Source organism: Maribellus luteus, from assembly GCF_003576475.1.
GTDB lineage: Bacteria > Bacteroidota > Bacteroidia > Bacteroidales > Prolixibacteraceae > Draconibacterium > Draconibacterium luteum.
Genome location: NZ_QWGR01000003.1, coordinates 288,358 through 403,700, shown reverse-complemented (window position 1 = coordinate 403,700; position 115,343 = coordinate 288,358). Strand labels below are relative to the sequence as shown.

At 44.2% G+C, this 115,343-nt stretch carries 97 protein-coding genes and 1 tRNA gene (1 of these 98 running past the window's edge); 36 read left to right on the top strand and 62 right to left on the bottom strand.

What is annotated here, in order from left to right; all coding sequences use genetic code 11:
- The first annotated feature begins 76 nt into the window (after nt 1–76).
- Nucleotides 77–808: a biotin--[acetyl-CoA-carboxylase] ligase gene (locus D1614_RS07250; RefSeq protein ID WP_162304443.1), complete on the top strand. Its 732-nt coding sequence runs from the start codon at nt 77–79 to the stop codon at nt 806–808.
- A gap of 339 nt (nt 809–1,147) precedes the next feature.
- Here D1614_RS07250 and D1614_RS07245 read toward each other — a convergent pair whose 3' ends face one another.
- Nucleotides 1,148–1,597 carry an SRPBCC family protein gene (locus D1614_RS07245; protein ID WP_119437221.1) on the bottom strand — a complete coding sequence of 150 codons (450 nt, stop codon included), beginning with the start codon at nt 1,595–1,597 and terminating at the stop codon, nt 1,148–1,150.
- Between the two features lie 78 nt (nt 1,598–1,675).
- A complete protein-coding gene (gene pyrE, locus D1614_RS07240) occupies nt 1,676–2,308 on the bottom strand; it encodes an orotate phosphoribosyltransferase (RefSeq protein ID WP_119437220.1) in 633 nt (210 codons plus the stop codon).
- Nucleotides 2,309–2,328: 20 nt separating this feature from the next.
- Between pyrE and D1614_RS07235 the strand changes: the two genes are divergently transcribed.
- Complete coding sequence (locus D1614_RS07235; RefSeq protein ID WP_194086704.1) at nt 2,329–2,952, top strand: NUDIX hydrolase; 624 nt, start codon at nt 2,329–2,331, stop codon at nt 2,950–2,952.
- A gap of 347 nt (nt 2,953–3,299) precedes the next feature.
- Here D1614_RS07235 and D1614_RS07230 read toward each other — a convergent pair whose 3' ends face one another.
- From D1614_RS07230 to D1614_RS07215, 4 genes are all read right to left on the bottom strand, one after another.
- Nucleotides 3,300–4,721 (bottom strand): TlpA family protein disulfide reductase, encoded by a 1,422-nt coding sequence (locus D1614_RS07230; RefSeq protein WP_119437218.1) that lies wholly within the window; start codon nt 4,719–4,721, stop codon nt 3,300–3,302.
- Nucleotides 4,722–4,726: 5 nt separating this feature from the next.
- Nucleotides 4,727–5,206: a pantetheine-phosphate adenylyltransferase gene (gene coaD, locus D1614_RS07225; RefSeq protein WP_119437217.1), complete on the bottom strand. Its 480-nt coding sequence runs from the start codon at nt 5,204–5,206 to the stop codon at nt 4,727–4,729.
- Nucleotides 5,207–5,269: 63 nt separating this feature from the next.
- A complete protein-coding gene (locus D1614_RS07220) occupies nt 5,270–7,486 on the bottom strand; it encodes an APC family permease (protein WP_119437216.1) in 2,217 nt (738 codons plus the stop codon).
- A 116-nt stretch (nt 7,487–7,602) separates the two neighbouring features.
- Nucleotides 7,603–8,544: a glycosyltransferase family 2 protein gene (locus D1614_RS07215; protein ID WP_206609941.1), complete on the bottom strand. Its 942-nt coding sequence runs from the start codon at nt 8,542–8,544 to the stop codon at nt 7,603–7,605.
- A 66-nt stretch (nt 8,545–8,610) separates the two neighbouring features.
- Between D1614_RS07215 and D1614_RS07210 the strand changes: the two genes are divergently transcribed.
- Nucleotides 8,611–10,962, top strand: a complete 2,352-nt coding sequence (locus D1614_RS07210) for a DUF6311 domain-containing protein (protein WP_147384076.1) — start codon at nt 8,611–8,613, stop codon at nt 10,960–10,962.
- A 665-nt stretch (nt 10,963–11,627) separates the two neighbouring features.
- Here D1614_RS07210 and D1614_RS07205 read toward each other — a convergent pair.
- Genes D1614_RS07205 through D1614_RS07195 form a run of 3 tightly spaced genes read right to left on the bottom strand, consistent with a single transcriptional unit; the run spans nt 11,628 to nt 15,864 of the window.
- Nucleotides 11,628–13,301 (bottom strand): hypothetical protein, encoded by a 1,674-nt coding sequence (locus D1614_RS07205; protein ID WP_147384073.1) that lies wholly within the window; start codon nt 13,299–13,301, stop codon nt 11,628–11,630.
- A gap of 13 nt (nt 13,302–13,314) precedes the next feature.
- Nucleotides 13,315–14,895 (bottom strand): ArnT family glycosyltransferase, encoded by a 1,581-nt coding sequence (locus D1614_RS07200; RefSeq protein ID WP_119437213.1) that lies wholly within the window; start codon nt 14,893–14,895, stop codon nt 13,315–13,317.
- 12 nt (nt 14,896–14,907) lie between these two features.
- Nucleotides 14,908–15,864 (bottom strand): hypothetical protein, encoded by a 957-nt coding sequence (locus tag D1614_RS07195; protein ID WP_147384071.1) that lies wholly within the window; start codon nt 15,862–15,864, stop codon nt 14,908–14,910.
- A 120-nt stretch (nt 15,865–15,984) separates the two neighbouring features.
- Between D1614_RS07195 and D1614_RS25540 the strand changes: the two genes are divergently transcribed.
- Complete coding sequence (locus tag D1614_RS25540; protein ID WP_147384069.1) at nt 15,985–16,173, top strand: hypothetical protein; 189 nt, start codon at nt 15,985–15,987, stop codon at nt 16,171–16,173.
- A 346-nt stretch (nt 16,174–16,519) separates the two neighbouring features.
- Here the strand turns inward: D1614_RS25540 and D1614_RS07190 are convergent, their stop codons facing one another.
- The 5 genes from D1614_RS07190 to D1614_RS07175 form a co-directional block, all read right to left on the bottom strand.
- Complete coding sequence (locus tag D1614_RS07190; RefSeq protein ID WP_119437211.1) at nt 16,520–17,263, bottom strand: glycosyltransferase family 2 protein; 744 nt, start codon at nt 17,261–17,263, stop codon at nt 16,520–16,522.
- A 214-nt stretch (nt 17,264–17,477) separates the two neighbouring features.
- The gene (locus tag D1614_RS26345; protein WP_262707203.1) at nt 17,478–17,606 is read right to left on the bottom strand and encodes a hypothetical protein; all 129 of its coding nucleotides are present in this window, start codon (nt 17,604–17,606) and stop codon (nt 17,478–17,480) included.
- A gap of 51 nt (nt 17,607–17,657) precedes the next feature.
- Entirely contained in the window at nt 17,658–18,788 is a 1,131-nt protein-coding gene (gene cydB, locus D1614_RS07185; protein WP_119437210.1) for a cytochrome d ubiquinol oxidase subunit II, read from the bottom strand.
- A gap of 14 nt (nt 18,789–18,802) precedes the next feature.
- On the bottom strand, nt 18,803–20,359 hold the full coding sequence (locus tag D1614_RS07180; protein ID WP_119437209.1) for a cytochrome ubiquinol oxidase subunit I: 1,557 nt from the start codon (nt 20,357–20,359) through the stop codon (nt 18,803–18,805).
- Nucleotides 20,360–20,365: 6 nt separating this feature from the next.
- Complete coding sequence (locus D1614_RS07175) at nt 20,366–20,590, bottom strand: DUF4492 domain-containing protein (RefSeq protein WP_119437208.1); 225 nt, start codon at nt 20,588–20,590, stop codon at nt 20,366–20,368.
- 507 nt (nt 20,591–21,097) lie between these two features.
- Here D1614_RS07175 and D1614_RS07170 point away from each other — a divergent pair.
- Nucleotides 21,098–22,459 (top strand): NAD(P)/FAD-dependent oxidoreductase, encoded by a 1,362-nt coding sequence (locus D1614_RS07170; protein WP_119437207.1) that lies wholly within the window; start codon nt 21,098–21,100, stop codon nt 22,457–22,459.
- A gap of 30 nt (nt 22,460–22,489) precedes the next feature.
- Here D1614_RS07170 and D1614_RS07165 read toward each other — a convergent pair whose 3' ends face one another.
- From D1614_RS07165 to D1614_RS07110, 12 genes are all read right to left on the bottom strand, one after another.
- Nucleotides 22,490–24,883 (bottom strand): heavy metal translocating P-type ATPase, encoded by a 2,394-nt coding sequence (locus D1614_RS07165; RefSeq protein ID WP_119437206.1) that lies wholly within the window; start codon nt 24,881–24,883, stop codon nt 22,490–22,492.
- Nucleotides 24,884–24,998: 115 nt separating this feature from the next.
- Nucleotides 24,999–25,700, bottom strand: coding sequence for a hypothetical protein (locus tag D1614_RS07160; protein WP_119437205.1), 702 nt, complete (start codon nt 25,698–25,700; stop codon nt 24,999–25,001).
- 237 nt (nt 25,701–25,937) lie between these two features.
- Nucleotides 25,938–26,705: a sulfite exporter TauE/SafE family protein gene (locus D1614_RS07155; protein ID WP_206609940.1), complete on the bottom strand. Its 768-nt coding sequence runs from the start codon at nt 26,703–26,705 to the stop codon at nt 25,938–25,940.
- 48 nt (nt 26,706–26,753) lie between these two features.
- Entirely contained in the window at nt 26,754–27,197 is a 444-nt protein-coding gene (locus D1614_RS07150; RefSeq protein ID WP_119437204.1) for a FixH family protein, read from the bottom strand.
- Between the two features lie 76 nt (nt 27,198–27,273).
- Entirely contained in the window at nt 27,274–28,635 is a 1,362-nt protein-coding gene (gene ccoG, locus D1614_RS07145; protein ID WP_119437203.1) for a cytochrome c oxidase accessory protein CcoG, read from the bottom strand.
- Between the two features lie 62 nt (nt 28,636–28,697).
- Nucleotides 28,698–29,273 (bottom strand): cbb3-type cytochrome c oxidase N-terminal domain-containing protein, encoded by a 576-nt coding sequence (locus D1614_RS07140; protein WP_119437202.1) that lies wholly within the window; start codon nt 29,271–29,273, stop codon nt 28,698–28,700.
- Nucleotides 29,274–29,284: 11 nt separating this feature from the next.
- Complete coding sequence (locus tag D1614_RS07135) at nt 29,285–29,479, bottom strand: cbb3-type cytochrome c oxidase subunit 3 (protein ID WP_119437201.1); 195 nt, start codon at nt 29,477–29,479, stop codon at nt 29,285–29,287.
- A 6-nt stretch (nt 29,480–29,485) separates the two neighbouring features.
- Entirely contained in the window at nt 29,486–31,960 is a 2,475-nt protein-coding gene (gene ccoN, locus D1614_RS07130) for a cytochrome-c oxidase, cbb3-type subunit I (protein WP_162304441.1), read from the bottom strand.
- Between the two features lie 9 nt (nt 31,961–31,969).
- Nucleotides 31,970–32,152, bottom strand: coding sequence for a cbb3-type cytochrome oxidase assembly protein CcoS (gene ccoS / locus D1614_RS07125; protein WP_119437200.1), 183 nt, complete (start codon nt 32,150–32,152; stop codon nt 31,970–31,972).
- Between the two features lie 7 nt (nt 32,153–32,159).
- The gene (locus D1614_RS07120; RefSeq protein ID WP_119437199.1) at nt 32,160–33,038 is read right to left on the bottom strand and encodes a c-type cytochrome; all 879 of its coding nucleotides are present in this window, start codon (nt 33,036–33,038) and stop codon (nt 32,160–32,162) included.
- Nucleotides 33,039–33,044: 6 nt separating this feature from the next.
- Nucleotides 33,045–34,403, bottom strand: coding sequence for an NrfD/PsrC family molybdoenzyme membrane anchor subunit (gene nrfD, locus D1614_RS07115; protein ID WP_119437198.1), 1,359 nt, complete (start codon nt 34,401–34,403; stop codon nt 33,045–33,047).
- An 18-nt stretch (nt 34,404–34,421) separates the two neighbouring features.
- Nucleotides 34,422–35,339, bottom strand: a complete 918-nt coding sequence (locus D1614_RS07110) for a 4Fe-4S dicluster domain-containing protein (protein WP_119437197.1) — start codon at nt 35,337–35,339, stop codon at nt 34,422–34,424.
- A 675-nt stretch (nt 35,340–36,014) separates the two neighbouring features.
- Between D1614_RS07110 and D1614_RS07100 the strand changes: the two genes are divergently transcribed.
- The 7 genes from D1614_RS07100 to D1614_RS07070 all read left to right on the top strand — a co-directional run bounded on the left by D1614_RS07100 (nt 36,015) and on the right by D1614_RS07070 (nt 42,585).
- Nucleotides 36,015–36,833, top strand: coding sequence for an SCO family protein (locus D1614_RS07100; RefSeq protein WP_119437195.1), 819 nt, complete (start codon nt 36,015–36,017; stop codon nt 36,831–36,833).
- 10 nt (nt 36,834–36,843) lie between these two features.
- The gene (locus tag D1614_RS07095) at nt 36,844–38,454 is read left to right on the top strand and encodes a cytochrome c oxidase subunit I (protein WP_119437194.1); all 1,611 of its coding nucleotides are present in this window, start codon (nt 36,844–36,846) and stop codon (nt 38,452–38,454) included.
- A 17-nt stretch (nt 38,455–38,471) separates the two neighbouring features.
- On the top strand, nt 38,472–39,095 hold the full coding sequence (locus D1614_RS07090; RefSeq protein ID WP_119437193.1) for a cytochrome c oxidase subunit 3 family protein: 624 nt from the start codon (nt 38,472–38,474) through the stop codon (nt 39,093–39,095).
- A gap of 12 nt (nt 39,096–39,107) precedes the next feature.
- A complete protein-coding gene (locus D1614_RS07085) occupies nt 39,108–39,392 on the top strand; it encodes a cytochrome C oxidase subunit IV family protein (protein WP_119437192.1) in 285 nt (94 codons plus the stop codon).
- Nucleotides 39,393–39,394: 2 nt separating this feature from the next.
- On the top strand, nt 39,395–40,342 hold the full coding sequence (coxB, locus tag D1614_RS07080) for a cytochrome c oxidase subunit II (RefSeq protein ID WP_119437191.1): 948 nt from the start codon (nt 39,395–39,397) through the stop codon (nt 40,340–40,342).
- A gap of 14 nt (nt 40,343–40,356) precedes the next feature.
- Nucleotides 40,357–41,262, top strand: a complete 906-nt coding sequence (locus D1614_RS07075) for a protoheme IX farnesyltransferase (protein ID WP_119437190.1) — start codon at nt 40,357–40,359, stop codon at nt 41,260–41,262.
- Between the two features lie 63 nt (nt 41,263–41,325).
- Entirely contained in the window at nt 41,326–42,585 is a 1,260-nt protein-coding gene (locus D1614_RS07070) for a DEAD/DEAH box helicase (protein ID WP_119437189.1), read from the top strand.
- A gap of 57 nt (nt 42,586–42,642) precedes the next feature.
- Here D1614_RS07070 and D1614_RS07065 read toward each other — a convergent pair whose 3' ends face one another.
- Nucleotides 42,643–43,923 carry a spondin domain-containing protein gene (locus D1614_RS07065; RefSeq protein ID WP_119437188.1) on the bottom strand — a complete coding sequence of 427 codons (1,281 nt, stop codon included), beginning with the start codon at nt 43,921–43,923 and terminating at the stop codon, nt 42,643–42,645.
- A gap of 180 nt (nt 43,924–44,103) precedes the next feature.
- Here D1614_RS07065 and mnmA point away from each other — a divergent pair, with 180 nt between their 5' ends.
- The 4 genes from mnmA (at nt 44,104) to nadD (ending at nt 47,945) form a co-directional block, all read left to right on the top strand.
- Nucleotides 44,104–45,282 carry a tRNA 2-thiouridine(34) synthase MnmA gene (mnmA, locus tag D1614_RS07060; RefSeq protein WP_119437187.1) on the top strand — a complete coding sequence of 393 codons (1,179 nt, stop codon included), beginning with the start codon at nt 44,104–44,106 and terminating at the stop codon, nt 45,280–45,282.
- A gap of 195 nt (nt 45,283–45,477) precedes the next feature.
- Complete coding sequence (locus D1614_RS07055; RefSeq protein ID WP_119437186.1) at nt 45,478–46,353, top strand: YicC/YloC family endoribonuclease; 876 nt, start codon at nt 45,478–45,480, stop codon at nt 46,351–46,353.
- An 85-nt stretch (nt 46,354–46,438) separates the two neighbouring features.
- Nucleotides 46,439–47,005, top strand: a complete 567-nt coding sequence (gene gmk, locus D1614_RS07050; RefSeq protein WP_119437185.1) for a guanylate kinase — start codon at nt 46,439–46,441, stop codon at nt 47,003–47,005.
- A 316-nt stretch (nt 47,006–47,321) separates the two neighbouring features.
- Nucleotides 47,322–47,945: a nicotinate (nicotinamide) nucleotide adenylyltransferase gene (gene nadD / locus D1614_RS07045; protein WP_241558090.1), complete on the top strand. Its 624-nt coding sequence runs from the start codon at nt 47,322–47,324 to the stop codon at nt 47,943–47,945.
- A gap of 85 nt (nt 47,946–48,030) precedes the next feature.
- On the opposite strand, the gene D1614_RS26255 is transcribed toward nadD, so the two are convergent.
- A complete protein-coding gene (locus D1614_RS26255) occupies nt 48,031–48,804 on the bottom strand; it encodes a LuxR C-terminal-related transcriptional regulator (RefSeq protein ID WP_119437184.1) in 774 nt (257 codons plus the stop codon).
- Between the two features lie 216 nt (nt 48,805–49,020).
- A complete protein-coding gene (locus D1614_RS07035; protein WP_119437183.1) occupies nt 49,021–49,887 on the bottom strand; it encodes a ChaN family lipoprotein in 867 nt (288 codons plus the stop codon).
- A 64-nt stretch (nt 49,888–49,951) separates the two neighbouring features.
- Here D1614_RS07035 and D1614_RS07030 point away from each other — a divergent pair, with 64 nt between their 5' ends.
- Together D1614_RS07030 and D1614_RS07025 are read left to right on the top strand one after the other, a co-directional pair.
- Nucleotides 49,952–50,884 (top strand): CE1 family esterase, encoded by a 933-nt coding sequence (locus D1614_RS07030; protein ID WP_147384067.1) that lies wholly within the window; start codon nt 49,952–49,954, stop codon nt 50,882–50,884.
- Complete coding sequence (locus D1614_RS07025; RefSeq protein ID WP_119437181.1) at nt 50,885–51,496, top strand: class I SAM-dependent methyltransferase; 612 nt, start codon at nt 50,885–50,887, stop codon at nt 51,494–51,496. It abuts the gene before it with no gap.
- A gap of 750 nt (nt 51,497–52,246) precedes the next feature.
- Here D1614_RS07025 and D1614_RS07020 read toward each other — a convergent pair.
- Entirely contained in the window at nt 52,247–52,882 is a 636-nt protein-coding gene (locus D1614_RS07020; protein WP_119437180.1) for a DUF3267 domain-containing protein, read from the bottom strand.
- 2 nt (nt 52,883–52,884) lie between these two features.
- A complete protein-coding gene (locus D1614_RS07015) occupies nt 52,885–54,327 on the bottom strand; it encodes an oligosaccharide flippase family protein (protein WP_119437179.1) in 1,443 nt (480 codons plus the stop codon).
- A 126-nt stretch (nt 54,328–54,453) separates the two neighbouring features.
- Here D1614_RS07015 and D1614_RS07010 point away from each other — a divergent pair, with 126 nt between their 5' ends.
- Nucleotides 54,454–55,578 carry a glycosyltransferase family 4 protein gene (locus D1614_RS07010; protein WP_119437433.1) on the top strand — a complete coding sequence of 375 codons (1,125 nt, stop codon included), beginning with the start codon at nt 54,454–54,456 and terminating at the stop codon, nt 55,576–55,578.
- Nucleotides 55,579–56,570: 992 nt separating this feature from the next.
- Nucleotides 56,571–57,182, top strand: coding sequence for a ribonuclease HII (gene rnhB / locus D1614_RS07005; RefSeq protein WP_119437178.1), 612 nt, complete (start codon nt 56,571–56,573; stop codon nt 57,180–57,182).
- Here rnhB and D1614_RS07000 read toward each other — a convergent pair.
- On the bottom strand, nt 57,179–57,574 hold the full coding sequence (locus tag D1614_RS07000; protein ID WP_147384065.1) for a hypothetical protein: 396 nt from the start codon (nt 57,572–57,574) through the stop codon (nt 57,179–57,181). The two genes, rnhB and D1614_RS07000, sit on opposite strands and share 4 nt — an antisense overlap.
- Before the next feature lie 680 nt (nt 57,575–58,254).
- Between D1614_RS07000 and D1614_RS06995 the strand changes: the two genes are divergently transcribed.
- A complete protein-coding gene (locus D1614_RS06995; protein WP_162304440.1) occupies nt 58,255–58,701 on the top strand; it encodes an META domain-containing protein in 447 nt (148 codons plus the stop codon).
- A gap of 17 nt (nt 58,702–58,718) precedes the next feature.
- On the opposite strand, the gene D1614_RS06990 is transcribed toward D1614_RS06995, so the two are convergent.
- From D1614_RS06990 to D1614_RS06970, 5 genes are all read right to left on the bottom strand, one after another.
- The gene (locus tag D1614_RS06990) at nt 58,719–59,681 is read right to left on the bottom strand and encodes a phosphatidylserine decarboxylase (protein ID WP_206609939.1); all 963 of its coding nucleotides are present in this window, start codon (nt 59,679–59,681) and stop codon (nt 58,719–58,721) included.
- Complete coding sequence (gene rnhA, locus D1614_RS06985; RefSeq protein ID WP_119437175.1) at nt 59,682–60,143, bottom strand: ribonuclease HI; 462 nt, start codon at nt 60,141–60,143, stop codon at nt 59,682–59,684.
- 502 nt (nt 60,144–60,645) lie between these two features.
- Nucleotides 60,646–62,802 (bottom strand): S46 family peptidase, encoded by a 2,157-nt coding sequence (locus tag D1614_RS06980; RefSeq protein ID WP_119437174.1) that lies wholly within the window; start codon nt 62,800–62,802, stop codon nt 60,646–60,648.
- 243 nt (nt 62,803–63,045) lie between these two features.
- Nucleotides 63,046–63,810 (bottom strand): creatininase family protein, encoded by a 765-nt coding sequence (locus D1614_RS06975; protein ID WP_119437173.1) that lies wholly within the window; start codon nt 63,808–63,810, stop codon nt 63,046–63,048.
- Between the two features lie 27 nt (nt 63,811–63,837).
- A complete protein-coding gene (locus D1614_RS06970; protein ID WP_119437172.1) occupies nt 63,838–64,668 on the bottom strand; it encodes an outer membrane beta-barrel protein in 831 nt (276 codons plus the stop codon).
- 219 nt (nt 64,669–64,887) lie between these two features.
- Between D1614_RS06970 and D1614_RS06965 the strand changes: the two genes are divergently transcribed.
- The gene (locus D1614_RS06965; protein ID WP_119437171.1) at nt 64,888–66,567 is read left to right on the top strand and encodes a DEAD/DEAH box helicase; all 1,680 of its coding nucleotides are present in this window, start codon (nt 64,888–64,890) and stop codon (nt 66,565–66,567) included.
- Between the two features lie 197 nt (nt 66,568–66,764).
- On the opposite strand, the gene D1614_RS06960 is transcribed toward D1614_RS06965, so the two are convergent.
- Nucleotides 66,765–67,190, bottom strand: a complete 426-nt coding sequence (locus D1614_RS06960; RefSeq protein WP_119437170.1) for an OsmC family peroxiredoxin — start codon at nt 67,188–67,190, stop codon at nt 66,765–66,767.
- 323 nt (nt 67,191–67,513) lie between these two features.
- On the opposite strand from D1614_RS06960, the gene D1614_RS06955 reads away from it, so the two are divergent.
- Both D1614_RS06955 and D1614_RS06950 read left to right on the top strand, forming a co-directional pair.
- On the top strand, nt 67,514–69,010 hold the full coding sequence (locus D1614_RS06955; RefSeq protein WP_119437169.1) for a glycoside 3-dehydrogenase: 1,497 nt from the start codon (nt 67,514–67,516) through the stop codon (nt 69,008–69,010).
- Nucleotides 69,011–69,153: 143 nt separating this feature from the next.
- A tRNA-Ile gene (locus D1614_RS06950) sits at nt 69,154–69,227 on the top strand.
- 467 nt (nt 69,228–69,694) lie between these two features.
- Here the strand turns inward: D1614_RS06950 and D1614_RS06940 are convergent.
- The 8 genes from D1614_RS06940 to ric all read right to left on the bottom strand — a co-directional run bounded on the left by D1614_RS06940 (nt 69,695) and on the right by ric (nt 76,603).
- The gene (locus D1614_RS06940; protein WP_119437168.1) at nt 69,695–71,227 is read right to left on the bottom strand and encodes a Gfo/Idh/MocA family protein; all 1,533 of its coding nucleotides are present in this window, start codon (nt 71,225–71,227) and stop codon (nt 69,695–69,697) included.
- 400 nt (nt 71,228–71,627) lie between these two features.
- Complete coding sequence (locus D1614_RS06935) at nt 71,628–72,359, bottom strand: 3-keto-disaccharide hydrolase (RefSeq protein ID WP_119437431.1); 732 nt, start codon at nt 72,357–72,359, stop codon at nt 71,628–71,630.
- Nucleotides 72,360–72,893: 534 nt separating this feature from the next.
- On the bottom strand, nt 72,894–74,117 hold the full coding sequence (locus D1614_RS06930; protein ID WP_147384063.1) for a DUF438 domain-containing protein: 1,224 nt from the start codon (nt 74,115–74,117) through the stop codon (nt 72,894–72,896).
- Entirely contained in the window at nt 74,098–74,307 is a 210-nt protein-coding gene (locus D1614_RS06925) for a ferredoxin (RefSeq protein WP_119437166.1), read from the bottom strand. Before D1614_RS06925 ends, D1614_RS06930 begins: the two co-directional genes overlap by 20 nt.
- Nucleotides 74,308–74,309: 2 nt before the next feature.
- Nucleotides 74,310–74,633 (bottom strand): hypothetical protein, encoded by a 324-nt coding sequence (locus tag D1614_RS06920; RefSeq protein ID WP_241558089.1) that lies wholly within the window; start codon nt 74,631–74,633, stop codon nt 74,310–74,312.
- A 73-nt stretch (nt 74,634–74,706) separates the two neighbouring features.
- On the bottom strand, nt 74,707–75,411 hold the full coding sequence (locus tag D1614_RS06915) for an aspartate/glutamate racemase family protein (RefSeq protein ID WP_162304439.1): 705 nt from the start codon (nt 75,409–75,411) through the stop codon (nt 74,707–74,709).
- 18 nt (nt 75,412–75,429) lie between these two features.
- The gene (locus D1614_RS06910) at nt 75,430–75,870 is read right to left on the bottom strand and encodes an RrF2 family transcriptional regulator (RefSeq protein ID WP_119437163.1); all 441 of its coding nucleotides are present in this window, start codon (nt 75,868–75,870) and stop codon (nt 75,430–75,432) included.
- Nucleotides 75,871–75,874: 4 nt separating this feature from the next.
- Entirely contained in the window at nt 75,875–76,603 is a 729-nt protein-coding gene (gene ric, locus D1614_RS06905; RefSeq protein ID WP_119437162.1) for an iron-sulfur cluster repair di-iron protein, read from the bottom strand.
- Nucleotides 76,604–76,707: 104 nt separating this feature from the next.
- Here ric and D1614_RS06900 point away from each other — a divergent pair, with 104 nt between their 5' ends.
- The gene (locus D1614_RS06900) at nt 76,708–78,948 is read left to right on the top strand and encodes a nitric-oxide reductase large subunit (protein WP_119437161.1); all 2,241 of its coding nucleotides are present in this window, start codon (nt 76,708–76,710) and stop codon (nt 78,946–78,948) included.
- A 74-nt stretch (nt 78,949–79,022) separates the two neighbouring features.
- On the opposite strand, the gene D1614_RS06895 is transcribed toward D1614_RS06900, so the two are convergent.
- Nucleotides 79,023–80,165: an MFS transporter gene (locus D1614_RS06895; protein WP_147384061.1), complete on the bottom strand. Its 1,143-nt coding sequence runs from the start codon at nt 80,163–80,165 to the stop codon at nt 79,023–79,025.
- A gap of 307 nt (nt 80,166–80,472) precedes the next feature.
- On the opposite strand from D1614_RS06895, the gene metH reads away from it, so the two are divergent.
- A complete protein-coding gene (gene metH, locus D1614_RS06890; protein WP_119437159.1) occupies nt 80,473–84,141 on the top strand; it encodes a methionine synthase in 3,669 nt (1,222 codons plus the stop codon).
- A gap of 154 nt (nt 84,142–84,295) precedes the next feature.
- A complete protein-coding gene (gene metF, locus D1614_RS06885) occupies nt 84,296–85,249 on the top strand; it encodes a methylenetetrahydrofolate reductase [NAD(P)H] (RefSeq protein WP_119437158.1) in 954 nt (317 codons plus the stop codon).
- Between the two features lie 88 nt (nt 85,250–85,337).
- Here metF and D1614_RS06880 read toward each other — a convergent pair whose 3' ends face one another.
- The 5 genes from D1614_RS06880 to D1614_RS06860 all read right to left on the bottom strand — a co-directional run bounded on the left by D1614_RS06880 (nt 85,338) and on the right by D1614_RS06860 (nt 90,264).
- Complete coding sequence (locus tag D1614_RS06880; RefSeq protein WP_119437157.1) at nt 85,338–86,387, bottom strand: DUF4837 family protein; 1,050 nt, start codon at nt 86,385–86,387, stop codon at nt 85,338–85,340.
- Between the two features lie 155 nt (nt 86,388–86,542).
- Nucleotides 86,543–86,743 (bottom strand): twin-arginine translocase TatA/TatE family subunit, encoded by a 201-nt coding sequence (tatA, locus tag D1614_RS06875; protein WP_175579270.1) that lies wholly within the window; start codon nt 86,741–86,743, stop codon nt 86,543–86,545.
- Between the two features lie 43 nt (nt 86,744–86,786).
- Complete coding sequence (rseP, locus tag D1614_RS06870; RefSeq protein WP_119437155.1) at nt 86,787–88,124, bottom strand: RIP metalloprotease RseP; 1,338 nt, start codon at nt 88,122–88,124, stop codon at nt 86,787–86,789.
- Nucleotides 88,125–88,133: 9 nt separating this feature from the next.
- On the bottom strand, nt 88,134–89,294 hold the full coding sequence (locus D1614_RS06865) for a 1-deoxy-D-xylulose-5-phosphate reductoisomerase (RefSeq protein WP_119437154.1): 1,161 nt from the start codon (nt 89,292–89,294) through the stop codon (nt 88,134–88,136).
- Between the two features lie 118 nt (nt 89,295–89,412).
- Nucleotides 89,413–90,264 carry a M23 family metallopeptidase gene (locus tag D1614_RS06860; protein ID WP_241558088.1) on the bottom strand — a complete coding sequence of 284 codons (852 nt, stop codon included), beginning with the start codon at nt 90,262–90,264 and terminating at the stop codon, nt 89,413–89,415.
- Nucleotides 90,265–90,522: 258 nt separating this feature from the next.
- On the opposite strand from D1614_RS06860, the gene pepE reads away from it, so the two are divergent.
- On the top strand, nt 90,523–91,230 hold the full coding sequence (pepE, locus tag D1614_RS06855) for a dipeptidase PepE (RefSeq protein ID WP_119437152.1): 708 nt from the start codon (nt 90,523–90,525) through the stop codon (nt 91,228–91,230).
- A 76-nt stretch (nt 91,231–91,306) separates the two neighbouring features.
- Here the strand turns inward: pepE and D1614_RS06850 are convergent, their stop codons facing one another.
- Nucleotides 91,307–91,786: a thioredoxin family protein gene (locus tag D1614_RS06850; RefSeq protein WP_119437151.1), complete on the bottom strand. Its 480-nt coding sequence runs from the start codon at nt 91,784–91,786 to the stop codon at nt 91,307–91,309.
- Nucleotides 91,787–91,848: 62 nt separating this feature from the next.
- Nucleotides 91,849–93,309 carry a glycoside hydrolase family 32 protein gene (locus D1614_RS06845; RefSeq protein WP_162304438.1) on the bottom strand — a complete coding sequence of 487 codons (1,461 nt, stop codon included), beginning with the start codon at nt 93,307–93,309 and terminating at the stop codon, nt 91,849–91,851.
- 626 nt (nt 93,310–93,935) lie between these two features.
- On the opposite strand from D1614_RS06845, the gene D1614_RS06840 reads away from it, so the two are divergent.
- From D1614_RS06840 to D1614_RS06825, 4 genes are all read left to right on the top strand, one after another.
- Nucleotides 93,936–96,374: a T9SS type A sorting domain-containing protein gene (locus D1614_RS06840; RefSeq protein WP_119437149.1), complete on the top strand. Its 2,439-nt coding sequence runs from the start codon at nt 93,936–93,938 to the stop codon at nt 96,372–96,374.
- Between the two features lie 492 nt (nt 96,375–96,866).
- Complete coding sequence (locus tag D1614_RS06835; protein WP_162304437.1) at nt 96,867–99,116, top strand: T9SS type A sorting domain-containing protein; 2,250 nt, start codon at nt 96,867–96,869, stop codon at nt 99,114–99,116.
- Between the two features lie 184 nt (nt 99,117–99,300).
- Nucleotides 99,301–100,266 (top strand): prephenate dehydrogenase, encoded by a 966-nt coding sequence (locus D1614_RS06830; protein WP_147384059.1) that lies wholly within the window; start codon nt 99,301–99,303, stop codon nt 100,264–100,266.
- A gap of 2 nt (nt 100,267–100,268) precedes the next feature.
- Nucleotides 100,269–101,363, top strand: coding sequence for a chorismate mutase (locus D1614_RS06825; RefSeq protein ID WP_119437146.1), 1,095 nt, complete (start codon nt 100,269–100,271; stop codon nt 101,361–101,363).
- A gap of 88 nt (nt 101,364–101,451) precedes the next feature.
- Here D1614_RS06825 and D1614_RS06820 read toward each other — a convergent pair whose 3' ends face one another.
- The 5 genes from D1614_RS06820 to ald all read right to left on the bottom strand — a co-directional run bounded on the left by D1614_RS06820 (nt 101,452) and on the right by ald (nt 106,692).
- Nucleotides 101,452–103,191 (bottom strand): M14 family zinc carboxypeptidase, encoded by a 1,740-nt coding sequence (locus tag D1614_RS06820; RefSeq protein ID WP_119437145.1) that lies wholly within the window; start codon nt 103,189–103,191, stop codon nt 101,452–101,454.
- A 61-nt stretch (nt 103,192–103,252) separates the two neighbouring features.
- Nucleotides 103,253–103,747 carry a dihydrofolate reductase gene (locus tag D1614_RS06815; protein WP_119437144.1) on the bottom strand — a complete coding sequence of 165 codons (495 nt, stop codon included), beginning with the start codon at nt 103,745–103,747 and terminating at the stop codon, nt 103,253–103,255.
- Between the two features lie 10 nt (nt 103,748–103,757).
- Complete coding sequence (locus D1614_RS06810) at nt 103,758–104,552, bottom strand: thymidylate synthase (RefSeq protein WP_119437430.1); 795 nt, start codon at nt 104,550–104,552, stop codon at nt 103,758–103,760.
- A gap of 108 nt (nt 104,553–104,660) precedes the next feature.
- Nucleotides 104,661–105,470, bottom strand: a complete 810-nt coding sequence (locus tag D1614_RS06805) for an ion transporter (protein WP_119437143.1) — start codon at nt 105,468–105,470, stop codon at nt 104,661–104,663.
- A 109-nt stretch (nt 105,471–105,579) separates the two neighbouring features.
- A complete protein-coding gene (gene ald / locus D1614_RS06800; RefSeq protein ID WP_119437142.1) occupies nt 105,580–106,692 on the bottom strand; it encodes an alanine dehydrogenase in 1,113 nt (370 codons plus the stop codon).
- Between the two features lie 232 nt (nt 106,693–106,924).
- Between ald and D1614_RS06795 the strand changes: the two genes are divergently transcribed.
- From D1614_RS06795 to D1614_RS06785, 3 genes are all read left to right on the top strand, one after another.
- Nucleotides 106,925–108,157: a pyridoxal phosphate-dependent aminotransferase gene (locus tag D1614_RS06795; RefSeq protein WP_119437141.1), complete on the top strand. Its 1,233-nt coding sequence runs from the start codon at nt 106,925–106,927 to the stop codon at nt 108,155–108,157.
- Nucleotides 108,158–108,349: 192 nt separating this feature from the next.
- The gene (locus D1614_RS06790) at nt 108,350–110,221 is read left to right on the top strand and encodes a CocE/NonD family hydrolase (protein WP_119437429.1); all 1,872 of its coding nucleotides are present in this window, start codon (nt 108,350–108,352) and stop codon (nt 110,219–110,221) included.
- 114 nt (nt 110,222–110,335) lie between these two features.
- A complete protein-coding gene (locus D1614_RS06785) occupies nt 110,336–110,728 on the top strand; it encodes a hypothetical protein (protein WP_147384057.1) in 393 nt (130 codons plus the stop codon).
- Nucleotides 110,729–110,809: 81 nt separating this feature from the next.
- Here D1614_RS06785 and D1614_RS06780 read toward each other — a convergent pair whose 3' ends face one another.
- Complete coding sequence (locus D1614_RS06780) at nt 110,810–112,039, bottom strand: LL-diaminopimelate aminotransferase (RefSeq protein ID WP_119437139.1); 1,230 nt, start codon at nt 112,037–112,039, stop codon at nt 110,810–110,812.
- A gap of 190 nt (nt 112,040–112,229) precedes the next feature.
- Entirely contained in the window at nt 112,230–113,393 is a 1,164-nt protein-coding gene (locus D1614_RS06775; RefSeq protein ID WP_119437138.1) for an AAA family ATPase, read from the bottom strand.
- A gap of 122 nt (nt 113,394–113,515) precedes the next feature.
- Between D1614_RS06775 and dapF the strand changes: the two genes are divergently transcribed.
- A complete protein-coding gene (gene dapF / locus D1614_RS06770) occupies nt 113,516–114,382 on the top strand; it encodes a diaminopimelate epimerase (protein ID WP_119437137.1) in 867 nt (288 codons plus the stop codon).
- Nucleotide 114,383: 1 nt separating this feature from the next.
- On the opposite strand, the gene D1614_RS06765 is transcribed toward dapF, so the two are convergent.
- Nucleotides 114,384–115,343, bottom strand: the final stretch of a protein-coding gene (locus D1614_RS06765; RefSeq protein WP_119437136.1) for a KamA family radical SAM protein. Its footprint extends 1,224 nt past the window's final position; 960 of the gene's 2,184 nt are visible here — the last part of the coding sequence; its start codon lies beyond the right edge, outside the window; it ends in the stop codon at nt 114,384–114,386.

Below are 115,343 nucleotides of genomic sequence, written 5' to 3'. Positions count from 1 at the left end.
CCTTACAAAGATAATCTTTTTGTCCATTAACCATTTTTTGTCAGAATGGTTTACTTTTGATCCTCAAATGTTTTTAATGGGCCGAAATATCATCTTTTTAGACGAGGTCGACAGTACCAACAACTATGCCAAGCAACTTGTTTCGGACGGGGCCGCAAATGGCACTGTCGTTTTGGCACATTTCCAGACCCGGGGGAAGGGACAACCGGGTAATTTCTGGGAAAGTGAGGCCGGAAAGAACCTGTTAACCAGCATTATTCTGCATCCTGGTTTCCTGGAGGCAGGCAAGCAATTTCTGATCTCAAAAATTGTCAGCCTTTCCCTGGTGGATTTGTTAACTCCGGAGGTAAACGATGTTTCGATTAAGTGGCCCAACGACCTGTACATCGGGAACCGCAAGGTGGCCGGAATTCTGATCGAGAATTCGATTAAAGGCTCGACACTCGATTCTTCGATTATCGGAATCGGACTTAACCTGAACCAGTTGGTGTTTCATTCCAAGGCACCCAATCCTGTGTCGTTGCAGCAGCTGAACGGAAAAATTTATGATGCGCAGGAAATGCTAAAAGGATTCTTTCAGTATTTTGAAAAATGGTATCGACTGTTGGAAGCAGGGAAGTTTCAGCAAATTGACAAAGCTTACCTCGGAAAACTCTTTGGCTTTAACCAATGGCGAAATTTCCGGAAAGACAATGAGACTTTTGAGGCCAGGATTTTCGGAATCGGTGAGTTCGGGCAACTTCAGCTGGAAGATCGTTCCGGAAAAATCACGGAATATATGTTTAAAGAAGTGGAATATATCTTTTAGTAAGATACTTCCCGTTGAATCAGGGAGCTGTTGAAGCTTCAATGTGGAGAAATTGCGAAACTGACAAATTGTAAAACTGAGACTGAACACAAAGACTCAAAGGTATTTCTTTTATTCTCTCGCAAAGGCGCTAAGACGCTAAGTTAAGCTACGAGCCTCTGGCTGCGAGCTTTTATACTTCATTGTTCGTTGTCATTGTGAAATTGCAAAACTGCTAAATTGTGAAACTGTCAAACTGAAACTGATCACTAATTGAGGCATTCCAGCATTTCTCAAAAACTCAATCCTTCAGTCCTTCAGCCCATTATTCCCGCAGTCCCTCAGTCCTTCAGCCCTACTCTATTGATAGGGAAGTTTGGTCAGAGTGTCAGCCAGGTTGTTCAGTCCTTCTTCCAGTTTGTTGCCCACCATCATTTTAATCATCATACTCATTTCGGCATGAAGGGTCAGGCGCATTTTGGTGTTGTATTCATCCACCGGAAGCAATTGAATCCAAAAGGTAAAACTTAGCGGAAGTCCGCCTGAGCTTTCAATTTTGATGGATTTAAACGGTTCGCGGTCGATGATTTTGATCTCGGCAACCCCCAGCCCGGTGATGTTGAATTTGCAGGAATCGCGATCTGACTGAAACTCGGTGATCTTTATCTGCGGCACTTTTTCGGTAATCCGCTCAATCAGTCCTGAATTCATGTAGCCTGCCAGGTTCTCGAAATTCGACAAGTAATTAAATACAACCTGCTGGTTGTGTCCGATTGTTTTTACGTCGCTTACGTATTTGTTAACTCCCATCTGTCTGCTTTTGAAAAAAAATCCCGTCCCGGTTGTTACCGGGAGCGGGATCTATCTGTTGGTGATAAAGTTCTAAAATTATTTTCCCCAGTTGGCCGGGTCTTCGCGCCATCCCATCAACGATTCAACCTGGTCTTGGGTGATTTCTCCCTTTTCCAAAGCCAGGTCAATCAGAATCTGGTAGCGGCTTAACGAAGTAAGTTCGATACCGGCTTTCTTGAAGTTTTCTTTGGCGTGCGGGAAATTGTAGGTGAAAATGGAAACCATTCCCACAACATCACCACCAAAATTGTTTACTGCTTCGGCGGCTTTCAAACTGCTGATTCCGGTTGATACCAGGTCTTCAAGCACCACCACTTTTTGAAACGGTTTCAGGTCGCCTTCAATCAGGTTTTCCAACCCGTGTCCTTTTGGCGACGAGCGAACATAAATAAAGGGCAAGCCCATTTGTTCTGCCACCAGTACTCCCATGGCAATGGCACCGGTTGCAACTCCGGCAATCACTTCGGCATCCGGGTATTTTTCGCGGATCACTTCCACAAACTTGTCGCGGATGAAAGTGCGTGTCTCCGGGTAAGACAAAATCTTACGGTTATCGCAATAAATCGGCGATTTCCAGCCGGAAGCCCATGTAAAAGGATTGTTGGGTTGTATCTTTATGGTGTTGATTTCTAACAGTCGGTTGGTAACTTCGATTTGAGTTGACTTCATGATAAATGCTATTTTGTTCGATGCAAAAGTATAAAGTTTTTTTGAATGAAAAGAGGATTGTGTTTTCCTCGCCTGCGATGATAACATTTGCGAAAACAAGCTCTGTATCACCAGCTTTTACTGGCGGTCCGGAGGTGTTGACTTACCTGGACAGCCTGGTTCAGTCGGAATATCCCGAGGCTGTTATAGAACATGCCGATCCGGAGAAAGCTTTTCAGTGCTTTCAATCGGCCTTGCTGAATGTGGAGGCAGCAGGTGGTGTTGTGAAACGAAAGGACAGGATTCTTTTTATTTTCAGAAACGGAAAATGGGACCTGCCAAAGGGGAAGATCGACAAAGGAGAATCGCCAATGCAGGCTGCGTTGCGCGAAGTGGCTGAAGAATGCGGAATCACCGGCCATGCGATTGTGAAAGCTTTGCCAACCACTTTTCATATTTACCAATCGCCATACCGGGAAACCAAAGGGAAATGGATTTTTAAACCTACGCATTGGTTTGAAATGGAATACGACGGAGCAAGCGAGGGCCGGCCAGAAACAGACGAAGGAATCACCGAAGTACGCTGGTTTCTTCCCTCCGAGCTGGACGAAGTGCTGGCAAATACTTACGAAAATTTAAAGGAGCTGATTCAGATGTATACTTGAAGGTCGATTTTTGATACGGGATACTCGATACAGGATAGTCTCTCAAAGCTCGTGGCTTAAAACTCGGAGCTTTTATTTGTCCCCATTTAACGGGACGAGGAATTCGCGTGTCTTTCAGCTGAATGATGGAGGGGGTGTTCAGTCTTCACTCCATTATTCAAACACTGAATACTTGGTTCTGGATGAAGTTTGCAGTTAGTGATTGTGTTGCTGTTAGACCGTGATGTTGTGAAGCCGTTTAGCTCTCATTACCTACGAGCTTTAGTAAGGCTCTTGACTTTGTTACAGGATTGAATCCCATTAGTCATTCATAAATAATCATTGATCAATTTTCAAGGGTTTGCTGCTTATTTGGATTGATTGCGCTGGCGCATAAAAAGTTCATTGCGGAGCCATTCGCCAAATTGTTGTTCAAATCCGTCAAGCGGCGTTTTGGCATGTTCAAATACCACTTCGTGTTTTTCATTCAGCAGAAAACACTGCGGAAACGAACGTATTTTGTAAAGTTCGATGAATTCGTTGTTGGTATCCACTAGCTTTTCCGCAGGTACTTTTTGTGTTTTGAAAAAAGTGCTGATGCTTTCGGTGCCGGTGTTTCTCAATATCACGTATATTTCCAGGTGCTTGTTGAACAGTTCATCGATACGGCTCAGGTACTTTAATTGTTCCTGGCAAACCCGGGTCTCAACATCGGCAAAAACGATGTATTTGAATTTACCCTGGTCTTTGTCGGTGCATTTCTTTTGCCCGTCCAAATCATTCAGGCAAACAACAGGGGCTTTGCTTCCGGTTGCCATAAAACCAAGTTTGTCGAGGATATTTTTGGTTGCGGCTTTTATGATCGAATTACTGTTCTGCGCAAAAAGAGGTTTTTGTACCAGTTCTTTAATGGCGGCTTTGCTAAACTCATCCGAATAATAAGCGTCGAGAAGCAGTTTTAGCAAGACCAATTCTGCCATTTTACCGCTTACCTTGTATTTGTTTTCCACGAAGCTTTTTACGGCTGGAAGGTTCCGGGTTTCCACGGCCTTTTTTACCTCGCCGCCGCGAATGGCCTGCGCCGAAAAACTCAGCTGCCGGTCGAAGGTTTTGTTAAACAACTCCATAAAGGCGGGTTGCAGCCAGTATTCGCTTGTCACTGCATTCAGTTCAGACGAGTAAGCTTCGGGCCGCATCCTGAAAATATCAGCTTCAATTAACTTTAGCTTCAGGTTCTTGTGCCAAACCAATGCTTTTAGAGCCGTGGCAGGTACTTTTTTGCCGAGTTCAGATTTTATCGAATCAAACACTGCTTTCGACTGCCGGATGTATAACTGGTTAAAATCTTTGTCGGTGAGGTAATTAAAGAACTGGTCAAATTCGGAAACTTTATCCGTTAATTCATTTTTGTTTTCGGTAATAAACCAAAAAGGAACAGGTGAGAAATAGGGGTTTTTCTCGTCGGCAAACGACTTTTCTTTAAAGGGGGGAAGTTTTAGCTCGATGTTTTTACCCGCTTCCAGGAAAAGCATTCCCCTGAATACCCCAAAATCCGAAAAAACGTATTTTGTATCCTTTACATCGGTGTTGGCAACCGCCTTTCCCGAGCCATCAAACTGAAGCGAAAATGCTATCTCTGTTTTCCCCGATACAGGGTCGCTGTAAGTAAAAAACTCGATTGTTTTTTTTGCGTATTCTGCATTCTGGCAACGGATTTCTACAGACTGTGCCTGCCCGGCTGCCAGCAGAAATAAAACGACAAGAAGAAATGAAAATTTGTTTAAAGCCACTTTTACTAACCGTTAATTTTGAACTCGTTTTTATCAAGTCCCTCGGGTAGAAACATACTGGCGTCGCCGCCGTGCGAGATAATATCGCGAATGATGGTGGCGTTTACCGGCGTGTGTTCGGGCAGTGTGAGCAGGAAAACGGATTCAATATCGGGATGCATTTTCTTGTTCATTTGCGCAATGGCCCGTTCGTATTCAAAATCGGAAGACGTACGAATTCCGCGCAGAATGTATTGGGCATTCACCGTTTTACAGAAATCCACCGTTAATCCCTCGTGTAGCCTGACTTCTACCTTTGGTTCGTTGGCAAATACCTGATTGATCCATTTCATGCGTTTTTCCACGGGAAAGAACGATTTTTTGTTGGCGTTGTAACCGATCATGATGTACAACTTGTCAAACATCGGCAAGGCACGCCTGACAACTGATTCGTGTCCGATGGTAAAGGGATCGAACGAACCCGGGAATATGGCAATTCTTTCCATTTTTTCTGTTTAAGATCAATCAAAGGTAAATAAATCTGCCAAGTGTGAAAACGTAGTGCTTTTTTAGTTTATTGCTTTGGCCTTGTTGGAACTCACAAAAAGGATGTTTCCCAAATCGTTGTAGCCTTCGCTGAATTCGTCCATGTTCTTCAAAGCCTCGCTGGTAAATCCGATAATGGTGAGGTCGGCATCGGCCGAATAATTGGAGATCACGCCTTTACGGTTGCCCGAGTCAAAAGGCACCATCGAAATATTGGCCGGGCTTATGGGAAGGCGGCCCGTTTTGATCAGGTCCATCAATTGTTGTCGCTTGTCTTCGATACCTTCTTCGGGATAAAGCGCAAAAATTTTGATCTTCCCTTTTTTCCAGTCGGGGTGGCCCAGAATGATGTAGCCCAGCAAAATCATCAGGTTGGCATTTTGGTAATCTTCGGGGCTGATCCAGATATGAATTTCGTTTTTATACCCAAAACTTTTGTAGGAAGTATTCAGGATACAGATGTCAAAACCTGCCGATTCAACAATCTGGTAGTTTCCTGTTATTTCCTTCAGATTACCAGGATCGGTGCGCGAAAATTCAAACAAAATGAGGTTGTTCCCTTTGCCCGAAATCCCCGAAAGCTGCACCACCTGCGCAATGGCCGATGTATATGATGGTGAAATAATGGTATCGAGGTAAACCCGGTTCTTGCTTCCGGCCGAAAGTTGAATCAGCCGGTCCAGTATTTTTTTCGATTCTTCGGTGGTTTTTTCATTCAGCAAGCCCTTGATAAAGTGAATATAAGTGCCAAAGCCGTATTTATACGAAATCCAGCGCATGATGTCGAAGGCCGAGCGGCGTTTAAAAGTATCGTGCGAAATGCAAACGCCAAACGGACGCCAGCTGGTGTCTTTTTCGCTGTCGGCGCGTTGCAGGATTATCTGTAACTGTCGGCTTAACTGGAAAATAACCCCTTTGAAAAGTTTGTTGAGTCCCTGGTTATCATCGTTGTTGAGCATAATCGCATAATAAATCACTGCCATGATAACGACCGACAACGCAGCGTAAGTAGCATTCATTTTAAACATCAGCCAGAAGGAGAACAGTGCCCCTACCAGCGAAACTTGCCACCGCGAGCGAAACGTGGGTCGGTAGGCGGGATCGGCGGCAAAGTGCTCAAGAAAGGAAATCAAACAAATGGCGCCGTAAGTAACCATGAAAAACATGGAGATAATTTGCGCCACAAAATTCACATCGCCGATCAGTACAAACACAAAGGCAATTAAAATGGTTATCAGCGACCCGTTGATGGGCTCGTTGTCTTTTTTGCGACCTTTGGCAAACCAGCGGTTCACATGGTTTTGTGGGAAAATATCGTCGAAGCCAATGGCTTGCAAAGTGCGGGGTGCTACCATAATCGATCCCAATGCCGAACTCAGCGATGCAGCTGCCAGCCCGATGGGGATGATGGGCCCCCAAACTGCTATTTCCTGCATAATCAACTGGTCGCTTACAAGCTTTTCGGGAGAGGCCGAAACAGCAAACTTATAGGCTACTGCAATGTATACCAGCATCCCCACAACGGTTGCCCAAAGGGTTCCGCGCGGAATTGATTTTTGAGGGTCTTTCAGATCGCCTGAAAGTCCGAGGCCCGCAGCGAGTCCGGTAAAAGCCGGAAATACGATTGTGAATACGTAGAAGAAATCGAGGTTGTCTGCTACCGTAAGGTGGAAATTTACTTCAGCAGGTTTAATGGGCGAGTCTCCCATAAAAAACATGACAATGGAAGTAAGCAGAACGGCTACAACAACATACAAGGCTTTCATGCCCACATTGGCTCCCTTGGTAAGAATGAGCAACGAAAGCAAAGCCATTGTGGGTACGGAGATAAAACGGCGGTCGGGAATGTAAAAGTCGTAGGTTTGCGCTATCCAGCTGATAAGCGGCTCGAAAGCCTCGCCAAAAGCAATCACGTAAAATGCGACACTGATGGCCTGCGAAAGATAAAGCGTAAGACCAATGGCACCACCAATGTTCAGCCCAAACGAGCGGCTGATAATGTAATACGCACCGCCGCCCTGAACACGCTGGTTGGTAGCAATTTCGGCTACGGCAAAAGCGGTGGGGATAGTTACCACATGCCCCAGAATGATGATTCCGATTACGCCAATAAAACCAACCTGGCCGACAGCCCAGCCAAAACGAAGGAAAAGAATAGCACCTAAAATGGTGGATAAAGCTGTTAAAAATACTGGCAGTGTGCCAAATTTTGCATTTGTGTTTACCAGTGATTTAGCCATAAGCAAAGCGTTTGTGCGCTCTAAAAATGAAAACTAATTCTGAGAAATCAAATGGTTTTAATGAGAAATAGAGCCGTGCTCTTGTAAAAATAAAATATTGTAAAGTTCAAATTGAGCTAATTGAGCGTTCCCAAATCAGTTTCTGCGATGATATAATTGGGGCGTTTTTTATTCTCGATAAATAATTTTCCAAGGTACTCTCCAATAATACCTAGCATTAGGAGGTTTAGTCCTCCAATAAAAAGAACACTCATTAAAATCGAAGTCCAACCCGGAAGGGCATTGTTTGTAAACAGGAATACAGCCAGTGCGTAAACTCCGTAGAGAAATGACAATGCAGCGAACAAAAGCCCCAGATAAATAGAGAATCTTAAGGGCTTGATACTAAAAGCCGTGATTCCTGACAAGGCAAAAGACAACATTTTCTTTAGTGTGTATTTTGAGTCTCCGGCCACTCTTTCTCCTGCTTTGTAGGAAATAATACACTGTTTAAAGCCCAGCCATTGAATGACGGCCCTCAGAAATATCTGGTTTTCTGAGAAACTTTTTAACGCGTCCAGAACTTTCCTGTCCAGTAAACGGAAATCAGCAACTCCATTCTCCAATTTTACATCCGACAACCGATTGGTAAGTTGGTAAAACATCCTGGAAGTTAATTTCTTGAATCCGGAAATGGAATCATGGTCAATTCGTTTGGTAACAACAGATTCAAACCCTTCTTCCCATTTTTCCATAAGTTGAGGGATTAGTTTTGGAGGATGCTGAAGGTCTGCATCAAGGCAAATAGCACAATTGCCGGAAGCCATATCAAACCCCGCTTTTAAAGCATTCTGATGTCCAAAGTTTCGGGAAAAGGAGATAAAATGAACCGACGAATCATTTTGCCGAAGCTCTTTGATTACTTCCAAGGTATTATCTGCACTTCCGTCATTTACAAAAATTACTTCGTAATGGTACTTTTCAGGGAGATGACTTTTGAGATCTTTGTAAAAAAGCAGAAGACCTTCTGATTCGTTAAAGCATGGAATAATTACCGAAACTTTTTTGGGTATATTCATCGACGCATGTTTTATGTTGTCAAATATACTTTAATTTGTAAAACTTAATAAACCACTGTTTGAATAATGAACTCTAGAATCAGGGGATACTTATTGACTGTTTTATTGGCTACTGCGGTTGTTTTTCTATTCTTTGGCAAAATCATTTTCGATCCCAATAATAATTATTATTCCGCTGATGGCGATGGCTTTAAGGCCTATTACGGGGCCATTTATCATGCTAAATACGATACTTCTTTAATGCGAATGAACGGGATGAACTATCCGTATGGCGAGATGGTGTTTTTTACCGGAAGCCAGCCGGCGGTGGTAAATGTCGTTAAATTTATTAGTGCCCATTTTATTGATATCAGCGACAATATAGTTGGAATTATGAATCTGTTAATGATTTTTTCAATTGTTGCAGCTGCCGGATTTCTGTTCCTGGTATTTTTCGAGCTGAATGTTAACTGGTGGTATGCTTCTGTGGTTTCTGCTGGAATTTGTATGCTTTCGCCACAGATTGCCCGGTTTGGTGGACATTTCTCTCTTTCCTGGATGTTCTGGATACCATTCATGCTTTTCCTGGTTCTTCGGTTTCATAAAAAGCCAGGTTACAAAAATGCCGGTCTAATAGCACTTGTCACTTTCTTCTCAGGTGCTATGCACATGTATTTTTATGGGTTCAACGGTTTTATTATCGGACTTTATTTGCTTGCACAGCTTGTAAATAAAGAGCGGAGTTTTGGTTTGATAAAAGGATTCGTGTATTTTTTTATACAACTGATTTTACCCTTCCTGATTTTTCAATGGCTAGTTGGCGGTTACGACTCTGTTGTTGATAGAACATCATATCCCTATGGTTTTTTTGCCTACCGCGGACATCCGGCGGGAGTTTTGCTTCCCAGCGGAAAGCCTTATGGTTTTGTGCCCGAAGTAATAACCGTGTTTAAACATGTTCCCTGGGAAAGTCTGTCTTTTATCGGAGTCTCGGCTCTTGTGGGATTTCTGGTTGGAATGGTTGTTTTTGTGAGGAAGATTGTCGTTCGCAAAAATGCATTTAAGATCACTGATAATTTTGTTCTGAATACATTTTTCTGGACTTCATTTATTGCTTTGCTTTTTTCATTCGGAATCCCTTTTATATTTGGGTTGGAATGGATGGTTGATTATGTGGGCCCTTTTCGTCAGCTAAGAGCGTTGGCCAGGTTCTCGTGGTTATTTTATTATGTGCTGAATATCGTTGTTTTCTATGCCCTGTACAGAAAACTTGTTGAAAACAACAAAAGTAACTTGTGGAAAGTTCTGACGGTTTTAGCCGTCGGATTTCTGCTGTTCGATGGATATTGGAATATATACATGAACAGCCGTTTTATTCAGAACCGGAATGCGGAGATGGAGGACGTTTCAAACTCCTTGCCTCAAAATGAGTGGGTGAGTAAAATTAAGCCGGCAGATTATCAGGCGATTCTTCCCATTCCCTATTTTCATGTTGGTTCAGAAAATATTTGGATCGAAAGCAAAAACAATATGCAGGAGATGACGATGATTGCTTCGCTGAAAACTGGCCTGCCAACAACCGCTGTTCAGCTTAGCCGAACATCAATTTCTCAAACGTACAAAAACTACACGCTGGTAACTGAGCCATTTGAGTCCTACGCCCTTTTGACAGATTTACCCGCGAGTAAGCCTTTTTTACTGCTTATTAATGGGGATTATTCTCCCAATGAAGATGAACAGCGTTTGATCCGTTTTTCGGAGCCTGTTTTTAAAAATGATAAAGTTGAGGTGAAAAGTTTGTCGATTGAAGCCTTGCAGGAAATGAGAGGAAATTATGTAAGTGAAATTCGGCAAAAAATAAGTGGGAAAATATGGCAGGAAGTGCAGGGAGTTGAGGTGAGTGATTCTTCTTCTGCTTTTATTGTCCGAAATTTTGATGATCAGAAATCGGATATTACCTATAATGGAGAAGGTGCTTTGCACTATTCTACCGGGCATTGGAAAAACATTTTGAATGATACGCTGAAAGCAGATGCAGGGAAAAAGTATAAAGTTAGTTTTTGGATGTACGATTATTCAAAAGATGGCTATTTGCGGACTACCATCGAACTGGTGCAGCGAAACCCCGAAACACAGGAAGTAACTAATTATTTTTATTCGGATGCGCACCGACACATTAAAGGTTTTGATGGGAAATGGGCATTGATCGAGATCAGTATCGAAGCAAGAAACAACAGTGAACTAATCTCAATATCTGTTAAGAATGATGTGCTAAAGAATGGAACACGACTAATTATTGATGAGTTGTTAGTAAGGGAAAGTGGAACAGATATTCTTTATTCCCTCGGGGAAGTTAGCTTTTTCAATACTCGTCAATTGAGAGGGGAGTTATTTTGTACTGATAACATCCATCAAAAAATAGTGCGGGAGGGAAAATAGATATTAATGATTTGAATGATAAATATTCCAGACTACCGAAACGGAGATATACTCTTTGGAATCTGGATTTAAGAAATAAATAAGCTCCGTTACAATAAGATTGCATACTCGTGAATATGTGCTCCATATTGAGTTATCGAAATTTGGAGCCATCCCAGCTGATTATCTTTTAGTTTTATCCCGATATAAGCTTCTGTGGCATTGTCCCAGTTACCTGTTATGGAGTAAGAATTAAAGGGTGGAGTTAAGGAATTTGTTTTTTTACCAAAGTGAATTCTCCGCTGTCCCACCTTTCAGCAATATTAATGATGTCGTTTAGGACGTAACCCTTAGGGTGCCCGAAAGAGTCAACTAAAACATAAGCGCCATTTGGTAATGTAGAAATTGTTACCTCCAGATAGGCTAGTACTAATCCTTCCTGGAGCCATGTGTTCTTTGTGCGTATAGAAAAATCATCGATGGATCGTTGTTTACATTAATAAAGCAAGAGTCTTTCGTTTGAAAATCTCCCAATGTAATATCCGGATTAATGTCGGTAACTAATAGATTTTCTATTGACTTAATACCAATGATGATATTTGTTCGTGTGGAATCATCATTTTTATCACATGCTGACAGGATAAGAATTAAACAGGAAAGAATAACTATTGGTTTCATTTTACTGATTATTGATTGCGAATTTGATACAGTTTGCAGAAGTCATTTTCAAAAAGCATGTCGTATCCATTATTCAGTACAGCGATGATTTCTTGATAGTTTTCATTTTGTTTGTCTGTTACTTTTCCAAAAATGGCAACATAAGGGATAGGGTTTCGTGTTCCACTTTTTAAAGGTAATGAGAAAATACGATGGTTTTCGGGTGTTGTGTAGAAGTGCTCAACCATTTTTTTATTGTCAGCGGCCCAAACATTAATCGGGTCTAATTGGTAGGGGCCATTCAGGTTCCAGTTAACCGGGAACCATCTTAGTTGTCCTTCGTAGTTCTCTATTACTGCAACAGGTTTATCGCTTCCAAAATACCCCGGGCTATGCATGTGTAGCCAATTATGTTGGTAGGCATAGTTAAAGGGGAGGAGTAAACTTCCGGGCTCGATATAACGGGTTATTTCATTCATTTGCTCAATTTGTTTCGACGAGTTGCGCATGTTCTTTCCATGTAGAAAAATTGAGAATGTAATGTGCGTTACAATCAGAACGGTTAAAAAGAGAAATTGAATCCATTTTTTGTGGTCCTGGGTTGCCAGCCAAAATCCGAAAAATATAAAAACAAGAATGATTAAGCGTTCGGGCAAAATATTGGCATTGGGGACAACCAGGTAAAGGAACGTGGTTCCGATAAATAGGAGAAACCAAATTAGGTTAAATCCTGGAGCAGCTAGGCTAATAAATAATTGTTTGTTTTTTAAAACACAATTTTCTTTTATGAAAGTTGTTAGTTGAACTATCATCATTAAAGCAAAAATACCGAACAGTACATGAGTAAATATATTCCACGGTTTGCTTGTGCTTAATGTAAGTAGAGGCCGGATATCAACTAGCCAGTTAATGAGTTTTCCCAAGCCTAATCTCCCTGCTTCTTCCAGTGAATCAACTTTGACAAGATAAACGATTCCCAAAATCAACGCTGGCAACATTGAAATAAAAACAACTTTTAATTTGATGAAAAATAAGGGCCAGTTTGATAACGTAATTTTGTTCTCTTTTTTTTCCGATTTTAGTGTGGCCAAAGGCATCAGAATGGTAACAGCAATTGTTATCATAAAAATAAGCATGTGCGAGAAATAACCCAGCAAGAACAGAATGCCGAGTATTGCGATGTTCTTGTAGTTGAGTTGATTGGAATAGCGAAGTATAAAATAGATAGTGATAAAGAAAAAGACAAGGGCATAGATTAAATTGTATGACCCAAGGTACAACAGGTGGTTGTGAGCGAATAGAATACCAAAATAGGAAAGGATGTAATTTTGAGGTTTAAACCACAAAACAATCTTTCGAAAGAATAGGGGGAAGAGAACCAAGTAGATACCAATTACTAATTTCTCGGATAGATAATCAGGAAAGACAAAGTTGAATATTGCAAAAAGAAAGTGAGATATCCAGTTCGGAACAGGTAGGTTGTTTAGTCGGAATAGGTTCGCATATTCCTGATGATTCCCTAAAATCAACTCTTTAATAATGTTTCCGTTGTAGATATGCCCCGGGCCATCAAGAGTTAAGTAATATTTTGTCATGATCAGAGGTAGCAGGCCTATTAATAATAACGACAAAAAGAGAATTTGCTCATATGGATGTTTTGCGTTTTTTCGTAGAAACATATTTCCAATTTTATGTTTATTCACTTCTAAAACAGTGTTATAGTTTATAAATATTTATGTTTTCGTATTTCCCTATTTGCATAGAAAGATAAGGCAGGAATGAACTGCTATTTTCGAGATCTCTGTCGTTAACTATTAAATACTTGCATCCTTGCTTAATGGCGAATTCAACTCTTTCTTTATCCGAAAATACAGCATACCCATACTTTGTTAATCCTTTTTGATCCATAAAATATAGCGAAATATTTATGCTGGCGTCTGACATGCAAATTACTTTGTCTGTTCTTTTAATTCCTAGAGAACGTAAGTATGGTGTGATGGTTTCAAATGCTTTAAAATTGTTTCCATAATCCCAGTGAATGTACTCCCAGTAATTACGTTCATCTTCCTGTATAAAGATGTTATCATACTTTATATATTTTTTCGAATCATATTTTAGCCGGGTTTTTAATGCGCCTTGCGAAATAAGAAAAAGCAAAACAAGAAGTAAGCCCACCTTTAAAAAGATACTTTTATAAAGTCTTCGACTGTTGTTCTTTATGAAATCGAAGAAGACGATCAGTGTCAAAGGGATGAAGATGAGCAAGTTGGTTAGGTAATAGTCATGTACATCAAAAGCTTTGAACCAAAGGAGAGAGTATAGAATTATTCCAATAAATGATATTACTAAAACAGATAAATATTTTTTAGTTACTTTTCTCCTGAATACTATTACGAGTAGAAACAACAACACAATTCCCAGTAATGCTTCTTTGTTGAAGTAAGAAGGCAGCAAATTCCAATATAATGAGTTGGCAATTTCACTTCTTTTATCAGCCGGAAGTTCCCAGATTGGAAAAATATCTTGTAAGAATAAATTACGGTGGTTTTGGGCGTTGTAATAGCGAGCGTACAAGTACCAAATGGCAATTACGGCAAGCACACATAAAAATGGAACAATTTTTAGCAAAGTACTTTTGATCGTTTGTTTTTTGTTCGACACCTTGATAATACCATCTAGAACAATGGTCCCCAGAATGGCCATGAATATTATTAGAGATGTAATCTTTAAAAGTCCGGATAGTGTAAAAAATGCCATTGAAAGTATCAGCCACTTTTTTTTATGCTTTTCATCGTAACGATAAAAGAAATAAGTGCCTGTCAATGCCAAGCCAAATGCTGGTGCATTTGATAGAAAGTTGTTGGTATAAAATATTAGAAGCGGAGAGGTGAAAACGATCAGGGGGACAAAAAAACTCCAAAAAGTGTCCTTTAATATTCTTTCTGATAGCTTGAAGAGCGAGAAAAGACCGGAAAATACAATGAGAATATTTATTAGCCGGTATATAAATTCCTGCTGTCCAAAAATCTTCCACAACTGGGCTACGGTGTAATAGATTATAGGAAACTCCGATATCGTTTTTCCATTTTCTCTATCTCCAGTCCAGTGAACTTCGGGAGTGAAAAAATTGAGGTTCTCTTTATAATAGTTCATCGTAATTGAAAGACAGTCAGCCTGTCTCCATGTATGGTTTGAGTAAGGTCGGTAAAAAAGAATTTCTTGGTAGTTATACGCAAAACTGATGAATATTAATGCTCCAATAAACAGTAAATTGGTAATAAATGATTTGTTTTTCATATTGTCTGGAGTTTAATCTGAAATTCTTTTGTACAGCCATACGTACCTGTCTGGAGAAGTATAATCCAGCCGGAAGTTATCGGATAAGATTACTCGCAACTCATTCCATTTGTCCATCTGTAGTTTTTCAATATTTCCAAAAATGACGACATCATCAATTGTCATTCTTTTTGAAGAATGAATGTTAGATGGCCAGGCAATACCCTCTGTACTGGAGTGATTTGCCAGTAAAACATGGGGCATTTCTTTCACGTTCCATGAAACTGGAAACCATCCGGTGCCTGCTTCATAATTTTCCAGGATTATCAATGGTTTGTCTGCTCCCAGATAATTTGATAGGTGCAACTCAATCCAATGATCGGATAAATTTACAGGTAAAACGATACTATTATTATCGATTTTATTACTCGTCTCATAAAGAGCCTGGGCATGTTTATCCAGTTTCTTTATCGTTCCGTTGAGATGTTTAAGCAATAGCCCAACATGCAGGAGAACAACTGCAACGATTATGATGCTATTGAAGCGGATATTCATTGCCATAGGAATAATGAATAACAGGACGAACATGTACACAACGATTATTAACCGTGTTGACATCATCCCCGCACCTGACCCTTCGGGGATAAGGAAAAGCAATAACAAGGACAAGAAAAGAGGAAGCAGTATAAAATGTGTCTTAACACTGTTGTAACTAACTTTTTTTCTTTTTACTATTCTCAGTAAGAGTAAAATGAAGAGAAAAAAGAAGAATGGAGTAGTTAGCAGCATATCACTATTGTAAGCATAAATAATAAGTGGCCTTACGTTGAATATCCATTTTATAATTTCCAATGTGGAATAGCTCTGTTCGGATTGAAAAAAATTGGTTTGCAGAATAAATTGCAATGCAAATACTAAAGATGGTAAAGAGGCAGCAAAGAGGTAAAAGATTTTTTTTATAAAAAATAATTTGGCAGTTTCATCTCTCATTCCCTTTGTGTATTCTCTTATTGAGTACTGGACGAGATAGGCTCCCAATGATAATCCCAATAGCCCAAAAATCAGAATATTTGAATAATAACAAAGAAGTAAGAGCACGGACAGAATCAAGTGGCTTCTGATGGAAAGGCTCCCGATATGTTTTATGTAATAGGCCAAGGTGAAAAACAAAAAGATGAAAGACAGGCTAAAATTGTAAAAACCCAAATGAAAGAGAAAAGTATAGGAGAATGGAAAGATAAAAATACCCAAATAGGTATTTTGAGGATTTGTTTGTTTCAAAAAATATCTGAAAGATAAAGCCATCCCAATAATGTAAAAGTACAGGAATAGTTTTTCTGCTAACCAGCCAGGGAAAATGAGATTGAATAACGCCAAGAAAATATGGCTCGACCAATTTGGGATAGTTATTTTGTTGATTATATAAAACTCAGAGATAATATCATTATTGGAGAATAAATTGGCCAGCAGTGTTGAGTTGTATAGATGCGAAGGCCCGTCCATCGACGGGTAAAATCTGGTGATGGATAAAAGAAGTAAATTGATTCCCAGTATGATATAGAAAACAATATCTCCTCTTGTAAAGCCTACAAAAGATAACCAAGACTTTCTTCTAAAGACCGGAAACATGGATAAATTATCAATTTTAATTTCTGAATATCTTATTTTTCAACAGCCCCCACTTCTGTAACCTAAACTGAACCGAAGTTCTCAAGACCCCCAGTGCATAAATGGTACTGTTTTTCAGGTTGATGCTCGAAGCATCGTCAAAATACTTGGTGGGGCAGGTAATTTCGGCAATTTCGTAACCGGCGTACCAGATTTGTGCCAGCATTTGGTTATCAAACACAAAATTATCGGAATTGGCATTATAGTTTACTTTTTCAAGCACTTCGCGGGTAAAAGCCCGGTAGCCGGTGTGGTATTCCGAGAGTTTTGCATTCATTAAAATGTTCTGGATAAGGGTTAGCCCGCGGTTCGAGATATACTTAATCATTGGCATTCCACCCTTTAGTGCACCTTTCCCCAGAATGCGGGAGCCAAGAACTACATGGTATAATCCACTTCCCAAAAGGCTTGACATGGCTGGAATCAGCTTGGGGGTGTACTGGTAGTCGGGGTGTAACATAATTACAATGTCAGCACCAATTTCCAGCGCTTTGTTGTAACACGATTTCTGATTGCCTCCGTATCCTTTGTTTTGCTCGTGAACCACAATGTGTTTTATGCCTAATTTTTTTCCCACTTCAACTGTGTCGTCTTTACTAAGGTCGTCCACAAGTATTACATCGTCAACAATAGAGAAATCGATTTCCTTATACGTAATCTCAAGTGTTTTTGAGGCGTTGTAAGCCGGAAGTACAACTACAACTTTTTTCCCGTTAATCATTATTATTTGGTTTTGACGGCTAAAAATAGAAAGAATAAAGAAGTAATAAGCAATAAATGATGAAATATGAGAATAGACCTGTTGAGGATAAAGTGATACTCGCGATGAGTAATGGGATTCCCATTCTCTGAAATATTGATATTTGGGTGGTGCTTGTTCAACCAATGAGAATCGCAGTAAAAAACCCGGTATTCAAACCGGGTTTATCTATTCTTTATTCTGTTTCATTTTTCTTCGACTCAAGCTTACGATCGTATTTTCTCACCACCAGCTTTACGAGCTGGTATGAAACAACGATCAATAGCGGCCAGGTAAGCATCCAGATGATTGATGAGGTGTACATAGTATTCAATTTTGGTTATTGATTCTTACGTTTTTTATTTCTAATCATGAATTAGTAAACATGCGATTCTTCCTTCATTTCCTGTTCCGTGATTTTGGTCCGGTTCATGGCCCGCCAGAAATAAACGATGTAGGCCAGCACAAAAGGAATCAGCAGCGAAACATAACTCATCACGGTCAAAGTGAACTTGCTCGATGACGCGTTTTGAATGGTTAGCGACGACTGCAAATCATAAACAGAAGGATAAAACGCGGTGTTGTTAAAGCCAGCGATCAGGAACAAGGCAAAAACCGTGAGGACCGTGCCACTTCCTGCAAACCAGAATCCTTTCCCGCTATTCATCAATACAGTGGAAATGATTCCCCACAAAACAGCAACAATCCCCGCCAGAAGGATAAGTGTGTTGAGCGGCATCTGCAAAACGTTGTGCAGGTATTTGTATTTTTCCATGCTTACCTCGCCGGTTTCAGGATTCACGGCAAAGCCGTCTTTTAGTAAAAGCCAGATCAGAAAATAAAGGAAGAAAGCCAGAAATGGAAGGGTGTTGTAAAGAACTTGTTTTCGGGCCCGCTTTACAATGACTTCCTGGTCGATCGTAAAAATAAAATACAGCGCTCCAAGTACCCGTGCCAGAAAAAAGACCGACAGCCCAAGGGCTACATTGTGAAAGGTAAGCACTGCTTCCAACCCGCGATAGGGAGTTTGCCAGTCAACCTGATTGAGATGGTTGAGCGAAAACATGGCTCCATTAAAAAAGGTGCCGACGGCAGTGCCTATCAGAACCGTTCCGAGTAAGCCGTTTATTACCAGGAATACCTCGAACGTTTTTGCACCCAGAAAGTTGCCCGGTTTTTTGCGGTATTCGTACGAAACTGCCTGAATAACAAAAGCTATCAGAATAGTCAGCCACACCCAGTAGGCACCACCAAAACTGGTGGCGTAGAACAGGGGGAACGAGGCAAAAAAGGCTCCGCCAAAAGTAACCAGCGTGGTAAAAGTAAATTCCCATTTTCGGCCCAAAGTGTTCAGGATAATGGTTTTTTCGGCTTCGGTTTTTCCCACGGCGTAGAGCAGTGTTTGCCCGCCCTGAACAAAAGTGAGGAAGACAAAAAGCGCTGCCAGTATTGAAACCAGTACCCACCAGTATTGCTGCAATGCTAAAAGCGATAAATTTTCAAACATGATTTTTCCTCCTTTTAATGTTTTGGTCCGATTTTTATTTGGCGGAACATGATTTTTAATTCGGCGATCAGCAGAACGGTAAACAGGACGGCAAAAAGCCAGAACGTAGTTTGAACCGAGCCGGCGCTGATTCTGGTTACTGCCGAAAGAGTAGGCATAAGATCCTGGACTACCCACGGTTGGCGGCCAACTTCGGCAACGATCCAACCGGCCTGGCTGGCAATGTAGGCCAGCGGAATGGAGATAATGGCCAGCCGCATAAACCAGCGCTTTTGGTCGAAAGTATCTTTCAGAATAAATACCAAAGAGAAAATGAACAGCAGGATAAAAAAGAAGCCAAGTCCAACCATGGTGTGAAAGCTGTAAAACGTTAGCGGAATATTGGGAATCAGGTCGTGCGGATCTTCAAAATATCCATAGCCAAAGTACCTGAAGTAATTTTCCTGGAAATCCTTGCTGGTGAGTTCTGCTTTCAGGGAATTGGCAAGTTGCGTTTCTTTGTTTTTTTGTGCTTCCTTAAACCGGGTTAGTTTTTCGATGGCTACTTTACCCCGCTTTATACGTTCGTAATACGACAGGATGCCGTATTTCTCGTTCCCGTTAATCAGGTCGTTCACCCCGGGGACAAAAGCATCCCAGTCGAGAAAAGCCATGTACGACAAGATGTTGGGGATTTCAATTTTCAGGTTAAAATCTTTCAGGTTTTCGTTCGAGGGATCGGTTTCGGACGACGAAAATAGACCGACAGCGACCAGCCCGGCACCTTCGCTTCCGTTGTATAAACCTTCGAGGGCTGCAAATTTCATGGTTTGGTCGTTCGCAATGGTGCGGGTCGAATTATCGCCGGTCATTACCAGGTACAGCGACGATAACAAACCAAACACCGATGCAATCAGAATGCTCTTCTTGGCCAGCAAGAGTTCTCTTTTTTTCAACAGGTACCAGGCCGAAACACCGATCACAAACACCGATGCCAGCACAAAACCGGAAGAAGTAGCGTGCAGCCATTTATCGACCGCCGTTTGCGAAAACAGCACTTCCCAAAAGTTTTCCATTTCGTTGCGGGCGGTTTCCGGGTTAAATTTCATGCCAACCGGGTGCTGCATCCAACCGTTGGCGACCAAAATCCACAAGGCCGAAAGATTAGCACCGATGGCGGTTAACCAGGTGGCCAGTAGGTGTGTTTTTTTGCCCACTTTGTTCCAACCAAAAAACATGATGGCAATAAAAGTCGATTCCATAAAAAAGGCCAGAATGCCTTCGATGGCCAGCGGCGCTCCGAAAATGTCGCCAACAAACCAAGAGTAATTCGACCAGTTGGTCCCGAACTCGAACTCCAGGATAATCCCCGTGGCCACGCCAATGGCGAAGTTGATCCCAAAAAGTGTCATCCAGAATTTGGTAATCTTTTTCCACTCTTCGTTGCCGGTCTTCACATAAAGCGTTTCCATAAAGGCAATGATAAGGGTGATCCCGAGTGTGAGTGGAACAAAAATCCAGTGGTACATTGCCGTGAGCGCGAATTGTGCCCTCGACCAGTCTACCAAAGATGCATCAGCAATTTCGATCATTACTTTTTATTTTGATTTGGTTAATACTTCCAGTACATGATTGCTTCTGTCCTGATCGGTTTCAAAATTTGATTTCAGGAAATTGGGAAAGAAGAATAGGCGGAGGATCACAAACATAATGAAGAGTTTCACCAGAATAATGATCCAAACCTGCCGCCCCCAACTTCCCATTTCCCGGAATCCCTCCGCGTAGAAGTTCCATATTTTGCGAAAAATGTTTTCCGGTTTCATAGACACGTACCTTCATTTCTTTTATGCCGCCTCTGGCATTTACAGCTTGTAATTCAAACCTTCAAAATACAAAAATAGAACATATGATTGAAATAAAAGTTGATTTTTGAAAACATATATTGTTATGTAAGGTTCTTATTTTCTTTGTGAATTGTAATTATTTCATGCTGAATAGTGCCGGTGTTTTTATGGTTTATTGTTGGCGCCCAGACGATTGAGAGTGCAGGATTGTAAGAAGCAACAGGGAATGAGGAAAATCATAATTATTTTCAACATAAGTTCAATATATTTGTTCTGATAGTTATGATAAAGGCATTTGATTGCCATAAAGAGTATTTAGTGGAAAAATATATCATCCGGCAGTAACGATGCAAATCGGAGGCCGGATGATATTTCTCAAGCCAGGTAAACGGGTATTAAAAGAGAAAGGAGGTCAGGGATGAAAGCTGATGAATCATTTAAATACCTGAATATCTAGCTGAAATGTGAATTATAAAAATCAAAAGAATGAATACAACTGACATATTGGTTATCGGAAGCAGTGCCGCCGGCCTGGTAACAGCTTTAACAGCACGTAGGGTTTACCCGGGCAAGAAGATAGTAGTAACTACCACACAGGAGAAAACACTGATTCCTTGTGGAATTCCTTATATTTTCGGGACGGTGCAGAGTTCGGAAAAAGACATTCTACCATCGGATAAAATGTTTGAAGCCAATAACATTGAAATGCTTGTTGACGAGGCGGAGTTGATCGACCTGGAAAACAAAACGGTAAAATATACTTCAGGCCAGAGCATTGCCTATGATAAACTGGTGATCGGTACCGGTTCCACGCCCATAAAGCCATCGTGGTTAAAAGGAGCAGATTATCGCAACGTATTTACTGTGCCAAAGAACAAAACGTATCTCGACCAAATGCAGGCCAGCTTGCAGCAGTTCAAAAAAATTGTGGTTATCGGAGGCGGTTTTATTGGGGTGGAGATTTCGGATGAGTTGAGAAAAAGTGGCAAAGACATTACGTTGGTGGAAAAGTTGCCTCATGTTTTGCACCTGGCTTTTGATGCCGATGTGGCTTTGCCGGCCGAAACTTTGTTGAAAGAGCGTGGTGTAAAGGTTTTAACAGGGCAGGGGGTGTCTGAAATTACCGGAAACGGCCATGCAGATGGAGTAAAACTTGAAAACGGGGAATTGCTGGAAGCCGATGCGGTTATTCTGGCCATGGGGTATCAACCCAATTCGCAGCTGGCCGAAAAATCCGGGATTGCAGTAACTTCCAAAGGTTTTATAAAAGTGGATGACTACCTGAGAACGGAACATCCCGATGTGTTTGCGGTGGGCGACTGCGCTGAAAAAAGAGATTTCTTTACACGAAAACCCAGCCCGATTATGTTGGCCTCCACAGCTTGTGCCGAGGCGCGCGTGGCCGGAATGAACCTGTTTAAATTGTCGGCCATCAAAAACTTCATCGGTACCATTTCTATTTTTTCCACGGCATTGGGTGAAACTGGTTTTGGTGTTGCCGGGATTACCGAAACACTGGCCGAAGCCGAAAATTTCAACATTGTTACCGGTACTTTCCAGGGAATTGACCGCCACCCCGGAACCCTGAAGGATACGCATACCCAGTTTGTAAAACTGATTGTTGGAAAAGAATCAGGTGTTATTCTCGGAGGCGAAGTAATGGGCGGACTTTCAGTGGGCGAACTTATAAATACGATCGGAATTATTGTTCAGAATAAAATAACCCTCAATTCGTTGTTGACGGCGCAGATTGGAACACACCCGTTGCTGACCGCTTCTCCCGCGGGATATCCCCTGATTAAAGCAGCGGAAAACGCCTCTACCAAGTTGTTGTATCGGCACGAATAAACTCCGGGAAAGCGCAATTTTGCGCTTTCTTTATTTTAGCCTCATTTGTCCGGCCAGCCGGGTAACAAAAGTGGCAAAGGCCACCACCGAAACCGAGCTGATAGGCATTAAAATGGCAGCTACCACCGGCGAAAGATTTCCGCTGATGGCAAACGAAATTCCTACAATATTGTAACAAAAGGAAATAATGAAGGCCATTTTTACAATGCGGAGCGATGTATGCGTAAAGCGGATAAAAGCGGCCAGCCGGTGAAATTGCCCGGCTTCGAGCACGGCATCGCTGGCAGGTGAAAAATGATAGGCTTTATCGGCAATGGTAAGTGCCACATCGCTTTGCATCAGCGCTCCTGCATCGTTTAGCCCGTCGCCTGTCATTAAAACCGTATTGCCTTTGCTTTGCAGGTTTTTGATGAAATCGGCTTTGTCGCCTGGCTTTTGGTTGAAAAGCAGGTGTTGGCTGTTGAAATAAGTGGAAAGATTGCCGGCTTCGGCGTCGTTGTCGCCCGACACCAGGTAAAGGCCAAACTGACTTTTCAATGTTTTCAAAACTTCACTCAATCCATTCCGGTACTGGTTGCTGATGGTATAATGCCCTTTCTGCTTTCCGTTTATGGAAACAAAAACCGTAGAAGATTTTTTGGCTGAAGGCTTTGTTTGCCCGGTAACGTATTCTTCCGAACCTATTTGAACTTCCATGTTGTTGACCTTCCCGAAAATTCCGCGCCCGGCTACTTCCACAAAATGTTCGGGAGCGCGGTAGGTAAGGTTGTTAAAGAACTGGTTCAAGGCTTCGCTCAGGGGATGGGTCGACTGTTTGGTCAACGAGAAAACAGCTTCCGATTCTGCCTCAGAAAGTGTTTCGCCCGAATATCCGACCACATTTTGGTTGGGTTGTGTGAGGGTGCCGGTTTTGTCGAAAACAATGGTGTTGATATGGGAAAGCTTTTCAATTACGTCGGTATTTTTAATGTAAAGCCCTTTGCGGCCGAAAATCCGCATGGTATTTCCGAAGGTAAACGGTATGGAAAGCGCAAGTGCGCAGGGACAGGCCACAATCAGTACCGCCGTGAAAACAAAAACGGCCGTGTGAGTTTCTCCTTTCAACATCCAAAAAGTAAAGCCTGCTATGCCAATGGCAATCACTATCAGCGTAAAATATTTACTGATGCGGTCGGAGAGAGTTTTTAGCGTGTCGCTGGGTTTGTGGTAAGTGGCATCCTGGTTCCAGAGTTTGGTGAGGTGGCTCTGGTTGACCTCTTTTTTTACTTTTATGCGGATAATGCCACCCATTTGTCGTCCGCCGGCGTAAATAAAGTCACCCGCTTTTTTTGTCACCGGAGTTGATTCGCCGGTAACAAAGCTGTAGTCGATGCGTGCATCTCCTTCCAGAAGTTCACAGTCGGCGGGTATCAACTCTTTGTTGCGGATGAGCAACACATCGTCAACGTCGATTCTTTCGAGCAGAATACTTTCTTCTACCTGTTTGTTGATTTTAGTGACAGCGATGGGGAAATACGATTTGTAATTGCGTTCAAACGAAAGCGCTTCGTACGTTTTGCTCTGAAACCATTTTCCTACCAGCAGGAAGAAAATCAGTCCCGAAAGGCTGTCGCTGTAACCCGGCCCCAGCCCCGATATTACCTCGTAGGTGGTGACTCCAAACAGTACGATAATACCTAAGGCGATGGGAAGATCGATGCTGATGTTTTTCTTTACCAGGTTTTTGAAAGCCGAAATATAATAATCGTTGCCGCTGTAAAAGGTAACCGGAATAACCAGTATGTAGCTCAGAATATTAAACAGGGTCTGCAATTTATCGCTCAGTGGCTCGCCGTTGAAGTAGGCCGGGAGGCTGTAGGTCATTACATTCACAAAAACAAAACCTGCCAGCCCGATTTTGTACAATAGTTTTTTGTACGATTTATCGTCTTTTTTATCGGATAAACTTTGCGATAAATCCGGGATGTAGTGAATGGAAGAAAGCAGTTCGACCAATTGCCGCAGGGTAATCTGGCTTTCGTCGAAGGTAATGTCCACTTCCTTTTTGGTGAAATTTACAAACGAGTGCTTTACCCCCGAATGTAGCTTTTGCAGGTGCTCGAGCAGCCAAATACACGAAGCACAGTGGATTACCGGAATAAAAAACCTCACTTTTGAAATGCTGCCTTCGGTAAATGAAATGAGTTTCTGTTTTACTTCTTCGTTGTCGAGAAAAGCATATTTGTTCCCAAACTCAGTGGTTTCAACTTTTATACCGGGGGTTTCCTCCAGTTTGTAATAGTTGTACAGCTTGTTTTCATTCAGAAGCTGATACACGGTAAGGCAACCGTTGCAGCAAAAGTGCAGGTCGTTCCACATTACGGGTTCTTTGCCGCAATCGGCCCCGCAATGAACACACGCATTATTATTTTCTTTGTTCTTCATAAATATCCTTTGCGAAAATAATCATTTCCGGGAACTGCTTTCAGGTTAAGATACAAGGCCAAATTCAAGAGCCGGTTCTTAGGCAAGCATTTTCCCGAAGACAATTCCAATCTATTTAAAACCCGAGGATTAACTTGGAATGCATCGATTTTACACCATAATCGCGGATTTGTGTATTAAACGTTTTCTTCATTCCAATATCCAGTTTTACCTTTTTATATTTTGCCTGTAGCCCGGTTCCTATCTCTGTTTGTTCAAATATGGGACTCCACAGCATGAGCGGATCTACAAATTTATTATCGACGGTTAACGATGGCGTAACATACTGGCCGTGAAAATAGGCACTTAACCAATCTGTCAGTTCATATTCTAAATAAGCCTGAAAATTTAGCTGGTAGTTGGGTGTATGGGCATTTAAAACCGAGTTCTGGTGCACAAGCCCAATTCCGGCAGACGCAACAAGTTTGTTTCCGCCTTGGTAGGTAAGGGTATTGTTGAACTGGCGGGAGAATCCGATAGATGGGATTTCAGATTCAATTTTTGCTTGACTGAACGAAAAAGTACTAACCTGTTTCGGTTGGGGGGTGAACTGATAAACCGTTGGGGATTTATCCGGGAGCAATTGCATTTTGTTCAGCGTTGGTGATAAGGGCATTGAAAAGGGAAGTGCTTCGGGAGGCAGGGTATTCAAAAACAGATTGTTTTTTATTCTGATTGTATCCTTTAGTTCATTTTCAGATTGAGCTGCAGAGTTAAAATGGAAGACGAACAAAACACAAATAAACAAAACAATGCGTTGGAAGTATTTCTGTTTCATTTACAATTAATTTGTCTTTTTAATTATTAGCCGGCATTTAAGTATATGAGTGAGGACAAGGATCAGACAAAAAGGTTTCACTCCTCTGCTGTCTGATTTCCAATTTAGGATCAAGGTAAAATTATGAAAGCCAGCGAGATTTGCATGATAGCTTAACTTTCTTTATACCTTTTTAAGTTTCCATAATTTTTGAAATGAAAACCAGAGCCAGAAGACCGGCTCTTTTCTTTCAAAAGATTATTCGATGTTTCCCTTGCAACAATCTCCCTTCGATTCCTGGTGCAGCTCCTCGGCTTCGGACTGAAGGCTTTTCTCAAATTTTTGTTCAATCTTCTGTTTGGGTGGACTCAGGTAAGGTATTCCCAAACTCAGGCCCCGCAGAATAAACAACAGGCCTACAACTACCACAAGAACCGGGATCAGTTTGTTGATTCGTTTGCGAACGGCAAGGCTCATTATGTTTCCGGCCAGCGAGATGGCCAGCAACATCGGTATGGTACCCAATCCGAACAGGATCATGTACAAAGAGCCTTCTGCCACGCCTCCGGTGCCGATAGCTCCGGCAATGGCCATGTAAACCAGTCCGCAGGGGAGTAGCCCGTTAAGCATCCCGATAAAAAACAGGCTCTGAAACGAACGGATGGCAAACATTTTTCCGATGGTTTTTTTGAGCTTGCCGACAAAGGAGAACCAGCTTTTATCGAGGCTGTACTGGTTTCTGAAAAGTGCCGGGAAAAGTACGGAAATGATCATTAAGGCGCCCATCAGCACCGAAACTTTTTGCTGAAAGCCGATTAAATGCAGGCCTTGTCCGAGCAAACCAAAAACAGCCCCCATTATTCCGTAGGTGATGGTACGGCCGATATTGTAAAGCGTGCCTCCAAATATTTTTTGCGAAACGGTATTCCCGTGCAGGGGCAGTGCAACGGCAATGGGGCCGCACATACCCGCGCAGTGAAAGCTACCCATTAATCCGAGTAAAAGTGCTGATAAAAGAATCGTCATGGCAATTATATTGTACTAAAGTTAGTAATGAAGTGTCAGTTCAGGTTGTTACTGTACATTTACCGGCCGTTGTATCTGGTATTTTACGCCCTTGTTGTACCAGGTGAATTTGAGGATGTACCTTCCGTTTTTTAGTTCCGATTTCCGGAATGAAACCTGGCTCGTGGGTTCTTCCAGGGTAAGTGTAATGTCTTCCTTACTATCGGAAGGACGGTACAAGTACATGCTTCCTGAATCGATTTTGGCCGCAACTTCTGGAGCAATGTTTACCAGAAGGCTTTCGTTGGTGGTCTGAATATCCAGGGCATTCAGGAATTCTTTCGACCGCTCTTTTACCTTGATCTCCTCGGAATAATCCACGCCCTTCTCATAATAATCCTTGTGAACAAGGTTTACCGTTTGCCGCGATGCAAAAATGATAAAGACGGCTGATCCTGCTAAAAACAGTACCAGAAAAAGAAAAATTCCTGTCCCCCACGTAAATTTCTTCATATCAACTGATTCTAATTTTCTCTAAACTAATAACTGCGACTGTCAACTATGGTCAACTGCGACTGCAAACTTATTCCTACGGCCCAACAAAAGTGGTCGTATATTTCTCCAATAGCTTATCGTTGCTGAAAATTCCAAACTCGATCTCGGTTTTGTCGCTCGTAATTTCCGGTTTCGGAATATACACTAAAAATGTGGATTCGAATTTGTCCTGGTCCTTAATCACCATTGAGTTCCCTGCCATCTGAATTTTCCCTTTGTGCGAGAGAAGTCTCAGTTCCAGCGGCATTTCTTCGTGGGTTTTGTTTACGATTTTGATGTTGTACACATTCGAATAGGTGGAATCCTGCTCCTGGTAAATCAACCCCGGAGTGCGCAAAATAGTTGTTTCAATTTCGGGACGGGAAACCAGCGTGAAAACAAAAAATGCAAAAATGATAAAAAGTACCACTGTGTAAGCCCGGTTTCTGGCGTTCCACACCGAAGAGTGGCCGCCTTTAATCGCCGCTTCGGAGGTATAACGAATCAAGCCCTGCGGCTTCCCGATCACTTTCATGATTTTGTTGCACTGGTCGATACAGGCAGTACAATTAATACATTCAAGCTGCGTTCCGTTCCGAATGTCGATACCGGTGGGGCACACTGAAATGCATTGCTTGCAATCGGTACAATCGCCGCTTCCCCTGCCGCCACGCGGTTCGCCACGCACATAATCGTAGGCAACCATAATCGATTTTGAATCGAGCAAAACCCCCTGCATTCTTCCGTAAGGGCAAACCATTGTGCAAATTTGCTCGCGAAAAAACGAGTAGATCCAGTAAAATACTGCTGAGATGAGCAACATAATGCCGAAGCCTCCCAAATGCTGAGATATGGGTTCGGTGATCAACTGCAGCCAGCGTTCGCTGCCAATAAACCACATCAGGAAAACATTGGTCATCGCCACCGAAATCAATATGAATATGCCGTGTTTAAGTGTCTTTTTGAAAATCTTTTTGGTAGTCCAGGGGCTGTTGTCCAGTTGGTGGCGCTCGCGGTAGTCACCTTCAATCAGGTATTCGATGCGCCGGAAAACCATTTCCAGGAATATGGTTTGCGGGCAGGTCCAGCCGCACCACAAACGTCCGTAGGTAACGGTAAACAATACGATGAAAAGCACAAACGACAACATCAGCAAGGCCAGAATAAAAGTGTCCTGCGCCCAGAAGATAGCGCCAAAAATGATGAATTTCCGGTTCGCAATGTCGAGTAGAATAAGCGGGTTTCCGTTGATCCGGATAAAAGGTACTGCTACCCAAAACCCCAGTAACAGCCAGGCAACAATGGTCCGGCGTTTCCACCATTTTCCGGAAGGCTTTTTGGCGTACACCCATTTTCTTCCGCCCCGTTCGTTCAGGTTAATGGGTTTGTCCCTGAAAGTCAATTCCTGAGTTGGCATATGTTCAAAATAAAACTAAAAAAGGGGGAAGCAACTTCCCCTCTCTTCTTTATATCTGTGAATTAGTTGTTACACTCAACACCCTGCGGATCTTTGGCATTTGCCGGATTCGAGTCCTTCATGCTAAGTATGTAACTGGCTACTTTCTGAATTTTCTCGTCACTGATCTGGCCTTTAAAAGCGGTCATCCCTTTGGCCGGAACCCCGTTTTTGATCACATTGAACACGCTTTGAATATCGCATCCGTGAATCCAGAATTTATCGGTAAGGTTAGGGCCAATCGCATTGCCTTCGCCGTTTAATCCGTGACAGGCCATACAAGCCATATCGGTGTAAATCTGTTTCCCTTCGGCCAGCGAGGCTTCATCGGTAAAGGCTACCAAGTCGTCAGCCGACAAAGATGCAATCTGGTATTTCTGATCGTGTTTTTCCGATTTACGGGCGTACTCAGCATCCTGGTGGTCGCCTTCTTTCAACCAAAAATAATAGGCACCGTAAATAATAGCCCAGCCAATGGTGATGTAGAAAAGCAGCATGATCCAGCGCGGAGGCGGATTGTCCAGCTCTTTTATTCCATCGTAGTCGTGATCCGTAATGTGATCATCCTGTTCGGTATGCTTTATTTTTTCTTCTGACATAGCTTTACGGTTTAATTTGAAGTGGTTATTTCTTCGGATTCGCCATCCGCCAGTATTGAGTTTTTTATGTTCTCCATTTCTTTGTCGGGCATTCGCATGGTACGAATGGTGATAACAATAAACAGCACCACAAAAATGAGCAATCCAACAATGTAAAAGATCTGGATTCCTTCAATACTCGTTAATAGGTCACTAACAATCTTCATTCGCTTTTATTTTTCCTGGTTCTGTTCGTGAAGTGTAATCAGCACATAACTTGCGAGTTGTGTGATTTGTTTTTCCGACAACATGTTTTTGTACGGAATCATTCCCTTGGCAACGTTTCCTTCAGCAATGGAATGGTACACATCGGCAGGTTTGTTGCCTTTGATCCACTCGTCGTCTACCAGGCTGGGGAAGGCAGGTGGTATTCCTTTTCCTTCCGGACCGTGGCAAACCACACAGTTGGCCTGGTAGAGTTTTTTGCCTGCCTCGAGGTCTTCCGGCGTGTCGAGCAGTGTTATTTCATGGGCCTGTTGTTGTTCGGCAGTTTCACCATGCTCTTCGGTCACCGCGGCATTTTCACTCATGATATCGCGCCCCAGTTTGTGGAGGTATGCAATCAATGCGATCATTTGTTTCTCGGGTGCCAGCTCAATTCCCGAAGCTTTCAGGTCGTCGGAAATTGTTTGTGCCTGTGCCATCAGATCAGCCACTGCTTTTTGGTCGTAACCTTCTTCGTAAGGAACTCCCAGCGTTTGCATCGCCCTGATTTTCTTCGGAGTCATGGTTACGTCCACGTTTTTAACCGCCAGCCACGCATAATTAGGCATAATGGATTCTTCGTTCATTTTCTGCGGATCCATGAAGTGGTTGTAGTGCCATGCTGCGTTTTTATACATGGGGCCTCCGATTACACCGGCACGGGCCAAATCAGGTCCGGTTCGGCGCGAGCCCCACTGGAACGGATAATCGTATACAAACTCACCGATTTTGGAGTATTCTCCGTAGCGGTCGGTTTCCCAGCGGAAGGGGCGAACCATTTGCGAGTGACACACATAACAGCCTTCGGCAACATAAATGTCACGTCCTTCCAACTCAAGCGGCGTATAAGGTGTAACCGACTCCAGTGTTGGAACATTTGACTTGATAAAGATCATCGGGATAATTTCCACTGCACCACCGATAGCCAATGCAACGAAAGTAAGAATTGAAAACCGCACAGCTTTGCGTTCCATCCAGCGGTGAACAGTTTCTGTAACCGGATTTCGTTTTCCTGCAAGTACAAGTGCCGGTGCTTCCGATGCTTCGTTGTTGATAAAACTACCGGCTTTCATTGTCTTGGCCAGGTTGAATACCATAATCAGGAAGCCTCCCAGAAATAAGAATCCGGCTACTACACGCACCATGTACATCGGTACAATTTGGGTGAGTGTTTCGAGGAAGTTCGGATACGCCAAAAATCCTTCGGGAGTATATTCCTGCCACATCAGCCATTGGGTAACAGCTGCCCAGTACAACGGAATTGCATACAGCAGGATGGCCAGTGTTGACATCCAGAAATGGATGTTGGCCAGTTTTTCTGAAAATAGTTTTGATTTGAATAATTTGGGAACCAGCCAGTACAACATCCCAAACACAAGGCCTCCGTTCCAGCCCATTCCGGCAATGTGAACGTGGGCGATGGTCCAGTCGGTAAAGTGAGTGATCTGGTTCACGGTTTTCAGCGACATCATCGGTCCTTCAAAGGTCGACATACCGTAAGCGGTTACACCCACTACCAGGAATTTCAGTGCCGCACTGTCGCGAACTTTGTCCCAGGCTCCTCTCAGCGTTAGTAATCCGTTGATCATACCTCCCCAGCTTGGAGCAATCAGCATGATCGAGAAGGTTACTCCCAGTGCCTGCGCCCATTCAGGTAATGCCTGGTAAAGCAGGTGGTGAGGTCCGGCCCACATATACAGGAAAATGAGCGACCAGAAGTGGATGATGGATAATTTATACGAGTAGATTGGCCGGTTGGCTGCTTTGGGCAGGTAGTAATACATTAGCCCCAGGAATGGCGTGGTAAGGAAGAAAGCCACGGCGTTGTGACCGTACCACCATTGTACCACAGCATCCTGTGCCCCGGCGTAAATCGAATAACTTTTGAATAAGGAGATGGGCAACTCAAAAGAGTTTACTACATGCAAAATGGCTACTCCCAGAAAAGTAGCCAGGTACCACCAAATGGCTGCGTAAATGTGCTGAACACGACGTACAATCAGTGTCCCGATCATGTTCCAGCCAAATATTACCCAGATAATGGTGATCATAATGTCGATCGGCCATTCCAGTTCGGCATATTCTTTACTGGTTGTGATTCCGGCCAGCAGGGTTACTGCCGCCAGCACAATAATGGTTTGCCAGCCCCAAAAATGAATTTTGCTCAAAGTATCGCTGAACATGCGGGTTTTGAGCAGCTTTTGCATGGAGTAGTAAACTCCCGCAAAAATGGCGTTTCCCACAAATGCAAAAATGATCGCATTGGTGTGCAGAGGCCGTACCCGCCCGAAAGTGGTATATTCCAATCCGAAGTTGAATACCGGGAACGCCAGTTGGGCCGCTGCCAGAATTCCAACAAGGATACCGACAACTCCCCAAACCAATGTGGCAAGGATAAACAGCTTAACAATTTTGTTGTCGTAGTAGAATTTTTGATTTTCCATAATCTGGATTTATGTCGTTTGTTTTTTTTCTTCGTTTATTTCCGTCTCCGGTTCATCGTCGTCGAATAATACCCTGATCGAAGGTGTCTCGTTGTCATCGAACTGGCCATTGCGCACCGCCCAGATAAAGGCTCCCAAAAAAATCAGGGCCGCCAGCAAACTCACTCCTATCAACAGGTAAAATATATTCATAACGATCTTATTCTTTTCCGAGGCGCCAGATCTTAAAAATCTGGAATACTACGTAAGCGATGGCCGCCCAGGCAGCGCCAACTGCACCCAGGTAGGATAACAATAACCAGGTTTGGATGTTTTCGTTGGTCGACCACAAAATTTCTTTTTTGATCAGCTTGGGTTGCGGCTTGAGTTGCCCTACTTTAGCGGCATCCAGCACAACATTGTCGGTAATATAGGCTTCATCCAACTGAACCACAATGTTTACCATCCCGTTTTCGTCACCGATCAGTGTTTCCGGAATTTTGTATTCCGCACGGCCGTCGGCATTGGTAAGCACTTCTCCGATTGGCAGGTTTCCAAAAGCTTTTTTAGCCGAGATTTTTACGGCAGCGTCGGTTAAGGTTACAAACGACCCGTTGGCGTCTTCCACTTCAGCAAAAATCTCCACTTTCTTTTCTACTTCGTTGACCGAAGCCAGCAGTTTTGCTTTTTTAGGCGGAGCATCTACCAAAAGTTGTTCGCGCGAAGGATCAAAGTTCCGGATAAAGTTGATCAGTCTCCAGCGGTCGTCATCCGAAATGGTAATCTCGAACTGAGGCATTCCACCTCGTCCTTTGGTGATTTTGTAGTGCAGTTCCCCATCGGTGTTGTTCTGCATTTTCTCCGACACCACATCCGGTGGTGCAGGCACAAGGGGTAAGCCGTTGTGTTTTCCGGGATCGCCGTGGCACGACTTACAGTTTTTCATGTACAGGTCTTTCCCTTTTTTTACGTTGGAAAGATTGTATTCCGACGGATTGGTTAAGGTTTTCTGATCATCCGGAACCAACCATTCCTGCGCCAATCCCTGAAAAACAGACATCAGGGCAATTACCAGTGTAAGTATGATTTGCTTCTTCATCTTTCCTTATTTTTTGGGTTCCGAAATAATTTCTCTTGAAATGCCCTTTTCTTCTGCATATTCCCAGATCGTAATTACGGGGAACATTTTGGCCAGGACCGTAATAATCAGCAAGGCCGCCATAAACGAAAACACCGTAATCATGATTTCGATGCTGGTGGGCGCGTAATGCTGAAAATTCTCGGGTACATTCTGAACCGGCAGAAATGGATGCTCCAGGGTGGGGATTACAATAATGTAACGCTTGAACCACGAAGCGATCAGCACAAACACCGAAATGATTGTAATAGGTACCGGTTTCCTGAAGTATTTGTTTACCATCAGTGTAATCGGAAGCAGCAACCCGAAAAATTGCGTGGCCCAAAACATGGTGGAATATTTACCGGTAAACAGGTTGGAAAGGTGAATACTTTCAGCCGTTTTCATTTTATAACCCGGAACCAGGAATTCGTTGATGTTGAAATAAAGATAAACCAGGCAAACCAACACAAACAGTTTTCCCATCATGTTGAAGTGGTAATCTTCAAAATAATCTTTTAGTCCGTAGCGCGTACGGTACAGGAACATGACAATGATAACCGCGGCTACACCGGCCACAAAGGCACCGGCCACGAAATAGGGTCCGAAAATAGTGGTGTCCCAGCCCGAGCGTAAAGTGGCGGCAAACAGCCACGAAGTAACGGTATGGATTGAAAGCCCCACCGGGATGATCAAAATCATCAGGATACGCATGGCATGCGCGATCAGTTTGTATTGTTCGGCATGGCCTTTCCAGCCCAGGGCAAGGATGCGGTATATATTTCTTTTCCATTGCGGAATGTCATCAGTGCCTTTATCGCGCAGCAAGGCCAAATCCGGAATCAATGGTAAATAATACAGCAACACCGAGATGGTGAGATAAGTGGTTACCACCGTAACGTCCCAGATAATGGGCGAAGCAAAACGTCCGTGCAGGAACACATTCAGAAAGCGGTCGGGGCGCCCCATGTCGGTTACTATAATGATACCGGCCAGCGCAACGGCAGCAATTGCCACTTGTTCGGCAACACGCGAGATTACTTTCGACCACTTTATTTTCAAAAGATGCAAAGCCGAACTGATGAGGAAGCCGATCAGACTAACGGCCACAAAAAATACAAAGTTGGCAATGTACATTCCCCACGACACATAATCGCGCATTCCGGTAACGCCAAGTCCGTCGCGTATCTGGATCCCCCAGCCCCACAATCCGACGAGGGCAAAGATGATCAGTAAAAAGTACCAAAAGTTGGTGAACTCGTCGCGTTTTACAATGGAACGCGTGAGATCGAATGTAATTTTATCTAGCAGCTTCCGGGATTCTTCCGGTGATTTGACTTTATCCATGTTGCTGATATTAGTTGATTATGAATGGTGTTGATCAATTTCTCCCTGGAATGGAAATGCCCTGTCTTTTGGAGGAAGATAGTAAACCCTTGGTTTGGTACCGAGTTCTTCCATTAACGTGTACGCTGCATTGTCTTTAATTAACTTGCTAAAGCTGGTTGTTTCGTGTGTAGTTCCGTTGGTAACGGCATCTTCGTTCTGGTCGCCAAACCAGTAAACGCCGTTCGGACAGGCTGATACGCACGAGGGAAGTTTACCATCGCGCAAACGGTCGGCACTAAACAAACATTTAGAAATGGTTCCTTTTTTCTGCGGAACATTGGCTTCGATATTATAGGTTACGCCTTCGTATTTTTCGGCGTCGCGTGGTTCAAACCAGTTGAAAACCCTTGCTGAATACGGGCAGGCAGCAATACAGAAACGGCATCCGATGCAACGTTCGTTGTCGATCAGCACAATCCCGTCTTCGCGTTTGAAAGTGGCATTTACCGGGCAAACCTTGGTACAGGGCGGGTTATCGCAATGCTGACAGGGCTTGGGCATGTAGTACGGAGCCGTATTTTCGGCATCCTGCATCTGCAATACATTAATATGATGCTGTTCGGGCCGGAGCTGGTGGTGGTTCTGGCAGGCTTTCATACACTGGCGCGCATTCCGGCATTTCGAAAGGTCAATTACCATTACAAATTTTCTTCCGGGTAAGCCTTCGCGACCACGCTTTTGATTTTCCGACAAACTTGGCAGGTCGGCAGGTTTTAGCTGCGATTTATCCACTTTCATCAACTCGCCGCTTGAAGTTAACAAGGTGATTGTGTCGCTGTTGGTGGAGGCCACCTGGGTACAGGAATTCAAAATTGACGATCCACCGACTACTCCTGCTGCTCCGATAGATACTCCAAGAGCTTTCACAAAGCTTCTGCGCGATTTCTTTTCCATAAAACTGACAATTTTTATCAACTAATTCAGAGGAACTAACATTCCTTCTGTAGCGAAATTATAAAATATGGGGATCGTTCCAAATAACAATTTTTCGTTAAGAATAAAAGACAAAAATGTCTCAGATAGCTAGGTGAGAGTTAGTTACAGCGTAAAATGGTAAAAAAATCAACTTTTATTTTTGAATAAACAATTGAGTAGAACGGCAATAGCAGTCATTAGTAAATTTTCGTGAAATTTTGTGTGAACAAACTAAAACCGGGGATTGTTCCATTGGGTTTTTCGCTTGAAGGGGTAGTTCAACATAAAGTCGATCCAGGGAATGAATTTATATGTTGTAAAACATATTTTAAATAAGCTTTTCAGCTTTTGACCTTGTGAAAATAATCATTTCTCTTGAATTTTTCTCCCTTTTTCATCGGATGTTTCCTGCGTTTTTTGGCATTTGTGTTCTGAACAAATGATTTTTTGGTGGATAGGCTGACTCAGGCAAATTCGAAAAACATTAAGAAACAGCAGTTTTGCATAAACATTCAGAAGCTTTTGTGGTTTTATTAACGAACAATTTGAGTCGATTGTCTTTTTTGCTTGGATGTCTTTTGTCTGAAACCAATGGCAGACAAGCAAATCAGAGTAAAGGATAAAAGACAGAGCCTGCTAAAACTGGATTAAAAAATGAGAAATCAGCTTATCATAAAATTACTGATTGTCACTGTACTTCTTTTTTGGGGTGGTAAAGCCATCCTGGCTCAGGAGGTTATTAATCCTTCAGCCAGTGCCGATGATGTGGAAATCGGAGTAGTTGAACATCTCGATGATTTTCTTCCCGATAGTATTTCGCTTATCAACGAAGCTGGGGAGCAGGTTTGGCTGGCCGATCTTATTGATAAACCCACCATCATCAACTTTGTATATTACCGTTGCCCCGGAATTTGCAGCCCGCTGATGGAAGCGGTGGCAGGTGTGATGGACAAGTCGGAGTTAATACCGGGAAAAGATTACCAGGTGCTGACCATCAGTTTTGATCCCACCGAAACCATCGATCTGGGGATTCGCAAAAAAAACAATTACCTGAACCTGATGAACAATGCCGACAAAGTGGAAGCCGCAAAAACCGGGTGGAAATATTTTGTCTCGGACACGGCCAGTATTTTAAGGGCTACCACGGCAACAGGTTTTAAATACAAAAAAACTGGCAACGATTATTTGCATGCGGCATCGCTGACAGTTGTCAGCCCCGATGGCAAAATAACCCGCTACCTGAACGGTTTGTACTTTTTGCCTTTTGAATGGAAAATGGCGATTGTGGAAGCCTCCAAAGGACAGTCGGGACCTACCCTCAACAAGGTTTTACGGTTTTGTTATTCATACGACCCGCAAGGTCAAACATATGTACTAAATGTCACAAAAATTGGCGGAACACTGATCATGTTTTTTGCTGTGGTGTTGCTGCTTGTTTTGGTAATAAAACCAAAACGTAAGAAGTCAATTTAAATAAAACTTTATGCAAACAACTGCTGTTAACGGAGCAAATTATTTAACCTATCAGGGAAAGTACAAAGGTTTGCTCGGATGGATTTTATCAACAGATCACAAAAGAATCGGACTGTTGTATCTGTATTCAATAGCTACCATGTTTACAACAGGTGTATTACTGGGGCTGGCCATGAAATTCGAATTGCTGGCTCCCGGAAAAACCATCATGGAAGCCCAGACTTACAATTCGGTTTTTACCGTTCATGGTGTGATCATGATATTTATGGTGGTGGTCCCCGGACTGCCGGCAGTTTTTGGTAACCTGATGTTGCCGATTATGATCGGCGCACGCGATGTAGCTTTCCCAAAACTGAACCTGCTGTCGTGGTGGTTGTATGTGGCCGGAGTTTTCCTGGTACTGGCAGCTTTGCTTTTTGGTAAAGGGTCGCCCGACACCGGCTGGACTTTTTACGCACCTTACAGTTTTAAAACAGGAACAAACATGTTACCGGCCATTTTTGGCGCCTTTGTATTAGGGTTTTCATCCATTCTTACCGGGCTGAACTTTTTGGTAACCATTCACCGCTTACGGTGTAAAGGAATGAAGTGGATGAAACTGCCGCTTTTTGTTTGGACGCTGTACGGAACCGCCTGGATTCAGCTTTTGGCAACGCCGGTGGTAGGTATCACCCTGGTACTGGTAGCGCTGGAGCGTGTGTTTGGTGTCGGTATTTTTGACCCTGCACTGGGAGGTGATCCCATCCTTTACCAGCATTTATTCTGGATTTATTCGCATCCGGCGGTTTACATCATGATACTTCCGGCCATGGGGGCGATTTCTGAGATTATACCGACTTTTGCACAAAAACATATTTTTGGGTACAAAGCACTCATCGCTTCAACAATGGCCATTGCATTTGTGGGATACCTTGTTTGGGGACACCACATGTTCACGGCCGGGATGAGCGGAACAGCCCAGTATTATTTCTCGCTGTTGACATTTATAGTGGCGATTCCGAGTGCCATTAAGGTGTTCAACTGGATTTCGACCCTGTACAAAGGATCGATCAATGTTCAAACTCCCTTTTACTGGGCGGTGTCGTTTATTTTTGTTTTTATGATCGGTGGTTTAAGCGGCCTTGTTCTGGGAGCTCTGGCAACCGATGTTCATGTACACGACACGGCTTTTGTGGTAGCGCATTTCCACTACATCGTATTTGGCGGAACAGGTTTTGCCTTTTTTGCCGCCATTCATTACTGGTTCCCAAAAATTTTTGGGCGAATGTATGATAAAGCCTGGGCCAACACCGGCTGGCTGGTTTTCTTTGTTGGTTTCCTGGCACTTTATACGCCCATGTTTTACCTGGGAATGATGGGGATGCCCCGCCGTTATTACGACTACCTCGAAGAATTCCATGGTGGTAACATCCTGAGTACGTTCGGTTCCTGGGTACTGGTAACCGGTTTCATTATCATTGTGGTGAACCTGGTGCGTTCAGCCCGAAAAGGAGCGCCTGCCGAAGCCAATCCATGGCACGGTAGAACCCTCGAATGGACCGTTCCATCGCCTCCTCCGGTGTTGAACTTTGACGAAGAACCGGTACTCGGAGAAAAAGACGGACCTTACAATTACGAATAAAACTTAACTAAACGGATATGGAACATGCACATCATGTAGAACATCCCGATATGTACGATGCCGAGTCGTCGAAAGTCGGCATGTGGTTGTTTATATTTACTGAATTACTGCTTTTTGGAGCGCTGTTCGTTATTTACGCAGTGTACCGCTATATGAACCCCGAGGCATTTCACCTGGCAGGCGAGGAGTTGAACCGGGTTATCGGGACAGTGAATACCGTTATCCTGCTGATAAGTAGTATGACCATTGCCATGGCTACTACTGCTTTGCAAAAAGGACAGCGAAATGTGGCGATAGCCCTGGTGAGTGTCACTTTTGTGATCGGGCTTGCTTTTTTGGTCAATAAATACTTTGAGTGGGGAGTGAAATTTTCGCACGGAATCTGGCCGGGATCAGAACACATGATGAACGAAATGAGCCACGGCGAGGTTTTGTTTTTCGGATTGTACTTCGTAATGACCGGCTTGCATGCCCTGCACATCATCATCGGGATGGCGATCATGGTTTTTGCCGTACGTGGCCTTGTACGAGGGAAAGTGCATCCCGACCGGCCTTCGCTGCTCGATAATTGCGGACTGTACTGGCACCTGGTCGACCTGATCTGGATTTTCCTGTTCCCGTTATTTTACTTAATACACTAAAACTAAATCAATATGTCCGGAGAAAAGCATCACATAGTTCCCTATCGGCTGTATTTTGTTGTGTTGATTGCCTTACTGGCTCTCACTTTTGCGTCGGTATGGATCACCAGCATCGAACTGCGGGACTATACGGTGGCAGCTGCCTTATTGTTTGCAATAGTTAAATCATATCTGGTTTTGAACTATTTCATGCACCTGAAATACGATAAACCTTATATCAAGATTATGGTCGGCTTTGTGTTCGCCATCTTTTTGGTGATGATAGTGATAACCTTTTTAGATTACCTTTATAGATAGCTATGAACTCAGAAGTGACTCAAGCCTCAAATTTTGTACAAGGTGTTGACACGGCCTTTATTATAATCCTGGCAATATGTTTCATATTCCTGATTGGTTTAACGGCTGTTATGTTGTATTTCATTTACAAGTACAATAAAAAGAAAAATCCGAAACCGACTCAGATCGAGGGAAGTACAAAACTGGAGATCATCTGGACGATCATTCCGTTTTTGCTGACCATGCTGATGTTTTATTATGGCTGGGCAGGCTGGAAACCCATGCACAAGCCGCCAAAAGATGCCATGGAAGTAACGGTTTACGGCCGGATGTGGAATTTTAGTTTTGAATACGATAACGGGAGAAGGTCGGATACCTTGTTTCTTCCGAAAGACAAACCGGTGAAACTGAACTTGGTGGCGATGGATGTACTGCACAGTTTGTACATTCCGGCTTTCCGGGTAAAACAGGACATGGTGCCCGGAAAGAAAGACAATTTTATGTGGTTTGAACCGCAGAAAGAAGGAACTTACGAATTGTTTTGTGCCGAGTATTGCGGTTTGCAGCACTCCTACATGTATACCTATGTGGAGGTTATGAAAGATTCGGCTTTTCAGGCCTGGATTGCCGATACTACAAGTGTGGCAGCTTCGGTGGCAGCGGTTGAATCGCCTGCAGCTACCGGAAAACGGATTATGCAGAATATTGGCTGTTTTGCCTGCCATACCATCGACGGAACCCGCCTCGTTGGGCCAAGTTTTAAAGGAATCTGGGGCGAAACACAAACTGTTGTAACCGGGCGTGATAAACGCGAGGTTACCGTGGATGAAGAATACATCAAACGCTCGATATTTGATCCGAATGCTGATATTGCTGACGGCTATCAGAAAGGGCTGATGCTGACGTATGAAGGGCAACTTTCAGACGATGATGTAAACAATATTATTGAATACCTGAAAACATTGAAATAAGAAAAGCTGGCAGAATGGAAGGGTCGTTGAGTATGCTGGAAACAAATAAAACGCTTGATTTTAAGCAGCAGCTGAAGGTGATTTACGAATTGGGTAAAGTTCGTATATCGCTGCCCATTGCCCTTTCTGCCATTACCGGTTATGTTTTGTTTGGGCACGTAATGGATGCGCAGGGCTGGTTGCTGGCCCTGGGGGTTTTCCTGATGTCGTGCAGTTCGAGTGTGATCAACCACTGGCAGGAGCGGCACCTCGATGCACAAATGCCCCGCACCAAGGACCGCCCGATTCCTTCCGGAAGAATCAGCGCCAATGGAGCCTTGATGCTGGCAGTAGCTTTTGCGCTAACAGGTTCGGTTATTTTGCTGGTTTCAAGTCCGGTGATGGCCCTGGTTTTAAGTTGGGCGACATTGTTTTTTTACAACGGTGTTTACACGCCCATGAAAAAAATATCAGCGTTTGCGGTTATTCCCGGCTCCATGGTGGGCGCTTTGCCTCCAATGATCGGATGGGCCGCTGCCGGAGGAAGCCTTACTTCCGAAGTAATTCTGATTGTGGCCGCTTTCTTTTTTATCGGGCAAATTCCGCATTTCTGGCTGTTGCTGCTCATGTTTGGCGAGCAATACCAAAAAGCCAGCATGCCCAGTTTAAATCAGCTTTTTAGCAGCGACCAGATCAAGCGCGTAACCTATGCCTGGGTGCTGACCACCATTGCTTCCGCATTACTGGTCCTCTTTTTTGTGGTGCAAAACCGCATTGTCATGTTTTTTCTGATTTTTTATATTTTTTACCTGCTTTTTTCCCTTACCCTGGCCGTTTTTATGCAAAAGGAATTCAAGGTCAGGCCCGCATTTTACAAGCTAAACTTTCTTTATTTGTTTATGATGATCTTTCTGATTGTCGACAGTTTGGTAAAGAGTTGATTCACGGATAAGTTTGGTGGCTTTAATTTCGTTAACTTTGCAGCATCGAAATTTATTTTTTACATGAAATTTTCAGAACTCGGAATACACGATGACCTCTTGGATGCCATCGAATACATGGGATTTAAAGAAGCTACTCCTATACAGGAACAAGCGATCCCCATTATTTTGGATGGTCACGACATGATCGCCTGCGCACAGACAGGAACCGGTAAAACAGCCGCTTTTCTGCTCCCCGTGCTCGATCTGATCGCTGATTTACCCGGAGGTGAAACATCTACACTTATCATAGTTCCTACACGCGAACTGGCCATGCAGATTGATCAGCAGGTTCAGGGAATCGGATACACAATGGGCATCCATTCCATTGCGCTTTACGGAGGTGGTGACGGCGATGAATGGGGACAACAAAAAACGGCGCTTACAAAAGGAGCAGATATCATAGTTGCAACACCCGGGAAACTGATTTCGCATTTGAACCTGGGATATGTGAAGTTTGATACCATCGAATTCCTGATTCTGGATGAGGCCGACCGTATGCTCGACATTGGTTTTTATGACGACATTGTGAAGATCATTTCCTATCTGCCCAAAAACCGGCAAACACTCATGTTTAGTGCTACCATGGCACCAAAGATCCGGAAACTGGCTTCCCAGATTCTGCACGAGCCAAAGGAAATAAACATTGCTATATCCAAACCGGCTGAAGGAGTTTTGCAAGCTGCCTACCTGATTTACGATAAACAGAAAAATGACCTGGTAGCTCATCTTATTAATGAGAATCCGGAGTATGACAGCATACTTATCTTTTGCTCAACCAAACGTGCCACCACTGAACTGGCCCGCGTTCTGAAAAGAAGGAAGTTTGAAGCTGAGGCCATTTCTTCTGATCTGGAACAATCGGAACGGGAAGCAGTGTTAAATGGATTTCGTTCCAAGCGAATCCGGATTTTGGTAGCTACCGATGTAATGAGCCGTGGAATCGACATCAAAGACATTAACCTGGTGATTAATTACGATGTGCCGGGTGATGCCGAAGATTACGTGCACCGTGTTGGGCGTACCGCACGTGCCGATTCAACCGGAGTGGCTCTGACGCTGGTGAACGAAGACGACATGTACAAATTTCACCAGATTGAAACGTTGATCGAGCGGGAAGTTTTTAAAATACCAATGCCTGAACAATTTGGTTCCGGACCGGAATGGAAAGTGCCAGCCAAAGGAAGGAAAAAGGGAAAAGGTAGTTTTCATAAGTTTAAAAACCAAGGCGGGGGAGGTCAGCCCCAGCACCGAAAGAATTACCAGAATAAAAAGAAAAAATAAAATCCACCGGCTTCCACCGGCGGATTCTTTCTCAAAGTCTTTCCCTCAACAATCAGACTACTTCTTGTTTTTGTGGATGGTAACTTTTATGATCTTGTCAACTGCCGGATAAGTAAATCCGTCATCAAGCAAACGTACCAAACCGCCTTCGTCTTCATCCATTGATTTTGTTCCGGGGTATTCATTTACCTCGGTTCCTGCATCCCACAGCATTACTTCGTGTGTAATGTCCTCAATGTCGTTCCCAAAGGCCAGTTTAATGCCCCCGTCGCCAAAGGCAAAGAAAATGTCGTTGGAATTTCCAAGCATACTTGCAATGCTTAAATACTGATTTGGTTTTGCATCAACAGAGAAAGTGTATTTATCGCCGGGGAACAAGGGGCCTGCTGCATTCGATCCGTCCGGAATCGCATAGGCACCAGCGTTGTAATCCATGGAAATCAGGCTGGCTGCAAGGTCTCCCGGATTTCCGGTTTCTGCCAGCAATTCCAGTCCTTCTCCCCGGTCGGGAGTATTGGCGGTGAAAATCGGCATTTCATCTTTTTCGTGAACTGCCCAAAGTACTGGTGCAACGGGCGATACATAACCACTGTTCCAGGTCAGGTAGTGAGACAACGGACCCGGATTTCCGGTTTCTGCCAAATCTTCCAGGCCTTTGTCCCAATCGGTCATGCCGGCTTCAAAAATCGGATTTTCCATGCTGTGTACCACCCAGGCTACCGGAGAAACAGCAGTAGTAGCTCCGGCAAGCACCTCTATGGTTACGGTGAACATGTGGCCGCCGTTGTAGTCGAGCATCACTTTCAGATTGGTAGCTACGGTACCGTAGTCGTAGCCATCGCCAACTTCCGACATAAGTTGAACCGGATCATCGGTATCTGCGCCGTTGTGCGGATTATCCGGTCCGGGCATCTGATTCATCTGGGTTCCGGCATCCCACAGCATAATTTGCGAGGTAATGTTGCCGGTAACCGGAGTGCCGTTGTCGTAAAGCGCTATTCCCTGTCCGGAAGGTGCATAAAAACCATCGTTCGAGAGACCGTACATGGTGGCAAACGATAGTTTGTGAGCAGGTCCGGCGTGGAACGAAAAAGTAAACGAATGCCCCGGGAAAGCAGGCCCGGCTTCGCTTTCTCCATCCGGGACGGCAACTGCCCCCGCCTCAAAAAACTTGTAATTTGTCGAGACATTTTCAACCGTTACGGTATACATCTTAGAGGGAACAACATCCGGTAGGCTTCCTTTTTTTAGTACAGGTTCTTCCATTTCGTCTTGCATACACTGGGTAAACAAAACAGCAACAATTGCTAAACTCAATAATAAACGAAGTGATTTCATAACGATATAATTTATGGTGAATAATCTGAACCAAAGGTCCGGGGAAAGTATCACGGAAGTGTCACAAAGAATTCAACTTTTGGTAAAACTTTGAGATTGAACGGGATAAAACTGCTTAACAAATCCTCATTTTTCAGAAGCTGTTTGCAGAATTGGATTTTATCTTTCTACTTTTGCGCCATGAAAAGAGTGGTTGTAGGATTATCGGGCGGAGTTGATTCGAGCGTAGCTGCTTATTTGCTGAAAAAGCAGGGCTACGATGTGATCGCACTGTTTATGATCAATTATCATGAACGCGAAGGTGTGCTTACCAGCTCGTGTACCTGGGAAGAAGATTCGCTGATTGCCAAAATGGTGGCCAGAAAACTGGATATTCCGTTTCATATTGTTGATTTAAGCAAGGATTATAAAAAGCGGGTGGTGGATTATATGTTTGCCGAATACCAGGCAGGCCGCACACCTAATCCCGACGTGCTGTGTAACCGGGAAATTAAATTTGATACCTTCCTGGACGAAGCGATGAAATTTGATGCCGATTATGTGGCTACCGGGCATTATTGCCGGAAAAGCGAAGTAGAGGTAAACGGCGAAACCATTCATCAGTTGCTGGCCGGGAAAGATCCGAACAAAGATCAGAGTTATTTTTTGTGCCAGTTGAGCCAGGAGCAGCTATCGAAAGCCATGTTTCCGATCGGGGAATTGTTAAAACCCGAGGTGCGCGAAATTGCACGCGAGCAAAATCTTCCCACTGCCGAACGTAAGGATTCGCAGGGAATCTGTTTTGTGGGGAAAGTGGATCTTCCTACTTTTCTACAGCAACAGCTCGAACCTAAAACCGGTAACGTGATTGAAATTCCGGCGGCTTTCATGGAAAAGAAAAAGCAGTTGGAAATAACAGAAGAAAATTACCGGAAGTTGTGTTTTCCGTTTCCGTATAAACCCTGGAACGGAGAAGTGATTGGGGAGCATGAAGGCGCTCATTTTTACACCATCGGGCAACGAAAAGGCCTGAACATTGGCGGCCACAAAGAACCGCTGTTTGTGATTGGTACCGATGTAAAACGCAATATTGTGTATGTGGGCGAAGGTCAGAATCATCCGGGATTGCACCGGAAAGGCTTGTTTATTGCCAACGAAGACATGCACTGGATCAGAACCGATTTGAAAATGAAAGTGGGCGAGAAGCGCGATTATGATATCCGCATCCGTTACCGTCAGCCCCTGGAAAAAGGAAGCATTCATTTGCGCGAAGACGGCGCCTGGTTTTTATTCGAAAACGAGCAGCGTGGCATTACTTCTGGGCAGTTTGCAGCCTGGTACGACGGTGATGAACTGATTGGCTCCGGAGTTATTACCTGAGGTCGAAGGATGGATGGACTGATAGACTGCCTCAGGGTTAAGAGGTTAACGTTCAGAGTTGAGATTCGCGATTTGTGATCGCTATTAAATTCAAAATCACGCATTCAGTATCGAGAATCACGGCTCCATGATCAAGATCCTGTATTCCGCTCAATATTACAGACTTTATACTAAATTTGAACAAAAATTGTACATATGATAAAATCGATGACCGGCTTTGGAAAAGCAGAATTGGAAGTAAACAACAAGAAAATAACCATCGAAATAAAGTCGCTGAATAGCAAGCAAATCGATATCAATACCCGGACTCCCGTTTTGTACCGCGAAAAAGACATAGAAATCCGTAAGATAATTTCGGACAAACTGGTTCGCGGAAAAGTGGATTTCAACATTTATGTGGAAAGCCTGGGAGAAGAAAGTAATTCGAAGATCAACGAGCAAATTCTAAAGGGCTATTTTCTTCAACTCAAAGACATTGGCGCCGAATTGGGCGTTGCAACCGATCATCGAACCCTGCATGCAGCCATGCGTTTGCCCGACGTGGTAAAAACCGAATACGAGTCACTTGACGAGGAGGAATGGGAAATCATCGAAGCAAATATTAAAAAAGCGCTGGATGATATCGATTCTTTCCGTGACAAGGAAGGTTTGGCGCTGGAAGCCGATATTCTCGGAAATGTAAAAAGCATTCATCAGCTGCTGAAGGATGTTGAACCTTTTGAAAAACAGCGGATCGAAGCCGTAAAAACAAGGCTGATGGATAACCTGGAAAGCCTGAAAATGAATGGCAACGTGGATCAGAACCGTTTTGAGCAGGAGTTGATCTTTTACCTCGAGAAACTGGATATCAACGAAGAAAAAGTGCGCTTGAACAACCACTGTAATTATTTTTACGAAACGGCCGGTTTAAAAGAGTCTTCCGGGAAAAAGCTGGGTTTTATTTCACAGGAAATTGGCCGCGAAATCAACACCATCGGTTCAAAAGCCAACGACAGCAACATTCAGCGCATTGTAGTTCACATGAAAGATCACCTGGAAAGAGTGAAGGAGCAGTTGCTGAATGTTCTTTAGTTTAGTGTTCAGAGTTCAAAGTTCAGTGAATTTCATGATAGGAAACAGCTCGCGGCTCAACGCTTGTGGCTCATAGCTCAAAAATATGAAAGGAAAGCTTATTATATTTTCTGCTCCGTCGGGAGCCGGTAAAACCACCATTGTACGTCATTTACTCGGGAAGGGATTTAACCTCAAGTTTTCGGTTTCGGCCACTTCGCGTGCGCCGCGCACTACCGAAACCCATGGCAAGGATTACTACTTTCTTGCTGAACCTGAGTTCAAGGAAAGAATAGCGAAAAACGATTTTCTGGAATGGGAGGAAGTGTATGCCGGTATTTTTTACGGAACACTCAAAAGCGAGGTGGAACGCATTCGTGAAGAAGGTAAAAACGTAATTTTTGATGTGGACGTTATTGGCGGACTAAATATCAAAAAATACTACGGAGATGAGGCGCTGGCAGTGTTTGTGCAGCCTCCGTCGGTAGAGGAGTTACGCAAGCGTTTAACCGCGCGTTCAACCGAAACCGAAGAGAAGATTGCCATGCGAATTGCAAAAGCAGAGCATGAACTAAGCTTTGCTCCCCAGTTTGACGTGGTAATTGTAAACGACCAACTCGAGGAAGCCTGTGTTGAGGTGGAAAAGGTGCTTGGAAATTTCTTGGCGAATTAACTTTTTGAGGTCATGCTGAACTCGGTTCAGCATCTCTTGGGAGAAGGGTCTTTTGTTGGAAAACCGCTGTATCAGACAAGGTTATCAGGTGTCCAATGCAGAATCAATGTCGTTTAGTTAGCGATTATAGACTTCGACTTCGCTCAGTCTGACAGTCACCCTGAGCGGAGTCGAAGGGTGCATTATCTTCCGTTTGTTTCATTTAGTTTTTAGTTAAACGACATTGAATGTAGAATAGTGAATTTCCAACTCCCAAATAATACAGTAAATTTGAGGATTGATTTACGAACATTCGACGTTGGAACTTTAAAAATTTATGAGCCACCTTGTGACCGACATACTTGCACCAAAAACGAATCTCCGTCTGAAAGTAGGATTGTATTTTGGGTCCTACAATCCGATTCACATTGGGCATCTGGCCATTGCGAATTACATGGTTGAGTTTACCGGAATCGATCAGCTGTGGTTTGTGGTTTCGCCACAAAGTCCGCACAAAAAGAAAAACAACCTGCTGGACGATTACCAGCGCCTCGAAATGGTGCACCGTGCCGTGGAAGGTGACGACCGCTTGCGGGCTTCCAACATCGAGTTTAACCTGCCCAAACCCAGCTACACGGTTGATACCCTGGCTTATTTAAAAGATCAGCACCCGAATTACGACTTTGTGATTCTGATGGGATCCGACAACCTGGAGAACTTTCATAAATGGAAGAACTTTGAGAGCATTTTAGAAAACTACGGCATCATTGTTTATCCGCGCCCCGGGTTTGATGCGTCAAAAGTGCAGGAACACAAAAACATAGTGGTAGCCGGCGAAGCCCCGCTGATGGAAATCTCTTCTTCTTTTATCCGTCGCGCCATTCGTGATGGGAAAGATGTGCGGCATTTTCTGCCTCCAAAAACATGGGAGTATCTGGAGGAAATGAATTTTTACAAATAAAAGTTATCCAAAGCTTAATCCCTGGAGCGAGAAGAGCAAAGGCAATTGTATCATTCAATAGGATTAGTTTTCAGTTACTTGATTGTTAGATGATCCCGTCCCGCACGCAACGTGCAATCAGTTCGGTGGTGGTTTTGCAATCGGTTTTGCGTAGAATGTTTTTCTTGTGGGTATTGATGGTATGTGGAGAGAGATTCAGGATGGTTGCTATTTCACCAAACGTTCTACCATTGGCGATGCTCTTCAGAATTTCTTTTTCCCGCGCGGTGAAAAGATTTTCATAGTCGTATTGCTTTGGGGTAAAATCAGGTTCAGTGGATAAGGCATAATAGGAAGGACGACCATCGCCGACAAATGATATTTTGTGATCAATCGGCATATTCAGGTAACTGACATCGGTGTGAATCCCCAATACGTGCTGCGCTTTTTTATCTTCAGATAAACTTAGTGTTTTCGACTGGTGAAGGATGGTTTTGTAATGGCCGTTGGCATGCCTCATGCGAAGAACATAGACTACTTTATAACGTAAAATATCCTCGGGCGGGATTCGGTTCAGAAGAAAATCGACAGCAGCGGCTTCCTTTCTGTGCATCTGATTTAAATCTTCGGGATGAATCGATTCAAATGCTTTATCAAGGCTCCAGTCGCTCGGATTATACCCCAGCACCGACTCAACTCTTTTGTCCACATACTCCATCTGGAGCGTTTCAAAATTTAAGATATAGTAGTAGAAACTTCCTGCCGAGAACAAATTGGCTACTTGTTCGATAACATTCAGGTACAGTTCGGTTTTAACCGGCTTCTCAATTTTGTTGGGTTTCCACGCCTCCTTGATTTTTACTACACTCTCCTTATCCATTTTCCGGGTAGCCTAAATTTATGTTAATAGGACCTTGCTAAAATACCTAAAATTAGGTATTTAAAAATAGAAAATCCACGAGTATATTGCACTGCGAAAAGGACAATATTCCTCCCATTAAAATATTCTCCATTCGCACCGTAAAGAAAGGCCGCATACAGATGCTGCCTTTTTTGTTTTCAGGACTTTGAGTCGGCTATTGTGCTTCCCTTGGCTTTACCTCGTTCGTGTCATATCCTCGTCCACACAGATCGTAAAATCGGCTTTTCCCGTGTTTTCTTCGCTGAGTTTCGAAATATCTTTTTGCGTAACACTGTGGATCGTAACAATTTTCAACTCTGGTTGGTAATGTTTCAGGTACCAGTAGATACTTTCGAAATTTTGACTGTGGTACGCACCGTGGTAATGAAGCAGTTTTTTACCCGGCTCCCGGTTTTTGAGTATGAAATGCGACATGGTGGCATCTTTTATAGCCTGTGCTTTTGGAAAATTAGATGACACATGACTGCCCATGCCTTCCATAGTCATCATACTGGCATAACAATTCAGCGTCGAATCGTAAGCAGGAGGAAGGGAGGGCAAAAAGGTTTTTGCCTCGTCCGATAATTCTTCAAGTCCCTCGAAACCTTTCTTATTAACCAAAGCGGCATACCTGCGCGGAACATTGGTAGCCACAAAATAAAGACCGCTGTCTTTGGCAAATTCGACCAGGGGTTTGTAATCGGTTTTATAGTTGGGCCATAGTTTCATTTCGTCCTCAAAGTTTCGTTGCGAGATCTTCCCCGAAAGGTATTCGTCCAGGATGACCTGGTTGTCGCTTTCAAACATTTCGGCCCCCAAAATCAGGTTTTTACCGTACATCTCAAACATATCTTTGGTAAGTTCCAGCTGTAGCCAGTGCGAAATCGGGTTGTCGTGCAACTCGCCAAAAAGAACCACATCGGCTTCCTGAATTTGTTTGAGCATTCTTTCGTACTTAACCGTTTTTCCGTCTTTGTCAAAAAGCAGGTAAGCAGGCTTGTCCGGTTTAAATGCGGTGAACATCAGAAAAATAACCGGAAGAAGGTATTTGTATTTATGCATATTATTTTTGTTTGTGTTAATAACAAAAAAACGCGGATGGAGTTTGTTTAAGAAAGGATATATCATGAAGACAGTTTTCCTCTTAGTCTGGATTTCGATGGTTTCCATGGGCTGTTTGGCGCAGGTCGGAACCGAAAAGGTTTACCTTGAAGTGGATGGATTGATACGCTTTTACCAGGTTTATCTGCCAAGGACTTACGATGCGAAGAAAAGCTACCCGGTGGTTTTTATACTGCACGGCGGCGGAGGAAAAGCAAAGGGCATGCTGAATTTTACCGGGCGCAGATTCAACGAACTCGCCGACCGCGATGGTTTTATTGCGGTTTATCCCAATGGTTACCGGAGGGGCTGGAACGATGGCGAACGGGATACCTTGTCGGTAGCACGCCGGTTAAAGATCGACGACGTTGGTTTCTTTGATGCAATGATCGACGATCTGGATCAGAAACTGGCGATTGACCGTAAAAATATCTTTGCCTGTGGTATTTCGAACGGAGGGTTTATGGTGCAGCGCCTGGCCATTGAGCGTTCGCGGGTTTTTAAAGCCATCGGGGTGGTGGCGGCCACCATGAGCGGGGACCAGCAAAAAACGGATCCCGGGAATCCGGTTCCGGTAATTTTTATTGGCGGAGATGCCGATCCTTTGGTTCCCTATAACGGTGGGCCTGTGGTTGTGTTAAAGCAAAAAAGGGGCGAAGTGCTAAGCAATGCGGAAGCGATTCAATACTGGAAAAATGTAAACGGGTGTTCCCAAAAGTCAGATGTTTATGCTTTTCCCGATATCAATACAGACGACGACTGTACAGCCGTGAAAACGGTTTGGGAAAATCCAGCGAACGATCGGCTAAAAATTGTCGATATTAAGGTGGTAAACGGAGGGCACACCTGGCCGGGTATGCGGCAGTACCTGCCCCGAAGTATGGTGGGCAATACCAACCGCGACTTTAATGGCTGCGATGAGATCTGGGCATTTTTCGAATCAACAATAACACAATAAATGGTAGAATCCGGTATTTTTTACAGCACCCTGCTCGATCCCCTCTTGCAGTCACTGCGGAGAAGCGTTGCAGCGCATATTAATCAAGGCGACCGCATAATAGACATTGCCTGCGGAACGGGAGCGCAACTTTTTGAATTGGCAGATTGGGCCGGTTCGCTTACGGGTGTGGATTTGAGTGAGTCAATGATTCGTTACGCAATCAAAGCAGCCCAAAAACGAAAAGTACCGAATGCCGGTTTTTACGTGGGTGATGCAACGGATCTTTCGGGGTTTTACGGACAAAGATTTGATGTGGCCATTCTTTCGTTGGCTTTGCACCAGTTCGATCCCGGTTTGCGGGGGGCTGTTTTAAGCGAAATCCAAAAGGTGGCGGATAGAATTGTAGTGCTGGATTATGCCGTTCCGTTACCGCGAAATTATATGGGAGTTGCAAGCAGAGTGGCCGAGTTTATGGCCGGAAGAAACCATAACGGGAACTTTAGAAGTTATACAGAGGCCGGTGGCTTAATGTCTATTCTTCCGGAAAACGGGTTTTTAATTCAAAACATAGAGACCGTTGGAAAAGGAGCCTTTCAGGTGGTAGTAGCCCAAAGATCAGCAGATAATTAACGTTCTTTTACTGATTTTTGCAGTTAGCTACACTATTTAACAAAGCTATATTTAGTTTAACAATAACCAGACGTTCATTAAAATTCATTAACATAGTTATTTTGTAGTTTTGATCAGTGATTAAAAACTTGGTTATTTACGATTTAGCACTGTTCAAAAAACGTCAGAAGAAGGGAATCATGTTGGTTCCCTTTTTTATTGTTGAACGTTTCCCAAAGATCAAAGCTGAATACGCTTATACGCTAACTCTCGCTGATTTGCGAGCTGGCTGATACAATTCTTTTGTTTAACACGAGGCCATCCTTTACACATAAATATTCTTTGGGCAATTCTATCTAATGGACGATTGCCGTGCGGCGCAAAGAACTTTATATGTCTAAAATGTTGGGAGATTGCGCCGGTTGTTCGTCTTGGTCAATACCCCGGGTTGCACTTTCCGTCCGTCATTTGACGGACGAATCGTTTACCCGTCGTTATTATTGTTTCACCCTTGCAGGGTGTTGATTAAATTGACACTGAAAGTGTCAAATATCAATAACCCGGTGCAAAGCGCCGGGTTAGGAATCGTCCTCATCTCGTCCGGCGAAGAAAGTTGTTTTTTAACGGTTCGTGATCCCGGACGAAATAACATGGCCCTGCATTAAATGAGACCTTAGAAAGATCTGTAGAAAGGGAGCTAAGATTAGGTGGAAAAAGAAGGAGTTCAAGACTACTATTACTTTTCTTATTTGGGCTTGGATCAAAATAGATTTATTTCTTCTTCAGATAGTAATAACTTTTCTTTTCAGCCTTAACATCAAAAGTATAGATCTCAGCATTTTTGTGCCGGTAAAGAACGGAAAGTAGGCCAATGTCGCCGGCGCAAAAAAGGCTGTGAACGGCCATGGTCAAAAGGAAAAAATACAGCCAGGGTGTGTGCCAGAAAAAAAGCGACAAAACGAGCGTCACCAGCTTTACAACCAACAGGGGAGTCAATGCAATCCAGGTAAATTGTGTGCCGTTGATTACGTGGCGGTCGGCTTCGGCATAAAAGATGAATTTCCGGAAGTAGGCGCCGTAGTGAACCGTGGGCGCACCGCTTAGTTTTATGGCCAGGCCGTGTAAAAGCTCGTGAACCGGGATCAATGCCGTAAAGCAAAACAGCAATGCAGCGATGGTGAAATAAAGGTTTTCAGGCGCATCGTGTAAGGCCTGGATGATGGCTCTTGTCACTAAGAACATTCCCATAATAATCATAAGCGACTGGTAGATCATAAATGCGATCGTTATCCGGCCCCCTTGTCCCAACTGATCGAGCACAAACGATTTGATGTTTTCGTGACTCAGCTCGGCAATCAATTCAAAACGTTCCGGATCCTGCAATTCCTGAATGGTTGGATTCACCATATTTATTTGTATCTGATAATTTCATAAAGGTTTTTCAGATTAAAAAGTTTAAGCGCTACGGCAGAAATCACCGATGCTGCCACCAGGAAAGCGTAGCCCAGCAGCCAGTTGTCGATTTCCTTTGAAACAGTGGCGAGAGCCACAACGAGGCCGGTAAAAAGAAGCAGTTGAAAAATGTATTTAATGCCCGGGTTCAGGCGAAATATAACCAGTGCCAGCACCAGTTGCGTCCCGCCGGTAAAAAGCTGTGTTGCCAGGCTGGCCCAGGCCGAACCGTGTGCCTGGTATTTGGGGATCAGTATAATATTCAGCGTAATGTTCAGGATCATTCCAGCAAAGGCCATGGTGTTCAGCTGTTTCATACTGCCGTTGGCGGTAAGCAGCGTGCCGAAAATATAGGTCATGGCAATGCCAATAAAACCGGTCATTAGTATGCCCAGCAGGTCAGCCGAATTTTCGGTGTTGGCATGGTACAGCAGGTTCATGATTTCGCTGTTGTAATAAATGCTGGAAACTGCAATGACTATGGCCGGAACGATCAGCAGTGTAAACGACAGCTTAACCATTTGCCCCACATTTTCTTTTTGCTTCAGCATTTTGGAGAAAATAGGGAGCAGCAGTCCGGCAAACAAAACCCCAAACATCGAAACAGCATCCAGCAGACGGAAAGCCTGTGCATAAATTCCGGCCTGTTCTTTCCCGATGGGGTGTGGCAGCAGGCGTTCGAGCATTACCGAATCGATGCGGTTGTAAAACGACATCAGCAAAATCAGGAGGGCGTACGGATACGATTTCCTCAAAAACACCCTGAAAAAAGCCGGGTCAAACTGGATTTTTATCCGTCCCGATTTCTTCAGAACAATCAGTAAAGTAATCAGTGAAGTGAGGCCGTAAGCCATGGTTTGGGCATATACAAACCAGTTAATGGTAAATTCGATCCGAAAAACATTGGTGAAAAGCAAAAGGCTGCAAATAATGATCATCAGGCTGCGGTCGAGCACCGAGATGAGGCTGTCGGTGCGAAACAGCTGAAGCGCACTGATGTTGGACCGGAGATACAGCGTGAAGGAAATCAAAAACTGGTTCAGAATAAGAAAAGCCAGCAAATGAAACTGCAAATTGTTGTACCCGATTAGGACCGCGACACCCAGTGTAAACAGCGCATACACAACGGCGAGCATAAATTTCAACCCGATAATGTGCGAAAGATGCTTGGGCAGCAAAAAACTGTAACGCGAAATATTGCGGTTGTTGAAGTTGGTGATCCCCACATCGAGCAAAATATTCAGCAGCATCGAAAAGTTGAAAAGCGCAAAATACAAACCGTAGTTTTCGTCTCCCACCGAGTTTTGAACCGTGCGGTCGATGCCAAATATCCAAAACGGCTTGATCAGCAGATTCAGGAAAAGGAGCAGGAGCAGGTTTGTTACAAATTTTCGTTTCAAACTACCGGTATTAGGTGGATATCTCGCTTGTTTTTTGAACGCTTAAAAGTAAGAAATATTGACTATACGCAAGCGGGAATAATCACCACAATCTTTGTACATTTACGGAAATTTGAAACCGACAGCATGATTATTGCCGTAAACACGCGTTTACTGATCAAAGGGAAACTGGAAGGAATCGGGTGGTTCACGTATGAAACCCTGAAGCGAATGACGCTGAATCATCCCGAACACGAATTCATTTTCCTGTTTGACAGGCCGTACAGCCCCGACTATGTTTTTTCAGAAAATGTTAAGCCCGTGGTGGTTGGGCCTCCAACCCGGCATCCGGTGTTGTGGTATTTGTGGTTTGAGTACCAAATTCCGCGCATCCTGAAAAAATACAAAGCCAACCTGTTTTTGTCGCCCGACGGATACCTATCGTTGCGGACAAAAGTGCCGCAGTTGGGCGTTATTCACGACATAAATTTTGTGCACCGCCCCGACGACCTTCCGTGGTTAAAGGCGAAATACTACAACCACTTTTTTCCGAAGTTTGCGCGCATTGCCCGGCGCATTGCCACGGTTTCCTTTTATTCGAAAGAAGACATTACGCGTTCGTACAAGGTTGACTACGATAAAATTGATGTGGTGTACGACGGCATCAACCAGATTTTTGAACCCATTTCGGAAAAAGAGAAAGTGGACGTAAAAAAGCGTTACACCGGGGGTGCTGATTACTTTTTGTTTGTTGGCGCGCTGCATCCGCGAAAAAATGTAAGCGGACTGCTAAAGGCTTTCGATGCCTTTAAAAGTGTGAAAGGCGATGCCACCAAAATGGTGGTGGTGGGAGGCGAAATGCACAAAACAGGCGATATACACGAGACCTACGAAAACATGCGCTACCGCAACGATGTGGTTTTTACCGGGCGGGTGTCGAGCAAAGAGCTGCACGATATTTTTGGAGGCGCGCTGGCTCTCACTTTTGTGCCCTTTTTCGAAGGCTTCGGAATTCCGATTGTGGAGGCGATGAGCGCTGGCATACCCGTGATTTGTTCCAACACCACGTCGATTCCGGAAGTGGGCGGAGGCGCTGTAATGTACGCCGACCCCTTAAAAATCGACCAGATTGCCGATGCCATGTTGCGGATTCACGAGGACGCCGATCTTCGGCAAAGCCTGGTTGAAAAGGGATTTATTCAGAAAAATAAATTTAGCTGGGACGAAACCGCACGCCTGCTCTGGATGAGCGTGGAGAAAGCGTTGCAGTGAGAGGAGTTTAAAGTTCAAGGTTCAGAGTTCAGTGATCAGTCGCAGTATTCAGTCTCAGTTTAGCAACGGGAATTGATTTAGGAATGATGATTAACGATTGTTGATTGAAGAAGTATTGAGTGACCAGTCGCAGTCTCAGTAATCAGTCTCAGTTTGCCAGTTTGAGAATTTAGCAGTTTTTCAATTTCTAAAGGAAGCCCTGAAAGGGCGTGGCTTATCAGCCCGGGGCAAAGCCCTGAGGACATGGACGTAAACAAGCCCGCGCTCCAAGCTCTGGCCTTCGTCAATGAGTAAAGATTCTTTGGAGCAAGACCGGGCACAAGTGGTTAAATGTTGGAAATAAAACTACAATTTTACAATTTCGCAGTTTGGCAAGAGTACTTGATTGGAGAATGATGATTAACGATTGTTGATTGAAGAAGTATTGAGTGACCAGTCGCAGTCTCAGTATTCAGTCTCAGTTTGCCAGTTTCACAATTTGCCAGTTTTTCAATTTCTAAAGGAAGCCCTGAAAGGGCGAGGCTTACCAGCCCGGGGCAAAGCCCTGGGGATATGGACGTAAACAAGCCCGCGCTCCACGCTCAGGCCTTCGTCAATGAGTAAAGATTCTTTGGAGCAAGCCCGGGCGCAAGTGGTTAAATGTTGGAAATAAAACGACAATTTTACAATTTCGCAGTTTGGCAAGAGTACTTGATTGAGGAATGGTGATTAACGATTGTTGATTGAAGAAGTATTGAGTGATCAGTCGCAGTCTCAGTAATCAGTCTCAGTTTGACAGTTTAGCAATTTGACAGTTTACCAATGAATAATAAAAGCTCACAGCCCGGGGCTCGTAGCTTAACTTAGCGTCTTGGCGCCTTTGCGAGAGAATAAAAGAAATACCTTTGTGTCTTTGAGTCTTTGTGTTCAGACAACGGTTGCAATATTCAGTCTCAGTTTGACAATTTATCAATTTCTCAGTTTAACAATTATATCAGTAAGTTCCATTTAGTATGAAAAAGCAAAAGCTATTACCCTATTTTCAGGAGAACCAGGTAGAGGCGGGTTGCGACGAAGCCGGACGCGGATGCTTAGCCGGGCCGGTATTTGCGGCGGCGGTAATTTTGCCGGCCGGTTTTGAAAACCAATTGCTAAACGATTCGAAACAGCTTACCGAAAAACAACGCTACCAGCTTCGCCCGGTAATCGAAGAGCAGGCGCTGGCATGGGCCGTTGTTGCGGTGGACAATCATGAAATTGATGAGGTTAATATCCTGAATGCCTCGTTTCTTGCCATGAACAGGGCAGTGGCGCAACTCAAAATAAAGCCGGAACATTTGCTGATCGACGGGAACCGTTTTCGCACGCAGGGCGACATTCCGTACACCTGCATGGTAAAAGGCGACGGACGCTTTTATTCGATTGCGGCGGCTTCGGTGCTGGCCAAAACCTACCGCGACGATTTTATGCTCAGCATTCACCGGGAATTTCCGAACTACGACTGGGACAAAAACAAAGGTTACCCCACCAAAAAACACCGTGCCGCCATCCGGGAACACGGGCCCACCAAATACCACCGCATGTCGTTCCGCCTGCTTGACGAGCAGCTGGTGCTGGATCTTTAATGATTACCGGTAGTGTCTGGTTCGCATCCTACGGGAGAACGAAATCCAGCAAAGCCGACATAATCAACCAGCCAGTTCCCGTTTTTTTTGCAACAGATTGAGTCGCAATCCTGGTAAAGAATGGTGTAATAGTTCGTCACCAGAATACAGCCAAATCCTCGTGTCTGACACGATCGTATCACAACTTTTCCGTTTCGCTCGTCCATTCCCAAGATAAGGGTAGTGGTGTCAATGTTGCTTCTGTCGGGGAGGTAGTTTAAACTATCAGCAATCTGGTATTCCCGTTTAATATCATCCAGTCCCAACAGCTTCAGGTTATTCGGATTTTCAATTTCATGATCGCATGAAATCATCAGTAACGCCGGAAACAATACGTAAAGGAGCTTATACATGTTTTTTATTTTCAGATGATAATTTCGGGAAAATGGTTGCGTTCAAAGTGCTTTATTTTGAAATGAATAGCTAGTTTCGGGTTGCCCCGGCCTCAGAACCAATTTCAGAAGAAGATACCATTTTTGTCTGCCCTGTGTCAGCTTAAAGAACCGTTCTTTATGTGTCGGTTAAAGTAAAGAACGGTTCTCTTTTCCTGCTTCGAGGTAACAGCCTCTGGAGTGAAATAGTGTCAAGTGTTTATTGAAGTGAACCTTTCATTTCTTACACTGAACTTATGAAACGCTGAAGCAAGCAACCGGAGCCAACGTTACCGTAACGATGACTGCCCGGAAGAAAAGTGGAGTAACGTTACCATAACGATGGTCGCCCGGACGAAAAAGAAGGCAACGTACTCAATACGTTTGTCGCCCAAACGAAAAGTGAAGGAATGTAGTCAGTACGTTCGTTCCCCGAAAAAAAGGAACAGAATGTACTCAGTACGTTTGCCGCCCGGATGAAAAATGACCGGACGTACTCAGTACGTTTGTCGTTCAAAAGAAAAGTGATGCAACGTAGTCAGTACGTTCATTGTTCAGCAGAAAAAAGGAGGCATTAATGGCACTGATTCGTTGAATCCCCACTTTATATGCCAAGCAACGCAACCAAACGGCCTGCAGAATCATCTTACCCCAAAATTGTCATGAAAGGAAAACTTGTTTGGATGGCTTTGTTATTGATGGTACTTATGGCCTGCGAAAAATCAGACGATGATGTGAAAACCGGCCCGATTGTTAATACCGAATGGAAACTGGAACAGATAATTGACGAATCAGACATCGCATCCAATTTTCCTTCCGCTATCAATGATTTTGAAATTGCCTTTAAAGAAAACGGCAACATTGATCTGGTCAACTTGTGTAATTACACTTTCGGAAGTTACTCCTTAAGCGGTGGTAATTCAATCAAGATATACAATGTTGGGCAGGGTACGGAGAAGTATTGCGAGCCACTCCTGCGTATGCAATGGGAAACGCTTTTTGTAAACAGTTTTATTACGGCCAAAACTTACTCAATCGACAAAAAGAAGCTAAGCATCAGTTGCGAGGATTGTAAACTGATTTTTGCTGTTATTGAACCTTCGGAATAAGGCGTTGGGAAGCGCAGCTACTGGTTGCCCAAAGCAATGTTTTCGCCCATGCGTATGGTGGTTTCCAGCCCGTTTTGTGTATGCTGCACCAGGTCGGGATCGAAGCTGATCTTTCCTGCTTCAAAAAGCAGCACCAGTGTTGATCCGCCAAAGGCAAAATAGCCTTTCTCACTGCCTTTTTCCACCCGGCCGGGCGAGTAAGTCTGAATGATGCTTCCCACCATGGTGGCTCCCACATCCATGATCAGGATATCGCCGTATTCGGTTGTTTGCAAGGTGGTGTATTCGCGTTTGTTCTGGCAGAAAATCTCGAGGCTGCCACGCAAGGCCAGTGGCGAAACCGAGTAGTAATGCCCTTTGATTTTTACCGACTCGGACGCGGTGCCAGAGGCCGGAAAATGGTAGCGGTGGTAATCGGGCGGTGCCAGCCGTACAATGGCCATGGACCCGTTGGCATATTTCGTAGTGAGTTCGTCGTTGCACAGAAAGCTTTGCAATGTAAATTCCGATCCCTTTACAAAAAACGAATCCACATCACTAAGGGTAGGGAAGACCAGTATCTTTCCGTCGGCAGGCGAAACCAGGTGTTCGCCAATGGGCCGCGCACCGGCTTTTAGCTTGCGGTAGAAAAATTCGTTGAAGGTTTTGTAGTCATCTACATTCGAAACGGCGTATTCATCCATGTCGATGCGATGTTCCTTAACAAAATCAGCAGTTCGCCTGGCCGACCAGCGGGTGTTCATGTACCAGCCACCCAGGGCCGAAACAACTTTCCGCTTAAACAACAGATTGAGCGTGAGTTTGCCGGTGTCTGAAACGTACAGCCAGTGCAACATTCCTTCGCTGGGAATATTTTCGGTTTTCAGTTCCCCGCTTGCTCTTTCTATGTATTTTATGGTTTCCATTTTTTTATCCGCTTCCCCTTCCTGGCGGCACGAAACAAAAGCCAGAAGAAGAAGTGCCCAACTCAAATTTCTCATTTACTCCGGTTTATACCCCACATCCTCCAACAAATTTGCTTTAAATGAAGCCTCCACTGCCAACTGGTCGCAACGTTCGTTGAGCGGGTTGTTGGCATGCCCTTTCACCCACACAAATTTAACCAGGTGATTTTTGTAAATCTCCAGAAAACGCATCCAAAGATCGGGATTTTTTTTCCCTTTAAACCGGTTTTTCACCCAGTTGAACACCCATCCTTTTTCAACGGCGTCGGACACATACCTCGAATCGGTGTAAATAGTGACTTCGCTTCCGGGAATTTTGAGCGTTTCCAGGGCAACAATCACGGCAAGCAATTCCATCCGGTTGTTGGTGGTCAGTTTGTATCCTTCCGAGAGTTCTTTGCGGAATTCTCCCGACAATAAAACAATGCCGTAGCCTCCCGGGCCTGGGTTTCCGCGCGCTGCGCCATCGGTGTATATCGTTATTTTCGGTCGGGCCATTTATAAATTTTGAGTACAGAGTAGTGAGAAAATAGTACTGAGTGCAAAATAGGGAGTATTATTCGTAATAAACAACAATAAAGTTGGAGGATTGCTGCACTGGTATTGAAGTTAGCTGCCTGCAATTTTTGGTCTCAGTGCCCTGGTGATACTTTGATCTTTTGGAATAGTGCGCAAACAATAAGTCCTAAAAGGACTAAACGTGAATAACCGCCGGTACAACCGGTGGCAGCTGAATGCCTGTATCCTCAACCCTGAAGGGGGTGAACGACGTTTGGTCATTATCCCATCATGAATTGGTTATGGCAGTATGATTTCTTACCTGAATTTATTCAACCCTGTCAGGGCTGAAATCTACCGACCGCCTTTTACCGTGCGTTTCACACACGGATATTCATATTTAGTCCTTTCCGGACTCCGTACTCATTACCTCCAAATTATAACAAAAGAAAACCCCGCCAAAACTGACGAGGTTTTACTTCCCATATATCTTCTGAAAATATTAACGGATAATTTCCATTTCCTCGATGAGGTGATCGGCACCGGCATACACATCGATTACCCACAAAACAAAGCGGATGTCGACATTGATACAGCGTTGCAGGTTGTCTTCAAAGGCAAGGTCGCCGCTCATGGCTTCCCAGTTACCGTCGAAAGCAACACCAATCAGTTCACCTTTGCCGTTGATAACGGGACTTCCCGAGTTTCCTCCGGTGATGTCGTTGTTGGTAATAAAACAAGCGTGCAATGTTCCGTCAGCATCGGCATACTGGCCGTAATCTTTTGCCAGCAACAACTCTTTCATGCGGGCCGGTACGTTGAATTCGTAGTCGCCCGGAATCTCTTTTTCCAGGTAACCGTCGGTAGTGGTGTAGTACTTGTAGGTTACACCGTCGCGCGGATCGTAATCCAACACTTTACCGTAAGTAAGACGCATGGTTGAGTTGGCATCGGGGTAGAATTTCTTGTCGGGCTGCATTTCCATCAAACCGGCCACAAATAATCTTTGTCCCTTTTTCAGGATGTCGCTGCGGGTGTCAATGGCTTCCCTGATCTGGTTGTATTTGTCAAAAATATCCACCGCTGTTTGGAAGGCCATGTCTTTTTCCAGCACTTTCAAACTTGGGTTGTCCAAAAATGCGAGGTATTCTTCCTGGTTGTCAAAAATGGTTTTTTTGAACAGCTGCTCAGCAAATTTATCGTAATCACCTTTGTATTTTTTCTGAATCACCTGGTAGCAAGCCGGCTGGAAGATTGGCTTGTTTTCCTGCGCATAAACCTGCATCAGGGCAGCGGTCAGTTTCTGGTCGGTAGCAGCATCATAGTCTTTGAAATAGCTTTCTGTCATTGCCTTCAGGAAATCAGTATAACGTTCAATCCGGTCTTTATTGCCGACAGGGTCTTTTAGCATTTCCATCAGCGGTTTAACGCGGTTGGCAAAAGTGAAGATCTCCGGGCCTCTCAACAAGGCTTCGGTGATAAATTCACGGGCTTTGTCGTTTTCAACCTCCGAGTAGTAATCTTTTATCAGCCCAAGTGCTTCGCTGTATTTGGCTTTTCTTGCCGGGTCGGCATTCAGCCAGGTAGTGAACTGGTCTTCCAGTGCTTTTTTCTGGTCGATAACCTTTAGCTTGGTCAACGCCTGGTTCATCCCAATGGAGTTCTTGTAATAGTTGGCGCTGCTCGCGTGTTTCGATGCGTACTGGATTTTTGCTTTCTGGCTCGATGCCATGTAATCGGCGATAATCTCCAGTTTTTTCTCACGAACCACAATGCGCGCCGTGTTAGTCACCTTCATGGTGTAGTCGATGCCGTACGAAGTTTTGTATCGGCTGGTTCTTCCGGGGTAGCCAAAAACCATGGCAAAATCACCTTCCTGAACTCCTTTCAACGAAATCGGTAAAAAGTGTTTTGGCTGGTAAGGAACGTTTTCTTCTGAATAGTCGGCAGGTTTCCCGTCAGGTCCGCAATAGATACGGAACATCGAAAAGTCGTTGGTATGACGGGGCCACATCCAGTTGTCGGTGTCGCCACCAAATTTACCCAGTGCCTGCGGAGGAGCTCCTACCAAACGCACATCTCTGAACGTTTCGGTTACAAAAAGAAAGAACTGGTTTGAATTGAAAAAGTCGCGGGCATAAACTTCGTAATGCGTATCGGCTTTGGCTTCTTTCACCAGTTTATCGAGTGCTGCGTTAACCGCTTTGTCTCTTGCTTCTTCGGTCATGTCGTCGTTAACATTCTCCAGAACTTTCGCTGTTACATCTTCTACGCTAACCAGGAAAGTAACTGTTTTACCCGGGTTCGGAAGTTCTTCTTCGCGGCTCATGGCCCAGAAACCATCTTCCAGGTAATCGTGCTCAACACTCGAATGTTGTTGAATTTCGCCAAAACCACAGTGGTGATTGGTTAACAACAGACCGTCTTTTGAAACCACTTCTGCCGTACACGATCCGCGGTCGAGCGCCACAATAGCGTCTTTCAGGCTTGAGTGGTTAATACTATAGATGTCGTCGGCACTTAACTCGCATCCCATTTGCTGCATCGTATTAATATTCAACTTGTGAATGAGCGATGGCAGCCACATCCCTTCATCAGCTACTACAGTACCGATAGTAAACACGGTAAGTAACAGCAGGAGCTTAATCTTTCTAATCATTATTTTTCGTTTCAATTTTGATAAAAGTTGCAAATATAATTTTTCCCTACACTTTCAATGGTGACATTTATCTATTAAATTGATAGGCATAACCAATTTAACACATACATCGGTTGGTATTCAAAAGAAATTAGGTTTTGTCCCGGTCAGGTTTCACCATAGGTATCCCGGAAAGTGCAAATGTTACACCCTGAGGGAAATTATTTTTTTGTCAGTGCTTTTGTTTGTCGATGGAAGCTTGTCTTATTCGTAAAGGTCGTGAATGTCGCAAAGTGCCAGCTCGGTAAAATAAGAGGCAATGGTGCTGCTTACATCTTCCACAAACTTTTTTCCTTTTTCGGCGGTGGCTTTTCTAGGATTACCGATTCCGGTGTCGTCCGAAACCTTGTCCCACTGGCGCGGAGCCCAGGCTGTTTTTTCGCGAATGCCTTTTAGTTTATGGGTTTTGGAGCTGCCATCACCGGCTTCTTCCAGCGGCAAAACCAGTTCAGGAAAGTAATGCAGGATCATGCTTGTCTCCATTTCGTTGGCATGGTCGCCGTCTTCTTCAAAATAGTTTTCCCGGGTAGGAACATTGAACCATTCTACCAGCGAAAGAAACATTTCAGGGAATTGTGGTTGCAGTTCCCGGATCAGTGACTTGAAAGTGTTGCCCCCGTGGCCGTTCATGATTACCAGCTTTTTTATTCCCTGGCGGTTGAGTGCCGTAACAATGTCTTTTAAAATTAAAAGTTGTGTTGACGGAGGTGTGTGCAAACAAAAAGGCATATCTACCTGGCCTGTATTCTGACTCCCGAGCGGTATTACGGGCAATACCATCACTTTGGTGCCAGCTGCCCATGCCTTGGCTGCGGCGTCTTCGGCTATTTTTGCCGTTTCCAGCGAGTCGGTTCCATAAGGTAGGTGGTAGTTGTGGGGTTCGGTGGCTCCCCACGGAAGTACCGCTACATCGTATTTTGTGTGTTTTATCTGTTTCCAGTTGGTTTGCTCCAGTATGTATGGTTTCATGCGAATGTATATTTATTAAAGGTGATATCAGAATCTGATCAGCGTAATGCCTACAGTAACGGGTGTAAGTTCGGGGCCTCTTTCGTCGCGGAACAAGGGAACCAGGTCGTAAGTGGCGAAAAAGTTAACGCTCCGGTAGCCGGTTCGTACCATCAGTCCGTAGCGAAAGTCACGCAGCGAAAAATGATCCACCACTTTCAGCTTTTCCTTTTGGTCGATTTTGTATTTTACTTTGGTGTGGCTGTTCAGTTTTACTTCTCCGTAAGCGCCCGCCGAGAAATAAATCCGGTTGTCGTAATGATTCACGGGTACCTGGAACTCCAGGAGCAGCGGTACCATGAACGAGATCAGGGCCAGTTTTGATTTCTGATTGTCGTAGGCCACCAATGTTTCAGGTTGGATAACACTGTTTTCATCACGTACAATGGTTGTATTGTCTTTCAGCCGGTAGCTTTGGAGATGAAGCCCAAGCCCGGTAACCAGCCCGATTTTGTTTCGGTTGCGTTGCAGGCCAATACTTTGTTGCAGCACATTGAAATAGGCCGAATTGGAGCGAAGCTCGTCGATCTCCATAAATTCGCTTGTGTACCCGGTGTAGTTGGGGTTGAGAAGCATGTTAAATCCAAAATCAACACCCGCCCAGTTTCCCGTGAAATCATCCTGCCAGAAGTTAAAACCGTTTTTGGTAATCTGGCGTAAGTGAATTCGCTTTAAGGCTTTGTCGGAGTTTACGGCCGATTCGGGTATTGAATCCTGGTTTTGGGCAAAAACACCCGTGCCTGAAACCATAAATAGAAAAAAGAGTACAAGAATCCGGGAGATGTTTAAGCTTGTTTTCGAAGGCGTGTTCCTATTCATACACGTATTTTTTGAATGAAATCGGTTCAGCAAATTTAATGGAATCGATGCAATTGTCAGGCGGAATAATGCGTAATTTTGAAAATGAAGGGGACTGACGGTGCAACTAATTCATCTTTAACTTCATACTGAAAGTTAAATTTACGGTACAGAACGTCATAAATGACTGAAAAACAAATAAAAGAAGTACCTTTGCGCCCACTTTTTAATAATTAGAAGATGAGTTTATTTGAATCAATGGGTTTACGGTCTGAAATTCTGAGCGCTATTCAGGATTTAGGATTTATAGAGCCCACGCCGATACAGGAAAAAGCAGTTCCGTTTTTACTGGAAAGCGACCAAGACATGGTGGCATTGGCACAAACAGGAACCGGGAAAACTGCTGCTTTTGGCTTGCCCATTATTCAGCAAATAGACACGAACATAAAGGCACCGCAGGCGTTGATATTGAGTCCAACGCGCGAGTTGGCAATGCAAATTGCCAACGATCTGAGCAACTTTTCAAAGAATCTGGGAAAAATCAACATCGCTGTTTTATACGGGGGTGCTGATATTCGAAAGCAAATTACCGCATTGGAAAAAGGTGCACAGGTAGTTGTTGGAACACCGGGAAGAACACTCGATTTGATCAAGCGCGGGAAACTGCGTGTAAACGAAATTCAGTGGCTGGTATTAGACGAGGCCGACGAAATGCTTTCGATGGGTTTTAAAGACGACCTGGATGGAATTCTGAAAGATACTCCGGCTGAAAAACAAACGCTTTTGTTTTCGGCTACCATGCCGTCAGAAATTGTGTCGATTGCCAACACCTATATGTCCGATCCGTACGAAATTTCAGTAGGAAAGAAAAACACGGGATCAGAAAATGTCGAGCACCATTATTACCTGATACATGCCAAAGACCGTTATCTCGCATTGAAACGGGTGGCCGACATCAATCCGAATATTTACGGCATTATTTTTTGTCGTACGCGTATGGAAACCAAAGAGGTGGCCGACAAACTGATGCAGGACGGATACAATGCTGATGCGCTTCACGGTGATCTTTCGCAGGCGCAACGCGACCATGTAATGGCCCGTTTCCGCGGAAAACATTTGCAAATGCTGGTAGCCACCGACGTTGCTGCCCGTGGTTTGGATGTAAACGATCTGACCCATGTAATCAACTACAATCTACCCGACGATCCGGAGGTATACATTCACCGAAGCGGAAGAACCGGCAGGGCCGGTAAAAAAGGTATCTCGATTACCCTGATTCACTTGCGTGAAAAGGGAAAACTGAGAGATGTGGAGCGCAAAATAGGGAAGAAGTTTGTAAAAGTGAATGTTCCGCAGGGAAAAGAAATTTGCGAGAAACAACTCTTTAACCTGATCGACAAAGTAGAAAAGGTGGAAGTAAACGACGAGCAGATCGCGCCTTTTATGCCGGTTATTTACAAAAAGCTTTCCTGGCTTGATCGTGAAGACTTGATCAAACATTTTGTTTGGGTAGAGTTCAACCGTTTTCTTACTTATTACGAAGGAGCCAAAGACATTAACGTAGATGAGAACGGATACGATGAGCGGAGGGACGGACGAGATGATCGAAAAGACCGGAAAGACCGAAAAAATAGTAGCCGCCCCGAAAGAGGAGGAAAAGGCCGCCGTGGCGACTATCAGTTCTCTCGCTTCTTTTTCAGCTTGGGCAAGAAAAACGGAATCAGCAAGCGTTCCATCATTGATATGATCAACCAGCAAATGCCTGGTAAAAGCGTGGAGATTGGCAGTATTGAGGTCTTGAAAGGATTTTCATTTTTTGAGGTAGACAACCGTTTCGAGAAGGATGCAATAAAAGCCTTTAAGAATGCACGTTTTAAAGGTCAGAAGGTGAATATCGAAATCGCGAACCATAAGAAATAAAATATAGCGATACATAATATAAAGGCTGTCGGATTCCGGCAGCCTTTTTTGTTTCACCTTTTTCGAGATTATCTTATGGCCTGATCCTGTTTTATGTAAAATAAAATCACCAATCCAATGCGTTTGAAGAGAACCAATAAAAAAGGAGCCTTTTGAGCTCCCGTTTTGTTGTGTTTTTCAGTGTGAAAATTCACTTTTTATACCAGTTTGGCATCCAGCTCAATGGTGGCTGTACCTCCTGCATAAAGTCTTGAAATCGGGCATTTGGCTTTGGCCGCCGCCGCCAGCTCTTCGAATTTGTCCTGAGCCAGACCTTCGCATTTTACTACGCAATCCAGTTTAATGTTGGTGATTGCAGGACCACCATCCAATTCGCCCAATGTTACCGAAGCTTCCGTTTCAATGCTTTCTGGAGTCAGGCCTTCGCCACTGATCAATGCCGAAAGGAACATCGAGTAACAGCCTGCTTGCGCTGCTCCCACCAGTTCTTCCGGATTGGTTCCTTTTCCGTTTTCAAAACGGGAAGCGAACGTGAAAGGACCGCTGTAACCGGTTATATCCATTTTACCTGCACCTTGTTTCAGGGTGCCATTCCATACTGATTTTACTTTTCTTACTGTCATGACTTGTTATTTTATTTTGGTTTTTGACGTGTATGCCGTGCTTTTTGGCAACAAACAAATTTACTCTTTCAAATAGTGCGAGTCAAATCGATTTTTTTTAACCAGAATAGAGTTCAGCTATCTTGTGCGGGGTAAGTATTTGACAGCTAGTTTTGTTTTGAAGAATACCGCCAGTTACCAGCTTTCCTGCTTAAGAAATTTTAAGATTCAGTTTAACTATTTAATCGCTTCCGGCATTGCGTGTCCTGTGAATATCGCTATATTTAACAGTTTTTTTAACAGTTTTAGTATTTAAAACCTATCCGATTAAAACTACATTTATCATGAAAGAGAAAGAAAACAGTGGAATGGTTTCGAGAAGAGCCTTCCTTGGTGCTACTGCGGTGGCTGCCGCCGGATTTACTATTGTTCCGCGTCACGCTGTGGCCGGATTGGGGCACAAAGCTCCCAGCGACAAACTGAATATTGTCGGAGTTGGTGTCGGCGGTATGGGCTTCGCTAACTTAAAAAATCTTAAGTCAGAGAACATCATTGGGCTTTGTGATGTGGACTGGAAATACACTGCCGGAAATGGCGTGTTTGATGCTTTCCCAAAAGCCAAAAAGTACAAAGACTGGCGTGTAATGTACGACGAGTTAGGTAAAGATATCGACGGTGTAATGGTTGCTACTGCTGACCATACGCATGCTATCATTGCTGCTCATGCCATTACAATGGGTAAACACGTGTACGTTCAGAAACCTTTGACTCACACGGTGTACGAATCGCGTTTGTTGACCAAATTAGCAGATAAGTACAAAGTAGCTACTTCAATGGGTAACCAGGGATCTTCAGGCGAAGGCGTAAACGTTACCTGCGAGTGGCTGGCAAATGGTGAAATTGGTGATGTTACAAAAGTGGAAGCATTTACCGACCGCCCGATTTGGCCGCAAGGTTTGAACACTCCGGAAAGAGGAGATTGGGTGCCTGATACTCTTGACTGGGACTTGTTTACAGGACCTGCCAAAATGAGGCCTTACAATCAGGTTTACCATCCTTGGAACTGGCGCGGCTGGTGGGATTACGGTACAGGTGCACTGGGTGACATGGCTTGCCATATTCTGCACCCCGTATTTGTTGGTCTGAATTTGGGCTATCCAATTCATGCACAAGGTAACTCAAGTTTGTTACTGAACGACTGTGCTCCTGTTTCTCAATCGGTGAAACTTACTTTCCCTGAAAGAAAAACAGCGAAAAAAGCGAAGATGAAACTTCCGCAAGTTGATGTTTACTGGTACGATGGTGGTATTAAGCCTATGTTGCCGGAAGCATGGCCAGATGGAAAAAATCCGAATAACTCGGGTGGTGGTGTATTGTTCCACGGAACAAAAGATACACTGGTATGCGGATGTTACGGTAAAGATCCATGGTTGCTTTCAGGTCGTACGCCAGATGCTCCGAAATTCCGTCGCCGGGTAGAAACCAGCCACGAAATGGATTGGGTACGCGCTTGTAAAGAAAGTCCTGAAAACCGTGTGAAAACAGCTTCTGATTTCAGCGAAGCAGGTCCGTTCAACGAGATGGTTGTGATGGGTGTTCTTGCAGTTCGTCTGCAGTCGTTAAACAAAGTGTTGGATTGGGACGGTGAAAAAATGGAATTCACCAACCTGACAGATGACGAAAAAATTAAGACTGTAGTAAAAGACGGATTTAAGATTCATGATGGTCACCCAACTTTTGACAAGTCGTGGACTGATCCGGTTTCTGCAAAAGAATTTGCTGCCGAACTTATTAAGCATACATATCGTAAGCCTTGGAGCTTACCTGATATGCCAGCATAATAAATGTAATATATCGATAGAAAAGGGTGTCAGAAAAAGGCGCCCTTTTCTTGTTTTAAAAAGATAGAAATAACTTGCGTAATTTCGGGTAAAGTTGTAAACTTGCACTCCGAAAATCATTCGTAAGAAAAGATTTTCATTCAGGGCCTATAGCTCAGTTGGTTAGAGCACCTGACTCATAATCAGGGGGTCGCAGGATCATGCCCTGCTGGGCCCACGTAAATCAAGCAGTTACAGAACAAAGTAGCTGCTTTTTGTTTTTTCATAACTTTGAGAAAAACAAACTTTGCGCATAAATTTTGGCTCGCCTGAACAGATAGAACCTGGTATTTCGAACTCCTCTGAATTGATTTCTAAAAGCCTTTAGTATAGCATTGAAAGATTCTGCAGAATCGTCAGTAGTTCACTTGTCAAAGAAGTTAGGTATTTCTTTGTAATGCGCGTAGGTTGTAGCCGAAATAGTATTTACAATTGCAAAAAGCGATTTCTGCAAAATCGATGAAACTATCGCAAGCAGTTTATTCAATGTAATTAACTCATGATCTGAAACCTCCGTTTCTATCTTTTGCTGGGACGAGTCAGAAAGGTATAAAATTAATATCCCCGGGGAATGCGCACGTAGCATATCTCCCGGGGATATAAAACCATTCAATACAAATGGCTATCTCCTAAAATAATCGGTGTTTACAAAACCAATTCCCAGCCTGCGCGGGGTTTTACGTTAATAAGGCTTTTGGCATAATCGTAGGCGTTAATAATTTCGTATTCCGACTGGTATTTTGGAATGCCTGTACTCAGGTCCATTTTGACAATTTTCGGCAGCCTGATTTTGTCTTCCGGCGTTATGTTGGTGAATTCCATTTTTTCGCCGTCCCATTCCAGGATGCGTTCCAGTCCTGCCAACCGGGGGGCAACGGTGCCCATCACCACCACCTCGTTAAACGGGCCGGCGTATCCGAAATGCGACTTGGGTTGTACGCGTTCTTCCGGTTTTTCCCTGCATGCTCTCAGCCAGTCTTTCTCGTGTCCGCCAATTCCGCCGGGCACCAAGCGCTCGTTTATTTGCGGAGCATAACCTTCAAAATCTTTGGAAGGTAAACGTTTCGCATTTTTGCCGTAACAGCCGCATACAATCTTTCCTTTTGTTCCAACAAATAAAACACCTCCATCGGTATCGCCCATCATCTCGCCATCTTCCATTTCAAGAGGGCGGTCGGGTTTTAAGCCTCCGTCGTACCAGGTAACGCTTACTACGGGCATTTCCACATTTCTGAATTTTTCTCTTTCCGGAAAGTAGTAGGTAACTTTTTCTGATTCGGCAGGAGATTCAACCGTCCATTTGGAAGAGCTTGCCTGAATGCCTGTGGGATATTTCAGACACAAGCTACGCATTACAACATCCAGAATATGACAAGCCATATCTCCGAGGGCGCCTGTACCGAAGTCGTACCAGCCACGCCAGTTCCACGGGTGATATTGTGGCGAGTAAGGCCGAACGGCAGCCGGTCCGAGCCATAAATCCCAATCCAACTCTACCGGAAGGGCAGGTGTATCTTCGGGTCTGTTTAAACATTGTGGCCAAATCGGGCGGTTGGTCCACGCATGTACTTCCTTAACTTCGCCGATGTCGCCACTCCAGATGGCTTCACAAACCCAGGCAGTATCGTCGCCCGAAGCTCCCTGGTTGCCCATTTGTGTGACAACATTTTTATACTTTTCAGCAGCCTGCGTCAGTATTCTTGATTCATAAACATTATGAGTCAGAGGTTTTTGGCAGTAAACGTGTTTGCCCAGTTTCATGGCATCCAAGGTAATTTTGGCATGCGTATGGTCGGGAGTGGCAATAATTACTGCATCAATCTGGTCACCAATTTCCTCAAACATTTTGATATGACTCTGGTATTGGTAGGGAACCGTTTTCCCGGGGTATTTTTCCTTGAAGCTTTCAATTCTTCCGGCCAAACGCCGGGTGTCCACATCGCACAGGGCTACAATGTTTTCATCCGAACATTGCTGCATGTTTCCCCATCCCATGCCTACGCCAACAACGGCAATGTTTAACTTATCTTTGTCCCATACTTTCTTTTCTTCGGGAGCTGCGCTTTTTTCCTCGTTTGCACAACCGGCAACCAAGGCACCAGATATGGCTGTAGCCGTAGCAACAATCGCAGTCGATTTGATAAAGTCACGTCTGGGTACTTGAACTTCTTTACTCATTCTTATAGTATTTAATTGATTTAGGTAATGCTGTATTTTGAAATACAAATAACTTAAAAAGAATAACTCCGTTTCTGAAAGTTTATTGAGCCGTTAAAACACAAAACGAGGTAAGATATTCTTGTCGTTCTAATACTTCGTAAAGTATCTCAATAAAATACTGGCAGATAATACGTTTGTATTCTTTCCGTTAAAGTTGTCAATTATATTTTACAGTAACAGTGTTTCTCTCTTTCTGACCCCTTCTTTTTTTACAAAAACTTTAACTTGCTTTTGTCAGAAGGGCATTTGGGCAACTACTTGGCTGTATTTCATAAGCAAACAGGTTCCGGCACCTGTAATCGTCAAAAGTGCACTGAACCTGTTTGCTTAGCCATCTCTACTCCTGCGAGTAATAGGCTTACAGTTCTCTTATTTTAATATTTCGGAACCAAACCGTATAACCATGGTCCTGAAGACCGATGTAACCTTCTTTGGAGATTCCTTCGGTAAAACCTTTAAAGTTTTTGAATTTGCTGTTCTGTACCAGTTCGTCCCATTCTTTTGTCCACAAAGTATACGACAGTACCTCTTTCCCGTTCATGTAATGCGTTACTTTTCCGTTGAGTGCTTTCACCACAAAAGTGTTCCATTCACCAGCAGGGTTTACGGTGGCCGGATCAGCCGCAATCATGTCGTACAACGAGCCTGCAAGGTGGCTGTCCACTTTGTTGTCGGTGGCATTTTCGTTATCGAGCACCTGTGCTTCGGGAGCAGCATAGTAAATGGCTTCTCCGGGCGTTTCCCGCACGTAGTAAAAGATGCCTGAATTGGCTTTCTCGCCAGCTTTCCAGTCGATCGATAATTCGAAATTCTTGAATTTTTTTCCACTGAAAAGAATATCGCCACCTGCTCCCTGACCCGGCTTTTTCCCTTCGCCGGTAAATACTTTCATGGCTCCGTCTTCAATCACCCAGTTGGCTGGCATGGCGGTTCCGTTGCATTGTCTCCATCCGTCAAAATTCTTCCCGTTAAAAAGTAAAACCCAGTTGTCCTTTTTTTCTTGCTTGCTTAGTTTATTGACCTTTTGTGCAAATACCGAAACGGTAAAAAGTAGCGTGACAACTGTCGTTAAATAAAGAATCTTTTTCATACGATTAAAATTTTTGTTTTGAAAGCATCGCATCGAATCCAAAGGCTTTTCAACTGAAATGAATTCCAAACGCATGCTCATTTCATGTTTATAATTGTTGGTTTAAGTGTGGAATGGATTATTCCCCAGTTGTTTATATTGTCCGTTTTTGCGGATTTCTATAAGCTTGCGATTTTTTTTCGCCTGGTGCATGTTCCATTCACATGCTTGTATTGTTCTAATTAATTCGTTTTTTAGGAAACGATTTTTTCTACACGGCTAATATAAAGCATTTATTTGTGAAGGTTGTTCTTCGTTCCGCCAATTGTAATTGAGACGATCTCCCATTTCCAATCCCAACTCCCTCCGGTGGCTGTGTCTTATAACTTGTCAGGCATTGCTTGTACTTCCGGTCATTTGGACACAGGTATTCTCTTCCGAATTATTCCGGGCAACAATGGCAAAAAATTTTTCTTTTGAAATCAGGGTTTAATCGAATGGTATTGCGCTGAAAGAGGCTGTTTTTCAAACAAAGCTTTTTGATCCCGGAACGAATTACCAATCGAGTAATCGTTTTTCCCCTTTCAATGATTGGATATCGGATATTTCCTGCGAAACTTCAATAACGCCTTTGTATTGTCCCGCCTGATCTCTCACCGCAAAATAGCGGATAAGAATAGATTCGCCTTTCATTTTTATCCAGAAAGAAGCCTGGTTTTTTTCCCCGGAGCGGAAAGATTCAACAATTTTCTCTACCACATGAACACTTTCAGGCGGATGGCAGTTTTTTACCTCGCGCCCGATAATGGCAGTGGTGCGCGGGAAAATTCGTTTGGGAGGAGTCGAAAAATACTGCACTTTGTTGTTTTCGTCCACGTAAGTAATATCAACCGGGAGGTGGTTAAAAATCAAGCTGATTTGTTCGACGCTTAAAACGCCGGTTCCCAGGTTGATAAAACCATCGCTTGCACTTACTTCCTCTTTTCCGGCTGTTGTCTGAAGAGGTTGAATATAGGGGTAGCCAATTTCCAAACCCAGGCGGTTCATCGACTGCAGCTCTTCTTCGCTGATGGTAGAGAGAATGGCCGGAAACAGAATGTGTTCTTCCCTGAATTTGATGGCCAGCATGTTGAAGTAGATATCCCCCACGCAGCGGTTAAATTGCCGGACTTCCACCGGTCCGCTTTCCAGTTGCTGTATAACTGTTTTCAGATTTTTTCGGATATCGTCGTGGATCGACCACATAATTTGCAGACAACGGTAATCGGGCCAGGTTTTCTCAATTACCGGAAACAAAACATTTTCCTTGATGGTGTAGTGCTTTACAAATACTTCGAGCTTTCGGAAGAGTTGGAGTAATTCTGCCCGCAAAGTCTTGTCCTGATTGTCTTTGGCAAAGGTTTTAAAAACAGGCCGTATCTGATCCAGAACCTGCACCATTTGCCGGTTGTTTTGTTCCAAAACATCCAAAAATGAATCCGCAGGTGGCTCTATACGCAGATAATTTTCAATCGGGATGTGAAAAATATTCAAAACCTTGTTGGCAAGCATCTTCAGTTTGTCGACCGGGATATCTTCCTGAACGAGTACGTCGAAAAGTGCAATAAAATCAGAGGGTATAACCGTTGGAATAAAACTTTTGTTGGCCAGCACAAAAGGATGTGCATTTCCTGTTTCGAGAATCATTTTTGAAACTTCCCGCAGTTTCGCCAGCCTTTTTTCGTTGGTTTTTGTGAATTCTGACATAATCGTAATCAACTCAATTACTCTGTTCCTCAAATTTTATGATTTGTACCGGGCAGTTTTCTGCCGCTTCTTTGATTTCCTGTTCGTATAAATCGTAGTCGGGCCAGGGCACCACAATCATTTTATCAAATACCTTGAAAACCCGTGGCGCAAATGCCTGGCAAATTTTGCAGGCTATGCACTGGTTGACACTATCGTCTCTCCAAACTCGTTTAATTCCCACAGCTATTCATCGTAACCAGCCTTGCACGACAGACAGGCGTTTGCATAAGCATCGTATTCATCGTAGGCAGGGCCGGGTTTTCCGTTGATGGTAATGATCCGGTCCAGTCTTGGGTGATCAGCGTTTGCAATTTCCAGAAACTCTCCTTCGCTGTTCTTTGCTATCCCTTTCAGGTTTCCTGCTGATTCTTCCAACGCATTGTCAACCCCAAAATAGATAACTCTCACCTTTTTTTGCAGGAATACTTCTGCAACATCAAAAAAATCGGGTGTAACAGGTAAATATTTCTCCAATGTTTTCATCTCGCCAAATCTATTCGTTTTCAAAAGTATAATCCTGAAGTTCCAGTATTGTCGCCCTCTATTTCAGAGCCGCTTTTTACCGGGCTCGTTGCACAACTTATGGTTTCAGGCATTCCTGCAAAATAGCCTCCACATGAATTTTTGTGGTATTCAGAAACGGCATTCCAAAATAAGCTTCTTCCCTGAACATGAGCGGAAACTCGGTGCACCCCAGGATAACTGCTTCAATGTTGTGCTCCTTTTGCATGTTGCCAACAATTTCGAGAAAATCATTTTTGGTTTCTTCTTTAAAAATTCCCAGTTCAATTTCGTTGAATACTTTCTGATTGATGTACTCGATTTGTTCCGGGTTGGGCACCACTATATCCATGTGGTACTGAAGAAACACGTTCCGGTAGAAATCGTTTTGCATGGTGAATTTGGTCCCAATCAGTCCGCACTTTTTTACCGACAGTGATTGAGCTTCCCGGGCGCAGGCCTCTACAATGCTAATGAGCGGAATGTCCACTTTCGACTGAATTTCGTTGAACAGCAAATGCGGCGTGTTAGCGCTTAAAACGACAAAATCAACCCCGGCTTTTTCAAGACTGTTAATGCGGAGAACCAGGTAGTCAACGGCTTCATCGTACTTTTTCTGCCCCAAAAGTCCCACCAGTTTCCACATGTCCACGCTGTAAATCACAATCTCGGGATACACAGCATTTCCGGTCTGATTCTTCAGATTGAAATGATGGATGATTTCCTTGTAGTAGTCGATGGTTGCTTCGGGGCCCAGACCACCGATTATTCCGATTGTTTTCAAAACAGTTATTTTTTGGGTTTAAGTAATCGAACGTTTTAACACGGCTTCGCCTTTTTTGATCTTTTCCGAGAGAGATTGAATCGATTCCTTCCGGACAATGTCGTAGAAGCTGTCGCGAACCACTTTGTACTGATCGTGCAAGGGGCATGGATTGTTGTTGTTGCACGATTTCAGCCCAAATCCGCAGCGATGAAAACATCCGTCGCCTTCCATTACATGAATGATCTTGTAAAGCGAAAGTTCGGTTTGTTCGTCGTTAAAAAAGAAGCCTCCGCCACGTCCTTTTGCCGAGTCAAGCAACTGATGCCGGGTAAGGGTTTGCAGAATTTTGGCCGAAAATGCCTCGGGCGCTTCAATTTCGCGTGCAATTTCAACTACTCCGGGTCGCTTTCCTTCCCAGTTTTTAAGCTGAACATAAACCAGTGCCCGTATGGCATATTCGGTACTTTTTGCTAACATGTCTTTAGTTTTTGGAAATAATTTCTTTTTCCAAAGCTAATGCTTTCAAAAATAAAATGTTGTTCTCCAAATGAATATGTCGGTGCAGATCCTGCTCGAAGTCGCTTAAAGTCTGATAAGTAATGCGATACGTGTTGCATCCGTCGGGCGGGCAGGTATAGTCAGAAGTTAGGTCCGCGATTTCGAAAAAGCGCTCGCCCTCGGCCTGGTGTTCCTGCAACATTACTTCTATTGGGCCGTTTACACCTCCAAATTCGTTGGCAATGCTGGTATCGCCGTTTTTATATTGAACCATTTTCCGGATATACGGGAAAAGTACCAGCTCCTCTTTTTGCATGTGCATGGTCAGGTTGCCGGCCGCGGTGTTAAACAGATCTTTTACCTTGAAAAGCTCCGGGTGGTTTTCGCCGTGTACATCGCAAAGTTTTTGAAGCTTTTGCTGAAGAAAGGGAATGTTCTGGCTTACATACGAATGATGTCGTGCCACAATATAATCACTTAGCTGATCGAGGCCTAAACTGTCGATGTATTTTGAATCGGGATCATCGGTAAGAAAAACCGTTTCCAGCTCTTCCAGTAAAACCTCCTGCGAAACATTTGCTTTTACACAGGCATCTTTAACACTGATGGCTCCACCACAACAAAAATCAATTTTGTGCTGATCAAAAATCCGGGCTGTTTTGTAGTTACCTTTTACAATTTCGCCAACTGAAGTATTCAAATTAATTTCCATAATTCTGTTTTTTGGCAAAGATATAATTTTTTTATAAAAGGATAGCAGGGTCCTTTTATGATTTTATTTTATATTTGCTCCCACAAACAATAAAAATCAATCTTATGAATTCAAAGAAACTTTGGATCGGTTTTATCCTGGTTATGGTTATTTCGTTTGGAATACTTGGATATTATGGCCGGGAAATTTATCGCGAAGCGCCTCCCATTCCTGAAAAAGTGGTCACCGAAGATGGCACGGTGGTATTTACCGCGGCAGATATCAAGGATGGCCAGAATGTTTGGCAATCGATGGGAGGGCAGGAAGTCGGAACTGTTTGGGGGCACGGCGCCTACAAAGCTCCCGACTGGACCGCCGACTGGCTGCACCGCGAAGCTGTTTTTATTCTGAATAAGTGGTCGTTGGATGATTTTTCAAAAAGATACGACGACCTGCCCGATGAAAACCAGGCCCAGTTGCAGAAGCGTTTGCAAAACGAACTGCGAAAGAATACTTACGACACGCAGTCGAAGAACACAACAATTTCAGCAGTGCGGGCAGAAGCTATCCAAAGCAACAGTGCGCATTATGGCGGTTTGTTTATGAACGATCCGGAGCTTGCACATTTACGTGAAGCTTACAGCATTCCGGCCAATACAATAAAAGACCCGGAAAGAATGCGGAAAATGAACGCTTTTTTCTTTTGGGCTTCGTGGGCAACGGTAACCGAGCGGCCCGGCATGGAAATTACTTTTACGAATAACTGGCCGCCCGAAAAACTGGTGGGCAACGAACCAACGGGGGCGCTGCTGCTGTGGACCGGCTTTAGTGTGATTATTTTGCTGTTTGGCATTGGCCTGCTGGGTTGGTATTACGCTACGAACCGTGAAGAGGAAGAGGATCATGTTGTTCCAAAGGTGAATCCTTTGTCGGGGACCAAACTCACCCCTTCAATGAAAGCGACCTTAAAATATTTTTGGGTAGTAACCGCCCTGATTTTGGTACAGATATTAATGGGTGTTATTACGGCGCACTACGGAGTGGAAGGGCTCGGTTTTTACGGGCTGCCACTGGCAGATGTATTGCCGTACTCCATTTCCCGCACCTGGCACATTCAGTTAGCTATTTTCTGGATCGCCACTTCGTGGCTGGCTACCGGCTTGTTTATTGCTCCCGCAATCTCGGGGAAAGAACCAAAATTTCAACGTTTCGGAGTTAACTTTCTTTTTATTGCATTGCTGATTATTGTTGTGGGCTCGCTGGCCGGGCAATGGATGGGAGTGATGCAGAAACTGGGGCTGGTAGAAAACTTCTGGTTCGGGCATCAGGGATACGAATATGTTGACCTCGGACGGTTCTGGCAAATATTCCTGTTTATCGGACTGATTTTGTGGCTGTTGTTGATGGGAAGAGCGATCTGGCCGGCCATAAAGGCAAAAAACGAGAACCGTCATTTACTGACGATGTTCCTGATTGCTTCGGTGGCCATTGCCGCTTTTTATGCCGCCGGCTTAATGTGGGGGCGGCAAACACACCTGGCGATTGCCGAGTACTGGCGCTGGTGGGTGGTGCACCTTTGGGTGGAAGGCTTCTTCGAGGTTTTTGCTACGGTAGCCATTGCGTTCCTGTTTGTGCGGATGCAGTTGATTCAGGCAAAAATAGCCACTTCCAGTGTGTTGTTCTCGACCATTATTTTCCTTTCCGGCGGAATTTTAGGGACTTTTCATCACTTGTATTTTACCGGAACACCCACTGCGGTGCTCGCTCTTGGGGCAACGTTTAGTGCGCTCGAAGTAGTTCCGCTGGTGCTAATGGGTTTTGAGGCCTACCACAACATACGAATGAGCAGGGCGAAAGAATGGGTTTCAGCCTACAAATGGCCGATCTACTTTTTCGTTTCGGTGGCTTTCTGGAACTTTTTGGGCGCCGGTATCTTTGGTTTTCTGATCAATCCGCCCATTGCTCTTTACTACATGCAGGGCTTGAATACAACCCCGGTTCACGGACATACTGCCTTGTTTGGGGTTTACGGAATGCTGGGGATTGGTCTTATGCTCTTTGTTTTGCGAGACATGGATTTGAATGTAACGTGGAAAGAAAAAAATATACGCCTTTCATTTTGGATGCTGAATATTGGACTGCTGTTAATGGTTGTTTTAAGCGTGCTTCCGGTTGGCCTGGCCCAAACCGTTGCCAGTGTGAAACACGGATTGTGGTACGCCCGTTCGGCCGAATTTCTGGAAACACCCACGCTGGAAACAGTTCGTTGGTTACGGGTAATCGGCGATACAATATTTGCGGTGGGCGCATTGTATCTTGGCTGGTTTGTATTTGGGCTGAAAACAGGATGGTCTGTTAAAAAATAGTAGCCCACTTATGAAGTTGGAAACTCAACACGGGTTTCCGGCTTCATTTGGCAACGGAGCATCAGAGCAAACTTTTACGCTTTCGCTTTCTTTTGAAAATTGATCAGGACGATTCCGGCAAGAATCACGGCTCCGGCAAAACCAAATGCTACGGAGGGGCCCCAGCCCCACAGTTTTCCGGTAACAGCGGCGCCCAAAAACGATCCAAAGTATTGTAAGCTTACCATTACTCCGTTGCCTTTCCCGCGTTGGCGGTTGTCAATTTCGCGGTTTATCAGCATCGGAACAATGGACGAGATGGAGAAAACGCCCATCATCAGCAGGATGGTGCCGATAACGATTGACACAACGGTTCGGAAATAGATGACGAGAAAACCGGCAGCAATCAGTAAAAACAGAATGGTTAACACTGTTTTGGGGTTTTGCTGCGAGGCCCGTTTTGAAAAGTAAGGCAAAACTGCGATGGCAATCAAGATAGCAGGGCTCAGAACAATCCACATTTGGTTGGTGGCAAGATGTCCTTCGAGTAAAAGCGGAAGCATAAAAAAGAAAGCCATCATGAGCAGGTTGTTAAAGGTAAGAAGCAGGCTTCTTCGAAGATGGGCCAGGTTAAAAACCGATTTCACCTTGTGTTTTTCGGCCTGTTCTTTTCGCAAAGCCGGGTTTACCTGCCGGGTGCTTGTAAGTACCCAAATAAAACAGCCCACAATAAGAAAGGCAGAGAACACAAACATTTGGCTAACATTCAGCACAATATGAACAAGCGGACCGAGCACATAGGATAACATGGTAAAAGTGGCCAGCAAGGCTCCGAGCCGGGTGAGTATTCGGTCGCGATCGGCATCGCCCGCAACCGAAGACAGCCACGAATAGCCAACGGTAACAATGGCGCCGCTTCCCTGCAGGGCACGGGCAAAAATAAGCCACCCAACGGTGGTGGCATAAGCAGCAGTGAGCAACCCGGCTATCAGCATTACAAGCCCGGCCAGCATCACTTTTTTATAACCGATGCGGTCGCTTAATGCGCCAAACGGAATCTGGAGAACAGCTTGTGTGAGTCCGAAAATTCCGAGTGCGTAGCCGGTTAGTGCAGGGCTTCCGCCTTTAAGGTTCATGGCATAAGCTGACAGAAACGGAATGATGATCGACATGGAAAACAAACGTAATCCTAGTGTTACAGAAATAACAGTGGTTAAATATCGGATGTTTTTGCTCATGCTTCTTCCTTTCGTTTTTGGGCAGGCTGGAGTAGTTACAGGCAGTGTGGCAAAATTAAGCACAAAAAGATGAATTTGTCAGCAGAACAGGAAAACAAATTTTCCACCGCAAGAATGCCTGAAAACATTTCCTCCGGGCGATGGTTATAATGAACAACTGTCGTTTTTGTGCAAGTTTCAGTTTACAAACGAGGTAAATACTGCCAAACTGTGAATTCAGTGGGGTAGTTTATTTAACTTTGTGGCTGCGGTTAGAAAAAAGTGAATATAAAATACATGGGGATCAACCCCAAAGCAAATACTTTGAATGAACAGACGGAAAGACATCAGAACAGAACTTAAAACACGCGTTCTTGTTATGGACGGCGCTATGGGTTCTTTGATTCAGGAATACAAGTTGACAGAGGAAGATTACCGCGGAGAGCGCTTGAAGGATTTTCCCAACGATCAGAAGGGAAACAACGACATGCTCTCAATCACAAAGCCTGAAATCATAAAAGAAATCCATAGGCGTTACCTGGAGGCAGGAGCCGATATTTTGGAAACCAATACTTTTAATGCCACCAGCATTTCGCAGGCCGATTATGGTGCAGAGGCGCTTGTTTATGAAATGAACAAAGCTTCGGCGGAACTGGCGGTGGCGCTTGCCAATGAGTTTACCGAAAAAACACCGGAGAAACCACGCTTTGTCGCCGGCTCCATCGGGCCTACCAACAAAACCTTGTCGCTTTCGCCCGATGTGAACGACCCGGGCTACCGGGCTGTTTCGTTTGATACGGTAAAAACGGCTTACCGCGAACAGGTAGAAGGTTTGCTGGACGGAGGTGTTGACCTGTTGCTGATCGAAACCATTTTTGACACGCTGAATGGCAAAGCCGCCATTTTTGCGGTGGAGGAAGCATTGGAAGCCCGCGGAATTGAACTTCCGCTGATGGTTTCCGGAACAATTACCGATGCCAGCGGACGCACGCTTTCGGGACAAACGCTGGAAGCTTTTCTGAATTCGGTGTCGCATGTCGATTTGCTGAGTATCGGCTTGAACTGTTCGTTGGGGACCAGCGATCTCCGCCCCTATGTAAAAGAGCTTTCAAAAAAGGCGCCTTTCCACATCAGCGCGCATCCCAATGCGGGCCTGCCCAACCAGTTTGGCGGTTACGACGAGTCGCCGGAGATCATGGCCGGTTACATCAAAGATTACCTCGACAATAACTTTGTAAACATCATCGGAGGATGTTGCGGAACTACTCCGGACCACATCCATGCTTTTGCCGACCTGGCTGCCAAAGCCCGGCCGCACCATTTGGTCGATCCCGGAACAAACATGAAACTGAGTGGTTTGGAGCCAGTGACGATTACCGAAAATACCAATTTCATGAACATTGGCGAGCGTTGTAACGTGGCCGGTTCACGGAAATTTGCCCGTCTGATTAGCGAAGGAAAATACGAAGAAGCACTGACCATTGCCCGGCAGCAGGTAGAGGACGGCGCACAGGTGATCGATGTAAACATGGACGACGCGATGCTGGATGCCGAAAAGGAAATGACTACTTTCCTGAACCTTATTATGGCTGAGCCGGATATTGCCAAACTGCCGATCATGATCGACTCGTCGAAATGGAACGTGATTGAAGCCGGTTTGAAGTGTTTGCAGGGGAAAGCGATCGTAAACTCCATCAGTTTGAAAGAGGGCGAGGAAGCTTTTATTCAGCAGGCAAAAACGGTAAAAAGATACGGCGCGGCGGTTATTGTAATGGCTTTTGATGAAAAAGGGCAGGCAGACAATACCGAACGCCGCAAGGAAATTTGTACGCGTGCCTATAAAATTCTTACTGAAAAAGTACATTTTCCTCCACAGGATATCATCTTCGACCCCAATGTTTTGACGATCGGGACAGGGATCGAAGAGCACAACAATTACGCGGTTTCTTTTATTGAATCGGTGAAATGGATCAAGGAAAACCTGCCTTTTGCAAAGGTGAGTGCCGGTGTCAGCAACGTTTCTTTTTCGTTCCGCGGAAACAACGTGGTGCGCGAAGCGATGCACTCGGTCTTCCTGTTTTATGCCATCAAAGCGGGTCTCGACATGGGAATTGTGAATCCCGGTATGTTGCAGATTTACGACGAGATTCCGAAAGATTTCCTTGAAAAGATTGAAGATATTGTACTGAACCGTCGTCCGGATGCAACAGAGCGTTTGCTCGAGTTTGCTGAAACGATGAAGGTAAGTGATAAGAAAGAAGAGAAAAAAGACGAATGGCGCGAACTGCCGCTGGAAGAACGCATCAGTCATGCGTTGGTAAAAGGATTGCCCGAGCATGTGGACGAAGACATGGCAGAAGCGCTCACCAAATATTCGCCGGCACTGACTATTATCGAAGGTCCGCTAATGGCCGGGATGAACATCGTAGGAGAACTTTTTGGTGCCGGAAAAATGTTTCTTCCACAGGTGATCAAATCGGCGCGTGTAATGAAAAAGGCGGTGGCCTATTTGCTGCCCTACATAGAAGCGGATAAAGCAAAATTCAAGAATTCAACCGCACAGAAAAGAGTGCTGATGGCTACGGTAAAAGGCGATGTGCACGACATTGGGAAAAACATTGTTGGTGTGGTACTTGGTTGTAACAACTACGAAATCATCGACCTGGGAGTAATGGTGCCTACCGAAAAAATTCTGGATGAAGCCGTGAAACATAAGGTGGATGTGATCGGACTAAGTGGTTTGATTACGCCATCGCTGGAGATTATGGTGGACGTTGCCAAAGAAATGGAACGCCGCAAAATGGACATTCCGGTATTGATTGGCGGAGCCACGACATCCAAAATTCATACGGCGGTAAAAATTGAGCCCGAATATTCGAACCCGGTGATTCATGTAAAAGATGCGTCGCTGGCAGTAAATGTGGTATCGAACCTGATTGCGAAGAATGAAGCTTATTTAAAATCGGTTCGCGATGATTACGAAAACATCCGGCAGTTTCAGGGGCAGCGAAAAGCCAAGGAATACCTGACCCTAAATGAAGCCCGCGCCAATAAATTCAATCTCGACTGGAACAATACCCCGATTTATAAACCGAATCTCACGGGGGTAAAACATTTGATTGACTTCCCGCTGGAAGAACTGCGAAAATACATCGACTGGACCTTTTTCTTTATCACCTGGGGATTGAAAGGACATTACCCGGATATTTTCAAGGACGAAAAACAAGGAGAAGAAGCTCAGAAGCTTTATCAGGAAGCCAATGAAATGCTGGACGAGATAATCGAAAAGAAAATGTTGCAGGCAAATGCTGCTTTCGGGATCTGGCCGGCCAATGCCGATGGCGACGATGTGGTGTTGTTTGAAGACGAAACTCGCTCGAAAGAAATCGGCCGTTTTTATCATATCCGGCAACAGGAAAAGAAAAAAGCCGGGGTGCCGAATTTCTGCCTGGCCGATTTTGTAGCACCGCTTGAATCGGGAAAAATCGACTATTGCGGAGGTTTTGCCACCACTGCCGGAATTGGTATCGAAAAATGGAAAGACCAGTACCGTGCCGAGCACAACGATTACAAAGCCATTATGCTGGAAGCGCTGGCCGACAGGCTAAGTGAGGCTTTTGCAGAATGGTTGCACCTGGAAGTCCGTAAAAATTACTGGGGCTATGTACCTGAAGAGAACCTTTCGCTGGATGATATTCTGAAAGTGAAATACCAGGGAATTCGCCCGGCGCTGGGCTATCCTGCCTGTCCGGAACATTCGGAAAAAGAAAACCTCTTCGAGCTGATCAAAGCAGAAGAAGTGGGTATTTCGCTTACCGAGCATTTTGCGATGTATCCCAATGCTTCGGTATCCGGAGAGTTCTTTGTACATCCCGAGTCGCGGTATTTTAGTTTGGAGAAGATCGGAATCGACCAGGTGGCTGATTACGCCAAACGAAAAGGCAAACCCATCGACTTTGTTGAGAAATTTCTGCCGACCAATTTGAATTATAAATAATTCAAACGGGAACAGAAAGAAACCTGCTGTCGTATAAATGCGAACGCATGAAAATCTTCGGTTAAATTAATGCGCAATTTTCTTCGAAAGGAAGGAGATTTCATACCAAAGGGTACGATTTTATTACATTTGCAATTCAAAAGATAAACCGACAATGAAGGTCATAGACACCATAAAAGCAGCAAAAAGTACCGTATTTTCGTTCGAACTTTTGCCGCCCCTGAAAGGGAACGATGCTTCGAAACTGTATCAGACCATTGAGAGCCTGACGGAGTTCGATCCAAAGTATATCAACATTACCACCCACCGTGATGAGGTGGAATTCAAGGAAATGAAAGACGGCTCGATTGTGAAGCGTACCGTTCGCAAACGCCCGGGAACAGTAGCAATAGCTGCCACCATTCAGCATAAATACAACATTCCGGTGGTGCCGCATATTTTGTGCGGAGGCTTTACCAAAAGTGAAACCGAACATGTGCTGATCGATCTCAATTTTCTGGGCATTAACAACGTGCTGGCTTTACGGGGTGACGGAATAAAAGGGCAAAGCGTGTTTCACCCAACCGAAAACGGACATGCGAATGCCAACGAGTTGGTGGAGCAGATCAAGGATCTGGGAAAAGGAAAATACCTGGATGGTGATCTGAAAAACAATATGCCGCTGGATTTCTGTATCGGAGTGGCCGGTTATCCGGAGAAGCACTTTGAAGCGCCAAACATGGATTCTGACATGGACTACCTGAAGCAAAAAGTAGATGCAGGCGCCGATTACATTGTAACGCAGATGTTTTTTGACAACCAGGTTTACTACGATTTTGTGGACCGTTGTCGTGCCATGGGAATTACGGTGCCGATTATTCCGGGAATTAAACCAATCAACCTGGTGAACCAGCTGACGGTTCTTCCCAAGATATTCAACATCGACTTACCGATGGAGCTGTCGAAAGAACTGGCCAAATGTAAAACCAACGACCAGGCACAAAAAGTAGGAACCGAGTGGGCTATTTACCAGTCGAAAGATTTGGTCGCGCATAAAGCGCCTTCGCTCCATATTTATACTTACGGCATTTCCGATAACGTAAAAGAAATTGTAAAAGCAGCTTTTTAAGCGCGCCTATAACGCGATTGCACTATATTATAAAAGTAAGGCCGGAGAACTTTGTTTCCCCGGCCTTCTTATTGGTATGTGTTGTTTCTTAACCTTCAATGTTGACTTCAAAATCCGATTGCTTGTTAAGCGTATCGTTTTCTTTCTGGTTATTTAGTTTTAGCGAATAAATCATTGCCTCCACCTGGCGGAGCAGGTTGCGCTTGTCTTTACTTGGCGCGTAAACAAAACCAAAAGCGTTAATAACCCGTTGGTTTTCCATATCCAACTCTGACAATGCGATATAAGGGCCACCCATGAAATCGTTGGCAACTCTCCACAATCCGCGCATTTCAGCCGCGTAGTTTCCGTTGTGTTTGGTGACATTGAAAATCTGGTCGACCCTTGTTTCCGTCGACATATAGCTTCCGTCAGACGGGCCCGGAACGTTGGCTTTTAGCAAGCTGTCGCGAATGGGAAGTTGGTAATTAACCGTGAATGCACTGTCGGAAACAAAAGGATAGGTATAAATAACGATGCCCTGGAAAATCTCAGGCGAATCGTACTGAACCCAAAGGAAATCCTTTTTTTGCTCCATTACTCTGAAGCCCGGAGGAACATGCATGGTAACGCCAAAATCCTTATTCAAAATATTGAAAACCGATTTTTCGTAGGTTTTCTTGTAGTTCATGGTAACTCTTTCGCGTTCGGCAGCCAGAAAGTACGACAGAATTTTGTCTTTGTTTTCGTTGAAGAGCTCCACAAAACGGTCGGACGTTTTTGCTTTAATTTGTACAGTAGCCTGCGGATATGCCCAAACATCATCGGTAAAAGTTACGCCTTCTGTTTCAACATTCTGCGAAATATTTGTCTGAACGATGTTGCGGGTAGATTTGAAAATGTCTTTGAATGCTTCGTGCGGGACATCAATCACATCAAAAAGCGGCTCTTCCTGCGGGAGGGCGATCTGTGGCTGCGACAAGGTTGCACGAACTGCTTCACCGGGGCTTCCTTCCCAGGCGTTTTTTGAAATGACAACCACCATTTCACCTGCCTTTCCAGTGATCTTTTTTCGCAGATTGGTTGAGTCGTTATTACAAGAGAACAGAAATACTGCCAATATAATAATTGGAGCAAGGATGTTAATTTTGAGTTTCATAGCATTCAGATTTTTTGGTTCCGAACCTTACTAACAAAAATCTTACCATTCTAATGGTTTAGATAGCCCGTGTCAATTTGGAGACCAGGCAATAAAAAGAAACAAAAAAATCCCGTTCGGAAAGAACGGGATTCCATTATTTGATGGGATATTGATTACTTTTCAATTTTTCCTGGTTCCGAAACATCATCGTCATTGTCTCCTTCCTTGGTAGCTTTTTTGAATTCCTTCATTCCTTTTCCAAGGCCTTTCATCAACTCCGGAATTTTACGGCCACCAAACAGAAGCAATACAATAATCAGGATGATAATAATTTCCTGCGGCCCAATAAATCCTGCTAATACAAATAGATTCATGATACTTTGTTAATTGGTTCGTGACAAAAATAGAAATATTTTGCTAAAATGTTCCGTTAATCATCTTAATTATATCGTTGGCATTTGCATAAAGTACCAATGCCAGCAATAATATCATCCCGGTTATTTGAGCATACTCCAAAAACTTCTCGCCCGGTTTTCTTCCGGTGATGATTTCTCCGAACAGGAACATTACGTGGCCACCGTCGAGCGCCGGTATCGGCAGCAGGTTCATAATGGCCAGAATGATCGAGATAAATGCCGTCATATCCCAGAAGTGTGCCCAGTTCCAGGTGGGAGCGAAAATGTTACCGATGGTGGCAAACCCTCCGAGCGACTCATATCCCTTTGTTTCTTTGTTGAAGATCAGTTTAAACTGTTTCAGATAATTTATGGTAGTTTGAACACCACGGTCTATTCCTGCCGGGATGGATTCAAGAAAACCGTATTTCAGTGTTTTCCATTCAAATATATCGGGGTTGTTAAATGCCGCGTTAAAACCCAGTTTGCCTTCTTCGTTAACTTTAACCGTCTTGGTCATTTTCTGACCGTCGCGGGTAATTTCCAAAGATACCTCCGAGTTTTTTTGGGATGCCATGTAAGTACTGAACTGATCGTAAAACTCAAACGAGTTTCCATCAACAGCTCCCAAAACATCGTTCTCCTGAAGACCTGCTTCTGCTGCCGGATAACCTTTGGCTAGCTTTCCGATTCTGATGTCGTAAGGATCGCGTATGGTCCAGATCCCTTTACTTTTCAACATCAGGGCCATGTCTTCTCCCGAAATTTCAACGTCTATCTTTTGCCCGTCGCGTTCCACCTGCACGGTTTTGGCTTCATCCAGAACAATGGTGGGGACGATTTTGTGGAACTCCTCAATGTATTGATTGTCGACGGTAAGAATCTTGTCGCCGGTTTTAAAGCCAATTTTTTCACCGGTTTCGTTCACCACAATCCCGTACTTTACATTCTCGGTTGGCAGGTATTCCTCGCCCCAGATGTAGAGTACGCCAATGTAGATGACAAAAGCAAAAATAAAGTTCATTAGAACACCTCCCAGCATAATCAGCAATCGTTGCCAGGCGGGTTTTGACCTGAATTCCCAGGGCTGCGGTGGTTGTTGCATCGCTTCCTTGTCCATTGATTCGTCAATCATTCCGGAGATTTTAACGTAGCCGCCTAATGGCAACCAGCCAACTCCGTATTCGGTTTCGCCTTTTTTTACTTTGAAAAGCGAAAACCAGGGATCAAAAAACAAGTAAAATTTTTCGACGCGTGTTTTAAACAGGCGCGCAAACATAAAGTGCCCTGCCTCGTGCAGAACCACTAAAATAGAAAGGCTTAAAAGAAGCTGTGTAGTTTTAATTAATATCGATTCCATTCCAGTTTTTTAATTTCCGTTTCCAGTTAACAACTTGGTTACTGTTCTTGTTTCGTTGTCGGTTTCAATTAAGTCTTCCAATCCGGGTTTTTCAATAAAAGCCACTTTGTTCATGGCTGCTTCAATAATCTCCGGAATTTGCAGAAACCTGATTTTTTTATTTAGAAACGCTTCCACCACTACTTCGTTGGCTGCGTTTAAAATACAGGGCATGTTTCCCCCTTTATCCAGGGCTTCGAATGCGAGTGCAAGGTTACGAAAAATTTTTGTATTAGGCTGTTCAAAGTTGAGACTTGGGTAGTCAAGGAAGTTGAAGCGCGGGAATTTATTTTTTATCCGGTTGGGAAATCCCATGGCATACTGGATCGGGAGCTTCATGTCGGGCAATCCCATTTGGGCCTTCATCGATCCGTCTTCGAACTGAACAATGGAGTGGATGATGGATTGCGGATGAACAATCACATCAATTTTGGAGGCCGGAAGCCCAAACAGCCAGCGGGCCTCGATTACTTCAAAACCTTTGTTCATCAGAGTGGCCGAGTCGATGGTGATCTTAGCGCCCATGTCCCAGTTGGGGTGGGCCAGCGCATCGTCTACAGTTACCTGTTCAAGTTCCTGCAATGTTTTTCCGCGGAAAGGCCCCCCCGAGCAGGTGAGGTAAATCTTCTCCACCGGGTTCATGAATTCGCCTACCAGGCACTGGAAGATGGCAGAATGCTCCGAATCTACGGGGAGTAGGTCAACGTTCTTTTCCAGCGCTGCTTTGGTGATAATTTCGCCAGCTACCACCAGCGTTTCCTTGTTGGCCAGTGCAATGTGCTTTCCTGCTTTAACGGCGTTGTAGGTGGGCAGCAGGCCCGAATATCCCACCATGGCAGTTAACACCAGGTCGATGGTGTCCATTTCAACCACTTGTGCCAGTGCTTCGTTGCCGGCATACACCTTTATGTCTTCCGATTCCAGTGCTTCCGAAACCAGTTGGTACTTCTCTTTGTTGGCAATTACCACCACATTGGGCTGAAAGATCTTGGCTTGCTGAATCAGCAGGTCAACATTGTTGTTGGCCGTTAGCACTTCCACTTCAAAGAGCCCGGGGTTCTGCGCAATTACTTCGAGGGATTGTGTTCCTATGGAGCCGGTTGATCCTAAAATAGCGACTCGTTTCTTCATCTGTAAATATTTCTAATTTTTACTGTTAACCCGTCGGCTGACGAATTTTTCGCATGGTATATCGGTCCTTGTGGGTGATCCGCCAGGCGGCAGACAAGTACTTGTTTCATGCTTCTTTCTAAAAATCAATGTAATGTTCGGGATTCAGGGCTTTTCCGTCGTGCCATAGTTCGAAATGAAGATGTGGCCCGGTTGAAAGCTCTCCCGTATTTCCAATAATAGCAATGGCTTCGCCGGCACTCACCTGGTCGCCCTCGTTTTTTAGCAATTCCGAATTGTGTTTGTACACCGAAACCAGGTTTCCTTCGTGCTGAACATAAATAGAATATCCGGTTTTTAATGTCCAGCCCGAAAAAATAACGGTTCCGTTCAGTACCGACGAGATTCTGGCATTGGCTTCGCTAACCAGGTCGATTCCAAAATGATCAGACGACGAATTGAAATGCTCTGTAACCACTCCTTTTACGGGCACAAAAAAGTGCATCCGGCTTATGTCTGTTTTGTTGTCGTTTTCCGGCTGTAACGATAGGCTGAGCTGTTCGGCCAGTAATTCATCCTGGAAAATTGAATCGTGGTTGTATTGCTGAAACTCCACTTCCGACGAGCGTGATTCGGCTTCCACAATATGGTCGTCTTCCGGAACTTCGCCCGACATAATGGTTTGTATCCCTTTGAAAAATCGATCGCGTTTGGCCAGCTCCATTTCCAGCGAATCCACTTTCAGTGCACTTCGGATCAGCATTTGCCGGTATTCGGCCTTGGGATAGCCCGGAATGTATTCGCGCAGCCCCGTAGTTGCAATCAGCAAAATCACCAAAACAACAATAATGGCCGACATTAAGCTGGTGGCCGTAAAAACTTTCAGCCGCGAAAGTTTCATGCTCCACACCGATTGAAATGTGGTATCGTTGTAAATGATTAAACGGTACTGGTTCTTTAGTTTCGAGTAAAATTTCTTTTTTTCTTCCACCCTGATTTGTTTAAGCTTACAAATTTAGCAAGAAATAAGAAACAGCCCCCGCCGTTCATGTTTTTTAAGATTTAAATACATGAGCGATTTCGTGAGTGGGTTTGCTGAAACCAAACAATTATCATTGCCTGAATCCGGGTTTTTTCGCTACTTGCATCTCAATAGAGAAGACGAGTCAGTAACATTGATTGAGGATCAGTCAGATACTGTATTTTCTTCTTTTTATGTCGAATCACACAATTTGGAGAATAGAAAACGATGAAACTATTATTGATTAGTAATTCAACAATGCCGGGTGAAGCATACCTGGATTATCCCAAAAATGAAATAAAAAAGTTTTTAGGGGAAAAGCCTGTTACGGCGGTGTTTATTCCTTATGCGGCGGTTACTTTTTCTTTTGATGAATATTGTGAAAAAGTAGAATCGCGTTTCGCCGAAATAGGTCACCATGTGGTGGGTATCCATACTTTCGCCGATCCGGTAAAAGCAATTCAGCAAGCCGAAGCCATTGTTGTTGGGGGCGGAAATACCTGGCAGCTGGTGCGCATGTTACGCGAAAATAAATTGCTGAACCCCATTCGTGAAAAGGCATTTAATGATACTCCTTACATTGGTTGGAGTGCCGGTTCGAACGTAGCATGCCCGACGCTGCGAACCACGAACGATATGCCGATTGTTGATCCGCTGGGATTTGAGTGTGCCGGTTTGATTCCTTTCCAGATCAATCCTCATTATTTGGATGCCAACCCTGAAGGACATGGAGGTGAAACGCGCGAACAGCGAATACAGGAATTTATTGAAGTAAACCCGAGATGTTATGTGGCCGGCTTACGTGAAGGAACGATGTTTAAACTTGAAAACGATCAGTTGGAGCTGATTGGCGAAAGGCCGTGTCGGATTTTCAAGAAAGGGCAGGAGCCTGTTGAATTGAAAGCAGGCGATGATTTTAGTTTCTTATTGAAGTAAAGTGCGTTTAGAATAATAAAAAGCTCCGGCTAGTTTATCTAACCGGAGCTTTTTTGTGCAATATTATCTGCATTTTCTATTGGTAGTTTGCCGGATCAAGTGCTGCGGGCGACCAGTTTTTAAAGAAGCGCAATACTTTGTCTCGGTCGTAGTCTTTGTCCTTTTCCAGAAAAGCTGAGTTTTGGGTATGGATTCGGTTTCCTTTTCCATCTAAAACAACAAACACCGGAAATCCGAAACGCTGCGGGTATCCTAGCTCTGCAAGCACTTCTTCATTCTTGTTTTTAGGGTCGTAGTTTACTTTTACCACCACAAAGTTTTTTTGAATAAAATCGTTTATCTCTGCGTCGGCTTCTGTAAAACGATGAAATTTTACACACCACGGGCACCAGTTTCCTCCAATTTGGAGGAAGACGTGCTTGCCCGATTCAGCAGCAGCTTTTACTGCCGCTTTAATGTCTTCTTTCGCATTTGCTTCAGGGGTGTAGATTTTTTCCTGTGCATGCGTGATACTCGCGCACATCAGGAAAACTGCAATGAGAAGAATATTTTTCATGATGATTCGGATAACGTTTTTATTGTTCTGAGATCCATTCACGAAGCGGAACGTTGCTTGCGTTATTTCATGTCTTTATTGTCCCAAACAGACTTAATCTCGTAAATGTCGAGTTTGTCGATTCCCAGTTCGCCCCCATTGGTAAACAGAACGAGTCCGTTTGATTTCAGGTCGGGAGTGAAACAATTGGATATCACGGTTTGTCCGTCGTTCGCAAATACTTCAATAGATGCGCGGTCAAGAAGGATGTCAAGTTGGATTTTGTTGTCAACCGGGAGCAGGGGAATGGTGATGCCCATTACCGAGAGTGTTCCGCGTTTTACATTGTAAAGGATTTCGGTGCCAGGTTTTTTCACACTGTTTCTTACCATGAATCCAAAGTTATCGGATGTTTTCAGATCGAATTCGCCGACAATCCGGAGGCAGTCGCCAGATGCTTTTTTTACCTTGTTGTCGTTTATGCCGGGAATAACATTCTTGTCTTCTATTTCCAGTATTTTCTTCTGGATGGTTTCTATTTCACGGATGGGCTTGCGGATTAGCTTATAGCCGGATGGAAAATGACGAACGCTAAGTTCGCTGGGGAAAGTCATTTGTCCGTTAAATGGCATGTCGGGGTATTCGCCTCCTCTCATCCAGGCAATCTGGATGGTTCTTCCGTCAGAGGCGGGGATGTTGCTCCAGGTTTGTGTAGCATAGTAATTTTTCCCCCAGTCGCTTTTCATCTTCCCTGAAATGGGAGTGAATGCTTCTCCGTCAAAATTTCCTAAAAGATAGGATCCGTCTCCGTCAAACAGTACCCATACTGTTTCGTCTGGACGGTTTTCCACCTTAAATTTAACAAGGTCGGGGCATTCATAAAAGCCATGAATATGGCTCTTCCATTCCCAGTTAACCAGGTTGTCGGAGGTGTAGAATGAAACTCCTTTTGAGTTGTCACTGTCCGTTGATTTCCGGTAAAGGGCCATCACCCATTTCTGACTTGGCTCATGCCAGATTACTTTGGGATCGCGTGCATCGTCTTTTTCATCCACCGCAATGATGGGGTTATTTTCGTATTTTTCCCAGTTACGGCCTTTGTCGGTACTGTAAGCAATGCGTTGTCCGCAGTGTTGGCTGGTATAAAACGCCACCAGCGTTTTGGTATCACCCTGTTGTTTCCCCAGCAGGTTTTTTTCATCCACAATGGCTGAGCCGGAATAGGCCGTACATTCTACTTTGTCTTCCGAGTTGTTGTCGGGATACAAGGCAATCGGGTAATTTTCCCAGTGAACGAGGTCTGTGCTGATGGCATGCCCCCAGTGCATGTATCCCCATTCGTTTCCTTTGGGATTGTGCTGGTAAAAAAGGTGGTATTCGCCATCGTAATACACCAGTCCGTTCGGATCGTTCATCCAGTTCTTTTCCGGCGTGAAATGGTACTGCGGGCGGTAGTCTTCTTTGTAGGTCTCTTTGTTGGCTTTGTCTTTCGGAAGGCTAATTAGCACAGTAATAGAAAGTAAGGCTGTTGATAAAAAGTTCATAAAATTATTAATTGCTGTTTTCTTTGTTTTGCTAAACTTATGAAAAAAAATTTGCATTAATCAAAATAATTCCTACATTTACCTCCACAAACCCATAAATGTAAAACCGTTCTTTGGCTGACGCTTTTGATTTTCAGACAATCATCAATTTTAAATCAAGAGCTTTTATTTTCGCTTTCAAGAGTTTTGAGACATGTTTTGACATGTAGCTGTTTTACAAACCCACCGGTTCATTTTTTAATCTTTGCGCTTAAGCCGGGTATGCAGTTTCATGGTTCGGAGTGTGTTTTTATGACTCGGCAAGAATTAACGTTTCAACCGAAGACGTTTGAAATTTGTGAGTGCGATACAGATCCTGATTAAGTCGAGATGAAGCTTAACTATTAAATCCAGGTTGATCCACTCAGAAAAGTTTCGACGTTTGAAACTTTTTGTTCCTTGCTTTAGTTGGAAGTAGAATTGTGCAAGAGGCAGATTCGAATTAACAAACCCACTGAATTACAATACAAACCCGGTAATTCAGGTCGATTCGTATATGGTCGTCATTGTGCAGTTTGAGGGCTAACTGTAAGCTAGCTTTATCAAAACTTGATTAGGCTTGAAGTACAAACCTAATTTAAGTAGTAATGAGACGCTTTTTAATCACCGTCCTGGCAATTGCTGGCGCTTGCAATGTCTGGGCACAGAAGCAGAAACCGGAAAGAATTACCACGGTAAACGCACCGGTAAACATCGCTTCAGAAGAAATTAGAAAATCATTTACACCACCCGCTGAGTTGAACCTCAAATCGGGATCGGTGTCTAAATCCGATTTTCAGGTAGAGTTCGTGAACTTCCCGGAAAATGCAAAACCTGCATTTTTATACGTGCTTTCCATTTACGAAAACCTGATATCTTCCGACATTCCTGTGAAGGTAAGGGCTGAATGGTCATCAATGGGTACTAACGTGCTGGCACAAAGTTCTCCTTCGTCGTTTTATAAAAACTTCACCGGGGCCCGTTTGTCAGATGTTTATTACCCGGTTGCTTTGGCTGAGAAACTTTCGGGCTCGGAGTTGAATGGCTCTGAACCGGATATCGTTTGTACGTTCAACAGTAAGACGGACTGGTATTTTGGAACAGATGGTGATGGTCCAGGAGCGCAGTACGATTTTGTGACTGTTGCGTTGCACGAGATCGTTCATGGTCTTGGATTTTCTGGCTTTTACGATGTGAGCAATGGCATTGGTACGCTGGATAACAACGGTCATCTTCCCAGTATTTACGACCTGTATGTCTATAACAACGGATTGTCGCTGTGCGATCATTCCCATTTCGATATTCCGTCGGCCCAGTTGAAAAATGCATTGGTTTCGGGTCAGTTGAATATAAAAGGAAACGATGGAACAGATCGCGAAAAAGTTTATGCTCCAAGCAGCTGGAACAACGGAACCAGTATTTATCATTACAACGAAAGCGGTTTTGATAAAGGCGACGCAAATGCATTGATGAGTCCTTTTATTTTCAAAGGAGAGGCAATTCATTATCCCGGTGACAAAACTTTGGGCATTTTGGCCGAGTTTGGTTGGAAATCAGCCACTGTTGATGGGCTGATCATTAAAGATTTTGAAGAAGTTTGTGAAAAGCTTCCGGTTTCAGTAGAGGTGAGCAGCGAATTAAAGATCGATAGCTCCTCGGTTAAGTTTTTCTACTCAAGCGATAATTTTGTCACGTCAAGTTCTCTTTTGCTGAAGTATAATAAGTCAACCAAGAAATTTGAAGGAGACGTTCCGCTGGAAAATAAAAAAGGAAAAATATACTATTACTACTCTGCAGCTACAACAGGTCAGGTGGTTTTTACCTGTCCGGACAGAGCTCCTGAACGAAAATATAAATTCACCATTGGCGATGATTACTATCCGCCTACGTTGAAACACAATCCTTCTAAAATGGTGTCAAATGGCAATCCTGTTTTAGATCTGAGTGCTACTGCTACTGACAATGTAGGAATTAAATCTGTTCAGGTGGAGTACAAAATAAACGGAGCAGCTCAGGAACCATTTACCTTGGCTTTGGAAGGCCAGGATACTTACAATGGTGAACTTGTTTTGCCCAATGGATTGACAGAGAATGACGATGTTCAATACCGTGTTTTGGCGCTTGATGCTACTGCCCGCGGTAACAAAAGATATTTGCCCGCTATGGGTTATTACTCGGTGGGTGTTTCCGAGGCTCAGAAACCGGTAAGTGGTTATGTTACCAATTTTGATAATGTTACCAACGACTTCGAGTTTTCTGATTTTGAAGTAAACCGGCCTTCCGGTTTCTCTTCAGGGAACTTACATACGATAAACCCTTATCCGGAGTCAAGCCTGGAGAATCAGAAATACAACCTCATTGCCCAGTTAAAATACCCGATTATTATTGAACAAGACGGCGAAATGAGTTTTGACGAGGTAGTACTGGTTGAGCCCGGTGAAGCCGGAACAATTTATACGGAAGACAAGTTCTGGGATTATGTAATTATTGAAGGCAGCAAAAACAACGGTAAGAGTTGGTTGCCGCTTATCGATGGTTACGATTCAGGTGTTGATGAGCTTTGGGCTTCACATTTTACCAATGCACTAAAAAGTACCGGTTCGGAAGCCAGCGGTGCTGAAAATATGTTTTTGCGCCAGCGCATAAATCTGACCGATAATACGCCGTTTGAAGCAGGAGATACTGTGGTATTTCGCTTCCGCTTGGCATCTGATGTTGCTGTAACCGGTTGGGGCTGGGCAATCGACAACCTTTCTATACAAAGCATAACAACCGACACGGAAGATATTCTGGCAGAAGAAGACGTGAATATTTACCCGAACCCTTTTCAAAACAGTATTTATATCGACGGCCTTGAAACAGAAGGAGCCGATCTGGATGTAATCGTAAGAGACCTGAGCGGTAAAACTGTTTACCGTGAAACACGCTTGGCCAATTACGATCAGCGGATAAAAATAGATCTTCCCAATGTAGCTTCGGGGGTATACCTGGCAAGCATTACAGATAATCAAACACTAACGATCAATCAAAAAATCATTAAAAATTAATAATCATGAAAAGTTTACTATTAATTGCATTTGTTGCCGCAGTGATTGGTTTTATAACCTCAACCGTAGTTTTACTTCGATTGGTATCAAAGAAAAAAGCGCAAAGGTTACAATATTAGATGATTGGTATTACGACCTTAAATTAGGAGATGCCGGAATGTTTATTCCGGCATTTTTTGTCGTGGATTTATGATAGAAAAAGTTTGTTTTTTCTTTGAATTTTCGAACTTTTGTACGCACAAAAAGTTATGTAACAAATACTTTGAAATAATGATAAGACTTGTGCTTTTGTTGGGATTCCTGGTAGGGATAATATCGTTGGCTTCAGGGCAAATGAGGAGTATACCGCGTGGAGTAAATATTCCATGCCCGGTGTGCAAAGCCTCAGATAAGGCTGAAAAATCTTTTGTGCCCCCGCCAGTTGAATTTTTATTGAAATCATCCGAGCCCAAGTGTGATATTGTTGTTACTTATAGTAATTTCCCGGATTCGGTGAAGATCGCATTTGAACACGCAGTTGGTATTTGGGAGAGTATTCTTGAATCGGATGTTCCTATCCGGCTCTATGTTCGGTGGTCTTCAAGTCTTGGTACAAATACTTTGGCGAGCTGTGGCCCCGAAACCTATTATGCCGATTTTGAAAATGCTCCCTTCCCGCATTATTATTACCCGGTGGCCATTGCCGAGAAGCTGGCCAAAAAGGAGTTAAATGGTGTCGGGAGGTTTGACATTGAAGCGAATTTCAGCAGTGAAGTAGACTGGTATTTCGGAATTGATGGGGATACGCCAATTGATGCTCATGATTTTGTTACTGTAGTCCTCCATGAAATTGGGCATGGCCTCGGATTTACTGGTTTTTTCTTTGTGGATGACGGTGTTGGGGGATATGGTTATTATGAAATGGGAGATGCCACCTCTTTTGATGCATTGGTAGAGTTGGCAACTGGTAAACGATTACTGGATACTGCCTTTTTTGACAATGCTTCGGTTGGATTAAAAAATGCACTGGTTTCAGAATCATTATTTGCCAACAGTCCGGTAGCAAGAAGCTCCGGGACCGGTGCTCGTCCTTTTTTGTATGCCCCTGATGAATTTGATGGAGGATCAAGTGTGTACCACCTGAATGATGCTACTTACAGAACGGGAACCGCCAATGCATTAATGACGCATGCGATTGCGCCGGGTGAGGCGAATCACGATCCGGGACCACTGGCTCGTGGCATTATGGAAGACATTGGCTGGACCAACCTTACTTTACATCATTGGCCGGTAAAAGACAAAGAACAGGTGGCTCCGCTTGATTTCAGGATAACAATAGATAGTTATTATAATGTGCCGGAGGATGCATCTTTTGTGGTGTATTCTACTGATGGTTTTTCCAGTCAACAGGATACGCTTCCGCTAATACCAACGGGCAATGCCAATGAGTTTGGAGCGAGTCTTGCTGCAGCCGAAGGTACAGAAAGTCTTCAGTACTATGTTGTCACATCCGATGAAAAAGGCAGGGTAAGGACTTCTCCCTGGAATGCACCAAAGGCCGTTCATAATGTGGCTTTTGGCCCGGATACGGAAGCTCCGGTAATCACTCATGCTCCGATAGAATATTTTCTGAACATAGGAGAACCGCTGGCAATTCAGGTTAACGTAGATGACAACCTGGGACTTGATACCGTTTTTGTTAATTACTCAGTCAACGGAGTGCAGCAGGCTTCGTTTGGGTTGACGCTTGCGGAAGGTACTGACTATGTCGGCGTTTTTGGTTTCAATCCGGAGACCTTGAATGATGGCGATGTGATCGCTTATGAAATTGTGGCAAAAGATGCCTCTGTTGCACAAAATGAAACGGTCTACCCGCCGGAAGGACGACTGGAGTTTAAGGTGGAACAGGTTTTTGCCCCGGTAGCGTATTATGAAAACAACTTCAATACGAAAAATGCAGACTTTTTGCTAACCGACTTTGATATTTATACCGCTTTAAACTTTTCGAACGGAGCTTTACATAGCCCGCATCCATACCCGAGTCCTAACGAGGATAACAAAGAGTACAATTTTGTCACCTTGTTAAAACACCCCATCATTTTAAAAGAAGACGGGGCGATGTGGTTTGATGAAGTGGTACTGGTGGAGCCCGGTACGGGCAGTTATGGCGGAGATTCTTTCTGGGATTATGTAATTGTGGAAGGGAGTAAAGACTTTGGAAAAACCTGGGCTGAGTTGGCTGATGGTTACGATGCAGGTGCCAATCCAACGTGGTTGAGCGAGTACGATAAAAGCGTTGTTAATCAGGTGTCGCAAGCTGAAGGAACCAAAGAATGGTATGTAAATCATGAGATTTCGTTGCTGGAGAATGGGAATTTTCAGGCGGGAGACACGATTCTCGTTCGATTCAGGCTGTATTCCGATCCGTATGCCAGCGGGTGGGGGTGGACAATTGATAATCTGCGAATTCAGCAACCCGTTTATGTTCCTGTAACTGTTTTGTCGCCCGGCCAGGTAAATGTGTATCCCAACCCTTTTTCAGATAAATTTAAAATAGAAATTAATCCGGGTCAAACGCTCCAGAATGTGCAGCTTGATGTGTTTGATTCTTTTGGGCGGAATATTTATTCAGTTTTTACCAAAAGCCTTTGGGGACAGTACTCTGCGACGGTTGATTTGCACGATCAGGCAAGTGGAATGTTCCTGTTGAGAGTGAGTGAAAACGGAAAGCCGGTGCTCTCTAAAAAGTTAATTAAAAACTAACTTTCCGGTATTCTTCTTATTATTTTTAAGCAAAATGAAAGATGGAATATCATTTTAAAAATATATGCCTATATTTGTTGACACAAAATTTATGTGATGCAGACAAGTTTTAACAATAGCTTTTATTACTTCTATTTTTATTTTGGTTCTAAAATCGGGATCAGGAAGTAGTGTATTGTTAAAAATGAAAGGATATGTTACAAAGAGGTCTCGAAGAAATTCGGGGCCTTTTTTTATTAAAAAAAATTCGAAAATGAGAATAACAATTGTTGGGCTGGGATTGATAGGAGGCTCGATGGCAAAAGACCTTCGAAAATCAGGTTTTGCCACTGAACTGATCGGTGTGGATACCAATGAGGCGCATGCGGCCAAGGCGCTTGAGCTTGGTTTGGTTGACCGGATTAGTTCGTTGGAAGAGGGCGTGAGTCAAACGGACCTGGTGCTGATTGCCATTCCGGTGGATAAAACGCTGGCTGTTTTGCCCGAGATCCTTGACCGGATTGAAAGTGGTACCACTGTTGCCGACATGGGATCGACAAAGAAAGCACTGGTTGATTCGGTAGCCAGCCATAAACGCCGGAAAAACTATGTGGCTGCACACCCGATGTCGGGGACCGAAAATTCCGGACCAGCGGCGGCTCTCGAAGATTTGTTTCGCGGAAAGATCGCCATTGTTTGCGACCAGGAAAACTCGGGGCCGCAACACATCGCACTGATTGAGAAAATGTTTCAGAACCTGGGAATGGACATCGCCTATATGACTTCCGATGAACAGGACCACAGCACGGCTTTTGTGTCGCACCTGCCGCATGCTGCCGCGTTTGCCCTGGCCAATGCGGTGCAGGCCAAAGAAGACCGGAGTATCATTTTTGATCTGGCCAGCGGAGGATTTCGATCAACGGTGCGGCTTGCCAAAAGTGCAGGTTCCATGTGGCATCCCATTTTTCAACAAAACCGCCGTTACGTTGTTGAAGCCCTGAATGTTTACATCAAACATCTAAAAGAGTTCAGGGATTGCATGAAGGAGGAAGACGACGAAAGAATGTGGGAGTTGATTGAAAATGCCAACCGAATCAGAAATATTCTCGCCGGTGAAACTCCTCATCTGGTTAAAAATGAAGAAACAATAACAAAACTTTATACAAGATAATCATGACACTGAAATTAGACATTAATCCGATCAAAGCATGGTTGCCACACATCGACAATCCACTGCTTATTGCGGGGCCATGTAGTCTCGAATCGGAAAAACAAGCCCTCGATACCGCCGGCCTTCTGGCTAAAGATAAAAGAGTATTTGTGTACCGCGGTGGTGTTTGGAAACCCCGTACCCGGCCCGGTTCGTTTGAAGGAGTTGGTTCGATTGGCTTGAGCTGGTTGCAAAAAGTAAAGGAAGAAACCGGTTTGCCGGTGGGAACCGAAGTGGCGAATGCACAGCATACCGAAGAAGCGCTCAAGGCTGGTTTGGATGTAATCTGGATTGGAGCGCGTTCAACTGCAAGCCCTTTTGTGGTGCAGGAAATTGCCGACGTATTGAAAGGCAGCAGCGCGGTTGTAATGATTAAGAACCCGGTAAACCCGGATGTGCAATTGTGGATGGGTGCCATTGAGCGTGTTCACCAGGCCGGTATTCGTAACATTGTGGCCATTCATCGTGGTTTTACGCCGTTTCGCGAAACCAAGTACCGCAATTACCCGAACTGGAAAACCGTAATCGAGTTGCGTCGTACGATGCCGAACCTGCCTATTATTTGCGATCCGAGTCATATTGCCGGGAAACGCGAATACCTGTTCGAAATTTCGCAGAAAGCGTTTGATATGGGCATGGAAGGTTTGATGCTGGAGTCACACATCGATCCGTCGTGTGCCATGAGTGATGCGGCACAGCAGGTTACGCCCGCTGATCTGGGTAAGATACTGGATAAACTGGTGATCCGTTACGAAAGTGCTGATAATCCCGACTTCGAAAACCGCCTGGATATGCTTCGTAACCGCATTGATGCCATCGACTCGGAATTGCTTGAAATGTTATCCTCGAGGGTGGAAATTGTAAAAGAAATTGGTGCCTATAAGCGAGATAACAATGTTACGGCACTGCAGATCAATCGATGGACGCAATTGATGGAAAACCGCGTTAATCTGGGAAAGAAGTTGGATTTGGATGAGACTTTTGTGAAAATCCTTTTCCAGTTGATTCACGAAGATTCGGTACGGATGCAAACCGAAATTATGGATGAAGAAAAGTAGTTATTGCTTACCATTGCATCAAAATGATAAAAGAAAAACGGGAACCTGATGGTTCCCGTTTTTCTTTGCCCGCCAACAAAGAATATGCTTAGTAAATCTTTGCAACCGGGTATCTTTTCCAGGTTTTTTCAAGCCATTCAGAGTTGTTGTAAATAAAGGCCATTTGAGCCCGGTGGTCTTTGGCAAACGCAGGGTCTTCGGCCCGTTTTGCTTCCAGCTTCTTTTTGAGATCGGGATGCTCTTCCAGGTATTTTAAGGCATTTTCTTCAAAGCCGTACGAAGAAAAATACTCCCGCTGATCCAGGATGTTATCAAAGAAGTTCCAGCGGAAAAACGAGTCTTCAGCTTTGGGCTCAAACATCTCCAGCAGGTAGCGGATTCTTTCCTGCCGCACCGGAATCAGCAAGTCGCCTTTGTAATACCGGATCTGTTGTATTTCTGAATGTGTAGTGACCTTGTTGTGATAGTAGTGCCCGTTGGCGGGGTGCGGCGAACTTGAATGATCATCAATGTAGTCAACCGAAACGCTGATAACTGAGTCTGTTTTTAGGGTTGAATATTTCACTCCGAGTAAATCTAGCTTTTGAATGATCTCAAGATAACCCTGCGGTAAAATGTAATACTCCGGAACTTTTACTTTTTCGGAAGGAATCCAGTATTCGAAATATTTAATGGAATCGGTATAAGGTTTTGAGGTGTCGTAGCCAAAACGCTCAACACCGGTTACGGGGCTGATTTGTTTATCCACCGCTTCAAAACCCTTGAATTCAATCGTGGAGTAGCGGGTGGTATCCAATTGATAGCTGACCGGAAATTCAAGCATAGTCATCGATTCCTGAATGCCCGCTGCTCTTTTTTGCCTGATTTCTTCACTGTTTCGGGAAGTATATTCCGCCAACACCTGGATAAACTGGTAGCAGGATTTTACGCGGTCGGGATAACTTTTGTAAATCTGATTCTCGGTTACCATGCCGAGGCTGTGAAACATGGTCGCAAATTCGTTAGAATAACGCGGACTGCCCTGAAACAGTGCCATTCCCTGCCGGGGATCGTGGTAAATGTAATTCACATACGGAATGAGTTCGTAAGTTCCTTTTTTCATGTCCTCAAAAAGGGCCGGAACAAAATCGTCCTCAATAAAATCCTGCATTACTTTCGGGAATCTGGCGGGCGACGGCGGAATCAGGGTGATGGAATATTGGTGATCCGAGCCGTTGGTGGTATGCGTGTCAAGAAAAACATCCGGATTCCACTCGTTAAAAATTTCATAAAAACTCAACGCATTTTGCGAATCACTTTTGGTAAAATCACGGTTCAGATCCAGGTTTTTGGCATTTCCGCGGAAGCCTGTTTCGTAAGGTGTTGTTTGCCCGGATCGGTTGTAGGCACTGCGGTTTAAATGGCCGCCAATGTTGTACACGGGAATTATAATGATCACCGTATTTTTCAGAATTTCCGCCAAACCGTTTTGATTGCAAAGCAGGTTGTCGGCAAACCAGAGGCTGGCATCGATTCCTTCCGGTTCTCCCGGGTGAATTCCGTTGTTGATCAATAGAACGGTTTTGCCCTGCTCGTGTATCTTTGCGGCATCAAAAACCGGTTCGTTGTTGATGACAAAAAGATGCAGGGGTTTTCCTGCGTCGGTCTTTCCTTTTTCCAGCAGAACTGCATTTTCATAAGCTTTGTCAAGGAGCTGGAACATTTCGATCGTCTCATCGTAGGTGGGAGTGTAGTTCTCTTCAAAACGGAGGTTCAAAAGAGGTTGCTGGGCAATTGTTGTCAAACAGAAGCAGAGCAGGCCCAGAATAAACATGGTTTTCTTCTTCATAAGTCAGTTTAGTTAGAATGAGTTCTGTTGAAACAATTGGGCGGAATTGTCTGTTCGGCGCCTATTTTCGTTCCAGATCGATGTACGAGTAGTCAAAGCCGTTGGCTTCGTCAAAAAAATCTTCCCGTTTGTTTTCCTGCCATTCCGAAAAATCAATCTCCGGAAAATATACATCGGCCTCAAAAGGTTTATGAACCAGTGTGAGGTAGAGTTTTCCTGCCTGCGGGTAGAACTGGCGGTATACCATTCCTCCTCCGATCACAAAAGCTTCCTCTTCTCCCTGTACTTTCTGAATGGCTTCTTCGATGGAAAAAACCACTTCACATCCCGGGAAAACATCGTCTGTTTTATCGGTGATAACAATGTGACGGCGGTTTGGCAGCGGCCACTTGGGCAACGAGAGCAGGGTATTGCGTCCCATAATCAGGCTGTGCCCGGAAGTTATTGCCTTGAAACGTTTCAGGTCGTTGGGCAAATGAAAAAGCAGATCGTTGTTTTTACCAATGGCAAAGTTCTCGGCAACGGCAACGATAATGGAAATGTTTTTATGGATCATTTTGAAATAATTAAACGGCCACAACTCCTTTAATAAGCGGGTGCGACTGGTAATTTATCAGTTCGAAATCTTCGTATTTGAAATCGAAAATGCTTTTCACATCGGGATTGATCTTCATGGTTGGCAGAGGGTAAGGCTCGCGTGTTAACTGTAGCTTCACCTGGTCGATGTGGTTGGAGTAAATATGTACATCGCCAAAAGTATGTACAAAGTCTCCGGGTTGCAGGCCGGTTACCTGCGCCACCATCATTGTGAGCAGTGCATACGACGCAATGTTGAACGGAACGCCCAGGAAAACATCGGCACTGCGCTGGTAAAGCTGGCATGATAGTTTCCCGTCAGCCACATAAAACTGGAAAAGAATGTGGCACGGAGGCAGGTTCATTTTGTCGAGTTCCCCCACGTTCCAGGCACTTACAAGGTGTCGGCGCGAATCAGGATTGTTTTTGATGGAGTCGATTAGCTGGCTGATCTGGTCGATGTGTTTCCCGTCGGGAGTTGGCCAGCTACGCCACTGGTAGCCGTAAATATGCCCGAGGTTGCCGTCGTCATCGGCCCATTCGTTCCAGATTCTCACTCCGTTATCCTGCAGGTATTTTACATTGGTGTCGCCCGCAAGAAACCACAGCAGCTCATAAACAATCGACTTTAAGTGCAGCTTTTTGGTGGTCACCATCGGAAATCCTTCACTCAGATCAAAACGCATTTGATGTCCAAACCGGCTGATGGTGCCGGTACCCGTGCGGTCTTCTTTTTTCGTCCCCTTTTCCAGAATAGTTTCCAATAAATCCAGATACTGCTTCATAATTCCTCCATTTTCTACAAAAATAGTTTTTTGATCAGAGTAGTCTCCGAAAGGGCACATTTAAATATCCACAAATGTTTGGATACTGTTAATTGAATGCTTTATGTTTTATGCCGGAGGATTGATCTTTGCGCCGCATTTCTTACAGTAAACAGCATCATCGTCGTGGTGGTGCCACAGACATTGCGGACAAACCTGTGTGTTGTCGCGCCGCGATGGATTGATGATTTCGGCTGTAACAATACCCGTTGGAACGGCAATGATCGCGTAGCCCATGATCATTACAATGCTGGCCATAAATTGCCCCAGCGAAGTTTGCGGGCTAATGTCGCCATATCCGACAGTGGTAAGCGTAACGATGGCCCAGTAGATTCCGCGCGGGATGCTGGTAAAACCATTGGCTTCGCCTTCAATCAGGTACATAACCGTTCCGATCACAATCACCAGTACGATCACAAAGAAAATAAATACGCTTATTTTTTCGCGGCTGGCCCAAAGGGCGCGTACCAGCGATCTTCCGGCCTGGGTGTAACGGCTTAGTTTCAGGATACGGAAAATCCTCAGCATTCGCAAGATACGAATTACAACCAGGCTGTGCGAACCAACCAGGAACAAGCCGATGTAGGTTGGAATGACCGACAAAAAATCGATAATGCCGTAAAAGCTGAAAATGTATTGGAAGGGCTTTCGCACAATAAGGATACGAAGAAAGTATTCAGCGGTAAAAATACCGGTAATGATCCATTCCAGAATGTGCAAATGTGTCCGGTAGTCCTGCCGTATAAACGGGACACTTTCGAGCATAACCAGTGCTACGCTTAGCAGGATCACAAACAGCAATACCACGTCGAAAAGTTTCCCTGTCGGCGTATCTGCTTCAAAAATAATTTCGTAGAGTTTTTGTCTGGTTCTACTCATTGCCGATGCTTTGAGGCCTAAATATACAATATTTGCGGGAAGTGTGAGGCGGTCAAAAAAAAAGCCTCCCCGAAAAACCGGAGAGGCTTGAAATTATTTCGATTGGTTTTTATAGTACCGACTCTACATTGTGAAGTGGAAGGTTGAAAGCTTCTGCTACTCCTTCGTAAACAACCTTGCCTTCGACAACATTTAGTCCTTTGCGTAAAGGTTCACTGTCGATACAAGCCTGTTTCCATCCTTTTTGTGCAATCTGGACTGCGTAGGGCAGAGTCGCATTGGTTAAGGCGATGGTTGAAGTACGCGGAACCGCACCCGGCATGTTGGCTACACAATAATGAAGAATGTGATCGACTACATAGGTAGGATCGGCGTGCGTGGTTGCTTTGGTGGTTTCAAAACATCCTCCCTGGTCAACGGCAACGTCAACCAATACGGTTCCCGGTTTCATGGTCGAAAGCATGTCGCGTGTAACCAGGTGCGGAGCTTTGGCTCCCGGAATAAGAACGGCACCAATAATAAGATCGTTTTGTTTTACCGCTTCGCGAATGTTGTATTCGTTGCTCATCATGGTTTTTACGTTCGGCGGCATAATGTCGTCGAGGTAACGCAAACGAGGCAATGAAACGTCCATGATGGTAACATCGGCACCCAGTCCGGCAGCCATTTTGGCGGCTTCGGTTCCTACAATACCACCACCAATAATCAATACATTGGCCGGAGGAACACCGGGAACTCCTCCCAGCAGTACACCGTATCCGCCAAATGTTTTTTCAAGGTATTTGGCACCTTCCTGTACCGACATACGGCCGGCAACTTCACTCATTGGTATCAGCAACGGAAGCGAACGGTTGGCCATTTCAACGGTTTCGTATGCCAAGCAGACGGAGCCGTTTTCGATCATTGCATTGGTAAGTTCCTCGCTCGAAGCAAAATGGAAGTATGTGTACAGGATCTGGCCTTTTTTGATCAGTTTGTATTCCGGTTCAATCGGCTCTTTTACTTTAATGATCATTTCAGCAATGCCATACACATCTTCAATGGTAGGAAGAATTTTGGCACCTGCATTTATGTAGTCTTCGTCGGGGAAGCCACTGCCGGCACCGCCGCCTGCCTGAATATACACTTCATGGCCGCGTTTACTTAGTTCGGCCGCTCCCGCAGGCGTGAGAGCAATACGATTTTCATTATTTTTGATTTCCTTAGGTACTCCGATAATCATATCTTAAAGATTTAGTAGTTATAATTCGAGCTCAAAAGTAAAAATAGAGAGTTTATGAAAACATGATAAAACTTAATTATTTAACGCTTTGTTAATGAATGAACCTTCAGTGGCTCAATATGATGTTAATTTGGAAGTTAAATTTCCAACAATATTGCAAAATGAAATTTTTCATTCATCGTTATTTTTAGATTGATAGGCTTATATTTGCTCACTTGTAATTTATTTAAACATGCCGACAGTATCAGACAGGGGAAGGATAATGCCTGATTCACCCATCAGGAAATTGGCTCCGTTGGCTCAAAGAGCTAAGGAGAGGGGGATAAAAGTGTTTCATTTGAATATCGGTCAGCCCGATTTACCAACTCCGAAAGAAGCACTGGCGGCGATTCAGAACATCGATCGTACAATACTTGAGTACACACCCAGTGAAGGAATTTTTTCGTTTCGGCAAAAGCTGGCGAAATATTACCACAAGTTTGACATTGATGTGCAGGCCGAAGATATTATCATTACTTCGGGAGGAAGCGAAGCGGTGACTTTTGCATTTATGAGTTGCCTCGATCCGGGAGATGAGATCATTGTTCCGGAACCGGCTTATGCCAATTACGAAGCTTTTGCTATTGTAGCCGGGGCTAAAATTCGTTCGATCGCAGCCAATATCGAAGAAGGATTTTCTTTGCCGCCCGTTGAAGAATTCGAGAAGCTGATCACTCCCAAAACAAAAGGGATTATGATCTGTAATCCGAACAACCCAACCGGGTACCTTTATACGCAACAGGAAATGAATGAAATTCGGGACCTGGTGAAAAAGTACGATCTGTATCTTTTTTCCGACGAGGTTTACCGTGAATTTTGTTACACCGGGGCTCCTTATATTTCGGCCTTTCACCTGGAAGGTATTGAGCAGAACGTGGTGTTGATTGATTCTGTTTCAAAACGATACAGCGAGTGTGGTCTGCGTATTGGCGCCTTGATTACTAAAAACGAGGCAGTTAAGAAGAATGTAATGAAGTTCTGCCAGGCGCGTTTAAGTCCGCCGTTAATTGGGCAAATTGCTGCCGAGGCTTCGTTGGATGCCGATCCGGAATACATGCTCAATAACTACAACGAATACGTGAACCGCCGAAAGTTTCTGATTGACGGCTTAAACCGGATCGACGGAGTTTATTCCCCGATTCCGATGGGAGCATTTTATACGGTGGCCCGTTTGCCCGTTGATAATTCGGATCGCTTTTGTGAGTGGTTGTTGTCTGACTTTGATTACGAAGGGCAAACGATTTTTCTGGCTCCCGCATCGGGCTTCTATACCGTACCCAACAGGGGCCAGGATGAAGTGAGGATTGCCTACGTACTAAAAAAAGAAGACCTGGCAAAGGCGCTCAAAATCCTGGAGGAAGCCCTGAAAGTTTACCCGGGAAGCAAAGTGCGGCGGGTTGAAATAGGACAGGAAAGTACAAAGTAGTGATACAAGATATTGGAAAATCCGGGAGCTGTGCTTACCGGATTTTTTATTTTTGTGACTGCTTGTTTAATTGCTCCTGGTCTCATCGTCCCAAAGAGGATGGAAGGTTTTGGTAACCTTAAAATCTCAGATGAAGATTATTCGGAGTTTTTAGCATTACTTGATAACTTAAAAACAAGCCACTTTAGTTACATGAAAAAAATTATTTTTCTTTTTCTGATTCTGGCCGGAATACAGGTTTTTGCACACGACAAAGATTCAACCTGGTTCCGAAATAATTACACCAAGCAGGAAGTTTACATTCCCATGCGCGACGGTGTAAAGCTGTTCACTTCGGTTTATATGCCCAAAAATTCGGACGAAAAACACCCGATTCTGATAACCAGAACGCCTTACTCGTGCAAGCCTTACGGTGCGGATAAATATGCCCGCATCTGGAAAAGCTATCAAAGGGAGTATCTGAAAGAAGGATACATCATCGTAACACAGGATGTTCGTGGGCGGTGGATGAGCGAAGGGGAATTTGTGGATGTTCGTCCCTTTAATTCCAACAAAAGAGGAAAAGAGATTGACGAAGCCAGTGATGCTTATGACACGGTGGATTGGCTGGTGAAGAACTTGCCGGATAACAACGGGAAAGTAGGCGTTTTTGGTATTTCCTATCCGGGATTTTACTCGATTATGGCGGCAGCAAGTAATCACCCCGCAATAAAAGCAGTAAGCCCGCAGGCGCCCGCAACCAATTGGTTTATTGGTGACGATTTTCACCACAATGGCGCATTCCTGCAAATGGACGCCTTTTCGTTTTTTTCGGGAGTGGGCTGGGGATTTGGTGCTCCACGACCCAAGCCAACAACAGAAGGTCCAGTCTCCGCTGGATTTCCCGTAGAAGATAACTACAAGTTTTATTTGGAGCAGGGGCCTTTGAAAAACCTGACAAAATTAACCGGTGATACCATTGCGTTTTGGAGCGAGATGATGGAACACCCCACTTACGATGAATGGTGGCAGGCCCGCGATGCCAGAAATGCAACGTTTGATCTGAATCCAGCCATGTTGTGGGTGGGTGGTTTGTTTGACGCCGAAGATTGCTGGGGGGCATGGAACGCTTACAAAGCTGCCGAGAAAAATAATCCTGGAAAAGTATTTAACCGAATTGTGGAAGGTCCCTGGTATCACGGGCAATGGGCACGTGGCGATGGTGCAAATCATGGAAATATTCAGTTTGGAGCGAAAACCAGCGAGTACTATCAGGAGAATATAGAAGTGCCGTTTTTCAACTATTTTCTGAAAGGGAAAGGAGATGTTTCTCAGATTGCCGAAGCAAACGTATTTATAACCGGGGCCAATAAATGGATGAAATTCGACCAATGGCCGCCTGTTCAAAAAGCAGACAAAGCCATTTATTTGCAGGCTGGTGGCAAATTGTCGTTTGATGAGCCAGCCTCGGGTGAAGGTTTTACAGCATATACCAGCGATCCTGCCAAGCCGGTTCCTTACGAAGAACATGTTCACCTGGGCCGTACCCGCGAGTACATGTCGAACGACCAGCGTTTTGCTGCACGCCGTCCCGATGTTTTGGTTTTCCAGACTGATGTTTTGCAGGAAGATGTAACAGTTACCGGAAGCGTGTTGGCAGATATTCTGACCAGCATTTCAACCACCGATGCTGATTTTGTGGTAAAAATCATCGATGTTTTTCCGGATGATTTTGCGTATCCCGAGAACGTTGAAAAAGATTACCCGATGGGGGGATACCAGATGCTGGTGCGTGGCGAGGTTTTCAGAGGCCGGTTCAGAAAAAGCTTTGAAAAACCCGAAGCTTTTACTCCGGGGCAGGTGGAACAAGTGAAGTTTGAATTACCCGATATTGCACACTGTTTTCAAAAAGGCCATCGTATAATGGTGCAGATCCAGAGTAGCTGGTTTCCGTTGGTGGATCGCAACCCGCAGCAATTCGTGGACATTTATAATTGCGATGAATCCGACTTTGTAAAAAGCGAGATTAAAGTTTATCACGACGTACAACATGCATCAAAAATAATTTTGCCGGTTTTGAATTGATGATTTTGTCAGATATAGATTGAAGGCTTCCTGTTTTGTGGAGCCTTTTTTTGTTCAACAAATTGGGTAATAATAGTTCTGATTCAACGTTTGTAAAGAACTAAATCAAACAAAATGAACACGCCGTTTTCTATTTCTTCGCGCTTCAATCTCTCTGATAAAAAGTATTTAGCCAGTCGAGTTGCTTGTGTTGCATTTATGATTGTATTTGGGCTTTATCTTTGGGGTGGTCGTTCGTTGGCGGCGAGTGTAATTTCTGCTACGGCGATTCTTCTGTTTGCCCTTCAATTTATATTTCAGTTTAATGCGGTAAACGGAGTTTTAGGCGGCCTGATGGTGCTTGTTGGTCTCTATTTTTCAATGGCCGTTTGGTCGGAGTTTAGTGAGTTTGAAGTGGTGAACAAAGAGGCACTAACGCTTCTGCTGGTTGGATGGGGGCTTTGTTTGTCAGTGATTGTTTTGGCAATTTTTATGGTTGTCAGCTTTATCCGCGATTTTGCTAACTAGGGAAGCGTTACCGTTACAAATGAATACAAAAGCAAAAGCCGGCTAAATAACCGGCTTCTGAATGTTGTATTGCTGAATCTCTTAATTCATGTTTTTGATTCTGTCCATCGCTTCCAGCACATTTTCGCGGTCGGCAAAAGCAGAAAAACGGAAGTAGCCTTCGCCCGAAGGACCAAAGCCTGAACCCGGAGTTCCAACCACATTGGCTTCCGTCAAAACCTTGTCGAAGAATTCCCACGATTTCATGCCGTTTTTGGTTTTTACCCAAATGTAAGGAGCATTTTCGCCGCCAAACACTTCGTAACCCGCATTGGCCAGGCTTTCTTTCATGATGCTTGCATTCTCCATGTAGTAAGCAATCACTTCGCTTACTTCTTTCTTGCCTTCTTCGGTGTAAATAGCGGCAGCAGCCTTTTGTACCGGGTACGAAACGCCGTTGAACTTGGTCGAATGACGACGGTTCCACAACGGTTTTACCGGGTGAGCTTTTCCTGCTTTATCGTAAGCTACCAGGTCGTCCGGAACTACAGTGAATGCACAACGAGTTCCGGTGAATCCAGCGGTTTTCGAGAAACTGCGGAATTCGATGGCCACTTTTTTGGCGCCTTCAATTTCGTAGATCGAACGCGGAATACTGTCGTCCTGAATAAAAGCTTCGTATGCTGCATCGTAAAGAATAATTGCATTCTTTTCAATGGCATAATCCACCCACTTTTTCAGCTCTTCTTTCGATGCCACCGTTCCGGTAGGGTTATTCGGATAGCAAAGGAAGATCAGGTCCGGAGTTTCGGTAGGAAGTTCCGGGATAAAACCATTTTCTTTGGTGCAGGGCATGTAAACAATGCCTTCGTAGTAGCCGTTTGCCTGGCAGATGCCTGTTTTTCCTGACATTACCGTAGTGTCGGCATATACCGGGTAAACCGGGTCGCAAATGGCAATTTTATTATCGTTCCCAAAAATTTCCTGGATGTTTCCGGTGTCACATTTCGAGCCGTCTGAAATAAAAATCTCACCTGCGGAAATATCAACACCTTTGTCCTGGTATGAATGTTTGGCGATGGCTTCGCGTAAAAAAGCATAGCCCTGCTCGGGACCGTACCCTTTAAATGTTTCGCCTTTGGCCATTTCTTCCACACCTTCGTGAAAAGCCTTTACAACACTCGGCACCAGTGGCTGGGTAACGTCGCCGATACCCATTTTGATCACTTTTTTATCGGGGTTGGCTGCAATGAAATCATTCACACGCCGCCCGATTTCGGGGAAGAGATAACCCGCTTGAAGCTTCAGGTAATTTTCATTAATTAATGCCATATCTATCTGTTTTTATTGAATTTCGTTTGAAGCTGCTAAGATAAGAAATATAAGTGGCGACACCTTTCTTCGTGAACCGGGCTAATTCTTATTTAGATTTTTTTAATGAAAAGGGCTGCGGTTCTTTCTTCCGTGTGTAATTCTATTCTGTATGGCTTTTCTGAAAAATGCGGATCACGAAAAACCGGAATTACAATTGTGCATCCAGTCGCTTTAGCCATTCTTTGAAAATGGGATTTACCAGTTTATATTGAAGTCCCTGCTTTGCTATAATATCTTTGTTAATTAAGCTATTTAAGGTAGTGTTGAGCGTTGAACTCGGAGGTAGATGGTATTTGTCTCTTGTTTTTACAGAATATAGCTCTGTGTTTTCATCAATAACTGTAAGAGTTTGCAATACATTTCTCTGGATATTCGAGAGTTGGTCATAAATATTCTGGAAAATATCTGATTGCCCGTTAATTATTTTTGTCAGCCATAAATGGTTAAACGTTTCGTTGTTCTGATCGTGTCCCGATAACAGTAAGTAAAACACTTCGGAAGCGAAAAATTGAGTATAATGTGGGTGGCCCCCCGATATTTCCAATATTTTATCGACAACACTTTGCGTGATGTAAATTCCACGGCTTTTGAAGCGATCGGTAATAAACATTTCCAATTCTTCTTTTCTAATTGGATTTAGGTTCATTTTGGTGCCAAATTCATAAAAAGGTGAATTGTTGTCGGAAAAGATGGATTCCATCATTGATTGTTTGCTTCCCAAAAAAATGTAGCTTACGTTCTCGTGAAACTGAAAAGCCGATCGCATCCAGTTGATCAGGAATGGATCGATGCGTTTTATTTCCTGAAATTCATCAAATGCAATGCATATTTTTTGGTTGTTTTTTTTGCCGATTTTGTCCGGTATATTTAAGATGGTTTCTACATCAATCTGTTGATGAATGGTCTCCGTTTGCAATGAAAATGAGGGGTTGCCATTTTCGTCGAACGTCACCGAGGGTTTTAATCCTTTAAAACTCTCTACCAACTTTCCCGACAGTGTTTTCATATTGTCTTTCCAATCAAACAGGCTATCAGCAATGAGTTTGGCGTAGCGTTTACAAAAATCATCCGTGCTTTTTATATTGTACAGATCAACATACAGTGTTTTTACCAACACTGATTCGTTAAAGACACGTTTTATTAACGAAGTTTTTCCATATCGTCGAGGTGAAAACAACCAAACCGACTGACTGTTTTGCATGTACTGTTTTAGTTGCTGAATTTCTTCTTTTCTGTTGCAGAATGCTTCGCGGCTAACTACACTTCCGTATTTGAACGGGTTGTCAGATTCTGTTCCTTTTGATTTCGTCATTTTGCGTGTCGTATAATTGCGTGTCGTAAAATTACGAAATGGATGTCTGTTTTCAAAAGATTTCGTTCTGAAATCACCGAATTCGGTTTGGATTGGTACTTTTGTCAGTAAAGACTATCATTATGCAAAACTTCTATATTAAATCACACGGATTAGGGAACGACTACATTGTACTTGAACAGGATACGATCACTTTTGAATTGACTAAAAAAGCTATCGTCCGCATCTGTGATGTGCACTTTGGAATTGGCTCCGACGGAATTCTGTTGAAAGTGCCGTCAGAAGTAGCTGATTTTGGTTTGCGTATTTTAAACCCTGACGGATCGGAAGCGGAGAAAAGTGGGAACGGCCTGCGGATTTTTTCGAAGTTTCTGTATGACCACGGACACACTGCCGAAAAAGTATTTACCATTGAAACCCTTGGCGGAGTGGTTACTGCCGAGATTGTGGAAGAACGCAAAGGCAAAGCTCACACGATTAAGGTGGACATGGGTAAAGCCATTTTTGAATCAGCGAAAGTTCCGGTGAACATTGAGGCTGCTGAATGCATCGACAAACCCTTGCATTTGCACGACCAGTCGTTTAAAATTAACTGTGTTTCGGTGGGTAACCCGCATTGTGTAATATTGGTTGATGAGTTGGATGAAGCAGAAGTAAAAAGTTATGGCTCTGACATTGAGAATCACCCGATGTTTCCGAACCGTATCAATGTGCAGTTTGCAAAGGTTATTTCGCCGACCGAAGTGGAAGCCATGATTTGGGAACGGGGCGCCGGCTGGACGCTGGCTTCCGGAAGTTCGTCGTGTGCGGTGGCTGCAACGGTTATCAAACGCGGGCTGACCGAAAGAAACCTGACCATCAAAATGCCGGGAGGAAATCTTCGGATCGAAATCGATGAGGATTGGGAAATCCGCATGACCGGTGAAGTGCGTGAGATTGCTTCGGGCACACTCAGTGCTGAGTTAATGGAGGATTTTGACACCAACTAGATCAAATTTCCAGGCTTGTAAATTCTTTGGTGACTTCATATTCATATTCGGGATATTCGTACATGGGCATCCGTGCTTCGGTTTGCCCAATCGAATAACCGAAAATCCGCCGGTAATCGTCGCGGTCTTCTCCCATTTCTTCCAGTTGATTGAGGTATTCCGCTATCGATTTTGATTCGATAACGATTACTTTGCCCATGGTGTTGATTATCGGGCTGTGATTTCGGGTTCGATCGTGATCAAATTCCAGGATTCGTCTGCCATAGCGGGTAATGCCAATGGTTCTGAACGTTAGGCTTTTCCCTACTCCGGGGAGATTGAGGATGTTTCTGTCGGTAGCTAAAAACGGGAGGTCATACTCATCTCTTAAGCGGGCTATCTTGCTTTTGATCGTTTTTGAATCGAGCATCAGCGATTGTGCAAAATCCATTTCCACCCCCGGTATTTTTCCGATTACTTTCTCTTCCATGGCTTCCTGTACCGATCGCGAATTAGGGGCAAAACTGGCCGTGTTTTCCTTGAAGCCTTTCACTGTAAAAGTGTAATACGTTAAAACGCCGATGTCGTTCAGTACTTTCCGAAGTTTGGCCGTGTGTCCGCGACGTGAGGCTGCTGTGGTAAAAACAAGCTGGTTGGTAACGGCCCACCCTGCATTTAAAAATACCTGGACAGCTCTTCGGGCTTCGGGAGTTACTTCCATCGGAGATTCGAAGTGGGTTTGAATGACAAATTGTTGAATGCCAATTTTGGAGGCTTTGATTCTGAAGCCTTCAAGGATCTGTCCCAGTTCGGGTGTTATTCGTTGCGGCAGATAAACCGGCAGGCGCGTGCCAATTCTGATTCGTAAGATTTCTGCATATTTTTCATGTTCAGGTCGCTTCTTGTTTTCGTTTATCTTCCTTAAAGCCATTTGGTAGATTTCATCCAACATCTGACGAAGGCTGTTGTCGTGGCTCATCAA

What these genes read in the sequence shown, in the direction of transcription:
- D1614_RS06820 (WP_119437145.1), bottom strand. Translation starts at nt 103,191, where the DNA reads ATGAAGAAGAAAACCATGTTTATTCTGGGCCTGCTCTGCTTCTGTTTG.
- D1614_RS06785 (WP_147384057.1), top strand. Translation starts at nt 110,336, where the DNA reads ATGAACACGCCGTTTTCTATTTCTTCGCGCTTCAATCTCTCTGATAAA.
- D1614_RS07175 (WP_119437208.1), bottom strand. Translation starts at nt 20,590, where the DNA reads ATGAAACCGGAAAACATTTTTCGCAAAATATGGAACTTCTACGCGGAG.
- D1614_RS07245 (WP_119437221.1), bottom strand. Translation starts at nt 1,597, where the DNA reads ATGGGAGTTAACAAATACGTAAGCGACGTAAAAACAATCGGACACAAC.
- D1614_RS07210 (WP_147384076.1), top strand. Translation starts at nt 8,611, where the DNA reads ATGAACTCTAGAATCAGGGGATACTTATTGACTGTTTTATTGGCTACT.
- D1614_RS06975 (WP_119437173.1), bottom strand. Translation starts at nt 63,810, where the DNA reads ATGAAACCATACATACTGGAGCAAACCAACTGGAAACAGATAAAACAC.
- D1614_RS06780 (WP_119437139.1), bottom strand. Translation starts at nt 112,039, where the DNA reads ATGGCATTAATTAATGAAAATTACCTGAAGCTTCAAGCGGGTTATCTC.
- D1614_RS06865 (WP_119437154.1), bottom strand. Translation starts at nt 89,294, where the DNA reads ATGAAGAAACGAGTCGCTATTTTAGGATCAACCGGCTCCATAGGAACA.
- D1614_RS07035 (WP_119437183.1), bottom strand. Translation starts at nt 49,887, where the DNA reads ATGCATAAATACAAATACCTTCTTCCGGTTATTTTTCTGATGTTCACC.
- D1614_RS06880 (WP_119437157.1), bottom strand. Translation starts at nt 86,387, where the DNA reads ATGAAACTCAAAATTAACATCCTTGCTCCAATTATTATATTGGCAGTA.
- D1614_RS07090 (WP_119437193.1), top strand. Translation starts at nt 38,472, where the DNA reads ATGGAACATGCACATCATGTAGAACATCCCGATATGTACGATGCCGAG.
- rnhA (WP_119437175.1), bottom strand. Translation starts at nt 60,143, where the DNA reads ATGGCCCGACCGAAAATAACGATATACACCGATGGCGCAGCGCGCGGA.
- metF (WP_119437158.1), top strand. Translation starts at nt 84,296, where the DNA reads ATGAAGGTCATAGACACCATAAAAGCAGCAAAAAGTACCGTATTTTCG.
- pyrE (WP_119437220.1), bottom strand. Translation starts at nt 2,308, where the DNA reads ATGAAGTCAACTCAAATCGAAGTTACCAACCGACTGTTAGAAATCAAC.
- D1614_RS07200 (WP_119437213.1), bottom strand. Translation starts at nt 14,895, where the DNA reads ATGAAAAACAAATCATTTATTACCAATTTACTGTTTATTGGAGCATTA.
- D1614_RS06775 (WP_119437138.1), bottom strand. Translation starts at nt 113,393, where the DNA reads ATGACGAAATCAAAAGGAACAGAATCTGACAACCCGTTCAAATACGGA.
- D1614_RS07120 (WP_119437199.1), bottom strand. Translation starts at nt 33,038, where the DNA reads ATGAAGAAGCAAATCATACTTACACTGGTAATTGCCCTGATGTCTGTT.
- tatA (WP_175579270.1), bottom strand. Translation starts at nt 86,743, where the DNA reads ATGAATCTATTTGTATTAGCAGGATTTATTGGGCCGCAGGAAATTATT.
- dapF (WP_119437137.1), top strand. Translation starts at nt 113,516, where the DNA reads ATGCAAAACTTCTATATTAAATCACACGGATTAGGGAACGACTACATT.
- nrfD (WP_119437198.1), bottom strand. Translation starts at nt 34,403, where the DNA reads ATGGATAAAGTCAAATCACCGGAAGAATCCCGGAAGCTGCTAGATAAA.
- D1614_RS07020 (WP_119437180.1), bottom strand. Translation starts at nt 52,882, where the DNA reads ATGGTGAATCCAACCATTCAGGAATTGCAGGATCCGGAACGTTTTGAA.
- gmk (WP_119437185.1), top strand. Translation starts at nt 46,439, where the DNA reads ATGAAAGGAAAGCTTATTATATTTTCTGCTCCGTCGGGAGCCGGTAAA.
- D1614_RS06815 (WP_119437144.1), bottom strand. Translation starts at nt 103,747, where the DNA reads ATGATCCATAAAAACATTTCCATTATCGTTGCCGTTGCCGAGAACTTT.
- D1614_RS07070 (WP_119437189.1), top strand. Translation starts at nt 41,326, where the DNA reads ATGAAATTTTCAGAACTCGGAATACACGATGACCTCTTGGATGCCATC.
- D1614_RS07110 (WP_119437197.1), bottom strand. Translation starts at nt 35,339, where the DNA reads ATGGAAAAGAAATCGCGCAGAAGCTTTGTGAAAGCTCTTGGAGTATCT.
- D1614_RS07180 (WP_119437209.1), bottom strand. Translation starts at nt 20,359, where the DNA reads ATGATCGAAATTGCTGATGCATCTTTGGTAGACTGGTCGAGGGCACAA.
- rnhB (WP_119437178.1), top strand. Translation starts at nt 56,571, where the DNA reads ATGAAAAAGCAAAAGCTATTACCCTATTTTCAGGAGAACCAGGTAGAG.
- D1614_RS06840 (WP_119437149.1), top strand. Translation starts at nt 93,936, where the DNA reads ATGAGACGCTTTTTAATCACCGTCCTGGCAATTGCTGGCGCTTGCAAT.
- D1614_RS07100 (WP_119437195.1), top strand. Translation starts at nt 36,015, where the DNA reads ATGAGAAATCAGCTTATCATAAAATTACTGATTGTCACTGTACTTCTT.
- coaD (WP_119437217.1), bottom strand. Translation starts at nt 5,206, where the DNA reads ATGGAAAGAATTGCCATATTCCCGGGTTCGTTCGATCCCTTTACCATC.
- D1614_RS06845 (WP_162304438.1), bottom strand. Translation starts at nt 93,309, where the DNA reads ATGAACTTTTTATCAACAGCCTTACTTTCTATTACTGTGCTAATTAGC.
- D1614_RS06955 (WP_119437169.1), top strand. Translation starts at nt 67,514, where the DNA reads ATGAAAGAGAAAGAAAACAGTGGAATGGTTTCGAGAAGAGCCTTCCTT.
- D1614_RS07025 (WP_119437181.1), top strand. Translation starts at nt 50,885, where the DNA reads ATGGTAGAATCCGGTATTTTTTACAGCACCCTGCTCGATCCCCTCTTG.
- D1614_RS06790 (WP_119437429.1), top strand. Translation starts at nt 108,350, where the DNA reads ATGAAAAAAATTATTTTTCTTTTTCTGATTCTGGCCGGAATACAGGTT.
- D1614_RS06850 (WP_119437151.1), bottom strand. Translation starts at nt 91,786, where the DNA reads ATGAAAAATATTCTTCTCATTGCAGTTTTCCTGATGTGCGCGAGTATC.
- D1614_RS07135 (WP_119437201.1), bottom strand. Translation starts at nt 29,479, where the DNA reads ATGAAGATTGTTAGTGACCTATTAACGAGTATTGAAGGAATCCAGATC.
- D1614_RS06910 (WP_119437163.1), bottom strand. Translation starts at nt 75,870, where the DNA reads ATGTTAGCAAAAAGTACCGAATATGCCATACGGGCACTGGTTTATGTT.
- ccoN (WP_162304441.1), bottom strand. Translation starts at nt 31,960, where the DNA reads ATGGAAAATCAAAAATTCTACTACGACAACAAAATTGTTAAGCTGTTT.
- D1614_RS07085 (WP_119437192.1), top strand. Translation starts at nt 39,108, where the DNA reads ATGTCCGGAGAAAAGCATCACATAGTTCCCTATCGGCTGTATTTTGTT.
- nadD (WP_241558090.1), top strand. Translation starts at nt 47,322, where the DNA reads ATGAGCCACCTTGTGACCGACATACTTGCACCAAAAACGAATCTCCGT.
- D1614_RS07150 (WP_119437204.1), bottom strand. Translation starts at nt 27,197, where the DNA reads ATGAAGAAATTTACGTGGGGGACAGGAATTTTTCTTTTTCTGGTACTG.
- D1614_RS06895 (WP_147384061.1), bottom strand. Translation starts at nt 80,165, where the DNA reads ATGAGCAAAAACATCCGATATTTAACCACTGTTATTTCTGTAACACTA.
- D1614_RS07155 (WP_206609940.1), bottom strand. Translation starts at nt 26,705, where the DNA reads ATGACGATTCTTTTATCAGCACTTTTACTCGGATTAATGGGTAGCTTT.
- D1614_RS06810 (WP_119437430.1), bottom strand. Translation starts at nt 104,552, where the DNA reads ATGAAGCAGTATCTGGATTTATTGGAAACTATTCTGGAAAAGGGGACG.
- D1614_RS07250 (WP_162304443.1), top strand. Translation starts at nt 77, where the DNA reads ATGGGCCGAAATATCATCTTTTTAGACGAGGTCGACAGTACCAACAAC.
- ald (WP_119437142.1), bottom strand. Translation starts at nt 106,692, where the DNA reads ATGATTATCGGAGTACCTAAGGAAATCAAAAATAATGAAAATCGTATT.
- D1614_RS06940 (WP_119437168.1), bottom strand. Translation starts at nt 71,227, where the DNA reads ATGAGTAAAGAAGTTCAAGTACCCAGACGTGACTTTATCAAATCGACT.
- D1614_RS26345 (WP_262707203.1), bottom strand. Translation starts at nt 17,606, where the DNA reads ATGTACACCTCATCAATCATCTGGATGCTTACCTGGCCGCTATTGATC.
- D1614_RS07065 (WP_119437188.1), bottom strand. Translation starts at nt 43,923, where the DNA reads ATGAAATCACTTCGTTTATTATTGAGTTTAGCAATTGTTGCTGTTTTG.
- D1614_RS06970 (WP_119437172.1), bottom strand. Translation starts at nt 64,668, where the DNA reads ATGAATAGGAACACGCCTTCGAAAACAAGCTTAAACATCTCCCGGATT.
- D1614_RS07170 (WP_119437207.1), top strand. Translation starts at nt 21,098, where the DNA reads ATGAATACAACTGACATATTGGTTATCGGAAGCAGTGCCGCCGGCCTG.
- D1614_RS07010 (WP_119437433.1), top strand. Translation starts at nt 54,454, where the DNA reads ATGATTATTGCCGTAAACACGCGTTTACTGATCAAAGGGAAACTGGAA.
- D1614_RS06795 (WP_119437141.1), top strand. Translation starts at nt 106,925, where the DNA reads ATGCCGACAGTATCAGACAGGGGAAGGATAATGCCTGATTCACCCATC.
- D1614_RS07140 (WP_119437202.1), bottom strand. Translation starts at nt 29,273, where the DNA reads ATGTCAGAAGAAAAAATAAAGCATACCGAACAGGATGATCACATTACG.
- D1614_RS06965 (WP_119437171.1), top strand. Translation starts at nt 64,888, where the DNA reads ATGAGTTTATTTGAATCAATGGGTTTACGGTCTGAAATTCTGAGCGCT.
- D1614_RS06960 (WP_119437170.1), bottom strand. Translation starts at nt 67,190, where the DNA reads ATGACAGTAAGAAAAGTAAAATCAGTATGGAATGGCACCCTGAAACAA.
- pepE (WP_119437152.1), top strand. Translation starts at nt 90,523, where the DNA reads ATGAAACTATTATTGATTAGTAATTCAACAATGCCGGGTGAAGCATAC.
- coxB (WP_119437191.1), top strand. Translation starts at nt 39,395, where the DNA reads ATGAACTCAGAAGTGACTCAAGCCTCAAATTTTGTACAAGGTGTTGAC.
- D1614_RS07215 (WP_206609941.1), bottom strand. Translation starts at nt 8,544, where the DNA reads ATGAATATACCCAAAAAAGTTTCGGTAATTATTCCATGCTTTAACGAA.
- D1614_RS06995 (WP_162304440.1), top strand. Translation starts at nt 58,255, where the DNA reads ATGAAAGGAAAACTTGTTTGGATGGCTTTGTTATTGATGGTACTTATG.
- cydB (WP_119437210.1), bottom strand. Translation starts at nt 18,788, where the DNA reads ATGTTTGAAAATTTATCGCTTTTAGCATTGCAGCAATACTGGTGGGTA.
- ccoG (WP_119437203.1), bottom strand. Translation starts at nt 28,635, where the DNA reads ATGCCAACTCAGGAATTGACTTTCAGGGACAAACCCATTAACCTGAAC.
- D1614_RS06825 (WP_119437146.1), top strand. Translation starts at nt 100,269, where the DNA reads ATGACACTGAAATTAGACATTAATCCGATCAAAGCATGGTTGCCACAC.
- D1614_RS07195 (WP_147384071.1), bottom strand. Translation starts at nt 15,864, where the DNA reads ATGAGAGATGAAACTGCCAAATTATTTTTTATAAAAAAAATCTTTTAC.
- metH (WP_119437159.1), top strand. Translation starts at nt 80,473, where the DNA reads ATGAACAGACGGAAAGACATCAGAACAGAACTTAAAACACGCGTTCTT.
- ric (WP_119437162.1), bottom strand. Translation starts at nt 76,603, where the DNA reads ATGGAAATTAATTTGAATACTTCAGTTGGCGAAATTGTAAAAGGTAAC.
- D1614_RS07075 (WP_119437190.1), top strand. Translation starts at nt 40,357, where the DNA reads ATGGAAGGGTCGTTGAGTATGCTGGAAACAAATAAAACGCTTGATTTT.
- D1614_RS07055 (WP_119437186.1), top strand. Translation starts at nt 45,478, where the DNA reads ATGATAAAATCGATGACCGGCTTTGGAAAAGCAGAATTGGAAGTAAAC.
- D1614_RS06980 (WP_119437174.1), bottom strand. Translation starts at nt 62,802, where the DNA reads ATGATTAGAAAGATTAAGCTCCTGCTGTTACTTACCGTGTTTACTATC.
- rseP (WP_119437155.1), bottom strand. Translation starts at nt 88,124, where the DNA reads ATGGAATCGATATTAATTAAAACTACACAGCTTCTTTTAAGCCTTTCT.
- D1614_RS07000 (WP_147384065.1), bottom strand. Translation starts at nt 57,574, where the DNA reads ATGTATAAGCTCCTTTACGTATTGTTTCCGGCGTTACTGATGATTTCA.
- D1614_RS07165 (WP_119437206.1), bottom strand. Translation starts at nt 24,883, where the DNA reads ATGAAGAACAAAGAAAATAATAATGCGTGTGTTCATTGCGGGGCCGAT.
- D1614_RS07095 (WP_119437194.1), top strand. Translation starts at nt 36,844, where the DNA reads ATGCAAACAACTGCTGTTAACGGAGCAAATTATTTAACCTATCAGGGA.
- D1614_RS07190 (WP_119437211.1), bottom strand. Translation starts at nt 17,263, where the DNA reads ATGATTAACGGGAAAAAAGTTGTAGTTGTACTTCCGGCTTACAACGCC.
- D1614_RS07160 (WP_119437205.1), bottom strand. Translation starts at nt 25,700, where the DNA reads ATGAAACAGAAATACTTCCAACGCATTGTTTTGTTTATTTGTGTTTTG.
- D1614_RS07030 (WP_147384067.1), top strand. Translation starts at nt 49,952, where the DNA reads ATGAAGACAGTTTTCCTCTTAGTCTGGATTTCGATGGTTTCCATGGGC.
- D1614_RS06935 (WP_119437431.1), bottom strand. Translation starts at nt 72,359, where the DNA reads ATGAAAAAGATTCTTTATTTAACGACAGTTGTCACGCTACTTTTTACC.
- D1614_RS06990 (WP_206609939.1), bottom strand. Translation starts at nt 59,681, where the DNA reads ATGAGAAATTTGAGTTGGGCACTTCTTCTTCTGGCTTTTGTTTCGTGC.
- D1614_RS26255 (WP_119437184.1), bottom strand. Translation starts at nt 48,804, where the DNA reads ATGGATAAGGAGAGTGTAGTAAAAATCAAGGAGGCGTGGAAACCCAAC.
- mnmA (WP_119437187.1), top strand. Translation starts at nt 44,104, where the DNA reads ATGAAAAGAGTGGTTGTAGGATTATCGGGCGGAGTTGATTCGAGCGTA.
- D1614_RS06830 (WP_147384059.1), top strand. Translation starts at nt 99,301, where the DNA reads ATGAAAGGATATGTTACAAAGAGGTCTCGAAGAAATTCGGGGCCTTTT.
- D1614_RS06900 (WP_119437161.1), top strand. Translation starts at nt 76,708, where the DNA reads ATGAATTCAAAGAAACTTTGGATCGGTTTTATCCTGGTTATGGTTATT.
- D1614_RS07220 (WP_119437216.1), bottom strand. Translation starts at nt 7,486, where the DNA reads ATGGCTAAATCACTGGTAAACACAAATGCAAAATTTGGCACACTGCCA.
- ccoS (WP_119437200.1), bottom strand. Translation starts at nt 32,152, where the DNA reads ATGAATATATTTTACCTGTTGATAGGAGTGAGTTTGCTGGCGGCCCTG.
- D1614_RS07235 (WP_194086704.1), top strand. Translation starts at nt 2,329, where the DNA reads ATGCAAAAGTATAAAGTTTTTTTGAATGAAAAGAGGATTGTGTTTTCC.
- D1614_RS06805 (WP_119437143.1), bottom strand. Translation starts at nt 105,470, where the DNA reads ATGAGTAGAACCAGACAAAAACTCTACGAAATTATTTTTGAAGCAGAT.